Raw genomic sequence first — 110,240 nt, forward strand, 5'->3', positions numbered from 1 at the left:
ATGCCCGAGCACCACGACTGAAAGCCGAACACCCGAGTGGGGCGGGAGCGCAGCTTCCGCCCTTCCGACTTCTGCGCCGCTCGCGCCTCCAAGGTTCAATCGAACCGCTCGGCCGCCCGCCTCGCCCTCGCCGCGCTCGTCTTCTTCCCGTGGCACGGCGCGCAGAGCAGACGCACGTTGCGCGCGTCCAGTTCGGCGCCGCCGTCCCTCACCTCCCTGACGTGGTCGCCGTAGATGACGCCGCCGGTCGCGCCGCAGGCCTCACAGCGCCGGCCGCGCTGCGCCATGATCCGCTTCAGCAGCGTGCGCCAGGGCGACGAGTGATAGAGCGGATCGCCGGTTTTCGGCGCCGGCTTCACTCGTCGTGTGTCGATGGTCGCGATGCGAGGGCGGATCGTCTTGAGAGCCATGCTCACACATCCCCCGGCACGCGTCGGCCGGATCGTCCAAGCTCTCGCTGTAATGTCCCCTCGGCTACCTCTTCCATCGGCATGTCCAGCGGGCGAGGTAATAGCCGGGCGGTGGCGTGAGCTCCTCCGCATCCTCGATCACGACGCACGTGGCAAGAGCGCCGGTCTCCTTGCGATGGATCACCTTGCAGGCGCCGGGCTCTGACTGAAGGCAGAGAGCGACGATCAGCTCGGCGACGCCTATGCTACGCTCCTGAAAAAGGGAGGACGCGATGAAGACTGTCGGCGAGGCCCAGAAGGAGGGCTATACGCAGTTGGCCTGCAATGACGAAGATGCTCGGGTGCAGGGCTTGGCCAAGACCCCATTGCACGAGCATGACGACGGCATGCAGCTCGACGAGCTTGTCGAGCAGATCAAGGCCACGTTCCGGCGCAGCGCACTTAAGGGCATAGCCTTGACGTCGCCGCCCAAGCCGGGTGGAAGCGAGGTGTTCCACCCTCTTTGGGGGACCATGGATCGCTGAACCGAGCACACTGCACGGTATGAACCCTAACGACCGGGTAAGGCAAGTGATGCACTTTACGCAAAAACCCCGTAACAGGCATTGACTGTTACGGGGTTTTTTCGTAATTTCAGCCGGTCAGCGCTTCTGCTGACTTCTCCCAACGGAGGACGACATGAGGATCAACCTCAAGGTCGAAATCCGGTGGGGCCGATGGAGACTAGCCCTCTCCGTCGGCTTCTGACCGGGGCCGGGGGGCGCGAATGCCCCTCGGTTCCCGGGAGGAAGATAACTCCAGACCGGAGTCGCTTCAATGACCGTAGAAGAGATCGTTCAGCTTCGCCGGAACCTTCAGATGACGCAGCGCGAGCTCGCCGAGCAACTCGGGATGAACATTCGCTCGTGGCAGGAAGTCGAAGCCGGCAAGACCAAGATCAAGGAGATTCACGAGCTCGCCCTTGAGCGCGTCGCGCTCCGGCGGGCTGCTGAGACTGATAACCCCTCGTTCATGCCCGCGGGACTCAAGGCAGATGCCCTGAAGGCGGTGGCCCCGATTCTAGAGAACGTGAATGACACGCTCTCAGTCGTAAAGCAGGTGATTGCGAGACGGGAGGAATAAGCCTCTCCGGACCCCGCGCTCAGGCCGCTTCGGCCTCGATGCGCAGAACGTCCAAACCTAGCGATTTCATAGCTCGTTCGGGCGCGATCTGTCTCACTCGCTCCATGTCGGGAGCGCGCAAGAATACGTTGCTCTTGCAGAGCGTTCGCGCAAACCGTTGAGGATGTAGCTCCAGAGCCCGGTAGGCGCTCGCACGGGCAAACCCATGTTTTCGACACCAGGCGTCGAACGGTCGTCCCGAAACCAGACTGAACGCATAGCCCCAGAGGATCTTCCTCGGGCCTTGCGCGACCATCTGGTTCGTAAGATCGCGCATTTCCTCCTCACGAGATAGCGCGGCGGCGCTCGGCCGACTGCGGTCGTTCCAGAACGAGTTGCGGTGCTCGCGCTGGCGCTGTTCACCCCATCCGACCATGTCGCCGAAGTCGTGCATGAAGGCCGGCCAGTAGCCGACGGCAGCTTGCGGGCCCATCCGCGACCGCGGAGAGCGCCAGCATGTGTCGGCCGCTTCCAGGAGGCGGGCATTTACGAGCTCGGACGTCCAGTCCGTCATGAGGCGCTCCTTTTGATGACGTCGACACCGGCGGCGGGAGCCTGCCGGACCAAGACCCTCGTCATACCCAAGCCCAGCAGGCCCGGTTGTGGATGGCGGATATGAGCTGCTTCGAGACCCCGTAGCGCTCCGCAAGGTCCTGCTGCCGGCACTGTCGCGCTTCGAGCAATCCTCGGATTTCAATTACCTGCTCACGGTTCAACAGGGCGCGGGAGATCCTCTCCCCCCGGACTTGTCGACCATGGGCGACCGTGTCCTCGCTGTTTTCCTTGGATGTCGCCCAGCGCAGATGCCGCTTGTTCACGCAAGCGAGATGACCGTTGCCGCATGAGTGAGCGGTCTGATGTTCCGGGGTCGGCGGGTCGCCGAAGACCTCGAAGCAGGCGGCGCGATACGGCGCCATGTAGTTTCCTCGGTAGAGGACGACTCCGCGACCGCTCCTGTCGTTCGCGAATGGCCAGATGATGCAGTCGTCGGTCTCTACGCGGAGCTTGTCGGTCAGCCAGGCCAACGGCTCACCGTTTGGAGCGCGGCGTCGCAACGGGCGCGCGGCGTCCACATCGCCAGAACGCTCAAGCCTGCGCTGATGGCCCGCACAAAGAGCCGCACTCTTATTCGCCGGTGGCTTGATGCACCCCTGAACTATACACATCAGAACAACCTCCGCTGATCATCCATTTCTCTCTCCAGTTTATCAAGTATCAGAACCTTCATAACCGACCGTTTAGTCCCGATGCGCATAGCCTTCGCCGTAAATCTTACTTCCTCAAGGCATATTTTATCAAAGGCTTCGATGAACGCCATCCCTTTATCTGCTAAGTCTGGCCGTGATCGAACAATATCCGACACCGCCAATATTGTTTCGCTCCATAGCGAAAACTCGTTTCCTCGGCTCTCCACGATGGTCCGCAGCACGAACAGCAGATGCCCGTCGCCGTGTCGCTCGGCGATGCTGGTGAGGGCGGCGCGCGCATGAGTCTGCCGCGGCCGCCGCCGCTGCTTCGTCGGCGGGATATAAACTCCCGCGGCCCGGGCGATCTCGTCGATCTTGGCCAAGGACCGTCATCCCGCCTTCCTGCGATCGCTGGCGAGCATCGCCTCGAATGTCATCCGGAATGCCTCGGTCATGAGATTGTCGGGGACGAGACTGCCGGGTTGGCCGGGCATGGGGCCCCACTCCGCCCGCCAGTCCTCGCGCTCTCGGGCCCACTGCAGGCGCTTGAGCCATTGCTCGTTGGAGACGGGCCCAGGAACCGCCGCGGCGATCGCTCGAAGCTGAGGCGCCGCCGTCCCGGTGAACCGGCCAGCCTCCGCGGCTTTGCGGATCCAATTTCGCCAGAACGCTTCCCAGTCTCGCTTCACGCCCTTGTCCCCGGACGCCTGGAGAGCCCAGTCGGTCATGGTCGAAAGCTCTCGTTCGATCTCGCGATCGCTTGCTCCTAGGCCGCGAGCGAATTGCAATCCGGGGTCTGACGGCTTCCAGCCATCGGGCAGCCGGCAGCCCCTTCCAGCCTTCGGGTTTCTTTGTTCGACCGAAGGGAGAATTTCTTTCTTCTGGTCTCTGGCTTCTGGCTCTTGGGGCTTAAGGGGTGACTTATCCGACCCCTTATCCGACGCAGAATTTTCGCTTTGTTTTCTGAGACTTGGATTGCCTCCGTTCTTGCCGTTTTTTCGCGCCGTTGCGGCTTTCTTGGCGTCGGTTGTCATCCGCCGCGAGTAGATGCGCCCTTGCCGATCGCGAGAGAACACGCCGTTTTGGTCTAGCTCGCCCAACAGGGCGGCGGCCTCGGATTCCGAACACCCGGTCATGCGAGCGAGTGCGGTTTCATCGAGGCCCCGGCCTGCTACCGCGACGTAGCCAATCGGGTCGTGTGCTGAAGCGATGCAGAGCATGCGCATCCAAAGGCCCTGCGCGGCGAGCGAGCAGAGCCGAAGTGCCGGATCGGACTCCCAGTCCGACCAATAGAATTTGCTCCACACGGTGCCGCTCATGAGAGGCCCCGCGCGGCGTCGGTGACGACGTTGCAGGCGACCGAGCAGAACGCCTTCACCGGGCCCGTCTTGCCCATGCGCTGCTTGGCGACGATGAGCTCGATCTCGTTCTGGATTTGCTCAAGCCGCTCGAAGTGCGCGACACGCTCCTCGGTGCCCTCCTCCGGCGGCTTCTTCTGCTCGTGATAGTAGGCCTCGCGATAGGCGAAGATCACGGCGTCGGCGTCCTGCTCGATGGCGCCTGACTCCCGGAGGTCGGACAGTTGCGGGCGCTTGTCGGTCCGTGCCTCGACCTGCCGGTTGAGCTGGCAGAGAACCAGCATCGCGACGTCGAGCTCCTTGCCGAGCGCCTTCAGCGTCCCGCTAAGCTCGGTCACCTCGGAATAACGATCGCCGCTGTAGCGGCTGGAGGGCTTCACGAGGCCGAGGTGGTCGATCACGAGCAGGTCGAGCTTCCTGCCCTGGCTGGCGAAGCGATTGGCCACAAGCCGGGCGCGCGCCGCGATCTGCTGGATGGTGAGGCCAGCCTTCTGTTCGATCCGCATCGGGAGATCGCGGAAGGCGCCTCTGGTGTCGCCGAGAACCTCGACTTCCTCCGGGCTGAGCTTGCCTGCCCGGATCATCGTGTAGGGGATGAGCCTGCCGCGGTGGAAAGCCATGGCGGAGAGCGCGCGCTCGCCGAGCTGCACGTCGTTCATCTCGAGCGAGGCGAAATAGCAGCCGTTGCCGTTGCGCGCCGCGGCGATCAGCGTGGACATCGCGACGGTTGTCTTGCCCATGCCCGGGCGACCGGCGAGGATGAACACCTCGCCCGAACGCATCCCGCCGCCGAGCACGCGGTCCAGGTCGCGAACGCCGGTCGTGATGCCCGGCTTCGCCCTGCCCGCCTGAACCTCGATCATGTTGTCGTAGGCGGCGTCGACCGCCTCGCCGATCGAAACCTGGCGCTCGGTCGCCGGCTCGCGAGCGACCGCGATCGCGTCAAGCTCGCTGATCGCTGCCTCGACGATTACTCGGGGGTCGAGAGCGCCTCGCTTCGCCTCCTCGATCAGAGTCTGCGCGGCGCAGATGGACCGTCGACGGTCGGCCAGATCACGGAGGCCCTTTGCATAGTCCGGGGCGTTGAAGGTTGTGGTCGCCTCGGTCGCCAGCCTGGCGACATATTGATGGACCGACATGCCTCCGAGGTCGGCCTCAGCAACGCTGCCGAGCGCCAAGGCGACCAGCCGGATATCGATCAGCCCGCCGGCGTCGCGGCGCTTTCGCATGGCCGCGTAGATCACGCGGTGCGCCTCTTCAAAGAAGTCGTCTTCGTCGATCTTGCCGGCGATGCGGTCGAGCGCGTTCGGATCCTGAAGGCAGGCGCCGAGCAGCGCTTGTTCCATCTCGATCGAGCGAGGATTCAGACCGTCGTCGGGCTGCGCGAAGTCGACGTCGTCCTCTGGGAAGGGGGCGAAGCGATCCTCGTCGAGACGCGGGCTATCGAGCATGGCCGAACCCCCGTCGTCCGACGGTTTCGATCAGGGTCGCTGTCGCCTCGTGGACGACCATGATGCGGATCTGCCCGGCGTCAGGCGCCTTTCGGAGACCGGCGTCGATCAGTCCCCGTTGGACGATCGCGATCCGCGCAGCTTCTCCCCGCGCGAGATCGAGCATCTCGTCGAGCGTGACTTTCGCCTGCGAGGCGTCGATCTGGGCTTGGTCGACGGGGTGGAGGTCACCCATGGTGTGTCCTCCCGTCGGCCCAGACCTTGAGAATCAGCGTATTGCAGTAGGTTCCGGCCTCAGCGAATGAGCCGGCTGGCAAGTCGCGGTATGTCGCGTTGAGCTGGGCCATGTGGGCCCGGAAGGCGACGGACTTCCTGGTCTCTCGGAACTCAGTTCCGGCCGACATAATCGCGATGAGAGCGCCCGTCGGCTTCAAGAACTTCATCGCGTGCATGACGTGGTCGATGTCCCGCTCGCGATCGAACGGCGGGTTCATGACGACGCGGTCGTAGACCGGCTCCGGAGCCACACGGAGAAAATCGGCTGTCTGGATCTTCCGGTAAATGCCGGCCTGCCTTAGTCGAGCCGCCCGGTCGGCTTCGAACTCGATGCAGTCGACCACTGCTCCCTTAGCAACTAGGCGACGGGCGAGGTTGCCAGATCCTGCGCTGGGCTCCAGGACCACGTAAGGCTCTTCGAGTTCGTCGTGCCGCCGGTAGAGGGGCACGGCGTCAAGAAGACGGTCAGCGGCCGCCTCAGGCGTCGGATAGAAGGCGAAGTCGCGCGCGGCGGGCGAGGTCTTGGGGTCGTTTAGGCCACCATCATCTTCGTAAGATCGCTCTTGAGGGATAGGCGCCCCGTAGTATTCGCCAAGGAGCCGGTTGACGCGATCAACTAGGTCGTCGCGTTTGAACCAAAGGTGCAGGTTGCCATTCTTGAAACACCGGGCCCGGAAGTAGTCCGTCTCAGCCTCGCTCTGGTGAGCCTGAAGGCTGCGCCGCCTCGACGCCTCAATCGCTCCAGCGATCTCGCTTTGATAGCCGGCAAGCGGCGGCTTGCCATCGAGGACCAGAAAGGTTCGCTCTACGTCGAAAAGGGTGTCGCGCTCGTTCCGGTAATAATTCCAGGAGCCAAACTCGTTGAAGGCTCGGGTCATGATGATGCGCGTGCCGACCTTCCAACCGTCGTGCGATTTGAAGCGCCGGTCCAGGTTCGTGAACGCCTCCGCAATTCCTCGCTTGAAGATCGAGTCCGCCTGCAGCGCGAAGTTTTCCACGGTCGCGAAGATGTTGTCTTCCGTCACTTCGGGAGGGTTCTGCGTCATGCTCTGACGCAGTTCGTCCTTGGCCTTCTTGTCCATCAGGCGCTGAAGGTCGGTCAGCTCTACGACATGAGCCCAGACGCCGGCGTCGACGACGCGGCGGGCGACATCCATAAAGTCTGCAATCGGTGCGACGTCGACATGCAGCTTCACCTTCTCAGCGCCTGGGCGATCGAGATGGTCGTTGAATGAATTGCGCGTCCCGCCCATCGCGCGAGCGCTGTGCTTATGGGCCTCTAGGAAAGTCTCCTCGGCGGCTCGCAGCGCGGCGTGCGCGGCCTGATAGCCTGCCAATGCGGCGTTCCGCTCGGCTACGATCTCGTGGACGGTGACGCGGCGGATCAGAGCCGTCATTCCGCGGCGCTCCGGAACATGCTCTCGACGGTGTGGCGCGCTGGCGTGGACCGCGCTGCGCGGGCGCTGCGGAGGATCTCGCCATAGAGCCAGGAGCAGACGCCCACGGCGTCGCTGGCGTCATGACTGTCGGGCTTTGCGCCGATGCGCTGGGCTTGAGCGAATGCGGTCGCCTTGAGCCAGTGAGTGCGCTGTTTGGCTGGAATCTCTCGCGGCGCCTGCGCGACGCCGATGAAGTCCTTGCGCCAGGCGCGCTGGTTGACCTCGCGACACGGGAGGCCCTGGAGGCTGCAGATCATCCGGGCGACGCCGGCGAAGCCGTAGAGCGCGCGGGCCGTCGTCAGCGGCGTGATGGACACGCTGCGCTCCTTCATGATGGAGCGGCCGTTCCGGTCGGTGATGGTGCTGCGCTCCGTGCGGGAGGCGTCGCTGCGGAGCGGCTCCTCGATCGCCACCGCGCGCGGCTTGTGCTCGCGGAGGAAGCGATCGAGCCATGCAGCGAAGGACCCGAGGCGCCCCCACACGTCGATGCCCGCGGGCTTGAAGGTGCCGCAAGCGACGACCTTCCCTTGGCGGTCCATGAGGGACCAGCCTATGGCGACGGATGAAATGTCGAAGCCCGCGAGAAGCATGCTCAGCCCTCGACGGTTGCGGGCTGAGGAGCGGGAGCGCGCCGAAGGAACGCCGGCATCTCCGGATCGCCGCCTTCGGAGGCGGTCGGCGGCGCAAGCGGCGCCGCGGCGTCGAATTCTTCGTCGGTGAGGCCGCCCTCTTCGCCGGAGTCATCGCCTTCCTCGTCCGCTTCGACGCGATCGAGGATCGGCGCCGCGGTCTCGCGCTTCTTCAGCAGCGAGAGCATGGACGCGTTGCCCTTGTTCCAGCCCCTGAGGCACGACTGTCCGAGCTCGCTTCCGGGCTCGTAGTCGGTCGGGAAGTCCTCGCCGTTAAGCGCTGCAGTCTCGCCGCGGGCGAAGGCCTTGTCGACGAGCGGGGTCCGGTCCGGCTGGTCGAAGAGATCGACCTGCGCGCCGAACGGAACGCCGGCCCAGCGCGCCGCCTTCATGCGCTCCTGGATGTCGGCCTCGAGCTTCGCCCTGCCCTCGTCGCTGTCCAGCGCGATCAGGTGCTTGATCGTGTCGACGGAGACGCCTTCGGCCTTCGCGAGCTTCGCGACGTTCTTGAAGCCGGCGTCGGCCTCCTTCTTCTTCGCGAGCGCGGTCGAGTAGGCGCGCTTGTGGTGGTAGGCGAGAGCGCGCTGCTCGTCGTCTGTCAGCTCGGCCGCGCTGTTGTGGCCGGGGCCCGCGCCCTGCGCTTCGGCGCCACTGCTCTCGGCGTCGGAAGTCACGTTCTTCTGCTTGTTCTTGCTGCCCTTCGGACGTGCCATGTCAGGCCTCCTCTGCTTCGGATGAGGTTGAGGTGCAGCGCAGCCATCGGATCTGCGTCTCGGCGCGGGGCGCCGTCAGATCCCAGACGAGCCAGCACCAGTCGGCGGTCCCGCCCTCGGCCTTGCCGCCGTTCGCGAGGTATTCGCCGGGTGGGCAGGAAGGACGCGGCGAGATCACCCACACTCGCGTCGGCGGCAGATCGGCGTAGAGGCCCTGCGCGCGGGCTCCCCCAGCCAGGAACTTGATGTCGACGAAGGCCACGACCTTGCCGGTCGCGAGGCTCAGCGCCTTGCGGATGAAAGCCTCAGCCCCCTTCGCGCGGAAGAAAGGCGGGTTCATCACGATGTTCTGGGCGAGCGGCTGACCTTCGAAAGCGAGGAAGTCGCGCTCGCCACGAAACCACCAGCGCTGGACGCGCTGCTTGATGTCGGTCCCGACCGCGTCGACGCCGGCGGCGAGCATCTCTTCGACGATGTTGCCGCCGCCGCACGATGGGTCCCACACGGCGCCGACAAAGCGCTCGACGGTCAGCAAGCCCGACGTGCAGCGGCGCTCCTCGACGTACCAATCGAGGCCGTCGCGCTCCCAGACGTGGGCGGCTTTCGCGACTGCGCTCATGCCCCCTGCCCCACGATCTCGATCGCGCGGGCGCGTCCGGACATGCGGCGGATTCTTCCGCGGTCCTCAAGCTCCCCCACGATGCGTGAGACGCCACTGACGCTGACGAGCCCGAGGTGATCGCCGATCTCGCGATAGGACGGGCTGTAGGAGCGCTCCGATATGAACGAGCGGATGAACCCGAGCGCCTCAGCCTGGGGCCGAGTGAGCCCGCCGCCGCCACGATCGGCGGCGATCTGCTTTCCGCAGTGCGGGCAGCACGTCATGCCGACACCCGAAGCAGGCCGGCCTGCTCCATCTCGGCGATGATCTTGCGGTAGGGCTTGCCGAGCTCGCGGGCGACGGTAGTGACGCTGGCGCCGCGGCTGACGAGCTCCGCCATACGCATCCGCTCTGCCGGTCGAAGGTCGCTGTCGGCGTGAACGAGCTGAGAGCGGCTCTTTTCGACCTCGATGCCTTCGCCGTCGGAGGCTGTCTCGACGAGACGGTAGCCCTGCCCCCACACGCTGAGAACGGTGAGACCGAGCGGCTTCAGATCCCGGCGAAGGTGGCAGACGTAGACGTTGACGATCCTGACGTCGGGCTCGTCGCCATCGGCGCGCATCTCATAGAGACGGCTGTGGATCGATTCCCGGCGAGCGACCCTGGGGTAGGCTTCGACGAGCGCCTCAAGCACCGCGAACGGATGCGGCGCGATCCGAGCGAAGCTGCCTCCACGCCGAACGATCCGCTCGTCGTGATTGAGCTCGAGCTTCACCGTGTCGACGGGCCCGCCACAGCAAGGACAGGTCGCGTTCATCGGCCGCCCTTCCCTGCGCGCCTCTCCAGCGCGTCGGCGCCGCGGGCGCACCAGTCGCCGAGCCAAAGCAGCGGAATCGCCGCGAGGGTGTCGAGCACCCAAGCAACGGCCAGCAGGAAGAGCCGCCAGAAGCCGGTCATGCGCTGTCCTGTTCGAGAAGGTTGGAGAGATCGGCGATCTGCGCGGTGACGCGCGCGCGGCGCTCACGGCGCGCGGCATCGTCCAGCCAGGCCGGCGGCGCCTCCATGCAGGCGCACAGCAGCTCGGGCCCATAGGCGCCGACGAGACGGAGGAACGCGGCGAAGGACGGGGCGCTGGCCGGCCATTTGCGAACGGTGGCCGCTGCAATGCCGGTGTCAGCCTCGACGGCCTCGGGCATCTTCGTGGGGTGGCGCGACCGCAGGAACGCGACGACGCGCTCCGGATCGCAGCTCACGCCGCGGGAAAACTTTCCAACGATCCGACCGGACTTTCTCATGTCGCTCCTCAATGCTGTGGGCATCGAGGAACCGGCCGCGGAGCGCGGCGATGCAGAGGAGCCGGACGGGATTGCGAGCGCGCTCATGGGACCAACGCCCGCGCGTTCGATGGATAGAAAGCAGCCGCATTCGCGCGGCCGGAGTCGAGGGAGGATGCCCCTCGCGGAGCCTCGAAAGGCCGGCTGCAACCGGCCGAGAGGGACGGAGACTCGCCTGCAAGCGCGTCACCGCAAATGGATCGGTACTCGGCAACGAGGGCCCTGCCCTGCGCCGAGGTGAACAGACGGTCGGGACGACGCCCGTGCGGGCAGCGAAGATCCTCGACCGTGCCGTAGAGCCGGCAGATGAACGGGCGATCGTCGTAGACCTCACACGATCCGGCTGCCCCATAGGGACACGACGCACACCCGCCAGCGACAGCCGCCGCGACGCTCTCATGAAGCAGCGGGGCGCGTTCGCGTTCCACCGGACCAGCGACGACCGGGCCACAGCACTCCGTGCAGCCTTCGACGCATGTGAAGGTCGGGATCTTTGCGTAGAGGCGCGACAGAGCTCGCCGCTGCGGCCGGGCGCTCACGCCGCGACTCCGTTTTCAGGGCTCGAATTCGGCACCGACGGCGATCCAAAGAAGTCGTTTGGCGTGACTTGGCCACCCGTCGCCTCGGTGATCCTGGCCATGTGCTCAGGCCGCGGCGTCCGCTTGCCCAGCACGTATCGCGACACGGCAGCCTGGGACGTGCCGATGAGCGCGGCGAAGGCCGAGTGCGATAGACCGGTCTTGGCGAGATATCCGGAAAGCGTCATGCATCGACTAATACCAAACTGGTATTCTCGATGCAAGGCGATTATGCCATAATGGACTTAGACCGCATTCAGCGCTCCGAGTACCAATTTGGTATGAGCGCTTTAAAGGATGCGAGAGAGGCTGCTGGGCTGACGCAAAGTCGCCTTGCCGAACTTGCCGGGACCAGCCAGCCACAAATCCGACGCCTGGAAGCGGGCGAGCGCGAGTTCACGAAGCAGTGGGCGGAGCGGCTGGCACCTTATTTAAAGCGGACGGCTCAAGAGCTGATGTTCGACGACGGCTCTACAGAGGCGTCCACGGCATCGTTCGTCGCAAGCGACCTTGTCCCGACCCCTGTCGTCGGGGTGACGGAGGCTGGCGCCTTCCGTGAGCAAAGCGAGTTCGTCGAGTTCGAACGCGTCACGATCTACGAGCCGCGCGACGCCAAGTTCCCCCACGCTCGCCAGGTAGCCTTCGACGTCGAGGGCGACTCCATGAACGACCTGAAGCCGCGGCCGATCATGTCCGGGGACCGCGTCATCGGCATCGACTTCGACGATCTCGATAACCGCGTTCCGATCCGCGACGGCATGGTCGTCGTCGTCGAACAGGTCCGCGATGGCGGGCACCTGCGTGAATGGTCGGTCAAGCAGGTCGAGCTCTACGACGACCGGATCGAATTCCACCCGCGCTCAACGAACCCGCGCCACAAGCCGATCGTCGTGCCTCGAGATCCGAAGGCTGACGACGGGCGGATGGTGCGCGTGATGTCGCTCGTGCGGCGCATTACGAATGAAGTTCCTCTTTAGCAGCCGAGGCAGAAGGGCATGACCGCTGAAGTCGTGATCATAAATCGACAAGGCGTAGCGTTGGCTGCGGATAGCGCCGTAACCATCGGTCGCCGGCGAGTATGGAAACATGCGAGTAAATTGTTCTCTGCCGGAATAAATAACGATACCGGAATAATGATATTTAATACGGGCGACTTCCTAGGAATACCGTGGTAGGTTATTGTAAAAGAATACCGCAAAACCATTGCCACAAGATCATTTCCAAAACTTATCGAACTTGTTGACGATTTTTGCAAGTTTGTCCGGAGCAAGAAATTTTCGGACTCCGCACAAGAAATTCTCAGCGCACTGTCAATCGCACTTGATGTGATCGAAAGTCTCGAATTGGACATGGAGTACAATAGCAAGAAAGAATTTTCAACGGCTCTCACGAAGGCCATTTCTGGCAGAGAAGCAGCGATTTCCGGAATTAAAGAACTTAAAATGTCACCGTCACTAAATGACTTTATTAAGAACTTGAAGCCAGGAATAAAGGATTTAAGTAAAGATATATTCGGATATGTTCCAAACAACGCTCAAGTCTTAGAAATATGCAAGCTTGCGCACTCGCATTTTTCTAAAGAGATTGAATCCGTCTATAGCACAGGCGTTGTCATCGCCGGCTTTGGTGAGGATGAGCTTTTTCCGAGTATGTATCAGTTGGTCGTTGACGGAAAGCTTGGTAGCTTCACTCGTATATGGCATTCGAAACCGCCGATCGACGTAAATAAAAACAAAGACCACTGCGGAGTTATCCCGTTTGCTCAAAAGGATATGGCTCATCTATTTATGGAGGGGATCGCCCCCTCCCATTTGATATTTGCCAGAGAAATTTTCTCGAGAGTTCTCCGCGAGAAATCCAATTCAATTATTAAAGATTATGTCCACGACGAAGATCAACAGCTTGTTGAAGGAATTCTTCAAGACAAAGAAAACGCGGCGATTATCGAGGGTATCGGCAAGGAATTTATGGACTTCCGGAAGGAAAGTTACGTTGACCCAATTATAGAAACTATCTCTGCCCTACCCAAAGAAGAAATGGCATTTATGGCAAAGTCACTTGTGGAATTAACTGCGCTACGCAGTAGATTTGCATCTGTCATTGAATCCGTCGGCGGGGAGATTGACGTCGCAATTATAACAAAAAGTGATGGATTTATTTGGATTTCAAGAAAGCATTATTTTAATCTTGCATTAAACGGCGAATTCCTGCATAGAAAAGATCTCCAAAGGAGAAAGGCCGATGCCAAAAAAGACGGAGACTAAGGTCCGCATCCGAGCAGATGGCGATGTTTTTGGTCCTAATTGGCGCTCCCGTTCCCCTGAGCGCGCTGCGGTAGAAGCGGCGGAAGCCGCGGCGGCTCGCATTGCGACTACGATGCGTAAAGTAAGGGAAGAGACACGACGAAGCGCTGGCCTCTGTTAGTAAGGTCAAGCTGCCGAGCGAATCGCGTTCAACGCAGACTGCGGCACCGCCCCGGTTTGCACCAGCACGACCGGAGGATCGTAGTCCCCCGTCGCCGGGTAGGTGACCTGGGCGGTCGCGATGGCGCCACCGCCGGCATCTTCGTATCGCTGGGCGCACCGCCGCGCCGCTGCCTCGCTGGTCGCGAGGATCGGGACGTCCGCCACCAGCCGCTTGTCCCTGTCGCGCCGAAACCCCTGCACGGCATAGGTCGTCCGGCCGCCGGGTCGCGGCGGCGTGGCAGGCTCGTCGACGGGACGGCTTGCCGTCACCCCCACCAGCATGCCGATCGCGCTTTCGCACTCCTTACAGGCGAAGGGCTGGTGCTCAAGCGCGCCGCTTTCCAGCAGCTCGGAGACGTTCGTCGGGGCGTCCACGACGTCCGGCACATCGAAGATCTGCACGCTGTCCTTCAGGCAGTTCTCGCAGCGTAAGTGCAGCTTGAAGCGCGCGGCGATCCGCTCCGGCATGACGACCTCATCACTTAATGTTCCGTTTCTGTTCTCATCGTTGCCTCGGGATTGGCGAAGAGTCGAGTCCCGATTCGCGCGAGGTCGTCTGGAATAAAATACCAAACTGGCATTGACGTAAGATACCGTTTCGGTATTATTTCTCCATCGAAGCCGCCCGGCCGATGGAGCCGCCAGTGCCCTCTCCCGACTTTCCTCCGATCGATGTGACCGACTTGCCCGCGCGCACCGCGGCGGCGTTGCTCCAGATCGACCAGCAGTGCCGGCTCATGGCGGCGTGCCGCATCCGCGACGGCCTCACCGCCGCCGAGCACCGCGCCGCCGCTGAGAGCTACACGGCCTCCGGCTCATCCGACTGGCTGATCGGGATGAACCAGACCGCGGCGCGGTTGCTCGACATGGACGCCCGGCTGCTGGTGCTGCTCGACCTGCAGGTTCGCGATCGGGTCCACGACCAGTTCCGCCGCTATACCGATCTCTGCCTCTACGACGAACTGGTGCGCGAGGCGTGCGGCATGCAGTCGGCGTCGCCGTCGCTCGACCTCGAACGTCAGGCGTTCCGCTCCGCGCAGGTCTTGGCCGCTCGCCAGCAGGTGGCGGCATGAGCGCGACCTTATTCGTCGCCGGCCGCCTCATCGCGCTCCGCGGCTTCCGTCTCTCCGTCACCAGCTTCGTCGGCTGCAAGCCTCTCGCGGGGTGGGAGCGGTGACGAGCGACATGGGAGAAATGTTCAACGACATGCGCGAGCAGCGCCGCGAGCTACGGTTACGGCTCGGTGTGAACTGCCCGCGGTGCGCGGAAGTCCGCCCCCGAGCACATCCCTCCATCCTGCTGCCCGGCCAGCGCTGCAAGGTCGACGGCTACCGTGATCCTCGCCCGCGGGTGGATGGCCGATGAGCGCCGTATCCTACCGCCCGCCGGCGAGCGTCTACCGGGCCTATAGCGGCCTGCAGCGCATCGCGATCGCGACCGGCGAGGCCGCAGTCGCCACCCGCGCCGTCTCCGCCGATGAGGCCGCGTTCCGACTTGACGACGTGCGGAAGACGCTGACCGACGCCCTCGCAAGGGTGGACGCAGCGCTCGGCGATCTCAGGCCCGAGCCCGACACCTTCAAGCAGCTTGGCGACGTTGCGTCTCTCGCGCTGTCCGACGGCTTGGCTTCGGCGCCGGCGGTCGGACGGCTTGTCCCCCGCTTTCCGGGAGCCGCGTGATGTTCGATCTCGCGATCTTCCAGCACGTCGATGGCCCGAAGCCTGCCGGTGTTGAGTTCACCGCCGTCCCGGTCATCCGGCGCCGCGACAAGAACGGCGTCGAGAGCATCGAGATGCTCGGCGTTCGCTTCACAGGTCGGACGGCCGACGAGGCGCGGACTAAGGCCGAGGCTCAGTTCGCCGCGGATCGAGCTCGCGCCGAGCGGCGTGACGCCAGCTTGCGTGACGCCGCCGCCAAGCGCGCGGCCATTCGCGAGGTCGCGTGACCATGTCCCGCGCCCTCCTCTGCATCGCGATCCTCGCGGCGGCCGGCGTCATTCTCGCCGTCATCCTGACCGAGCCCCGGCTCGCGCCGACGCAAAGCGGCGTCATCGACCGCACCGACCGAACCGATCGTCTCAAGACGCCGCCGCTGGATATCCGCGTCGTCGGCGAATGCAGGAGCGCGTGATGCAGCAGTCATGGGATTGGTGGCGCGCCGCGCTCGCCGGCAACTTCGGCCCGATCAGCGACGGCGTTCCGCACGCCGGATTCTACCGGACGCGCCGCAAGGGGCAGCCGTGGGAACCGGTCGCGATTTGGGCGGACGACGCTTCGCCAGACGGTTGGATCGCCCTGAAGGGCGCAACGCGGGTCAGCGCGATCGATTTGTGGACTTGGTGCTGCAGGAACCCGGTCAGCGAGGAAGCCTATCGCCGCGCCGCCGCCGGCGATGGCTGGGCCGATGAGCCGCCCGCGGCGCCGGAGCCCGGCATCGGACACAACTCCGGCTCGGGCGATCCCGTCGACGCCATCCGCGCCGAGCTCGCCGGTGAAGAGGAGATGGCCGCCGAGCTCCTCGCCAAGCCGATCGAGGACCAGGCCGGCGTCGACAAGACCGCAATCTGGGCGAAGCGCATCGGCGATCTGGCGGCCAAGGCCGAGAAGAGCCGCGTCGCCGAGAAGGAGCCCCACCTCGAAGCCGGTCGCGCCGTCGACGCCAAATGGAAGCCGGTCGTCGAGGACGCCAAGGCGCTCGCCGCCAAACTCAAGGGTCACGCGACGCCCTTCCTGATCGCGCAGAAGCGCGCCGAGGAAGAACGCGCCAGCGCCGCGGCCGCTGAAGCCCGCCGCATCCGCGAGGAAGCCGATGCCGCCGCCCGCGCCGCGCGCGCCGATGACGAGGCCGAACAGGCACGCATCGCCGAGATGGAGCGCCAGGCCGCCGCAGCCGACCAAGCCGCGGTCGCGAAGAACGCCACTGCCGGGCGCACCGGCGCGCGCATCGCGCTTCGGACCGAGACGAAGGTGATCGTCACCGATTTCGCTGCGGCAGCCGGGCACTACGTCGCCGCGCGCCATGCCGATCTCGTCGAGCTGATCGGCCGTCTCGCCTCCCGCGACGTGAAGGCCGGCGCCGAGATCCCAGGCACCGGACGCAAGACCGAGGAGCGCGCAGCGTGAACGCCGTCGCCACCATCGATGCCCCGCGCCAATCGCTCATCGCGACCATGGCCTCGCGCTACAGCATGGAGCCGAAGGCGTTCGCCGACACGCTCCGCGCGACGGTGGTCCCGAAGAACGCGACGAACGAAGAGTTCGCTGCCTTCCTGATGGTCGCGAGGGAATACGACCTCAACCCCATCACGAAGGAGATCTATGCGTTCCCGAAGCAGGGCGGCGGCATCCAACCGATCGTCTCCGTCGATGGCTGGGCGAACCTGATCAACTCGCACCCTCAGTGCGACGGTATCGAGTTCGAGGATCATCTCGACGGCAGCGGCAACCTCGTATCCATCACATGCCGCATCTATCGGAAGGACCGCGCCCGTCCGACGACCGCGACCGAGTACATGGTCGAGTGCCGGCGCGAGACGGCAACGTGGAAGCAGTGGCCGCGGCGGATGCTCCGCCATAAGGCGCTCATCCAGGCGGCCAGATACGCCTTCGGCTTCGCAGGCATTGTCGACCCCGACGAGGGGGAGCGCACCGCCGCGCCGACGCCGCCGAGCTCTGAGCCCAAGCTCATCCCACCGAGCCCGCCGGCGCCAACACGCGGCGAAACCTTAGCCCGCACCGCAGCGACATCGCCTCAGCGGCCTAATATGCAGGACGAGCCGCCGACGTCACCAGCGCCCGAACGTCTCGATGCGCAGGGCTCGGTCGATCCCGAGGCGTGGACCGCCGACTGCGAGCGGCGCATGAGCGCCTGCAAGACCCTCGACGCGCTGAACGAGCTTTGGGAGCACGAGATCGCGCTGGAGAGCGAGGATGCCTTCCCAGCCGACATTGCGAGAGTGCGCGAGTCCTTCGCCAAGCACGAGGCGAGGCTCTCCGATGGCTGAGCCCCGTGCGGCGCTGCCGCCGATCCGATGCCGTTGGGATGGAGAAGCCTTCATCCCCGAGCGGCGCTTCGCGCGGATCTGCGACAACCGCTTCATCATCGGCGAGCTCTATCCGCTCGTCGTCGAGGAAGAGCGATCGCAGGCGACGCACAATCACTACTTCGCGGCCGTGCACGACGCTTGGGTGAACCTACCCGACGACATGGCGGAGCGCTGGCCGACCGCCGAGCACCTCCGGAAGTGGGCGCTGATCAAGGCCGGCTACCGCGATGAGCGAACCGTGCCATGCGCCACCGCGGCCGAGGCGCAGCGCGTCCGCGCCCTCGTAAAGGGGCTCGACGACTACGCCGTGGTCCTCGTCCACGAGAACGTCGTCTCCGTCTTCACCGCAAAGACGCAATCGACGAAGGCGATGAAGAAGGCCGAGTTCCAGGAGTCGAAGCAGAAGGTGCTCGACGTCCTCGCCGAGCTGATCGGCGTCCGGACGCGCGAGCTCGAGCGCGCCGCGGGGCAAGCGGCATGACGAACGCCACCGAGCACCGCAAGGCCATTCCCCTCGGCGTGAAGCTCAAGGCTGCGCTCGCCGCCGCCGGTTTCACCGATGCAGAGATCGAGGCGCCCGGGGGGATCGAGTTCGACCATTGCCCGGCGCTCGCACTCCGTGTCGTCGACGAAGCGACCGGCGACCTCGTCCCGGCAGCGAACGACTGGCGGTTCATCCGACCACTGCGGAAGGCCGACCATCGGGCGAAGACTTGCGGCCGCCACGGCGAGCGGCGCGTCACCAGCGCCGGCTCTGACCAGCATGCCGTCGCAAAGGTTCGTCGCATCTCGGCTGACGTCGAGGAATCGCGCCGGCGGATGCTCGCGAAGGAAGCCGGCGAGCCGCGCGAGAAGCGCTCCCGGATACCGAGCCGACCATTTCCGAAGAAGGGATTCAGGCGATGACGAACCGCGAGCGCCTGCCCGACCCCCGCCCCGGCTTCGCCTGCGACAGCTACGGGCAGTTCGCAATGAAGCGGGCCGGCACCTGCCTGACCTGCATGAACTGCGGCGCGACGACGGGGTGCTCATGATGCTGGCACCCCCGCTCTTGCACATCGAGGCGATTGACCGAGCCGAGCTCAACCGCCTGCTGACGCAATGGGGCCACCGGATGGGCCCACACACCAGGCCGAGCTACGCGATTGAGGCTCACCACGCCATGTTCGTCCATGGCGAACCGGTCGCCGTGACCGCAGCAGGCGAGACCGTTCGCGAACGCGTGGGGAGCACGTCAATCCTTCGCGTGGACTGTGTCGAGCTCGTGCGCCTATGCGCGGCACGGCGCGACTTATGCCGCCCGGTTCTTCGCCTGTGGCGCGAGGTGCTCTTTCCGGCGATCGCGACCGTCCACCGCCGCGCGGTCGCGGTCAGTTACCAAGACGAGGCGCTGCACACCGGCGACCTCTACCGCTTCGACGGCTGGGCGTTGCTCGCTCGAGCGGGCGGCGGCGGCCGGGACAACCGCACGGGCAGACAGGGCCGCCGCATGAAGGTCTGGGGCTGGCCGCCGGCTGATGCGCTGTCACTCGCCGCGCCTGACACGCAGGGGTGCTCGTGATGACCGGCCCCAAAATCGACGACGCCGAAATCTTCCGCCTCGCCGCCGCGATGACGAAGCGCGACAAGCCGACCTACCAGCGCGGCCGGGAGACCTACCAGCTCGACGACCCGTTCGCCGATGCGATCGACACGATGTTGAACGAGCAGAAGCTGCGGGAGCTCGACAAGTGAGCGGCGCCCCCACGTTCACCGCCGAGGATCGGGCTGCGCTGCTGATCGCGAGACTGCGGCGCTACCAGATAGATGTCCGCCCCTCCGACTTTTTTTGCGATCACGCAGCCGACCTCATCGAAGCCCTTCAGGCCCAGATCAAGGACAGCGCGAAAGAGATCGAGCGCACCAGCCGCAACCGAGACATGTGGCGGGATCAATCCGGGCGGCAGGCGGAGAAGCTCACCGCGATGTGCTCCACCCTCTCTGACGAGCGCGCAGCATCGGCGGCGAAGGATGCGCGGATCGCGGAGCTGGAGCGATCGCTGCGAGGTCGCCAGCGCTTTCAGATTGGAGACGCCGTCGAGGCGGCCTCAACGTGCCCCGAGTACCTAGATTGGCTCGGCGCGGAATTGTATGTCGCGACCATACGCGCTGATGACCTCACCGGAGACATCTCCATCGAAACCAGCGACGAGTGGCCTCCTAAGTCCGGTCGAACTGACGGCTGGTCAGAGACAGACTTGTCGCCCCGCCTCGCTCTCCATACGGCCACGGGGGAGAAGTCGTGAGCGTCGCCGCGCTCTTCGTCGAGAAGGATGGAGTGTATTCAGGTCTTCCTGGCGTCGAGCCATGGGATGAAGAGCGCGACGCGCGTCGCTACGCAGGCCCGCATCCGGTCGTCGCCCATCCCCCCTGCCAACGCTGGGGAAGGTTCGCAACAGGCTCCACTCGAAAGCCGGCGCAGTACCGCGTCGGAGAGGATCAGGGCTGCTTCGCAGCGGCGCTGACCGCCGTCCGCAACTATGGCGGCGTGCTGGAGCACCCTAAGGACAGCCTCGCGTGGGATTACTTCGGGATCATGCGTCCGGCTCCTTCCGGGTGGGTCCGGGCAGATCGGTTCGGCGGCTGGGCGTGCCAAGTCGAGCAAGGCCACTACGGGCACTTTTCCCGCAAGGCGACGTGGCTCTACGCGGTGGGAATGTTGCCGCCTCCTTTGATCTGGGGACGTTCCGCGCAGCGCCTGCCCGCCTATGCCGTCGAGCGCTACGGATACGAAAAAGCGCGCCGCATAGGCGTCATGGCCGCAGTGGGCGGCAAGGACAAGACACGCATCAGGAATGCTACGCCGCCGCAGTTCAGAGATGTCCTGCTCTCGATCGCTCGCGCGGCCGCCCAGCCGGAGGCCACCTCAAATGACTGACGCCCCCAAGCACATGTCAGCAGCGGAGAAGCGGGCAGAGATTAAGCGAAGCTACGCAAAAGCCTCAGAAGCGGTCAAGGCGTCGCCCCGCTTAACCACCCTCCAGTCCGGGACACCGCCGAGATGACGGCGACAGCGGAGCGAGAGCCGACGATGCTGAGCGCGGCCGAGATCGCCTCTCGCTACGGCTTCACGCCTCGCCACTGGATCGGGCAAGCCGCAGCGGGCAGAATCCCCGGTGCCTATCAGCCGAGCGGAACGCGGGGAAAATGGATGTTCGACCGCATCGTCTTTGAGCGATGGTGGGCATCTTCACGCAAGGAAGTGCCGGCATGGCCAAACCATTTCTCCGGGGCAAGACCTACTGGGCGCGGGCCCAGCGTAACGGACGAACGTTCCGGCGAAGCCTCCGCACGTCGGATTTCGCAATTGCTAAAGACCGCATGCGCCAGTGGCTGAAGCAGCTCGACGCTGAAGCCTGGGGCGACCGCGCCAAGTACACGTTCGAAGAGGCCAGCGAGAAGTTCATCGCGGAGCACTATCCGAGCCTGAAGCCCGCGTCGCGGAAGCGCTACGGCATCAGCCTTGTGCACTTAAACCTGCACATTGGCCCGAAGGACATCACCGAGATCGGCAGCGCCGAGATGTCGGCTTTCGAGACCGCCCGGCGCTCCGCCGGCGCCTCGGCTCCCACCATCCGTCGAGACCTCGCTTGCCTGTCCTCCGTCATGACCTCGTGCGAGGACTGGGAATGGCTCGACGACGGCAAGAACCCGGTGCCGGCGTTCTTGAAGCGCCGCGCGCGCCGCGGACTGAAGGAGTCCCCGCCGAACCGACGATACCTTACCGAGGATGAGGAAATCGCGCTCCTTAAAGCCGCGACGCCGATGGTCCGGGCGGCTATGGCGATTGCGATCGATACCGGGCTCCGGCGTGAGGAGCTGTTCTCGCTCCGCTGGTCTCAGGTGGACATCGCTCGAGGCATGATCACGACCACGACGAAGACGAAGAACGGACGCGCTCGCGTCGTGCCGCTTCCGTCGCGGTCAGCACAATTCATGCTACAGCGGCCACAGCACATCCGGTCCGAATTCGTCATCCGCCACGACAACGGAGATCGGGTCCTGCAGATGAACCGCGGCCTCAAGGGCGCGATCAGGCGGGCCAATATCCCGGACCTGTCGTGGCATGATCTCCGCAGGACGGCGGGATGCCGCTGGCTTCAGAGGGACCGGCGTTCGATGGAGGAGGTGAGCCTTCTCCTCGGCCACTCTTCGATCAAGGTTACGGAAAGCGTCTATGCCTTCCTTGACGAAGAGGAGGCCGCCACCCGCACATTTCCCGCTACAGGGACAGCGGACTAGCTGCCATTATTCCTGTATAATCAACGCGGTAAGGAGATAAGACCGTGAACTCTGACTCCGCTAGTCTTGGTTCGAATCCAAGTCCCCCAGCCAGCTCTCCAAAAACCCGAACTCTTAGCCTTGCGTCCGCATTCCGCCATGGCGGCGGAGCGGCTCGTCGCCAATGGGGGCGCCGCCCCGATCCGGGCCGACGTTGGTGACGGGATGGCGGCAGCTGAATTCGCCTCATAGCGTGCAATGGCGCGCCACTTCGATCAGGCGCACGACTTCGACCGAGCGTCGTTTCAGATCCTCTTCGCTCGAAGCCTGAGCGCGTTGCCGATCACGCTGACGGACGACAGGGCCATGGCCGCGGCCGCCACCACGGGCGAGAGAAGCAGGCCGAATGCGGGGTAGAGCGCGCCTGCGGCGATCGGGACGCCGGCCGCGTTGTAGACGAAGGCGAGCACGAGATTCTGCCGGATGTTCGACATCGTGGCTTCGGATAGCCGCCGCGCCCTGACGATGCCGGTCAGATCGCCGTGGAGCAGGGTCACGCCCGCGCTTTCAATCGCGACATCGGCGCCGGCGCCCATGGCGACGCCGACGTCGGCGGCGGCGAGCGCAGGAGCGTCGTTCACTCCGTCGCCGGCCATGGCGACGACGTGGCCCTCGCGCTTCAGCCGTTCGACGACCGCGTGCTTGGCCTCCGGCAGGACATCCGCCTCAACCTCCTCGATGCCGAGCCGGCGCGCCACCACCTCCGCGGTCGTGCGGTTGTCGCCCGTCAGCATGACGACGCGGAGCCCCTGGAGCTTCAGGGTCCGGATCGCCTCAGCCGTCGTCGGCTTGATCGGGTCGGCGATGGCCAGCACGCCCGCGAGCATACCGTCCAGCCCGACGTAGATCGCCGTCGCTCCGTCGCGCCGCAGCTCGTCGGCGCGGGCGGTCAGGGCGGAGACGTCGACGCCACGCGACTTCATGAACTCGGCGTTGCCGACGAGAGTCATCCGCCCGCCGACCTTGCCGGACACCCCCTTGCCGCTCGGCGCGTCGAAGTCCGTGACCGTCGGCACGTCGAGACCGCGCCCTTCGGCCGCTGCGACCACGGCCTGGCCCAGCGGATGCTCGGACGCGCGCTCGACCGCTCCGGCGAAGCGCAGGACGTCCTCCTCTTCGAAGCCTTCCGCCGCCACCACGTCGGTGACCGACGGCTTCCCCTCGGTGAGTGTGCCTGTCTTGTCGACCACCAGCGTGTCGACCTTCTCGAGAAGCTCCAGCGCCTCGGCGTTCCTCACGAGGATGCCGAGACCTGCGCCCTTACCCACGCCGACCATGATCGACATCGGAGTCGCGAGACCAAGCGCGCAGGGACAGGCGATGATGAGGACCGCGACCGCGGCGACCAGTCCGTAGGCGTAGGACGGCTGGGGTCCGAATGCGGCCCATACGACGAAGGCCACGACCGCGATCAGGATGACGGCGGGCACGAACCAGCCGGAAACCGTGTCGGCGAGCCGCTGGATAGGCGCGCGAGAACGCTGGGCTTGCGCGACCATCTGGACGATCCGGGCCAGCATCGTGTCGCGGCCGACTTTCGTCGCTCGAACCGTCAAGGCACCGGACTGGTTCAAGGCGCCGCCGGTGACGGCGTCGCCTGCGGCCTTGGCGACAGGCATGGACTCGCCGGTGACCAGCGCCTCGTCGACGACGGAGCGCCCGTCCACGACCTCGCCGTCGACCGGCGCCTTCTCGCCGGGCCGAATGCGAACGAGGTCGCCGACGGCGATCGCATCGACCGGGACCTCCTCATCCGACCCGTCGTCCTTCAGCCTCCGAGCGGTCTTCGGCGCGAGATTGATCAACGCGCGGATGGCTCCGGAGGTCTGCTCGCGGGCGCGCAGCTCCAGCACCTGGCCGAGCAGCACCAGCACCGTGATGACTGCGGCGGCCTCGAAGTAAACCGGGACCGTCCCGTCGGGGCTGCGGAACACAGGAGGAAACACGCCCGGCGCGAGCGTCGCGACCACGCTGTAGGCGTAGGCGACGCCAGTGCCCATAGCGATCAGCGTGAACATGTTGAGATTGCGGGAGACGATGGACGCCCATCCGCGCTGGAAGAACGGCCGCCCGGCCCAAAGCACCACCGGCGTCGCGAGCGCGAACTGGATCCAGACCGACGCCGCGGGCGGCACGACATGATGGATCGCGGGGAAGAGATGCGCGCCCATCTCAAGGAGGAAGACCGGAACGGCGAGGACCAGCCCGATCCAGAACCGCCGGGTCATGTCGGCGAGTTCGTGGTTCGGCCCGGTCTCCGCGGTCGCCGTCTCCGGCTCCAGCGCCATTCCGCAGATCGGGCAGGAACCGGGACCCACCTGCCTTATCTCGGGATGCATCGGGCAGGTGTAGATCGAGCCGGCCGGGGTCGACTTCGTCGGGACGACCGAAAGCGACATATAGAGCTCCGGATTCTTCTCGAACTTTGATTTGCATCCGGCAGAGCAGAAGAACACGAACTCGCCTTGACGCTCAGCCCGATGCTTTGCGGTCGCAGTCTCGACCGACATTCCGCAGACTGGATCCGTCGCCGTCGTCATCGACCCGCTCCCTATCTTCCGAACTTCACCAATACCCCTACTGGGTATGACGCGCTTGCACAAGATACCCCCACCGGGTAAGAGTGCGGCCATGCAATTCGCCACGAAAACGTCATGCGGCAAACGTCTGAGCCGGATCGAGGGTCAGGTTCGCGGCATTGCGCGCATGCTGGACGAGGATCGCTACTGCATCGACGTGCTGACCCAGATCTCCGCAGTCCGCGCGGCCTTGAAGCGCGTCGAGGAAGAGATTCTCAAGGACCATGTCGGCCACTGCGTCGAGAACGCCATCCGCTCCGGCGACAAGGACGAACAGCGCCAGAAGGTTGCGGAGCTCGTGGACGTCCTTGGGAGAGTGCGCGGATGACGCCGCGCCGGCCCCGTCGCGGAGGCCGAGCAAGCCGCGGCTCTCAGCCGGCCTCCTACAACGGGCCTGAGAAAAGTCGGGCGATAGCTTGACAGGACGGGATAACGGAAACGTCCGGCGCGTTTACGGCGCGCCGGACGTCCCATCGGGGGAGTTCTTCGCAAACGAGATCGGATTGCGGGCTTGTCCGTCCCGTCCGCGTCCCGCCCCGAATTGGTCAGGGTCAATCGCAGACGCGGACGCGCCGCGGATAGGGGTAGCCGTCATAGTGGGAGGCGGCGCTCGACCCAGCAGCGGCGCTCGTACACCACCTCTTGCGGCGAGGCGTCAGTTGCGCTTCCGACGAGCGCGCCCAGCAGGGGACCGCCGAAGCCGCCGCCGCATAGCCGAAGTGATCGCCGGCGGAGGCCGCCGTCGGCGCTATGGCGGCGGCGAGAACGGACGCGGCGAGCAAGCCGGCGAACAGTCTGCGTCCGTACGCCGAGATCGTGGTCATGGCGGTCATCCCCGCAGGTCCACGGACCACCCGTCGCGGCCCTTATGCCGCTTCGTCGCCGCCGTTTGGGATCGGGTTCAAACCACCCCGGAATTTTATCGACGCCATCTCGCTACCGCCGTTCCGCATAAATTGTGAGCCGGTCCTATTAATGGGCGCCATGACGGCTGGGGGCGGCGTGACAGAGCTTGACGGCGCGCTATGATTGGTGAGGGTTAGTGCTTTCCACCGTAGCAGGCGCTCAGGCGCCGGATGCGGGGCAGGCCTCGCAGTCGCTGGCCGAAAGGATTCCATCCTGATGAAAAAGCTCGTTCTCGCCGCCCTCGCAGTCGCAATGGCAGGCGTCTCCGTCCCCGCGTCCGCCGACGTGATGCAGGACATTAAGGCCAAGGGCGTCCTCACCGTCGGCGTGAAGGCGGACTACAAGCCGTTCGGCTTTCGCGACCCGACGGGTTCGATCGTGGGGATCGAGCCCGATCTCGCGGCCGATATAGCCAAGCGCCTCGGCGTAAAGCTCGAGTTGGTGCCGGTCGTCGCCTCGAACCGCATCGAATTCCTGAATCAGGGCAAGGTCGACCTGCTGATCGCGACCGTGTCCGACAAGCCGGAGCGGCGGAAGTCGGTGCTCGCGATCGATCCGCAATACTACTCGGACTCCGTCAACATCCTGATGACGCAGAAAGCGAAATACACGGATTGGGAATCGCTCAAGGGCAAGACGATTTGCGCGACTTCCGGCTCGTTCTACAACAAGGAGGTCGAGGCCAAATACGGCGTGACCATCAAGGCGTTCGACGGCTCGGAAAAGCCTCTGTTCGCGCTGAAGCAGGGCGAATGCATCGGCTACCTCTATGACCAGACTTTCGTGCAGGGCAAGCTGCTCGACGACGAGTGGAAGTCCGGCTTCTACATGCCGTTGCCCGGCATTCTGGAGACGCCGTGGATCATGGCCGTGAAGACCGGCGAGGACGGTTTCGCGAAGTTCCTCTCCGACACCACCGTTGACTGGTTCAAGCAGGGGCTCGTGGTCGACGAGGAGAAGAAATGGGGCATCCAGCCGACCGACTATTCCAAGCGGATGCACGAAGAGAAATCGAAGGGCTGATCGATCTCGCGACGCCGGGCGGGCCCATCGCCCGTCCGGCCATAGGCTAACCGGGGGTACGTGAGGGGGTCGATGGAAGCCGTAGCTGAGTGGGGTCGGGCGCTCTACGAGACCACCGGGATCAACCTGACGATCCTGTACGACGCGTTTGATCAGAAGCGGTTCATCTCCGGCCTCGGGATGACGATCTATCTCAGCGTCGTCAGTCTTTTCTTCAGCCTTGTCATCGGCGTGATCGGAGCCTGGGCGCAGGGCTCCGACTTCAAGCTGGTGCGGTGGCTGATCAACGGCTTCATCGTTATCTTCCGCAACACGCCGCCGCTGGTCCAGATCTTCTTTTTCTACTTCGGCCTCAGCAATCTGCTCCCTTATATCGAGGACGCGGACGGCATGCGGGCGCCGCTGTTCACCAACGTCCAGTGGGCGATCATCTCGCTTTCATTGTTCGCGGGCGCCTTCAACATCGAGATCTTCCGATCCGGAATCGAGGCAGTGCCGAACTCCACCAAGGAGGCGGCGTCCGCGCTCGGCTACACCCGGCTCGGGACTTATCTGTATATCGTCCTGCCGCTCGCGATCCGCGTCTGCCTGCCGGCGCTGAACAACAATCTGGTCAATCTGCTTAAGACGACGTCGCTCGCTTACGCGATCGCAGTGCCCGAGCTGCTCTACGCTTCGAAGCAGATCTGGACCGACGCGCAAAACGTGCCCACCATGATGGTGGTGCTGCTGTTCACCTATGTCGCGCTGGTCGGCGTTCTTGTATGGGCCATGAACGCCTGGGAGCGGTCTATGGCCATTCCCGGCTACGGAGCGGGGCGCGCCCGATGAGCGAGAACAGCGAAGCCCCCTTCCGTCCGATGGCGGTGCTGCTCGAGCCACGCCCGCGACCCATCGGTCTGCCGGACGTCGGCTTGCCGAAGCTGACGATGACGCACTGTTACTGGCTCGCCGTCGCCGCCCTGCTGGTCGCGGGCGTCGCGCACGCCCAGGCCCCGGCTGCGCCGGCCCAAGAGGCGCTGTCGGCGGCTCCTGCGACGCCGCTATCCGTCATTATCAAATGGCTGCCGTTTCTGCTGAAGGGCTTCGTCTTCAACATCGTCATCTCGCTCATGGCGATGGCGCTGGGCACCGTCAGCGGCGTGCTTCTCGGTCTCGGCCAGATCAGCCAGAACGCGCTCATCCGCCGAACGTCCTGGTTCGTCACACAGTTCTTCCGGAACTCGCCCTGGCTCGTCCTGCTGTTCTTTGCGATGTTCATGATCCCGTTCGAGTTCCACGTGTTCGGACTTCGCATTCCGTTGCCGGACTGGTTCAAGGCGATCATCGGCTTCGCGCTTCCGGTGATGGCGAACGTCGCCGAGCTCCTGCGCGGGGCGATCCGATCGCTGCCGAGCGGCCAGTGGGAGGCGGCGGAATCGCTCGCCTTCTCCCGCACCAAGACGATCTGGGGGATCATCCTGCCGCAATGCGTGAAGCGCATGCTGCCGCCTTGGATGAACCTATACTCGCTGATCACGATGGCGACGGTGCTGGCCTCGATCGTCGGCGTCGGCGAGATGCTGACGCTGACCGCGCAGGTCCACGCCGCCGAGGGCGGCCGGCCGGAGCTGTTCGCGCCGCTCTACGGCTTCGCGATGGTCTGCTTCTTTCTCTATTGCTATCCGATCTCGAAACTCACGCAGCGTCTCGAGCGCCGCTTCAACGTGAAGACCTGAGGAGAGCGCTTTGGCCAAACCGCTGATTGGGACCCCCGCCGTAGCGCCCTGGACGCCGGATCAGCCGATCATCAGCATCGTCGACGTTCGCAAGGCTTTCGGCGCCTTCGAGGTGCTGAAGGGGGTTTCGCTCGACGTGAGGAAGGGCGAGGCGATCTGCATCATCGGCCCGTCCGGCTCGGGCAAGTCGACGTTGATCCGCTGCATCAACGCGCTGGTCGACGTCAACTCAGGCTCGATCCTGGTCGAAAACCAGGAGGTCAACGACCCCCGGCTCGACAAGCTCAAGCTGCGCCGCAAGGTCGGCATGGTGTTCCAGCAATACAACCTGTTCCCGCACAAGACCGCGCTGCAGAACGTCATGATGGCGCCGATCAACGTGCTCAAGCAGGACAAGAAGGAGGTCGAGGAGCGGGCGCGCGCGCTGCTCGCCAAGGTGCGGCTGACGGGCAAGGAGAACAGCTATCCCGGCGAGCTCTCGGGCGGCCAACAGCAGCGCGTCGCTATCGCCCGCTCGCTCGCCATGCGGCCGGACATCATGCTGTTCGACGAGGTGACGGCCGCTCTCGACCCGGAGACCGTGAAGGAGGTGCTCGTCACCATCCGCGAACTCGCCGAGGAAGGCATGACCTGCCTGCTCGTGACCCACGAGATGAAGTTCGCACGGGACGTCGCCGACCACATCTATTTCACCGACAAGGGCGTGATCGTCGAGCATGCGCCGCCCGAGGAGTTCTTCGCCAACCCGAAGGACGAGCGCACACGCACCTTCCTCGGACAGATCCTTTAAGCTGGACGATCTCCCCCGCCCTAAAAAGGACCGGCTTGATCACCACAAGCCTCCGGAATGCGTGAGTCTCTGAAGCGCGTCCTGTCCGTGCCCTTTGCGGCGCTGATCCTGATCTATGATGCGATCGAGGCTGTGTTCGGCCCGATCGTGCGCCCGGTCACGGCGGCTCTCGGGCGCCTCAGGCTGTTTCAACGCATGGGTCAGGCGATCGCGGCGATGCCTGCCTATTGCGTTCTGGCGCTCCTCGCGGTGCCGTTCGCTGCGATCGAGCCGTTCAAGTTCATCTCGCTCTACTGGTTGGCCGAAGGCCAATTCGTGCTCGGCGGGGTCGCGCTCGTGACGGCCCATCTCTCCAGCCTGCTGATCTGCGAGCGCATCTTTCATGCCGGAAAGGCCAAGCTTCTGACGATCGGCTGGTTCGCCCGCGGCTACGGAATCATCGCGCGGCTGCGCGACGCAGCCCTCGCATGGCTCAAAACCACCGCAGCATGGCGAGCGGCGACGTCCGCAGTCTCACGAGCGAGGAGCGGCGTGCGGGCGCTTCTCAGAGCCTGACATCTTCGAAACCCACGATGTCGACCCTGTCGCCCAACGTCTCGCGGGCGATGTCCACCACCGCCTTGTGATGAGTGAACAGGATCGGTTGCGCCCGGGCCCCGATCTCGGCGAGCGCCGCCAGGCCCTGCGCGGTCCGCGCATCGTCGAAACTTGCGAACAGATCGTCGCCGATGAACGGCGCGGGCTCGGCGCGCGCCGCATAGTCCTCGATAAACGCCAGTCGCAACGCGAGATAGAACTGGTCACGCGTGCCTTCGCTCAGCCCCGCGACCGGCGTCGTCTCCCCGGACGCGCGCAGCGCGACGAGCTTCGGCGCGTCGTCGTCATAATCCTCACGAAAGCCCGAGAACGCGCCGCCCGTCAGCGTCGCGAACAGCGCGCCGGCGCGCGTGATCAACGGGTCCTGCTGCGCCGCATGGTGGCGAGAGACGGCCTCGCCGAGCAGCAGAGCGCCGATCTTCAGCACCGCCCACTCGCGCGCCGTCGCGGCGAGCTCCGCCTCCGCGATACGCTGCTCGACCGCCGCCACTTCAGCGCCAACGCCGGTTTCAAGCTCGGCGCGACGGCGGCGCTCCCGGTCGAGCTCGGCGAATGCCTCCTTGATGTCATCGTCCAGCCGCTTCTCTTCGTCCGCCAGGTCGGCGGCCTTGGCCTTGGCGCTGTCACGCTCGAAGCCGACGAGTTCTTCTCGCAGCAGAGCTTCGTCGCCCTGTTCGCCAAGCGCGAGAAAATGTTCACGCGCCCGGGCGAGCGCAGCGCGGCGCTCGCCTCGCACACTCGACTGGCTGAGCAAGTCGCCGAGATCGGTCCCCTCCGGGAAGGCGGCCGCCGCCTCCGTGAGCGCGGCCGCGGCTTCCTCGGCATTGAGCCTGGCGTCTGCAAACGTCGCTGCCGCGCTCTCCGCCCGAGCGAGCGCCTCCTTGCGCCTCGTCCCCTGCGCTCGCGCGTCGGTGAGGCGCTCGTGCAGCCGGCGGGCCGCGGCTTCCGGCGCGAGGCCTGCGAGTTCCGGCGCGAAACGTGTGACGAGCCGTGCCACTCCATCCCGGAACGCCTCTGCGTCGCGCTCCATGCCGCGGACCCGGCGAAGACGGTCGGCGCGTTCGTTCAGCGTTCCGGGAACGCCGGACCATGCGGCGAGCGCGGCCTCAGCGGCCGCGATCGTGGCGTCCGGCGGGGCGCCGACGGCGGTCGCAGCCGCGGACCACCGCGCCCGCCAGTCGTCGTCCGCGCTCCTCGCCTGCGCCGTCTCGCGCTCAAGCCTGATGATCCGCGCCGTCGCTTCGGCGATCCGCGCCTCGTTGCGTCCCGCCTGCTCCCATCGATCGGCAAGCGTTGAAAGGCGCGCCTCGATGCGCGCAGCGAGCGCCGGACAGGCGAGCTCCGCCATCCCAGTCAGACCCGCCTCCGCGGCGATGCGGGCGAGTTCCGGGCGAAGCCTCGCGTCAGCCGCGTCCAGCGCGGCGATCTGGGCGGCAAGACCGGTATTCTTCTCACGGCGCTCGAAGATACTGTGCAGCGTCTTGAGCCAGGAAGCCATGTCCTCCGGCGGCTGCGGAAGGACGCCCGCCGGTTCCCAGATGCGCCTCCACTCATACAGAGCTTCGCCTTGGGCTTTATGGAGCGTGGCGAGGCGACGGGCGAGCTCGTCTGCGTCGCGCAAATGCTGGGCGTGTCGGCGCGCGAGATCGGCGTGGCGCGCGACGCGGCTCGCATCCTCCGTCGCTCGATCCGCGAGCCGGTCCGCCTCCGGCGCGTGACGATCGAAATCGGCCACCCGCGCCTTGCGTTCGCCTTCGTCCAACGGCTGCGTTGTCAGCAGATGGCCCCGAAGAGCGCGCCATGCCGTGTCACGCGCCGTCCGGGCGTCGGCGATCGCTTCCGGCGAAGCCAGCGGACCGCCTGCGGAAAGACCCTCAAGCTCCGCCCTGGCTTTGGCCGCCTGCCCGATAAGGTCGGCCGCCGCCCGCTCCGCCCGGTCGATCTCCGCGCTGAGCGCATCGTGATCCTTACGAGCCCGGGCGATCGCCTCGGGCCCGGGCAGCGAAGCCGAGACGACACGATCAAGCGAGGCGACCGGCGGAAACAGCCGCGCTGCGGCTTCCGCGATCGCGCGTTCCTCGGCCTCGTGGACGCCGGCCAATTCTGCGCGCCGTTCGAGCGGCCGGATCGCGGGGGCGAGCGCGGCCAACGCCTCGCGCAGCGGCTTCGGGTCGCGCGCCGGCGGCTCCTCCTCGCGCTGCGCCTCGTGCCGGGAGAGGGCTTCACGCTCGTCCGCCAACGCGCGAGCGCGGGATCGGTCGGCCTCCGCGAGAATACGACCTTCCGCGATCAGGTCGCGCAGGACGGCGCAGGCGGCGTCGCTCGGAAGCGCCCGCTCGACGGCGTCGGCGTCGGCGAGCCCTAACCGCGCCGCGAGCCGGCCGAGCTCCGCTGCGAACCCGTCGGCTTCGCCTTGCACGCGGGGCAGATCGTTGCGGCTCTTGACGTAGGCGCCCGATTCCCCGATCAGCCGCTCGATAGCGGTCGCAGCGTCGAGGGCGACCGCGTCAACCGCAACGCTCGCCAACTCTTCGGCCGCCCGGCGAGACAGCCCTTCCGCGTGCTCCGCCTCACGCTGCGCCGTCTCCGCTGCATCCAGCCGGCGCCGAAGGATCGCGGCGTCGGCGGGCGCAAGCTCCGGCAAGCTTTCGAATTCGGCCAGCGCTCCGCTCGCCTCGTCGACCGCTGCAGCGGCCGGCGCCGCCCTGACGAGACGCTCAAGACGAGCCTTCTCGGTCCGGACGGCGGTCCGTCGCTCGCCGAGCGCCGACACGCGCGCCTCCAGCGCATCGATCGCCTCATTCAGTCTGGTCCAGTCGCCGGCCTTCAGTTCCTTGGCGCGGACCGCCTGCCGCGCCGCTTCATGACGCCTGAGGATGTCATTGAAGGGCTTGGTGCGCGCCTGCGGGGTGAAGATGTCGTCCGCCTGGGATTCCAAAACACGGCGCATGTCGTCGAGGCCGCGCAGCCCGGAGGCGGCGGCGAACAGGCTCGCTCCAGACTCGCCGTCGACGGCGAGCAGATCGTCGGCGCCTTGCCGCAACGTCTGAGCGCCAAGCCCGAAGGCGCGCTCGAACAGACCCCGCGTCAGACCGCCGAGCAGCGGAGCAAGCAGATCATCCCGCAGCGGCGCGTCATCGGCGTCGAGCAGGGTCGCCTTGTTGCCCCGGCGTCGTCTGAAGGCGATTGGCTCACCCGCGGCCGGCGCCACCACGCCGCCGAGCCGCAAATCCTTCGCGGGGAACCGGAAAGCGAAGGAAGCGCGTTGCTCGAACCCGAACAGCAGATCGGAGACGGCGGCTAGCGCGGAAGTCTTGCCGGCCTCGTTCGGCCCGTAGACGACGTGCAGCCGCGCGTCGTTGCGGAATCTAAGCGAGCGGCTCTCGAAGGCGCCGTATTTTTCAAGGTCCAGACGGACGAGCCGCATCGTTCAGACGCCGAGCCGGCCGAGCGCGAGAGCCCGCGCCTCGGCGATCAGCGCGGCGACGTCGTCGACCAGCGCTCCGTCCTCCACCGTCGCGGAGGCGGGAAGCCGGTTTGCGATGGTTTCGGCGAGCCCCTTTGCGCGCAAATGGATTTCGGGGTCGGCGACGAGATCATCGAACAGCGCCGCGAGATCGAAGGACTTGAGTTCGAGCCCCCCCGTGGCCATGCGCAACGGCGGAGTGGTTGCGAGCTTGAGCCGTTCGAGCCAGATGTCGGCGCCGATGCGCTGCGCGGCCGCCTGCGCCTCCTCTGCGATGCGCCGCGGCGCAGCCGCGAAGGCTGCATGCAGCGGCGTGTCGCCGGAGAGGGTGAGACGAAGCGCGACGACACGAGCTTCCGCTTCGTGCGCGATGGGCCGGACCGCTTCCTCGATGAGGTGGAACGCGGCGGACTCGTTATCGACGCCCGACAGGTCGACGGACGCCTGAGCCCAGCGCGCCCGGTCGACGAAGACGCGTTCGACGTTCGTCACGTGTCCGTCGGCGACATCGACGATCACCGCGCCCCTCGGGCCGCATTCGCGAACGCTTCGGCCCTGCAGGTTGCCGGGGAAGACGATCCACGGATCGCGCGAAACGACGCTGTGCTCGTGCACATGGCCGAGCGCCCAGTAGTCGTAACCGCGCAGACGCAGATCCTCGATCGAACACGGGGCGTAGCGGGCATGCGCCGACTGCCCCTCGCAGCAGGTGTGCAGCACGCCGATATTGAACCATCCGACCACGGCAGGCGGATAGGACAATGCGAGGTTGTCCGAGGCCGAACGCTCGGCGAAGCTCTGGCCATGCAGCGCGACCCTGAGATCGTCCAGCCTGAAGGTCTCGGGCTTCCGGGACGGAAATTGCCGGACGCCGCCTGGCAGCGAGATGCTTCTGGTCACCACGCTGTCGGCGTCGTGGTTGCCTTTGAGCAGAAAGACCGGAATCCCCGCGCGGTCGAGCCGACCGAGTTCGCGGTTGAAGAACAAGCCGATCGACGCGTCCTTCCACTCGCCGTCATAGACGTCGCCGGCGATCACGGCGAAAGCCACGCTGGCCTCGATCGCCCTGTCCACGAGATCGGAGAACGCGGCGCGGCTGGCGTTGGCGAACACCGCCGCCACGTCGGCGTTCGCCCGAGCCAGCCCCACGAAGGGGCTTCCGAGATGCAGGTCGGCCGCATGCAGAAAGCGGAAGGCGTTCATCGGGACCTCGAAACGACGGAGCGCGAACTTCGCAGGCGCCGTCCCGATTCGCCATCGGCCAGCAGGATCAGGGCCGGCGCAGCGAGAAGCCGGCCGCTTCGCGGGTCGTTGCAACCGCTCCCAGCCGGGCGAGCGCATCAAGCGTCGCGGCGATGCGCCGCTCGGCCCGCCGGCCCTCGCGGAAACGCGCCGCGAGCCCGCTGGCGTCGACCGGCGCACCTCCTTCGAGCAGCGCCAGCATGATGGTCGCGGTCTGCGCCACTTCGTCCTTGGGGAAAGCGGGCTTTGACGGCGCGAACGAGGCCGAAAGCCCCGCCTCGATCTGCCGACCGGCTTCCAGGTCTCTCTGCCGGTCGGGGCGATCGGAACGGCCGGCCTGATAGGCGGGACGAAGAAAGCGTATTTCTCCTCTCGCCTCCTCCGCCGCTCGTTTCTGGTTGAGCGCGACAAGACGAGCGATCATCGCCTCGTCCGAGAGGTCGGCCCGCCAACCATAGGCGCCCGCGACCACGCGGTCGATCCGCTCGTGCAACTCCCCGAGGATCGCGACCAAGCCGGCCTCGTAGACATGGCGCTCCGGAGGCGGAAGGTCGGTCGCCCGAACGCCGGCCCGCAGCTTTTCAAGGACGTTGTAGAGCTGGGTCAACGTGAGTTCGGAGTGTTCTGAGAGCACGCGCTGGCGGTGCTCGTCGAGTTCCTCCGCGACCGCGCGGATCTCGGCGCGTTCCCTCTGCGACGCATCGGGGAACGGAAAGGGATCGAAGCAGCGGGATTTTGAATAGCGTGGCCTATCCTCAAGGGTGGCTCCGGCATGGGCCGCCCATGCGCCATGTGTGCGTGACGACAGCACGCCCAGATGGAACGCGTCGTCGCTCGCGATCGCGACCAGCATGTTGTCCGGCAGGATGGCGCCGTCGAGGAACTGGAAGACGCGGTGCTTCGCGGTCTCGACGGTGGCGATGTAGCGGCGGAGGCCTTCGAGCGCAGGCCGGAGCCCCGAGCGTGGTTCTCCGAAGAGCCACCAGTTGAGCCGATAGCTGTGGCGATTGTTGGCGTCGCGCTCCGGCTTCACGGTGGTCATCAGATGCTGGTAGGCCTCGGGAAAGCGAGCCCGCGCCTGCGCCGCGGTAAGCCCGAACAGATCGATCGCCATCACGCCGCGCGCACGGCCGGTCAGGTCGCGCCCGTTAAGATAGGGGCGGATGTGGGCGTCCAGACCCGCGCGTCGACCCAGCCCCAGCGCCTTCGCCTGGAAAGGCGTGACGATGAAGCCCGCGCCGTGCAACGAAACCCCGCGAGAAGAAAGCCCTTCGTTGGCGAGCAACGACTTGGCGTTGGCGAGATTGGCGCCGACCGTCAGGTCGGCGTTGATCCGCCCGACCGTCTCGCGGAGCTCCACCACCGGCGCGTCGGTCTCGAGCCCATGCTCCGCCGCGACCTCGCGCAGCGCCCCGTCCTTCGATCCGGCCTCGACCACCGTCATCGCTATCCGTACGGCGGCGTGGTCGCGCGAAGCCTTCGTCCAGGGATGGTCCGGGATCGCCATGACGATCGAGACCGGCGCGCTCGCGCCGAGCCGCCGCTCGACCGCACGGCGCTGGAAGACTTGGCTGATCGAATTGGTGGTGACGAGACCGAACCGGCGAAGCCTCGCCCCCTTGCGTGTCAGCAACTCTGCGGCGCGATCCCACCAGTACATCACATAGTCGGCGCTCTCGTTCATGTGCGGGTGCGCGGTCCAAAGCGCCTCCGCGTAAGTCTCGCCGAGGCGGCCGCGCAGGTCTTTGCCGCCGATGAAAGGCGGGTTGCCGACGATGAAGTCGGCTTGCGGCCATTCAGGCCGTTGCGGGCCTCCCGGCGGCGAAGCGAGCACCGCGTCACAGGCGACGATATTGCCGAAGGCGCGCAGGATCGGCTCGCTCGGCGCGCCGCCGCGGCGGGTGCGCGCATGCCATTGCAGATAGCCGATCCAGAGCACAAGATCCGCAATGGCGGCGGCCCGCCGATTTAACTCCAGACCAAGAAATTGGCCGGGATCGACAGTGTGGCCTTCCAGCCCCGCAAGCGCCTCCTGACCGCCGAGATCGGCGAGCGCCTCGAGCACCTCGCCTTCGAGCCGCTTCAGAAGCTCCAGCGACACATAGAGAAAATTGGCCGTCCCACAGGCCGGGTCCAAAATGCGGACGGCGCAGAGCCGATCATGGAACGTCCGCACCGTCTTGATCGCAGCCGCGGCGCGGCCCTCCTTGCGCTGGCGTTCGGCGGTCGCGAGCGCCGCCGCCCAGTCCTCTCGCAGCGGCTCCATCACCGTGGCGACCACCAGCCGCTCGACGTAAGCACGCGGCGTGTAATGCGCGCCGAGTCGTCGGCGTTCATCCGGGTCGAGGGCCTGTTCGAGCAGCGCCCCGAAGATCGCCGGCTCGACATCGCGCCAGTCATGCGCGGCGGCCGCCAGCAGTTCGCCGATCTCCTCACGGTCCAACGGAATCACGGCCCGGTCCTTGAAGAACGAGCCATTGAACCGACGCACTTGGGCGTTGAGGCCGATCGCGTAGCCGCCCTGGTCCATGGCCTCCCAGACCTGCCCGAGCGTCGGCGCGAAACGCTCCGGCGCCGCGGCGCAGTGTCGGAGCAGCGTCTTGAAGGAGTCGCGAGGGATCAGTTCGACGTCCTCGGCGAACATCGTGAAGATCACGCGCATCAGAAATTGCGCGACCTCCTGCGGCTCACGGCCCTGCCCTTCCAGCCGCCGCGTCACGTGGGCGAGGCGTTCGGCGATCCCGCGCGTCACACGCGCGGCCTTCAGCGCCGGATCGAGGGAAAGGGGATCGGTCCAGAGCCGGACGAGCCGGTCGCGGACGTCGTCGCGTCTCAGATCCTCAAGATAGATGCGGAAGCCCGTACGGTCGGGGAACTGGTCGTAGGCCTTCCCGTCCTTGCGGAAATTCGCATAGAGCTCGAGGCAGTGGCCGACGTCGCAGACCACGACGAAGGGCGGCGGCTCGTGGCCTTGGGGCAGCAGGCGGACATAGTCCTCCGCCTGCCGCCGGGCGTTGAGCATCAGGACGTCCCAGGCCCGTTCGGCCCCGCGGCGGCCACGCGCGACCGGCTCCGGAACCCCCGTGGCCTCGAACAGATCCTTCGCGCCGCCGTGTTGGCGTGACTGTTTCGCCTCGAGCACGAAGCATGAGCGGCGGTAGAGATCGATCCGCCGATGAGCGGCCCCGCCGTCCCGGCCGGGCTCGCGCACGATCCGCTCGAAGACGTAATCATTGTCCTCCGCCTGCGCCGATGCCGGCTCCGGCCGCGGCACCCCAAGCGCGTCGGTCAGCTCCGATAAGAAGAGCGCATAGTTTGCGCGCTCCTGGCCGCCGACCCGACCTTGCCAGCGCGCAATGAACGCCTCGATCGCCTGCTCCACCATCGCGCGCGCCCCCGCCACGTGCACGCTATGGTAGATATTAATGTTGTATATGCAACCCTTACATGCACCCGTCGGCGTCTGCACGCCAGGCCATGGATGCCAGGATCGGGTCGATCGGCGATCCGCCTCAATATTTAGGGCGTTGAACCGTGGAGCCGACGGGCGGCGCGCTGGCGCGCGCTCTGATATGGAGTGTGTCGCAAGCGGCTGACGCGGGCTCCGCCGATAGCATCGCGCTCTCCAGAACGAGCCGCCCTCTTGGCAGAGGCTTCTGCATGACCGATCAGATTTCGATTCCCGATGGCTGGGAGCCGTTCGAGGATGCGGGCTTTCTCAACCTCGTCGGGCCGATCCATCAACGGCGGGAAGCGGATGGCGTCCGCTCCTTCGCCTTCGTGGCGCAGCCGAAGCACGCCAATCTCATCGGCGTCGTCCATGGCGGCATGCTGATGACGCTGGCCGACCGTGCGCTCGGGCTGACCGCTTGGGACGCCGCCGAGGGACGACCTTCGGTTACCATTCAGTTCGACATGCATTTCGTCTCCGCGGCGCGGATGGGCGAGTTTGTTGAGCTCAAGCCTGAGGTGTTTCGGCTGACCTCGTCGCTGGTCTTCATGCGGGGCGCGCTGCGGGTCGCCGACCGGCCGATTGCGGCGGCCACCGGGATCTGGAAAATCCTCGATCGCTGACCTTCGGACTTCACGATGCCAAGGGCCTGGGCAAAGACTTCGCTGCGATAGTCGACTCGTTCTATGATTATGATCCGCTACGCGCCTAAGCGCGCAGCCGTTGCCGCTGGAATGCCAGAGAATGCTGACTAAAAAGGCCAAGTACGGCCTGAAAGCGATGGTCGACCTCGCACGGCTGGACCCCGGCCGCTCCACCTTCGTCGCGGATGTGGCGGAACGGAACGCGATTCCGAAGAAGTTCCTCGACGCGATCCTCGGCGAACTTCGCAACGCCGGCATGCTGTCGAGCAAAAAGGGCAAGGCGGGCGGCTACATGCTCGCCCGCGCGCCGGACGAGATAACGGTGGGTTCGATCGTCCGGGCGCTGGACGGCCCGCTTGCGCCGATCCAGTGCGCCAGCCGAAGCGCTTATGTGCCATGCGACGATTGCCGCGACGTCAAGGCATGCCAGGTCCGGCTGCTGATGGTCGATGTCCGCGACGCGATCTCGCGCGTGCTGGACGAACGGACGCTCGCGGAGATGCGCGACCTCGGCGACAATGCGATGGCCGCCTTCATCTACCAGATCTGACCGGGCGGCGGGATGGACCGCGCCAGGCCGCGAAAGTCCCCTGAGCCCAAGCAGCCGCCCCTGCTGGCGCCCCTTTTAAGGGACGCGCGCACGCTGATCGGATCCCAGGCGCTCCCCTTCCGACGCAGCCGGGGCGAGACGCTGGCGTCATCCGGCGAGCCGATCGACGTCGTGTTCTTCGTGGAGGATGGCCTCGTCGCCATGCTCGCTCGGACGGCGGAAGGAATGCGCGCGGAAGCGGGCCTCGTCGGCGCTGGCGGCCTTGTCGGCCACACCGCCGCGCTCGGCGCCCGCCGCGCCTCGCTCGACGCCGTCGCCCTCAACGCGACGCGTGGGCTGGCTCTGCCGGCCGAAGCGCTCCGGGACGCGCTCGATGGATCAGCCGCGTTCCGCGACGCTCTGATGGCTTACGCCGTCGAGCGCGTAGCCGAGACCGAGCATCTCTGCGCCTGCGCGGCGTTGCATTCGATAGAACGCAGGCTCGCCCGCTGGCTGTTCAGGGCGGCGGGGCTATCGGGCGGCCGTCCGATCGAGATCACGCACCAGCAGTTCGCGGTCATCCTCGGCGTCCGCCGTGCGAGCGTTACGGTCAGCCTTCACCTGCTCGAAGGCGAGAAGGCCGTGCGCTGCCAGCGAGGGCGGGTCGAAATCCGCGATCCCGATCTGCTCGAGACGCTGTCCTGCGGCTGCCATAAGTCCGGCGTAGCGACTGCGCGACGGCCTCAAACCGCCTGATCAAGCGCCATATCGACGGACATGCCGCGAACCTGCAGGCGCGACATCCGGGCGAACAGCCCCTGTCGGTCGAGCAACTCCTCGATGGAGCCGTCCTCGGCGACCGCGCCGTCCATCAGCACGACGATCCGGTCGAAGCTCGACAGCGTCGACAGCCGATGCGCGACGGCGATCACCGTCCGGTCCTTGGTGAGGCGGTCGAGAGCGCGCTGAACCTCGATTTCCGACTCGGTGTCGAGCGCCGAGGTCGCTTCGTCCAGAACGACGATCGGCGCGTTCTTGAGGATCGCGCGGGCGATGCCGACCCGCTGCCGCTGGCCGCCGGAAAGCTTTGCGCCCCGGTCGCCGACCAGCGTCTGGTAGCCATACGGCAGATCGTCGATGAACTGGCAGTGGGCGGCGGCGGCGGCCTCTCGCACCTCGTCGTCGCTCGCCTCCGGCCGACCGAAGCGGATGTTCTCCATCACCGTCCGGTGGAAGAGCGAGATTTCCTGCGGCACGACCGCGATCGCGAAGCGCAGCGACTCCTGCGTGAGTTCGCCGGCGTCCTGGCCGTCGATCAGCACGCGTCCCGACTGGACGTCGTGGAGCCTCTGGACGAGATGGATGATCGTGGACTTGCCGGCCCCTGAGGGTCCCACCACGCCGACCTTCTGACCGGCTTTGATGTCGAGGCTGAAATTTTTGAGGATCGGCTTGTCCGGCGCATAGCCGAAGCTGACGTTTTCAAAGCGGACCGCCCCGCCCTTGCGCTGGAACGGGCGCGCATTCTCAGCGTCGACCACCTCGTGGGGCACGCCGACGACCCGCAGCGTTTCGCCGAGATAATTGACGTGCTGCTCGATCTCCACGAGCGCGACGGCGAGGTCGCGGGAGCCGTGCAGGATGCGGAACACGAGCGTCGAGACGACCACGACGTCGCCGGCGCTCACCTGACCGGCGGTCCAGAGCATGAGAGCCCAGACCAGCATCGATCCGGCCATCATCCAGAGCAGGACGTCGTGCAGAACGCGGGCTTTTTCGGAGAACATCCAGCTCTTGCGCTGGGCCCGCGCCTCGGTGTCGAACGTATAGCGCAGCCTCGTGCGCTCCCGCGCCCCGGCCGCGAACGCCTTGACAGCCCAGATGTTGGTCAGAACGTCGATCAGCTCACCGCCGACATGGCCCGCCTGCTCGGCGTAAGCCCGATGGAGATGCCGGCCGTTCACGCTGTACATCACCAGCCCGACGGTGATGGCGACGGCGAACACGGCGAGCGCGAGCGCCATCCAGATGTTGATGGTGAAGAAGATCAGCAGCGCGCCGAGGAAGTTCACGACCGGGGGCGCGACGTTCCAGGTCAGCTTGTTGATCATCGCGCTGAAGTCGCCGGCTGTCGCCGTGATCCGGTGCCCAAGCGACCCCGCGCGCTGGTCCTGAAAATAGCGCATGGGGTGGCCGGTGACGTAATTCAGCAGATCAAGGCGGATGTCGACGCCGACGCCGACCGATGTCCGACACCCCAGCCAACCGCTCACCCGCCAGAGCGCCGCCTCAAGCGCGAACAAGCCGACGAAGAAGAACAGCGCGAACCATACGGCCGTGTTGTGCGCCGGAGGCTTCTCCATCGCGTCGACCAGCAGCTTCATGCCGTATTGAGAGGCGATGCCGCTGAGCGAGGCTGTGACGACCACGACCGTCAGCCAGAAGAAATGGCCCGGCCAGATCGTGACATAGCGCCAGAGGAAGGCGATAGGGCTGTGCAGAGAGGCGGCCAAACCCTTGTTCTCCTGGGAGCGCTCGGGCTCGTAAGGAAGATCGACGCCGACCGGCGGACGGATGGCTGTCGGGTCGACCTCCGTCATGACGCCTCGCGGCGCAGAGGAACGACGCGGCCGTCCGCAGAACCGCGATGGTCTCCCTCGAAGCGCAGTCTCTGGCGCGCAAGCTCGTCCGCCAGCGGCTCGTAGACCGGTCTGCGTCCATCAGCGTCCGCCATGCCGAACAGACCGACGTCGCAGATCCGGTCGTTCTCCCAGCCGTGATAGTCGAGGATCGGGTAAAGGCACATGCCTTCGATGGCGGAGCCCGCCGCGCGCGCCGCCGCAACCTCGCCCGCCACGTAGTTCAGCCACGCCGGTCGCGCGGTGTTTTCGGCGCCGAACTCCGAGACGATGACCGGCCGGCCATAGCGCTTGTGCGCCTCGGCGAGCATGTCACGGAACGGCCTATAATCGTGATGGCCCATCGGGATCGCCCCTCCGCCCATCACCCACTGATTGTCCGGATAGAAATTGACGCCGACGATGTCGAGCACCTCCGGCGAGCCGCCGAGCTCCGGCTCAAGACGTCCCGTCAGCAGATCGTGCGCTTCGAACTGGATCTCGCAATAGCCTTGCGCGGCGGCGATATCCTTCGCGCTTGGGGACGAAGGATAGACATAGATCGAGGGCTCCGCGCAGATGAAGCGCGCTCGCGGATCGGCTTCTCGGACCGCATGCGTCCCTGCGATCGCGGCGCGCGCGAGCTGGCGCTTGAGTTCCCCGCCGCGCTTGCGGGCCATCGGGTTGAAGCGGCCCATGTCGCCGCCCGCCCAGGCCCAGTACGAGATCTCGTTGATCGGGCAGAAATAGGGAATGTCGTCGCTCTGCTCGCGGATGAACGCCGCCGCCGCCTTGGCGAACTTCGCAAACCGCTCGGGGAACGCGGGCGACCAGATGTCGAGGCCGTCGGGATAGCCGTAATGGCAGAGATCCCAGATCACCTGGACGCCGGCTCTTGCGGCCGCATCCGCCATCGGCGCGACGCTCGACCAGTCGTAGACGCCGGGCGCGGTCTCGATCCGATGCCAGCGCATGCCGTCGCGCGCCGTCCTCAGCCCATGAGAGGCGACGGCTGCATAATCAGCGGCGGCGTGCGCCTCGTGACCGGTCGAGACCAGTAGATCGAGACGCCTGTTGTCGGCGCGCCGCTGGGACGCGCATTCGAAGCCGGCGAGAAAAAAGCTGCGTAGACCGCTCGTGGCCGGGGGGGTGCGCTCTGTCAAATCGTGCTCCGTGTCGATCGCCCGGCAAGGATCGCGCAGGCTCGACCTATTTGGAGCGCCCGAGCCTGAAGCCTGCGTGAACAGGATTTTTGTACGATACCGTACAATTAAGTCGGCCTTGGAACTCACCTAGGCGATCAAGGGTTCGGTACGGGACTCTTGCGGCGTGAGCGCCTCATCCCACCACAGATCATCCGAGCCCGTTCAGGACACGTTCACGACCAATTTGCGTATCTACGACTGTCGCCACATATCTACGGGAGAGGTTATGCGAACGACGGCCAGCTACGCGCCGACCATTCCGCAGGAATTCCCTGTCGAGATCGACGACGCCTCCGTCGTCTGCTTTTCTCACCTCCGGTGGGATTTCGTTTATCAGCGACCGCAACATCTGTTGAGCCGAATCGCTCGACGCCACGACGTTCTCTTCATTGAAGAGCCGATCTTTGAGGATGTGCCGGAACCCCAGATGCGGCTGTCGCCGCGCGGCGATGGCGTACGGGTGGCGGTCCCGATTCTGCCTCACGGCCTGAGCGAAAGCGCCAAGGTCTTCGCTCAACGCGTCCTCGTCGAGAAGCAGCTCGAGACGCTCGGAACGAGCCGACGGATCTTCTGGTACTACACGCCGATGGCGTTGCTCTTCAGCCGCCATCTCGAGGCCGACGTCACCGTCTTCGACAGCATGGACGAGCTGTCCGCGTTCAAGGGCGCGCCGCCAGAGCTCCGCGCGCTGGAAGACGAGATGATGGCGCGCGCCGACGTCGTCTTCACCGGCGGACACAGCCTCTACGAGGCGAAGAAGCACCGTCACGACAACATCCATGCCTTCCCGAGCAGCATCGACGCCGTGCATTTCGGCCGCGGCCGTTCGTCCGACCGGGTCGAGCCGGCTGACCAGGCGCACATCAAGGGCCCGAGGCTCGGGTTTTTCGGGGTGATCGACGAGCGGATGGACATCGATCTCGTGCGCGAGGTCGCCGAGCTTCGGCCGGACTGGTCGTTCGTGATGATCGGCCCGGTCGTGAAGATCGACGCCGCAGACCTGCCGAAACTGCCGAACGTCCACTGGATCGGCGGTCGGGATTACAAACAGCTGCCCGACTATATCGGCGGCTGGAACATCGGCTTCATGCCGTTCGCGCTGAACGAATCCACTCGGTTCATCAGTCCGACCAAGACTCCGGAATTCCTCGCCGCAGGCGTGCCGGTGGTCTCGACGCCGATCGTCGACGTCGTTCGCTCATACGGCGACGACAATCACGTCGCGATCGCAGCGGATGCGCGGTCGGTCGTTCAGGCGGCGGAAGAGCTGCTCGCGATGGACCGCGACGCATGGCTCCACCGGGTAGACAAGAAGCTCGCGGAAGGCTCCTGGGATCAGACGTTCGAGAACATCTACGAGTTGGTCGCGAAGGCGCAGCTGAGCCGGAGCGCATCGAACGAAGGGGCGCACCTGGGAAAGGATACCTTCAGTGTATGATTGGCTCATCGTCGGCGCAGGTTTCGCCGGAAGCGTGCTGGCGGAGCGGATCGCCTCGCAGCGCGACCAGTCGGTCCTGATCATCGACCGCCGTCCCCACATCGCGGGCAACGCGTACGACCGTCACGACGATGCGGGCGTGCTCATGCACCAGTACGGTCCCCACATCTTCCACACCAACTCGGACGCGATCGTCGAACATCTCTCGCAGTTCACGGCATGGCGGCCCTACGAGCACCGTGTGCTCGCGCGGGTCGACGGCAAGCTGGTGCCGATCCCGATCAACCGGACGACCGTCAACGCGCTCTACGATCTCGATCTGAAGACGGACGAGGAGGCGGAGGCGTTTCTGGGGTCGCGCGCGGAACCGGTCGAGGAGATTCGCACCTCCGAGGACGTCGTCGTCAGCAAGGTGGGCCGGGAGCTCTACGAGAAGTTCTTCCGCGGCTATACGACCAAGCAATGGGGCCTCGATCCCTCGGAGCTCGACAAGTCGGTCACGTCCCGCGTCCCGACGCGCACCAACGACGACGACCGATACTTCACCGACACGCATCAGATCATGCCGAAGCACGGCTACACCCGAATGTTCGAGAAGATGCTCGCGCATCCGAACATCAAGGTGATGCTGAACGCGGACTACCGCGAGGTTCGCGATATGATTCCGCATCGCAGGCTGATCTTCACTGGCCCGGTCGACGAGTTCTTCGATTTCCGCTACGGCCGCCTGCCCTATCGGTCGTTGCGTTTCGAGCACGTGACGCTCGAGCAGGAGCGGTATCAGGACGTCGGCACGGTCAATTATCCGATGTCGGAGGCCTATACCCGCATCAGCGAGTACAAGCACATCACCGGGCAGAAGCACCACGCGACGACGATAACCTACGAGTATCCGTCGGCGACAGGCGATCCTTACTACCCGATCCCCCGGGCGGAGAACCAGGCGCTCTACAAACGCTATCAGGCGCTCGCGAACCAGACCGAGAACGTCCACTTCGTCGGCAGGCTCGCAACCTACCGTTATTACAACATGGACCAGGTCGTCGGTCAGGCGCTGGCGGAGTTCCGTCGCATCCAGGAGACGGTCCCGCTGTGGACCTCGCCGGTCAACGGCAAGAGCCGTCACGCGGACGGCGAGATGATCCTTCCCGGCGCGGCGCGCCTGCTGAACTGAACAGCACCGCGATCAGATCTCGAAAGGGCGTCGCCGGATAGGGCGGCGCCCTTTTTCATTGGAGCCGGTAATCCACATGCAGCTGCATGACGGCTCGGACCGCGCTGTCGCTTTGAGAGGATGCACGATGAAATCGCCCTGGAGCGAGGAGACCCGACAGGCGATCGGCGAGATCGCAGGGCGGCACGGCTTCAGCGAAGAGGCGGGGCTGGCGATGGCGGTCGCGCTCGCCGCCGGCGGCGGGGCGATGGCTCAGTTCGCCCATCCCGAGCTCGGCGGCATGGGCCAGTGGTCGCAGGGCGGCATGCTCATGATCGGCGACATGTTCAACGACGGGCTGAAACACCGCGTGAGGGGCCTCGCCGATGACCTCGTCGCGGCGGACGGGCGCGGCGCCATCGACCTCGCGAGTGCGGCAGGCGCCGAATCCGGCGCCTTCGGCCGATGGTGGCCGGAGGAGCTTGGATCGCCCTCCTCGAGCGGTTCGCAGAACGGTCAGCGCTATGCAGTGTTTCCCGAAGCCCGGAGGCTGGCGATCGAGCGCAGCGGCCGCGTGACGATCCACGACACCGGCGATCGCCGGATCGGCGGCGCGTCCCAGCAGCAGGGCGCGACGTCCAGTCTGAGCTTCTCAAGCGACCGCGGCGCGATCGACCTGCTCGACCTCCCCGAGGTCGGGACCCCGGATCCCAACCGGCGGAGCGATGGAGGCTCCGCCGAGCAGGCGCCGGCTCATTCGGCCTATGACGTTCCAGTCGACGCCCGGGAGACGGAACGGCCCTCCGCCGCGCCCTCTACGCCGCGCGCCCGGACGCAGGCGCAAGAGCCGGACCAGACCAGCAGCGGCGGCGACCTTCTGGAGCTGATCCGAAAACTCGCCGAGCTGAGGGACGCCGGCGTCCTCACCGACGAGGAGTTCAGCGCGAAGAAGGCCGACCTGCTCGCCCGCATCTGAGCGGATCGGGGGGCGCATTGATGCCGCAAGATAAATCCGCTGGCCGAACCAATCTTCAACCCGCCGCCGGGCGGTCGCCTCACCGGTCCGGAATGATCCACAGAGGCCGGTGGCGCAGTCGATTTCGCAGCGAACGGCTGGGTGATCGGCGCTAATGCTCAAGATCGACAGCTGCGTATCAGATACGGCAGGGCCGAAGCGGGCGGAAGCCGCACAGAAGCGGCGCCGCACGGACGCTGAACCCGTCACGCTCGCGATCCGCACCGGACTAGCGTCCGCCGGGCCGAGACGGGCGAAGGCTGGTCGACCGCGATGGGCCGGCGACGTTCGGACCGTTCTGACGAGGCTCGCGCCTCACAGTCGACGACTTAGGTGACAGCGATGACCGGCCGCGAGGATGAATTCTGGATTTCGGTCCCCGCCTGGCGGGCGCGGCGGCTGCGCGCTCACCTCGAGACAATGTCGGCGTCGGGGATTGCAGCGCGGAGGTCAGGCGACCCCAAGATCATTCCGTCGGAGGCGCAGCACCGCGCCGAGGTCCGATGTTGGCTTAGAGGCTGGGACCGGGCTGGAGCGCTAGAAGCCCGAGCCGGACTGAAACATCCCACCGCCAAACAGCTCGCCAGAATCGCACGCTGGCAGGCAGGCGTCGGACGTCTATCGCCCGCGCAGGGCGCGCTGCGCCGGGATATTCTTGAAACCGTCGCCGATGAGATGCTCGTCGCCCGGCCATTGGCGTTCGGCGCCATCGCCGCCGCCCACCGGGAGACCGCTCGGCGTTGCCGGGACGCGAACGTGCCTGCGCCCAAAGCCTCCCGCTATCGACGATGGCTTGATCTGACCGGCCGCATTACGCGCGACGCGAAAGTGGCTGGAACCTCGCCTCAGGCAGTCCGTTGGTCCCCCCACAACCGGGAGAGATCGCATGAACGTCGAGATATACGAGTTCGAGCCAGGCCGCTGGTCTTACAAGATAGCCGGAGCGCCATCGGGTGAGACGTTTCCATCGCGCGCCGCGGCTCTTATTGCGGCTGAACAGGTGAAGGACAAGCAGGCCCAGGCCCCAGACGCTCCAGCCATCGACCCGCAGATCTGAAGAACAAACGCAGCCACCCGGGCTCGCGGTTACACGGAGACGTCGCCTTTCTCGAGAAGAATCAAGCCATCCTCCTCGAAGCCTCCCTTGTCGAACTTTGCGTTCGCAGCATCGATCAGAACCAAGTCGAACGGTCGATCCGCCTGAGCGATCGCGACCGCCTGAAACAGCGCGTCACGCGTGGCGAACACCTTCACGATCTCGTTCGCCTTGGCGTCAAATAGATCGAACTTGTATCCGGCCGAACTGCTCGCGTCGTCGATGACCTCGGTCAGGCGCGTAGATCGATTTCCATCGGTCACTTCTTCAGCTTCTCGGCCGCGGCGTCGAGCTTCGCGCGATTGTTGCCGTGCGTCTTGATGAGCTCAAGCGCCTGCGCATTGTTGATGCCGTGCTTCTTCGCAAAGTAATCGACCTCATATCCCTCGCCGCCAGCCACCTGGCTGCGATCCTGCCGCCCGCGATTGGTCTTGTCGTCCGCCATCGGTCGTTCTCCCTCACGCTGGCCCCGACCCTCTACGGGCTCCCCCATGAAGAAGCTCATGTTGGCGTCTAAGGTTCCGTAGCCGGACGGCTCATCGGCTGAGGCTCTCGTCAGGGTCGACGAAGAAAATTGCGATATGCGCTCATCGCCCCCGTGGAGATCATAGGCCAGAACGCAAGCACCGAGATCACGGCGGTGAGCAGAAGAACCGCCACCATCACATTCACGATGCCGAAATTGACGGCGTCCTTCGCGACGAAAAGGCCGGTGATGAGGCTGGCGAGCCCCAACGACAGTCTTACGAACCAGCCCAGCATCACTATTGGTCCTTGTTTGAGAACGCCGGTCGACAGTCTTGCCGAGGGCGAGGGCTTAAGGGATTACGCTACGATATGGAATCCGTTGTCGGCGTAGACGATCGAGCCCGTCAGCGGGGCGCCGGCGTCGCTCGCGAGAAAGGCGGCGATTCGGCCGATTTCGTCGATCCCGACAAGGTTCTTGGATGGTGTCCGTTCGCGCACCTTGTCGAGGAGCGCGTCGAAGCGGTCGATTCCGGAGGCCGCGCGGGTCTTCACCGGCCCGGCGGAGATCGCGTGGGCGCGGATGCCGCGGTCGGCCAGGTCGGCCGCGACGTATCTGACGCTCGCTTCGAGCGCGGCCTTCACGGGCCCCATCAGGTTGTAGTTCTCCACCACCCGGTCGGCGCCGTAGAAGCTCACCGTCAGCAGGCAACCGCCCCCGGTCATGAGCGGGGCGGCGAGCTTCGCCATTCGCAGGAAGGAATGGCACGAGACGTCCATCGCCAGAGCGAAGCCTTCCGCCGAGCAGTTCACCACGCTCGTGTGAAGGTCCTCGCGTTCTGCGAAGGCGATGGAGTGCAGCACGAAATCGAGCTGGCCCCACTCCTTCTCGATACGCGCGAACAAGGCGTCGAGTTGTCCGCGGATGCGAACGTCGCAGCGCGCGAAAATCGAAGCCCCCACCTGCTCGGCCACCGGCTGCACATACGGCTTGGCCCGATCGTCGAGATAGGTGACCGCAAGCTGGGCTCCGGCCTGAGCGAATGCGATCGCGCAGCCAGCGGCGATGCTGTGCTCATTCGCGATTCCGACCACGAGCCCGCGCTTGCCGGACAGGTCCATGATGGGGGCCATTGGGTCAGTCCTTTCTGTTCAGGAGCGAGACGGCCTCGTCGGCGATCACCTGCTCCTCGTCGGTGGCGATGACGAAAGCGGCGACCTGGCTCGTCTGGGCGTTGATGGTCCCCGCATTGGCCGCGTTGGCTCCGCCGTCGAGCGTGAGGCCGAGCCAGCCGAGACGTTCGGCGATCCGCGCCCGCACCTGCGGCTGGTTCTCGCCGACGCCCGCCGTGAAAACGATTGCGTCGAGCCCTCCGAGCGTCCCTGCGAGGCGCGCGACTTCGCCGACGATGCGGAAGGCGAACAGGTCGAGCGCCTCCGCGGCTTCCGGCCGGTCGCTCGCCAGCAGATCCCGGCTGTCGGCGCTGATCCCGGAGACGCCGAGCAGGCCTGAGCGGTGGTAGAGGATGTCCTCCACCTCCTCGCGCGTGCGGCCCATCTGTCCGAGCAGGTGCAGGATCACGCCGGGATCGAGCGCGCCGCAGCGCGTCGCCATCGGTATGCCGTCGAGCGTCGAGAAGCCCATGCTGGAATCGCGGCTGACGCCGCCCTCCAGCGCGCAGAGGCTGGCGCCGCTGCCGAGATGGGCGACGACGACCCTCCCCTGCGCCGCCTGGGGCGCGCGGCGGGCGAGCTCGCCTGCGATGAACTTGTACGACAGCCCATGGAAGCCGTAGCGTTTGACCCCCTCGTCGTGCAGCGCGCGGGGGATCGCGAAGCGCCTCACGACCTCCGCGTTGGTGCGGTGGAAGGCGGTGTCGAAGGACGCGGTTTGAGGCAGTTCCGGGCGGAGCGCGCGGATGGCGCGGATCAGCCGCAGGCTCTGTGGCTGATGCAGCGGCGCCAGCGCGGTGAGCGCGTCGATCGCCGCGAGCGCCTCGTCGTCGACGCGCGCCGGTCCGCCGAAGGCGTCGCCGCCATGGACGACGCGGTGGCCCACCGCCGTCACGCCGCCAATGTCGAAATGCTCGGACAGGCGTCCGAACGCCTCCGTCAGCACATCCCGCAGATCGTCGCCCTCGTGCGCCTCCAGCTGGGCGTCGAACGACGCCGGCCCTTCGGTGAGGTGGAAGGTCGGCGGGTGCGAGCGGAAATCAATCACGCCCTTGCCGATGCGCCCGGGGCCCTCCGCGCTCCGCGCGAACAGGCCGATCTTCACAGACGACGAGCCGGCGTTGAAGGTGAGCAGCAGGTCGTCGCTCATAGCGCCATCGCCCCCTTCAGCGCTCGACGGGAGGCGACGAGCTTCGCGAGCGCAGCGGAGGCGATCCGCACCTTCAGCGAATCCGACCGGCTCGTCAGAATGATCGGGACCCGCGCGCCCAGCACCAGGCCGGCGGCGTCCGCGCCCGCGAAGTAGATCAACTGCTTCGCCAGCATGTTGCCGGCCTCCAGATCTGGCGCCAGCAGGATGTCGGCATGGCCCGCGACCGGCGACGCGAGGCCCTTGATGCGGGCGGCGTCGGGACTGATGGCGTTGTCAAAGGCGAGCGGCCCGTCCACGCGCGCGCCGGTGATCTGGCCTCGCGCCGCCATCACCGCGAGCGCCGCAGCGTCCAGCGTCGAGGGCATCCTGGCGCTGACCGTCTCGACCGCCGCGAGCGCCGCGACAAGCGGCTCCTCGACCCCGAGCAGGAGGAGGAGATCGACTGCGTTCTGCACGATGTCGCGCTTTTGCTCGAGTGTCGGCTGGATGTTGATCGCGGCGTCCGTGACGATCAGCGGCTTGGCGTAGGCCGGCACGTCCATGGCGTAGACATGGCTGATGCGGCGCTCAGTCCTCAGGCCGGAGCCGGGAGCCACCACCGCGCCCAGCAGTTCGTCGGTGTGGAGGCTGCCCTTCATGAGGGTAGCCGCCTGGCCCGCGACGACCAGTTCCACGGCGCGCGCGGCGGCGGCGTGGCTGTGTTCGACCGACTCGATCGCGATCCCATCGAGCGACACCTTCGCCGCCTCGGCGGCGGCGCGGATCTTCGCTTCGGGGCCGATGAGCAAAGGCTCCAGCAGGCCGGCGTCGCGGATCTCGACCGCGGCCAGGATCGCTTCGGGAGAGCAGGGGTGGACGACGGCGACGCGGATCGTCGGAAGGCCCCGGGCGTCCTTCACGAAGCTGTCGTAGCGGGCGTGACGGCGCAGCGAGACCTCGGGCAGCCTGGAGCGCGGCCACTCGATCGTGCTCGCCGGCGCTATAACCGTCGCGGTCCCGGTGAGGACCTCGTCGCCCCGCTGGTTGGTCGCGATCGTGTCGAGCAGCACGATCCGCTTCTCGGGCCGCTTCTCCCGCACTGTCACGGTGACCGTGATGGTGTCGCCGGGCGCGACCGGCCTGCGGAACTTCAGGTCCTGCCCAAGGTAGATCGTGCCAGGACCGGGCAGCTTTGTGCCGAGCACGGCCGAGACCAGCGCGCCCGTCCACATGCCGTGGGCGACGATGTGGCCGAACAGGTCCGTGGCTGCGAATGCGGCGTCGAGATGGGCCGGGTTGACGTCGCCGGAGACGGCGGCGAACAGGTCGATGTCGTCGCGCCCGACGATGCGGACCAGCGAGGCGGCCTCGCCGACGACGAGTTCGTCGAAGGTGCGGTTCCTGAGGGATACGTCCTCCATGACAGCCTCAGCGTTGCAGGACATAGGAGCCGGGCGCATCTTCGAGCGCCCCGTAATCAAGGTCCGGCGCGCCGATACCCGGCGGCGCCACGCGCTCCGGAGCCGAGCGGGCCGCGAGCCAGTCAGACCAGACGGGCCACCACGAACCTTCCTCCGCAGCCGCCGCCGCGGCCCATTCGTCAGGGGTGAGGATCACGTCGCCGGCCTCTCGAGTGGCGTTGCGGAAGTGGCGGCCCGAATGGCCGGGCTCGCTCACGATCCCCGCGTTGTGCCCTCCGCTCGTCAACACGAAGGTGACGGCGGTCTCCGCGAGGGCGTGGATCTTGTAGACCGAGCGCCATGGCGCGACGTGGTCGCGCTCGGTCCCGACCACGAAGAACGGCGCACGGATGTTCTGCAGCGCCGCGGGGCGACCGTCGACCATCAGCCGACCGGCGGCGAGTTCGTTGTCGAGATAGAGCCGCCGCAGATATTCGCCGTGCATACGGGCCGGCATACGGGTGGAGTCCGCGTTCCACGCCATCAGGTCGATCATCGGGCTGCGTTCGCCCATGAGGTAGTCGTGGACGATGCGCGACCACACGAGATCGTTGGAGCGGAGCAGCTGGAACGCGCCCGCCATCTGGTCGGCGGCGAGATAGCCGCGGTTCCACATCATGCTTTCAAGGAAGTTCAGCTGGCTGTCGTCGATGAACAGGGCGAGTTCGCCGGGCTCGGTGAAATCGGTCTGGGCGGCCAGCAGCGTGATGGAGGCGAGCCGGTCATCCTTCGCCCGCGCCATCGCGGCGGCGGTGATCGAAAGCAGGGTGCCTCCGAGGCAATAGCCGGCTGCGTGGATCTTGCGGCCGGGAACGATCGCGGCGACCGCGTCGAGCGCGGCCATGACGCCGAGCGCGCGGTAGTCGTCGAAGGCTAGATCACGGTCGCTTGCGTCCGGATTCCGCCAGGAGACGCAGAACACCGTATGGCCCTGGGCCACGAGATAACGGATCAGCGAGTTCTGCGGCGAGAGGTCGAGGATATAGTATTTCATGATCCACGCCGGGACGATCAGCACCGGCTCGGCCAGCACGGTCTCGGTCGCCGGAGCATATTGGATCAGCTCGATCAGGCGGTTACGGAAGACGACCTTGCCGGGCGTGACCGCGACGTCTCTGCCGGCTACGAAGGTCTCCGCACCGACCAGCGGGCGTCCGGCTGACTGACGGCTCACGTCTTCAGCCCAGTTCTTCACGCCCTGAACGAGATTGGCGCCGCCCGAATCGAGCGTCTTCCGAACGACCTCGGGGTTCGCCAGCGGGATGTTCGAGGGCGAGAACATGTCGAGGATCTGCCGCGCCGTGAAGGCGACCACGTCCTGATGATGCGGCGAGACGCCTGGCACCTCATGGGTGACGTTGTGCCACCATTGCTGATTGAGCAGAAACGCCTGCGCCCAGAGGCTATAGGGCGGTTTGCGCCAAGCGTCGCCGCGGAAGCGATTGTCGCCCGGCAGCGGTTCGATGCAGGGCGGCGTTGACGGATCGAGGGCGGCGGTGACCGCATGATTGAGCAGCCGGCTCGTCTTGCGCACAGCCTTGTAGGCGATTTCCGCCCGCTTGCCGGGCGAGGCGGCGAGATGAAGCGACCAGTCAAAGAACGCAAGCGTCAGCGCCGCAGGCGACAGGCCGCCGGTGGCCTGCGCCGCGAACGCCTCCGTCATCTGGTCGAGCGCGTGGAAACCTTCGAGGCCGAGGTTTTCATCTTCCGGCGCCGGTCCGCCCGCTGGCTTAAGGAAGGCGGCCATCATCTCGTCTCCGTCTCGCCGGCTGCACAAGCGAGACAGGCTTCCAGAACCGCCTCCACGAGCCGCCGGAAGTCGTCGGGCCGGTCCTTGAAAATGGAGTCGACGTCGAGCACGTCACGGAACAGACGAATTCCGGCCAGCGCCGCCGAGATCAGCGCGGCGCGCTGAAGCGCGGGCGCCTTCAGCTTGACGGAAAGCGGCTCCACGAACTCCGTGAACAGCAACTGGCGCAGGATGGGCCTCGCCTGCTCGCTGTTCAGCGAACGCACCATGATTTCGAACGGATTGACTTCCGCGGCGGCGGGGTAGAGAGGCTCTTCGATCACGCTTTGCGCGAGATTGCGCTTCAGCTCATCGCCGTCGCCGACGATGAAGCGCTCGGGCCGGAAGGCTTCCTTCAGCGCCTCCACGAACAGATCCTCCTTCGACCCGAAGCATCGATGCACGTAGGAGACGTCGACCGCGACGTCCGAGGCGAGATCCCGAAGCTTGGTCTCTTCGTAGGAATTTTTTGAAAACCTTTCAATCGCAGCGGCAAGAATAAGATCGCGCGTGACGTATCCGGGTCGCCTCTCTAGCGTCAGGGGCATGTCTTCCTCGCGCAAACGTCAACGAGCTTTAGACTTGATCATAGCCAATCGTCGGTCAACGATCGTTGATCGACATCAACGATCGCTCGTCTCCGAGAGGCGAAGCTACATCGCGGAACCCCCGGCCGGACGTTCGATAGCTGGCTCAGGAGATTGCAGATGACCGCGACATCAAGCGCTGCGACGTCCCGAAAGGGCGAAGACGCGAGCGTCCCCATGCCCGGCGCGGAATGGCTCAAGCCGCTGTCGGAGACGCCTATCCGTCTCTACGGCGAGGGGCTCGGGTTCGCAGCGACGCGCCTGCGCGCTCAGGCGCAGCTCCTTGAGGAATTGTCGACCGCCCCCAGCCCGTCCGACGCGTTCAGGCGTCAGCTTCGCTGCATTCAAGAGGCGTGGGCCTTCTATGGAGCGGCGGGGCAGAAGCTGCTCAGCTCGACGCTCCGACGCGACCGCCGCTGATGACGGCGACCGTAAGGGGCGGCGTCCGCCGGATCGTTCGAGGACCGGCACTTCGGGGACGAACGGTTCGGCGTCACCGGGCGGGGAGCGCGACAGATGCCCGTTAAAAGGATTTGGATCGCGGCTGCGGCTGTGATCGTGGTGGCGGTCGCGGGCCCGTATCTCTGGCGCGCGCTCAATCCCGCCGGCCTGCCGGAGGGCGTCGCGAGCGGCAACGGCCGCATCGAGGCCGTCGAGATCGACGTCGCGACCCGCGCCTCCGGACGCATCAAGGACATCCTTGTCAACGAGGGCGACTTCGTGTCTGCGGGCCAGACCTTGGCGCGCATGGACACGGCCCAGCTCGAAGCCCAGAAGCGCGAGGCCGAAGCTCAGCTCCGGCGCGCCACGATCGGCGTCGACACCGCACAAAGCTTCGTCGCCCAGCGGGAGGCCGAACGCACGGCGGCCCTCGCCGTGATCGAGCAGCGCAAGGCGGAGTTCGACGCGGCGAGCGCGAAACTCGGCCGCTCCGAGCAGCTGGTCAAGACCGACAACGTCTCGCGCCAGGTGCTCGACGACGACCGGGCTCGGGCGCTGGGCGCGAAGGCTGCGGTGGGCGCGGCCGAGGCCAACCTGGCGGCCGCAGAGGCCGCGATCGGGGCGGCGAAATCCCAGGTGGTGGACGCCGGAGCCGCCGTGGACGCCGCGCGCTCCACAATCGAGCGGATCGTCGCCGACCTCGACGACAGCATTCTGGTCTCGCCGCGCGACGGTCGGGTGCAGTATCGCGTCGCCCAGCCGGGCGAGGTCCTCTCGGCCGGCGGGCGCGTGCTCAACATCGTCGACCTCGGCGACGTCTACATGACCTTCTTCCTTCCCACCGAGCAGGCAGGCCGCGTCGCCTATGGCTCGCAGGCGCGGATCATCCTCGACGCCGCTCCGCAATACGTCATACCGGCCGAGGTATCCTTCGTTTCCGACGTCGCGCAGTTCACGCCCAAGACGGTCGAAACGGCGCAAGAGCGCGAGAAGCTCATGTTCCGGATCAAGGCGCGCATCCCGCCCGAACTGCTGCGCAAGCACATCCGGCAGGTGAAGACCGGCCTGCCCGGGGTGACCTATGTGCTGACGGCCCCGAACGCCGAATGGCCCGCGAACCTGCAGGGCGCCCTCGCGCCATGACCTCCGCTTCCGCGGCCCAGGGCGGAAACGCCACGCCTGTCGCGCGTCTCGACCGGGTCAGCCTGTCCTACGGCGCGACGCGCGCGCTCGACGGCGTCACGCTCGACATTCCTGCAGGTTGCATGGCGGGGCTGATCGGCCCGGACGGGGTCGGTAAGTCGAGCCTGCTTTCGTTGCTCGCGGGCGCGCATGCGATCCGCGAGGGCCGTATCGAGGCGCTCGGCGGGGACATGGCCGACGTCCGCCACCGGCGCGACGCCTGCCCGCGCATAGCCTACATGCCGCAGGGCCTCGGCAAGAACCTCTATCCGACCCTATCGGTGTTCGAGAACGTCGACTTCTTCGGCCGCCTGTTCGGGCATTCCGCAGACGAGCGCCGACGCCGCATCGCGAACCTGCTCGAGCGCACCGGCCTCGGCCCCTTCGCCGGCCGACCGGCCGGCAAGCTTTCGGGCGGCATGAAGCAGAAGCTCGGTCTGTGCTGCGCCCTGATCCACGACCCCGACCTGCTCATCCTCGACGAGCCGACCACCGGCGTGGACCCGCTGTCGCGCCGGCAGTTCTGGGACCTGATCGACGCGATCCGCGCCGAGCGGCCGGGCATGAGCGTGCTGGTCGCCACCGCCTATATGGAGGAGGCCGCGCGCTTCGACTGGCTCGCCGCCATGGACGACGGCCGCGTGCTGGCGACGGGCTCTCCCGCCGAACTGCTCGCGCGCGCCAGCGCCGCCACGCTCGACGCCGCCTTCATCGCCCTGCTTCCGCCGGAGAAACGCGAAGGCTACCGTCCGGTCGAGATCGTTCCGCGCGAAGCGGACGCGCGCTCGACGCTCGCGATCGAGGCCGACGGGCTGACGATGCGCTTCGGCGACTTCATGGCCGTCGATCACGTCGACCTGCGCGTGTCCGAAGGCGAGATCTTCGGCTTTCTCGGCTCCAACGGCTGCGGCAAGACCACGACCATGAAGATGCTGACCGGCCTGCTTCCCGCGAGCGAAGGCCGGGCGCGTCTGTTCGGGCGCGAGGTGGACCCGCGCGACATCGAGACCCGCCGTAACGTCGGCTACATGTCGCAGGCTTTCTCGCTCTATTCGGAGCTGACGGTCCGCCAGAACCTGGAGCTCCACGCGCGCCTGTTCAGCCTTCCCGAGGCGACGATTCCAGCCCGGGTCGAGGAAAGCGCCCGACGCTTCGATCTCGCCGACGTCTTGGACGCCCTCCCCGACGCACTGCCGCTCGGCGTCCGGCAGCGGCTGTCGCTGGCGGTCGCTCTCATCCACGGACCGAAGCTGCTGATTCTCGACGAGCCGACCTCCGGCGTCGATCCAGTGGCGCGCGACGCGCTCTGGCGCGTCCTGATCGAACTCGCGCGCCGCGACCGGGTCACAATCTTCATCTCGACGCACTTCATGAACGAGGCGGAGCGCTGCGACCGCATCTCCCTCATGCACGCCGGCAAGGTGCTGATCACTGACACGCCGGCCGGCATCACGGCCCGGCGCGGCGCGGCGACGCTCGAGGACGCATTCGTCGCCTACCTCGAAGAGGCCATAGCCGACGGAGCGCCCGCCGCCCCGCCGGCGCCCGCCACGGTAGCGGCTCCGACGCCCGAACGCCCGGCCGCCCCGGAGCGGCGACGCCTGTTGTTCGACCACCGCCGCATGCTCAGCTACACGCGGCGAGAGGCTCTGGAGCTGCGGCGGGACCCGATCCGCGCGACGCTCGCGATGGTCGGCAGCATGCTGCTGATGCTGGTCATCGGCTACGGCGTCAACATGGACGTCGAGAACCTCTCCTTCGCGATCCTTGACCGGGACGGCACGACCACGAGCCGGGACTATGCGCTCGACATCGCGGGCTCGCGCTACTTCGACGTGAAGCCGCCGATCGCCGATTATGACGACCTCGACCGGAGGATGCGGGCGGGCGAGCTCAGTCTGGCGATCGAGATTCCTCCGGGCTTCGCGGAGGACGTGGCGCGCGGGCGGAACGTCGCCATAGCCGCCTGGATCGACGGTGCGATGCCGACGCGCGCCGAGACCGTGCGCGGCTACGTGCAGGGCCTGCACGCCCACTGGCTGACGGAGAAGGCGCGCGCCCTTCTCGGGGCGCGGGCGGCGGCGGCCGCGTTCTCGGTTGAAACGCGCTACCGCTACAATCCGAACGTGGCCAGCCTGGTCGCGATCGCGCCCGCCGTCATTCCGCTGCTGCTCATGCTGATCCCCGCGATGCTCGCCGCCCTCAGCGTAGTGCGGGAGAAGGAGCTGGGTTCGATCGTCAACCTCTACGTCACCCCGGTGACGCGGCTGGAGTTCCTCGTGGGCAAGCAGATTCCTTACGTCGCGCTCGCCATGCTGAACGTGCTGCTGCTGTGGCTCGTGGCGATCCTGATCTTCCGCGTGCCTTTCACCGGCAGCTTTTTCGCCTTCGTCTCCGCGGGACTGCTCTACGTCATGGCGTCGACCGCCCTGGGCCTGCTGATCTCGACCTTCATGGAGAGCCAGATCGCGGCGATCTTCGGCACGGCGGTGCTGACCATCGTGCCGGCCGTGCAGTTTTCGGGGATGATCGATCCTGTCTCGTCGCTGCAGGGCTTCGGAGCGGTGATCGGCCAGATCTACCCGACGACCCATTTCATGACGATCGCGCGTGGGACGTTCTCCAAGGCGCTCGACGTTCACGACCTCCGTGGATCGTTCCTGCCGCTCGCTTTGGCCGCGCCGATCCTCCTTGCGCTGAGCGCCACGCTGCTGAAGAAGCAGGCGGGCTGAGCGATGCGCGCCTCGACCGTCTTCCACCTCGGAGTGAAGGAGCTGCGCGGCCTGCTGCGGGACCCGATGCTGCTCATCCTCATCGCCTACGCCTTCACGCTTTCGGTCTATACCGGCGCGACGGCCCTCCCGGAGACGCTGAACAAAGCGCCGATCGCTATCGTCGACGAGGACAGCTCGCCCCTTTCGGTGCGCGTGACGAGCGCGTTCTACCCGCCCTATTTCGTGGCCCCGAAGGTCATCACGAAGTCCGAAATGGACCAGCGCATGGACGCCGGGCTCGACGCCTTCGCGCTCGACATTCCCGCGAACTTCCAGCGCGACCTGCTCGCCGGCCGCGCGCCCGCGATCCAGCTTAACGTCGACGCCACGCGCATGACGCAGGCCTTCAGCGGCGCCGGCTACGTCCAGAGCATCGTCTCGGAAGAAGTGGCGGCCTTCGCCGACCGCTACCGTTCGAGCGCCGCGCTCCCCGTCGACCTTACGCTCCGCGCCCGCTTCAACCCCGAACTCAACAAGGGCTGGTTCGGGGCGGTCATGAACGTCATCAACAACGTCACCATGCTGTCGATCGTGCTCGCCGGAGCGGCGCTGATCCGCGAGCGCGAGCACGGCACCATCGAGCATCTCCTCGTGATGCCGATCACGCCGGCCGAGATCATGGTGTCGAAGGTCTGGTCGATGAGCCTCGTGGTGCTGCTCGCTTCCGCCTTCTCGATCGTGGTCGTGGTGCAGGGCGTGCTGCGCGTGCCGATCGAAGGCTCGATCGCCCTGTTTATGCTCGGAACCGCGCTGCAGCTGTTCGCGACGACCTCGATGGGCGTCTTCCTCGCCACACTCGCCGGTTCGATGCCGCAGTTCGGGCTCTTGCTGATGCTCGTGCTGCTGCCGCTTCAGGTCCTCTCCGGCGGGACGACGCCGCGCGAAAGCATGCCGGAGATCGTCCAGACCCTCATGCTTGCCGCTCCGAACACGCATTTCGTCATGCTGGCGCAGGCCGTGCTTTATCGCGGGGCGGGGTTCGACGTGGTCTGGCCGCAGTTCCTTGCGCTGTTCGCAATCGGCGTCGCGCTGTTCGCCTTCTCGCTGGGACGTTTTCGCAAATCCCTCGCCTGACGCGGCGTCAGGAAAGAGCGGCGCCGTCGATTGAGCTCACATCGCCGATCTGCAAGGCCTATGCGGCAAGCCGCAGACCCTTTCGGCTCCGGTCACAAGAAGGAGGTGGGAGACGCTTCTCGAGCGGCCGAGTCCGGCGCGGGTCTGCGGCGCGAAACGCCGCTTGAGAGCTATTCTGCTGACCTATTGAATCGGCTGGTCGGAGTGGCAGGATTCGAACCTGCGACCCCCTCGTCCCGAACATTGTGATCGCCGCTGGCGTCCTTCAATCCTCAGCGTTTTTCGCTCTCGTCCGCCCCCGAATGTTCTCGCTCTGTTCACGGGTTTCGGGGGGCAATCGGGGCGTGGCGGACCGGCCGACATGGTGCGGGACGCCCGCATCGTGGGCGTCCTGCACAACGTCATCGAGGACACGCCCTGGACGATCGAACAGCTTCGCGCCGAGGGTTTCAGCGAGACCCGTCATCGCGGGTGTCGATGCAGTCACGCGCCGACCCGGCGAGAGCTACGGCGACTTCATCGTCCGCGAGCCGACCGGGCGAGAGGTCAAGATCGCCGGCATCGCCGACAACATGGACCTGTTTCGACTGACCGAGGTGACGGCAAAGGACCGGCGTCGCCTAGTGAAATACCAGGGCGCGATGGCGCTGCTCACTTAGGGCCCGCTTAGCCCGCAACGAGAGCATGCCAGCGGACCCCCAGCGCTTCGTTCGTCAGGCCGAAAGGTGTTCGATCAGGATGGAGGCGCCCAAGCCAACGAGAAGCACGCCGCCGGCCATCTCGGCGACGCGGCCGAACTTCGCTCCGATCAGGCGCCCCGCCAGCATTCCCCCGGTCGACATGAGCGCCGTGGCGAGGCCGATCGACAGGGCGATGACGATGATATTCGCCTGCAGGAACGCGAGCGACACGCCGACCGCCATCGCGTCGAGGCTGGTGCCGACCGCCGTCGCGATCAGAAGCCCGATCGAACGCCCCGGCTTTTGAGCGCTTGGTTCCGAGGATCGCTTGAGCGCGTGCACGAACATGCGCCCTCCGACGGCTCCGAGCAGGCCGAACGCGATCCAGTGATCGACCGCCTGCACATACTGACTGGCGACGACGCCGGCGGCCCAGCCGATGAGGGGCGTGATCGTTTCTACGGCGCCGAAGACGGCGCCCGTCCTCGCGGCTTCCGCGAAGCTCGGCTTACCGATCGAGGCGCCCCGGCCGATAGAAGCGATGAGCGCATCGATGGACATGCCGACTGCCAATATGGCGATCGAGAAAGGAGACATCGTCGCTGGCCCGAGCTGATCGAACTGCGCGTCGGGACGCTGACGCGGGCCGCTGTCTAACCGTGCCTCGCCAGCGCGTCAACTATGTATAAAACATTGGATTGCTTATGATATTCGTTCGCAACAGCCGACTGGATGGATATCCGAAACAACTTAAGAGCCGGCGCGGAGCTGGTGTCAGCGTGACCGCCGGCCTCGATCATATCGCTTTTGCCACTTCATCCCTGTCGAGCGTCCTTGAGCATCCGCTCGAAGAACTCGTGACGTCCCTCGTGGTCGTCAACCACTCCCTTCACGAGTGGCTTCGCAGTGCGTTTGCAAAGTGTTCTGATCCGCGCGGTCTGCTCCTCAGGGGAGCCTCCCGCGAGCGCCCGGATCATGCCGAGGCCGACCGCGCGTGCCGCCCCGGCGGCACTTACGACAATCGGCCCGGCTTCCTCTCGCGTCATTGTCGCCAGGATCTCATCCTTGATGTGGTCTAGGACGCGGTCTGCGTCGCCGCCCTGTCCGCCGGTCTCTCTCGTGAAGTTCGCATCGAACTTCACGCAAACCAGCGCAAGATTCTGCGCCAGGAGCACGGGCGAAAGGATGTTGCGCATGACATCTTCGTTCAGGGCGTGTGCTGGGACGAAGCCCCCGACCGTTAACAAGAGGGGAGCCGCCGCGAACAACAGTTTCTTTCGCATCCTGTCCTTCTTCATGATGCAGCAGCGGCGGCCTGTTCCGGCGCCTGGGTCGGCCGGGGCTGACGGCGACGCGTGAACAGCACGTAGAGCGCGGGTAGGACCAGCAGCGTCAGGATCGTGGAGGACACAATTCCCCCAATCACGACGGTCGCGAGCGGCCGCTGCACCTCCGCCCCCGGACCCGTCGCGATCGCCATTGGTACGAAGCCCAGAGAGGCCACCATCGCGGTCATCAATACGGGGCGAAGCCTGGTGAGGGCGCCTTCCTTAACCGCCGCCACCAATTCCATGCCTTGAGCGCGGAGCTTCTGGATGAAGGCGATGATGACGAGTCCGTTCAGGACCGCGACACCTGACAGAGCGATGAACCCGATACCCGCGGAGATCGAGAGCGGGATATCGCGAACCAATAGAGCCGCCACCCCGCCCGTGAGCGCGAGTGGCACGCCGGAGAAGACGAGCGCCGCGTCCTTGACGGAACCGAGGCTCATGATCAGCAGCGCGAAGATCAGGCCCAGCGCGATCGGCACCACGATGGTGAGGCGCTCGGTCGCCGACACCAACTGCTCGAACTGTCCGCCCCAGCCGATCCAGCACCCGGTCGGGAGCCGCACTTGGTCGGTGATGGCCCTCTGGGCCTCGCCCACGAAGGAGCCGAGGTCGCGGTCGCGGACATTGGCCGAGACCACGATCCGCCGCTTGCCGTTCTCGCGGCTGATCTGGTTGGGCCCGGGCGCCACCTCGAGCGAGGCGAGCGACGATAGCGGCACGTAGCGAGTGCGCGGCTGTGTCGTCCCGAAAGCCGCGGCCGTCGGCTGGGCGGCGGCGTCGCCGTCCCCGGCGGGCAGCGGCACGGGCAGGTTCTTAAGCGCGTCGATGTCGGTCCGGAGCGCCTCGGGCAGCCGCACGACGATGTCGAAACGGCGGTCGCCCTCGAAGATCTGGCCGGCCTCCTTGCCGCCCACCGCGATCTCGACGATCTCCTGGACGTCTCCGACGCTCACCCCGTAGCGGGAGAGCGCGGCGCGGTTGAGCTTCACCGTCAGGATCGGCAGGCCGGTGACCTGCTCGGTCTTCACGTCGGCCGCGCCCGGCACCTTGGACAACACCGCCTGCACCTTGCCCGCGGTCTGGAGCAGCGTGTCGAGGTCGTCGCCGAAGATCTTCACGCCGACATCGGATCGCACGCCCGAGATCAGCTCGTTGAAACGGAGCTGGATCGGCTGCGAGAGCTCGTAGTTCGACCCCGGAATCTCCTCCGCGGCCTTCTCCACGTCCTCCATGAGCTCCGCCTTGGTTTTGGCCGGGTTCGGCCATTCGGAGCGGGGCTTGAGCATGAGGTAGCCGTCGGAAATCGAGGGCGGCATGGCGTCGGTCGCGACCTCGGCGACGCCCGTGCGGGCGAACACCTCCTTCACCTCGGGCAGCTGCATGAGGCGCTTCTCCAGCGCGCCTTGCATCTCGAGCGACTGGGTGAGGCTCGTTCCAGGGACGCGGAGCGCCTGGACCGCCGCGTCGCCCTCGTCGAGGCTCGGGATGAACTCTCCCCCCATCCGCGATGCCGCCAGCGCCGTGACCACGACCAGCGCCGCGGCGGCCGGCGCCACCACCCAGCGGAGCCGGATCATCAGGCCGAGCAGCGGCTCGTAGGTCACGCGCGCGCCGCGCATGAACCAGTTCTCCTTCTCCGACACCTTCCCAGAGACGAAGATCGCGATCGCGGCCGGCACGAACGTCATCGAGAAGATCGAGGCGCCAAGCAGCGCCATCAGCACGGTCACGGCCATCGGCGCGAACATCTTGCCCTCGACGCCCGTGAGGGTGAGGACGGGCAGATAAACGACCGCGATGATCAGCGTGCCGAACAGGCTCGGCCGTATGACCTCGCTCGCTCCGGCGCGGATCGTGTCGAACCGCTCCTGGAGGGTCAGCAGGCGGCCGCGGCGATGCTGCTCGTGGGCGAGCAGGCGAAGGCAATTCTCGACGATGATGACCGCCCCGTCGATGATGATGCCGAAATCGATCGCGCCGAGGCTCATCAGGTTCGCCGAGACCTTGTTCTCGACCATCCCTGTGATGGTGAAGAGCATCGCGAGCGGGATCACACAGGCGGTGACGATCGCCGCGCGGATGTTGCCGAGCAGCAGGAACAGCACGGCGATGACGAACAGGGCGCCCTCGACGAGGTTCTTCTCGACGGTCGCGATGGTGGCCTCGACCAGAGTCGAGCGGTCGTAGACGGGGCGCGCCTCGACGCCCTCCGGCAGCGACTTCTGCACCTCGCCGAGCTTGGTCGCGACCCGGTCGGCCACGGTGCGGCTGTTCTCGCCGATCAGCAGCATCGTGGTGCCGAGCACGACCTCGTGGCCGTTCAGCGTCGCGGCCCCGTTGCGCAGCTCTCGGCCGTCCTTCACCTCGGCGACGTCCGACACCCGCACCGGCGTGCCCGAATGCGAGCCGATCACGATGCGCGCCACGTCGTCCGCCGACATCGCCTGGCCTGGGGTGCGGACGAGGTACTGCTCGCCGTTCCGCTCGATGTAGCCGGCCCCGACATTGTTGTTGTTGGAGCTGAGCGCGGTCATCACGTCCCGGAAGGTGAGGCCGTGGGCCATCAGCCGAGCGGGATTCGGCAGCACGTGGAGCTGGCGCTCGTAGCCGCCGATCGTGTTGACCTCCACCACCCCAGGGACGGTGCGAAGCTGTGGTTTGATGATCCAGTCCTGGATCGTCCGGAGGTCGGAGGGCGTGTAGTCGGAGCCGTCCGGCTTCTTCGCTCCCGGCTTCGCGTCCACCACGTAATTGTAGATCTCGCCGAGCCCGGTCGAGATCGGCCCCATGGCGGTCTCGGTCGATGCCGGGAGCTGGTCCTTGGCCTGCTGCAGCCGCTCGTTCACGAGCTGGCGCGCGAAGTAGATGTCGGTCCCGTCCTTGAACACGACCGTCACCTGGCTGAGGCCGTAGCGCGACAGCGATCGGGTGTAGTCGAGGTCCGGCAGCCCTCCCATCTCGGTCTCCAGGGGATAGGTGATGCGCTGCTCGACCTCGAGCGGCGAGAAGCCCGGCGCGGTCGTGTTGATCTGGACCTGGACGTTGGTGATGTCCGGAACCGCGTCGATCGGCAGCCGCAGGAAGTTCCACGCGCCGAGCCCCGCGACTGCGAGGCAGGATAGGACCACCAGCCAGCGCTGCGCGATCGCGAAGGCGAGCGTCCGCTCGATCAGCCCCGATGGCGTCCCCTCCGAGGCTTCAGTGCTCATGGCTCGCGCTCCCCTTGGCGAGCTCGGCCTTGACGACGAAGCTGTTCCTGGCCGCATAGGGCTCGCCCTCGTTCAGACCAGAGACGATTTCGACGTTGGAGGAGTCGCGGCGCCCAAGGATCACGTCGCGGGCGGCGAAGCGGTCGCCCTCGCGGACGAAGACCACGTCCCTGCCCTCCAGCGACTGTATTGCTTCGATCGAGACCGCGAGCGGTACATTCTGCTCCGCGGTCGACACATTGCCGAGCGCGAACAGGCCCGGACGGAAGCGGCCGTCGTTCTTAATGACCGCCCGCGCGAGGGCGCTCTGAGTGTCCGCGGCTCCCATTGGCGAGAGGTAAGAGATCTTCGCCTCGATCGGGGCGCCGCCGTCTTCCGGATCTATCCGCACTGTCTCGCCGACCTGCACCTTGGTCAGGTCGCGACGATAGACCGAAAAGTCGGCCCACAGCGTCGAAAGGTCCGTCACCACGAACGCTGGCTTCTGCTCCGAGACGTATTCTCCGAGGGAGGCCTGCCGTTCGGTGATCACGCCCGAGATCGGCGCCCTGAGATCGTAGGCGGTGAGGCTCTGGTTGCTCTCGACGACCGCCAGTAGCTCGCCCTTCTTGACTTCGTCTCCGAGCCGCTTGGCGAGCGTGCGCACGATGCCCGCGAAGCGCGGCGTGACCTGCACCGTCGCCTCCTGGTTCGCCTGAACGATCCCGTTGAGCTGGAGTTCCTCGCGCAGCGTCGCGGGCTTCGCCTCGCTGAGAGTGATTCCGGAGATCTTCACCTTGGCGTCGCCGAGCTCGACGACGCCCTCGGGAAGTTCCTCGTCGTGGCCGCCGCCGTGACCATGGCCGTCATCCTTGGCGTCGACCGCCGCGACCTTCATCGGCTGCGCCGCTTCGGCCTTGGGCTTGTCGTGGCCGTGACCATCGTCCTTTCCGTGCGCGTCGGCTTTGCCTGAGCCGTGCCCGTGCCCGTCATCCTCGGCGTGCGCTTTTTCCGGCTCGTCGCGGCCATGACCGTCGCCCTCCTTATGGTCATCCGAGGCCGCGATGACGGCCGGCGGGCCCGCCTCCACCCTGGGCTTCGGCTTGTCATGGCCATGGCCATCGTCCTTGCCAGAGCCATGGTCGTGCCCGTCGTCGACCGAGTGCTCGCCCTCCTTGCCGTGGCCATGGCCGTCATCCTTGCCGTGGCCCGTTTCCGCCTCGCCATGAGCATGGCCGTCGTTCTTATTGTGGCCATCCGCGGCCGCGACCGCCTTGGGTCCTTCCGCATGGGCGCTGCCGTCGCCGCCGAGCAGGCTCGAGTACAGGGAGAGCGCCTTGACCGGGAGGGCTGACGGCCCCTCCTGGACCGCGTACAGGCTCCCGGCCCCGATGAGGCCGCCGATCGCTAGGACGACGGCGTTGCGCGCGGCGGAACGGCTCATGACAAGTCTCCGGACAGGGCGTTGGGCGCCGTGGCGGTCACGCCGACGGCCGAAGGACGTGTCTGGATTGCAGGGATGGCCATCGCCTCGCCGCGGAGGTACGCCGCGCGGCGGATGTAGCAGGGCGGCTTGGTCAGGTAGCCCTTGAAGTTCCGGTCGTTCCACTTGTGGCCATGGCCGAGGTGCTCGTGCCCGGTCGTGTGTCCGTCGCCGTGGAAGTGGCGGACGCGGCGGTTCCGGTCGTTGCAACTCGGCGGGCGGCGGCCGTCATAGACCCAGCGGCCGTCCGTGTTCGGGACGGCTCCGATGCGCTTCACCTCGGGTGAGCTCGAGCACGCCGCGGTCAACGAGGCGAGCAGGATCAGCGCCGCGGCGCGGGCGGGCTTGCGGACGGTCATTTGTCTCTCCGGGACAGAACGAGTGCGGATCCCGTCAGGCCTTCGAGACTGGCGAGCGATGCGTGGAAGGAGACGAGCGCATCGATCTCCTTGAGGGACGCTTCCGAAAGCGCAGCCCGCGCATCGAGAAGCTCGAGCAGCGTGTAGCGGCCCTCCGCGTAGCCGGAGCGGATGCTGTCGTAGGCCTCGCGGGCGACGGGCAGGACGTTGCCGCGGGTGAGCCGGGCTTCCTCGTAGGAGCCCCGAAGCGCCTCGTAGGCGCGGCCGACCAGCACCGTCAGCGCGTTCCGGGAAGCCGCGCGCTCGGCGTCGGTCTTGGCGAGAGTCTGCTGCGCCTCGATCACGCCGCCCTGGTTACGGTCGAACAGCGGGAGCGGCACGCTGAGTGAGACCAGCGCGGCGTTCGACCTGTCCTCCTCGTAGCGCCGCCAGGCGACGCCCGCGGTGATGTCCGGCACGGCCTTGGCGCGCGCCGCCGCGAGAAGCGCGCGCCGCTGCGCCATGACGGCCGTGAAGCGCGTGAGCTGAGGCGTCTGGAGAGCTCGCGCCATCAGGCCGTCGAACGAAGGCGGCGCGCCGATCCGGGATAGGTCCCCGCCGACCGCGGCGAAGGACGGCGCCGTCTCGCCGATCAGCACCGCGAGCTCGCGCCGGGCGGACTGGAAGGCCGCACGCGCCTTGGCGAGTTCGACCCGCGTCGTCTCCGTCGCCAGCCGGCCCCGCGAGATCTCGGCGCTGGAGGAAGCGCCAGCCGCGACGCGCCTCTGCAGCAGCGGGGTCAGGCGGTCGAGGTCATCGACCTGGTCCTCGAGCTCGGAGACGCGCCGCTGCGCCCCGAGCGTCCTCGCGAACGCCTCGGCGGCTTCGGCGAGGACCTGCAGGCGGGTGGCGGCGCGCTCCCACCGCGCCGCGTCGCCCTCGGCCGCGGCGATCGCCATGCGGGCGTCGCGCTTGCCGCCGAGCTCGAAGAGCTGGCTGATCTGGAGCGTGGTCTCGGCGGCGTCGAGGTTGCGCTTCGACCTCGAGCCGAAGGCGTTGTCGAGCTCGAAGGAGAGCGCGGGGTTCGGGAAAACCGCCGACTGCATGGCGCGGCCCGACGCGGCGCCGATCTCCCGGTCGGCGGCCGCAAGGCTCGGGCTGGAGGCGACGGCGCGGGACAGCGCCTGGGAAAGCGTGAGGGTCCGCGATGCGGATTTGGCGTGCGTCGCGGGAGCCAGGAGCAGCGCGATCGCCACCCCCAGCGCAAGCGCGCGGGTTCTGAAAAGCATGATTGACCTGGAGAACTGACGAGCAGGGGCGCGGCTTGTTAAGCGCGTGCCGACACGGAAGCCGTCAGGTCAGGCCCGGGGAGGCCGGAGGTCGATGAGGGGCTCGCGTCCCGAAGACGAAGGAACCGAAGCCCAGGCCGGGATCGCCTTGTTGAAAGCGCGGTGGCCCGCCGCGCCGTTCCGCAGCGGCTGGGGAATTGCCGCACAGCCATGGCATCCGTGGTCGGCGAGCTCAGCGCCCTTGTCGATGTCGCCGCTGACCTCGTCGCGGGAGCTTTCCGGCACGACCTCCAGTGCGAGCGTCGAACTGGATCTGCCGCTGTCGGCCTCCAGCCCGTGCTCAACGGCGCTGCCGAAGGCGGACACAACGAGGCAAAGCACGATCGCGAGCCGGACGCAGAAGCGCCCAGCCCACGACAAGTTAGCCTTCGACCAGTCGACCATGCTGCGACGCAATCGGCGAGTTCGTGGGCGGTGTCAAGCATATGGAGGGCCACAAATCCGCGAGGTCACCGCGCGGTGACCTGTCTATGGATCCTGCCTTAGCAAAGCATCTGTAGCGCCAGGAGAGAGCTGGCGTGGGCATAAGTTACCGAACGGAGAGCTACGGCTCGGCGAGCATATTCAGCGTCGCCTGCACATGCCGCGTCGGAACACCGCCGATACTATCCGCGCGCCGTCAGCAAACGGGCTGAGGGGCTTTCGACGTCGCTCGAGTTTGCTTGAAAGCCGGTGTGGCCCTGTGATGCAGTGCGACATTACGTCATTTTCTGTCAGTCTGAACGCGCTGCGCTCAAACGTCGATCAGCTTGGGCGCGCGGCGTGTCGTGCTGCGGAACAAGGACAACGGCTCGCGCGAGCGTTCGCACCAGCATTGCGTCGCCAAAACGCAGGCCGTGTCCTCTTAATTGCGGCAAGGACCGTACCGGTTCAGGCGTCATGTCGACCGCCGCGCGGACCAGAAGGCGCTGAAGCCAGCGCAGCGGCGCGGGCAGGATGGGCGCGTCGCGCATGATAGCTATAAATTCGGCAAGGTTGTCCGATCCCTCGAGCCCCGGCGCCGTCACCGCGAGCAGCGCCTCCCACTCCGCCCATGATTTTGGCGCGCCGGTCGCGCCATAAAGCCGGGCGGCGGGCCGCGCCTCGATAAATGCAGCGGATTTCTCGCTGGGCGACAGTGCCCGAACATAGCGGTGATACGCTTCGATGAACCCAAACGTCGCGGTTGCCTGGACCCAGTTGAGCAAGCGGGGATCATTGGCCTGATAGGCCACGCCGTCGGGCGTTGTGCCCCGCACTCTATCGTGCAGCCGAACGACATGGGCGATCATCTCTTGCGTCGCCGAGCGAGGGCCATAGACAGTCGCCATCGCAGCGAAGCCGGTTCGGTGCAGACGCAAGCCGGGGTCATGCCGGAACCCGCTATGATCCCAAACCCCTGACCGCACGGATGGCTCGGCCAGTTCGAGAAGCACCGCCGCGACGCCGCCGACATACAGCGAAATCGGATTGGCGAACACGCGCCAGGATACGCCGTCTGCCGGCGCCAGTGCCGGCTCGCCTGCCGGCCGACTGAAATCAAAGTTCACCCCCGCGGGGGGCGCAATAACTCCTTGATCGTACTCAGCATCAACCCTTCCCGCCGATATGCGTAGGTCTGCCCATATACCTTACGTAACAGCTAGAAGCGTCTGGCGACCAGTCCGCCAGCGGCGGGTCAAGCATCTCTGCGCCCGGCGCCACGACGAGGGCGACGCCGAAGACAGATCCCGTTCCTGCGGCGCGCGTCCGTACAGACCACGTTGTCCGATAATAAAGGTCGCGCATAGCGCGCTGGGCACTCCGAGTCGTCTGCAGGTCCGCACCCGGCCGCGGCGGCGAGAACGCAACCGTCACGCGGCGGGAGCCGTACTCCAGGCACATCATCCGCTCGCTCAGCCGGGGGAGCGGGAAGCTAAAGTCGCGGGTCCATGCGACGCTGCGAGACCGAGCGCCTCGTAGGGCATAGCGTCCCACTCTCTCTGCGGCTCACCCCTCTTCCTCGATCTGAGCGTTCGCGATCTGGTGAACACCGCCATTGAGCCAGTCTGCCGCCAATAACCTAGTGTAACAGAGATGAGACAGAAAATGATTGACGCAGCGATGTAATCACCACCCTCGCCGGCGCGCCCGCACGCAGCAATTCCAGTGTTTGAAGGCTAAACGCCGAAAATGTCGTAAATCCACCGCACAGCCCAACCATAAACGTGACGCGCCAGACCTCGGAGGAAGGGTAACGACCATGCGCAATTGTCAGAGTTCCAAAAAAAACAATATTGTAAATGATCCAACAATTTTGATTAATATAGTGCCCCAAGGCAGGCTTTGACTGAAAGAAACCATCCACAAATCTATCCAGTATCGCGCCACCGTGACGATCGCGCGCCCGATGGCGACACATAAGGTCATCTGCAGCATCGCATCCAAATACCTGATTGTACGTAATCCGCTCAGTATTCAGGATGGAGATCCGAACACCGCCTCGGCGCCAAGGCCCTGGGCGATCGTAAGCAGGCGATTGTACTTCGCCAGGCGCTCACTGCGACAGAGGGAGCCCGCCGTGATCTGGTTAGCTCCCATAGCCACAGCGAAATCAGCTATGAACGCGTCCTCCGTTTCACCTGACCGGTGGGAGATTACGAACTCCCACCCGGCCTCTCGGCATAGAGCAACAGCTTCAATTGCCTCCGTGATCGTCCCGATTTGGTTGAGCTTGATCAGGGCGGCGTTGGTTGACCATTAGCGATTCCGCGCCGGATAAATTCCGGGTTGGTGACATAGAGGTCGTCACCGACGATCTGGATCTCGTTTCCGAGCTTCGCCGTCTGCCTAGGAAACGATTCCCAGTCGTCCTCCGCGAAATCCTCCTCGATCGATGCGATCGGAAAGCGCGCGGCCAAGGACGTAGCGCGCCGCGGAGGGCGGCGGTTTATACGGCCTGTTACCTCAAGGTAAGGACGCTTGTCCGCGAACCTCTCACGTGAGGATGACGCTCGAGATAGTCATAGATTGCGCGCCGATATAACGGCCTTTGCGACCTCTACGAAACCCGCTCCTCCCGGCCCACGTGTGATCCACCGAGGCGGCAAAGGAATTTGGTCAAGATATTCTTTAATGGTGCTGACGCCGACTGTATGCTCAAAAAATGAAAACATGGGCGCATCGTTAGTCGAGTCACCACTGTATAGAACAACACCACGATCGCAATCGACATCAACATCGTAATGATCCCGGAGTACGCGACGTGTCATTGACAGCTTATCATACCCTCCAAGCCAGCCTAGCACCCAAAGATTGTTGACTGTAACGTCAGCTCCCGCCTTGCGCAACGCGTCGACGATCGCGATACAGTCGGACGCCTCATCCGGTTTTGCAAAAGCAATGCTGGTAAGCCTGAATGGTTGATCGTCAGCGAAGATAGCTGAAGGAACTTCGTTTCTCACCCTATCCCCGATATGGAGCAGACAAGACGACATGGCAGTCCTCTCGTCGTGCTCATGCCAGAAGTGGCGCTGAACCCCATGCCCATCGGGCGCTCTACGAAAGAAGAGCCCCCCATTTTCTCCGATTACGCCATCGACTGGCCACATGCGAGCCATCTGGTCGCACCATCCTGCTGGCGCGGCGGTCACCGGAATTACCTTCACTCCTGCCGTCTGCAGCGCTTCAAGGGCCGCATAGGTGTTGGCCGCGAGGCGCCCCCGGAAAGTCAGCGTCTCATCCATGTCGGTCAGGACAAAGCGCACATCACGAAAACCTGAAATAGCAGCTTGATTGAGCGGCTTCATTGATCATCCAAATTGGACCACGGAAGGGAATTACGGCGCCCTCCCGATTTTTGGAAAGGGTCCTTCATCAATCCCTCCCGCCGACGCTCGGCAATTCAAAAACGCAAAAAAGCGTCCCGCTACGGCCGATGCCGAGACGGGGCGCTAATGCGATGACGAGAGGACGTTCGCTAGAGGCGTCGAGCCTCAGCGGATCGCGCGTCCTGAACGATCGGGCTTCGAGCTGACCGTTGCCGGTTCTAGAGTCCATCGCGACTTTTGTCGTAAAACGTGCATGGAATCCCGAAATGCACGCGGTAATGAGAGCGCCGCACCCATCCGGAGCATTCACTATGGCTACGATCACCGACGATGATGAAGGTCATATCCTCAATGGTGACACAACCAGCTCTAATTTTATCTTCGGTAAGGGAGCAATGATACTATCTATGGGGGAACCGAACTCGATAACCTAAGCGGTGGCGGAAACGATTCTATTTCATCTGGAATCGGAGATGACTACATTTCCGATGAATCGGGCAATAATACTCTTTCCGCCGGCTCCGGCGACGACACAGTCGACGCTGGCTATGCAGGCCTCGGGCTGGCGGCGACCAACAAGATCGACGCCGGGACCGGTGACGACTTCATCCATGCCGGGGGGGGGGCAGATCGATCTGATCGACGGCGGCCGGGGCGAAGACGTCGTCAGCTACGCCTACACCGAAGCCGGCGTGACCGTGAACCTGCCCACCGGCAAGGGCTCGGGCGGTTCCGCCGAGGATGACGTGTACAAAGACGTCGCCTCGGCTGGTCGCAGAACACGCTCGGCGGATGGCTCGACGTTGACAAGGACTGATCTGCCGCCGCGCCCCTGGCGCACGCGAGACTAGGAAGCGGCAGCCCTCTGCCCGGCTCCCGAATCGCCTGCTGGCTCACCTTCGCCGCTGGCGGACGATCGATGCGGCCAACGGCCACAACCTCGTTATCCATCACCACGGCGAGCCGATCGCGAAGGTCCGCAGGTCCCGGGCGACGGCCCGCGATGGCGTCATCATCTGGAATGTGACGAAGAGGAAGAAGCTGCTGAAGGTCGACCTCGGCAAGGACGTCTCGCCTCACACAATGAACCATACCGCGGCGACCTGGATGATGCAGGCCGGCGTTGACCCGTGGTTGGCGGCCGGCGTCCTCGGGATGACCATCGAAGTGCTCGAAAGCACGTACGGCCACCACCATCCGGACTTCCAGATGGGGATATCGAAGGCGTTTTGAACAGGTTTGGGGGCGGTTTCGTGGGCGCTCGGGACGCCTCTTCCGCTAACCCATTGAATCGGCTGGTCGGAGTGGCAGGATTCGAACCTGCGACCCCCTCGTCCCGAACGAGGTGCGCTACCAGGCTGCGCCACACTCCGCCTGCCGAGGCGGCCTTATAGGGTTACGCGGTCCGCTCCGCAAGCGGCCGCGCGATCAGCGATCGATGTATCCGGAAGATCGGGCCTCACCTCGCGGAACCACTCCAGCGAATGGGCGTTTCTCCAGTGCGCGCCCACTGCTTGTGCGACGCAAGACATAGGGATCAGACTATGGCCGACACCATCAAGGGAAGCGCCGACGCATTGGCGGACGATGTCGCGTCGGCGGGAAAGCATGCTGGAGCTCAGGCGCACCGCGCGGCCTCCAGCTTCGAAGACAGCGTGGAATCGGCTTCCGAAAAAGGCGCGAGCAGCATCCGCAGCGCCGGACGTCGCGGCTCCGCCCTTTATGACGAGGCTACCGAGCAAGTCGACAGCCGCGTCGCTTCTCTCGAAGAGTCGATTCGTCGCAATCCACTTGCAGCAGCAGGCGCCGCCCTGGTGGTCGGACTGATTCTCGGGCGCTTCGTTCTCTGAACGGAACTTCGTGCAGCAAGCGTCAGCCAGTCGGCGGCGCGACAAAGAGCGAGAAGAGCAATGGTGAACAAGAACACCGTCGAAGGTTCGGCCAAAGACGCAATCGGCAAAGCGAAATCCAGCGTCGGCAAAGCCACCGGCAACTCAAAGCTTGAGGCCAAGGGCAAGGCCGAGCAGGTCGAAGGCAAGGTCCAGAAGGCCGCGGGCAAGGCGACCACCGCCGTCAAGTCGGCGACCAAGTAACAATCTGATCGGGGGAATTCACCATGTACGGACGTGTGATTTTTTTCGTGGCCGCCATTGTGGCGACCGTCGCGCTTGCGGCCTGCGCCAATACGGTTAGGGGCGCAGGCCACGACATCCAGAACAGCGGGAAGGCCGTCTCGCGGGCCGCCAACTGATCGTCATCGTCTTAAGGCCATCTAGCCCGTTGTTCCCCGGCGCCGCTCGCGGGTGAATGCGCCGTGTGTCGGACGCCTCGCGACTGCGTTTCGGCGAGGTCGATACGGTCTCGCGGAGGTGGGCGTCTTCCTCCGCCTGAGGAATCCGCCGCCTTCTGACGTCAGCGGCGCGCGTGCGGGGTTGGCGCTCCGGCCTGCCCGCCGCCGGCCGAGGCCGCCATCCCCTCACCTTCGAAACGCCGCGGCAGACGCACCTCGAATACGGCCCCGCCGAATTCGTTCGCGCGATATGACACCGCGCCGGCATGGCGATCGACAATCTCGCGCACGATCGCAAGGCCGAGGCCCGTTCCGCCTCTGCGCCTGCTGTCGGAGCTGTCCGCCTGGGCGAATTTCGTGAAGAGACGCGAGCGGAACGCCTGCGGCACGCCAGGGCCGCGATCGTCGACGCTCAGCACCACGACATCGCCTTCCGTTCGCAGCGAGACGGTGACGACTTCGCCGGGCGGCGAAAACTTGATGGCGTTCGACAACAGGTTGGTCACGACCTGGCTCAGTCTGTCCGGGTCGCCCCGGACCAGCAACTCTCCGCCTGAAGGGACGACATCGACGCTTACGCCGAACCCATGAGCGTAGCCCTTCAATTCCGCCACCGCCTGGTTGACGAGGTCGGCGACCTGTAGCGTCGTCGTCTCGAACGTCATGCGGCCGGCCTCGATCTTCTCGATGTCCAGAATTTCGTTGATCAGCCGCACCAGCCGCAGACTGTTCGAATGAGCGATCGCGATCAGCCCGGCGGCCTTCGCGCCCAGCGTTCCAGCGGCGCCGCCCGCGAGCAGGCCGAGCGATCCAGCGATCGAGGTCAACGGCGTGCGCAACTCATGGCTGACGGTCGAGACGAATTCGTTCTTCAGCCGTTCGACGCGCTTCCGCTCGCTGATGTCCCGCGCGCTGACGAAGATGCGTTCAATGCTTCCTTCGGGCGAATAGAGCGGCGCCTGAACCATCTCGAACACGGTCGCCATGCCATTGACGATCGGCTCGCGTTCGATGGTCGTCACGCCGCCCTGCTCGACGGTGCGGCGAAGATCGTGCTCGAGCGAAGCGCCGCGGGAGTCGGGAAACACGTCGCGCGGGCGTCTTCCGACGACGTCGCGGGCGGCGAGACCCGAGAACCGGGCCGCCGCGTCATTCCAGGTCTCGATGCGAAAGTCGCCGTCGGAATCGACGCGCACGACGGCCGTCGCGTCCGGCGAGTGTTCGAATAGGCGCCGGAACAGGGCCTCCGTCTCAGCGAGGCGCCTTTCGCGGCTCTCGATCGCGCCGGCGGTGGCCGAGAGCGCGCGGCCGAGCGCCCTCACCTCTCCGCTCGAGCCGATCTCCGGGCGCGCGGTCAGATCCCCCGCCTCGAGCCGCCGCGCATAGGCGATGAGCCGCCTGAGGGGCCTCAAGACGAGCAGTTCGCCTCCCAGCACGCCGAGCGCGATGGAGGCCGTCAGAATCGCGGCTATCAGCAGCAGGCGGTCGTTGAGGCGACGGTCGACCGGCCCGACGACGTCTTTCCGCGGCACGCCGATGATCAGCGTGCTGTGGCCCGAGAGCAGCCTCCGCGCGACGAACACTGTCTGCCTGCCGTCGAGTTCCGGAGCGACATAGGCCCGGTCGGATTGAACGAGCGCGCGCGCGGCGAACTCCGCGTCCGCGATGCTGCGCCCGATAAGGCCATGTCTCTCGGGACGCCGTGCGATGACGACGCCGTTCCCGTCGATCAGCGTGCTCGTCACGCCATCCCCGAGCTCGCGATCGAGCGGATCTCCGAGCGCGGCGAGGTCCAGCGAAGCCGCGACGATCAGGTCGGGATCGATCGGGTCGGGAAGCGCGACCGCGATCCGCGGGTCGCCGTGTGGGCGCGAAAGGAAAAAGTTGCTGACGCTAAAGCCGCCCGAATCGAACGCCCCCCGGACGTAATCCCGATCGCCCACCACGACCGAGGTCAGGCCAGCCATGGTCGCGCAGCGGATCATCCCCTCTCGGCCGATTGTGAACATCGCTCTCACCGATGGATTCAGCTTCATAAATTCCGCCATCGAGGTTTCGCAGGCGGGGCTCGGCTGACGCGCGCCGCCTGAGCGACCGAGGACGATCAGCATCTGCCGCGCCTGTTCGATCACCCCCTCCTGCCGCTCGGCGACCAGTCTCGCCGTCGCCGCCAGTCGGTCCTCGGCGCGAGACAGCGCGCTCTCGCGCTCTGCGCTCGCGAAATGGATGGTGAGCGCAGCGAGCGGAGCGATGACGGCGACGCCGACATGCGCGATCTGCCAGCGCAGGCTCGCCACCGGACGATCGAAGCCGATCGCGAGCAAGACCAGGCCGAGCGCCATGGCCGCGTCGAGCGAGACCCCTTCGAAGCCATGGATCACGTCGAGCGCGAACGGATCGTAGATCAGCAGCGCGATCGCGAACAGCGGGATCGACAGGCCGGCGACGCGCGCGAACTGCCGGACGTCCTCCGCGCGTTCCGACGCCGACCGGGTCAGCGCGAGAGCAAGCGCTGAGAAGAGCAGCGACGCCCCGGCCGCGACGCCAATCCGCCGGGCTCCGCCGTCGGCGGGAATTGCGAGCGCCGCGCCGAGGTCGACGCCCGAGAGATGTTCGACGAGGCCTGCGCCCGCCGCCGCCGCGGTTGCGCCGGTGAGCGCGAGGCCGAGCGCGCCGGCCCAGGCGGCTCGCGCATGCAGCGCGAGCCAGGCCGTTGAGGCGCACAAGATCGCGACCGCCACGGCCGGCTTCATCGGGGAGGAGCCGGCGATCAGCGTCGCCAGCAGCGGCGCGCCGCTTGCGAGCCTGATCAGCGCGCAGGCCGCGAGGCCGGCGGCGGCCAGCGAAGCGAAGGCGCCGAACGCATATCGAAGCGGCGAGATGGCGTGCGGCGGTGTCATCGGCGGTTGCTTTCCGGGCGCTCGGATCCTGCCATTCGACCCCGATGTCCGCGGTGGCGGAAGCGATGCGGCGCAGACGCCGATACGCTTCTCGGTCTGCGGTCCGCGTTTACTTTACGCCTGCTTTTGTTCGCCGGAACCATGTATCGCCGTTGCGGCTCTACGCGAGACGGCGGCGTGTCCGACATTCCGCTAACGGCGCGGGCTGGTGGGCAAGCTCACGGAAGTCGGCGCGATCGGAGGCGGACAGGTCGACGCCACGATCCTATCGGCGCTGGCGCCCGCCGTGATCTGGATCGGCGCCCCGCCGCCGCCCGCGAGGTGGCGGTTCGCCTCCGAGGAGAAGGCCTGTTCTGCGCCGGGGACGCTTCAGTCCTTCACGCTCGTCGACGGCCGGTCGTCAGCGTTCGAATGCTCTTCGTGCCATGCGCCCTTGGCGTCCTCGTATTCGATGTCGGCGTCGTCGCCGGACAGCCGCTGTTCGGCAGCGGCCGCTTCCGCCGCCTCATGCGCCTCGGAGCGGGTCTGGAACGTCTCGGAGAACACGTCGCCAAGCTTGTACGCCCAGCCGCCGTCGTGCTGGACGATCTGGTAGATTGCCTCGACCATTGCTGATGCTCCCTGCAGGGCATATCCGACCAGCCGAACGCCCATGCCGCAGGCTGCGCTTCGGGACGCCGCAAATCAATCCGCGCTCGGCCAAGGGAGATCGCGGGATTCGATCGCGAACAGGTTTGCGCCGCTTGGCCCAGACGCAGTCCGCGGGCCGAGCGGAACCCGACGCCATTCTAGGAAATCCTAATCCTTCTCGATGCCGATGACGGCGTCCCGGGCCTCGGAAGAGCGGATGAGTTCGTCGAGCTTCGCGTGGACCGCCTCCGTATCGCGACGCTGCGCGACAAGGACGGCGTTGGTGATCGTGATCGCGGCGATAGACAGGCCGAGCGTGTAGACGTCGTCATGCAGAACGTCGAGCCACGTGAATATGAGGCCGACGGCCATTATGCCGTTCACGATCAGGAATCCGGCCGTGCCGGACAGCCAATTCGCGAAGCGCCCGATCAATCGCTCGAGAAAGTTCCGCCCGCCATTTTTTGCCATCTCAGAGTCCCCCTGCGCGGCCGAAGGCCTGCGGACTCACTAGCTTTCATGATTCCGTCAAAAGAGAGCCCGCGCAGCGTCCGCGTTCATAAACTCAGCCTGACCGCTCTGAAGGGCGCACGACGCGCGCCGAAACGGTGATGGCGATCCGGACGCGCCAGGCCCTCGGAGGTCGTCCATCTCCCATGGACGACCAAAGCGACGATCCATCCGGCTGCATGCAGGCGAAGGTTCTTACGCGATCTAGGGCGGCGTCATCGAGAGGGCCGACGCGGAGCCGACCGAAGCCACTACGCGCTATGACGCGCAAGGGCGGCAGCGGCCGCGCGCGCCTGCGAGAAGAATGGAGATGAGCTTATCGGAAGGGCCGGGCGGCCCGTCGGAACAGACCATGCGACGCGGAAGGAACACCAAGAGGATCTTGGTGGGCGCACTAGGGCTCGAACCTAGGACCCGCTGATTAAGAGTCAGCTGCTCTACCAACTGAGCTATGCGCCCGAAGACCAAAATCTTCGGCGCCGCGCCGCAGGGCCGGGGATGTAACAAAGCCCGGAGCGGCTGTCCAGCGCCGTCAGCCCTCCTCCTGGAAAACTTCCTCGCGCTTCGCCCGCACGGCCGGCAAGAACACCACGACCAGCACCAGAGCCGCGGCGATCAGCAGCCCGGCGCTCAGCGGCCGGGTGAAGAACACCATCGGATCGCCCCGGGAAATGGTCATTGCGCGCCGCAGGTTCTCCTCGAGCATGGGGCCGAGCACGAAGCCCAGCAGAAGCGGCGCTGGCTCGCAATCGAGCTTGACGAGGACGTAGCCGAGCAGGCCGAAGGCCGAGACCGTGAACAGGTCGAAGGCGTTGGAGTTCACCGTGTAGACGCCGATGCAGCAGAACGTCAGAATCGCCGGGAACAGCACGGTGTAGGGGATCGTCAGGAGGCGCACCCAAAGCCCGATCAGCGGCAGGTTGAGGAGAACCAGCATGAGGTTCCCGATCCACATCGAGACGATGACCCCCCAGAACAGCTCGGGCTTCTCGATCGCGACGTTCGGACCTGGCTGCACTCCCTGGATGATCATCGCGCCGATCATCAGGGCCATGACGGGATTGGCCGGAATGCCGAGCGTCAGCATCGGGATGAAGGAGGTCTGCGCGCCGGCGTTGTTGGCGGCCTCCGGCGCGGCGACGCCCTCGATCGCGCCCTTGCCGAAGCGGTGCGGCGTCTTCGAGATCCGCTTCTCAACGGTGTAGGCGGCGAAGGACGAGAGAATCGCGCCGCCGCCCGGCAGGATGCCGAGGATCGAGCCCACGGCGGTTCCGCGCACCACCGGCCACGCCATCGCCTTGAAGTCCGCCTTGCTCGGAAAGAGGTTCGTGACCTTCTTCACCATCACGTCGCGATCGGTCTCGTTTTCGAGGTTACGCAGGATCTCGGCGATGCCAAACACGCCGATCGCGACCGCGACGAAGTTCAGCCCGTCAGCGAGTTCCGGGAAGCCCATCGTGAATCGCTGAGCGCCGGTGTTCACGTCCGAGCCGACGAGTCCGAGCAGCAGACCCGTGACGATCATCCCGAGCGCCTTGAGCACGGAGCCGTGGGCGAGCGCGACGGAGGCCACAAGGCCGAGCATCAGAAGCGAGAAGTACTCCGCCGGCCCGAACTTGAGCGCGACCGCGGTGAGCGGCGGGGCGAACACCGCGATCAGGACCGTGGCGACGGTGCCGGCGAAGAACGAGCCGAGGGCTGCCGTCGCGAGCGCCGGACCCGCCCTGCCCTGCCGCGCCATCTGGTAGCCGTCGATCGCGGTGACGGCGGAGGAGCTCTCGCCCGGCAGATTGATCAGAATCGCGGTGGTCGAGCCGCCATACTGCGCGCCGTAATAAATGCCGGCGAGCATGATCAGCGAGGTGGCCGGCTCGAAGCCGAAGGTGATCGGCAGCAGCATTGCGATCGTCGCCGTCGGGCCGATGCCAGGCAGCACGCCGATCAGCGTGCCGAGCAGAACGCCGGCGAAGCAGAACAGCAGGTTGACCGGCTCCGTGGCCGTCGCGAGGCCGAGGCCGAGATTCGCGAGAAGGTCCACTGCCGTCGTCTCCTCAAACGCCGGGCAGGAAGGGCGCGGACCACGGCCCGAACAGCGCATAGGGCAGCCCCAGCCCGTAGCTGAACACCAGAACGCAGAACAGCGTGAGCCCGAGCGTCATCGCCGCCGCGAGCTTCATGCCGGCCCGCGCGCTGGCGAGCGTCGCGATCGCCGCGACGAGCGCCATCGACGGCGCGAGGCCGAGTCCCCGCACGGTCAGGCCGAAGACGAGCGGGGCGAGCAGGATGAACAGCAGCCCCCGCCACGGCACGCCGCCGATCGGCGACGGAGCGCGGCCAAGTCCCTTGATCACGATGATCAGCCCGAGAGCTGCAAGGATCAGGGCGAGCGCCATCGGGAAATAGCCCGGCCCCATGCGCAGGGCGCTTCCCATGGGAAGGTCGAGCGCGGCGATAGCGAACGCCGCGGCGATCGCGATGAAGATCGCGCCGCAGGCGATTTCGCGGGTGTCGACCTTCATGCCGGCTCTCGTGCTGGCGACGCCACGTGGCGGGCCGGTTCAGTCGGCGTAGACCCCGGCCGCCTTGATCACCGGCGCCCAGCGGTCGATCTCGGAGCTGAGCTTGGCCTTGAGGCCATCCGGGGTCGCCTCCGCCTCGCTCGAGGGCGCGGTGCCGAGATCGGCGAAGCGCTTGATGACGTTCGGATCCTTCAACGCCGTCTGCAGCGAGGCAGTCAGCTTGGCGAGGACTTCAGGCGAGGTCCCCTTCGGCGCGTAGATCCCATGCCAGATGCCGACCTCGAAGCCCGGCAGACCGGCTTCTTCGGCCGTCGGGACGTCCGGCAGCGAGGCCACGCGCTGCTTGGTCGTCGTCGCGTAGGCCTTGATCTTTCCGCCCTTGATCTGGTTCGTCGTGTTCGTCGTCTGGTCGCACATCATGTCGACCTGACCGCCAAGGAGGTCGGTCATCGCCGGCCCGGTGCCCTTGTAGGGGACGGTCGTGAGCACGGTCTCGATCTTGCTCATGAACAGCATCCCGCAGAGATGCGAGGCCGCCCCGACGCCGGCGTTGGCGTAGGTCACCTTGTCCTTGTTGGCCTTGGCGTATTCGATCAGGCTCTTCAGGTCGGTCGGCTCGAAGTCGGCGCGCGCGACCAGCGTCATCGGCACATCGGTGACGAGGCCGACATAGTCGAAGGCGTTGAGCGTGTCATAGGGAAGCTTGCGGTAGAGCGTGGCGCTGGTCGCCATGCCGATGTGGTGCAGCAGCAGCGTGTAGCCATCCGGATCGGCCTTCGCGACGCGTCCTGCGCCAAGCGTGCCGCCCGCGCCGCCGACGTTCTCGACCACGATCTGCTGGCCGAGATCCTTGCCCATCGCCTCGGCGACCAGGCGGGTCACGGTGTCGGTCGGACCGCCGGCCGAGAACGGAACGACCATGGTGATTGGGCGTGCGGGATAGTCCGCGGCGGCCGCCGGGCCGATCACAAAAGCGGTCGCGAACGCGGCCACGACGAAGGTGCGGACGCTGGTGCGCCTCATCGGTCTTTCCCCTCCCACGGCGCGGCGTTGATCGCCGTCGCCCGCCGGCTCCGATGCGGGAGCCCGGCTTGTTGCGCCGGAGAGGCTAAGCGCCCCGCCCGACGACGGCATCATCCGGCATGGAAACCGGCGGCGCAACGGGGAGAGGAGCGCGATCACGCTGGATTGCGGAGACGGCGGCGCCAAGCGCAAGCAGGGCCGCGCCGAAGCCGAGTCCGGCGTCGAGCCCGCCCAGTTGGTCTGTGACGAAGCCGGTGAGCACCGGCCCGGCGGTCTGTCCGACGCTGAAGGCGACTGTCATCGCGCCGACGCCCGAGGCCCAGGCTGCGGGCGGCAGGTTGCGTCGGACGAAGACGGTGGTCGCGGCGCTCGTCGTGAACATGCCGAGCCCGAACACGACGCCGGAGGCGATCTCGGCCGCGAACGAGTGAGACAGCAAGGGCGCGGCGGCCCCGAGGCATGTCACCGCCGCCGCGGCGGAGAAACCGAGACCTCCCTTCAGCGCGCCGAGCGCGCGCGACCAAAGCCATGGCGCGACGAAGCCCGCGAGTCCGATCGCGCACCAGAACGCCGACTCCTCTGAAGGAGTGGCTCCGCCGTTGCGCAGGAAGGCGATCATGAAGGTCATGTAGGCGATGTAGCCCGCGCCGAAGACGCAGTAGGCCACGAGCACCGGCGCCATCGGGCGAAGCGGCGCAGGAGCCCCGGCCACCACGCGGCTTTCCCCGTCCGCGTCGCGGAGCGACGGCAGCGCGAGCGGCGCGAGCATCACAGCGGAAGCCCCTCCGAGGAGGAGCCAGGCCATGCGCCAGTTCTCTCCGCCGCCGACGGCGAGGGCGAACGGCGTGACAAGGGCGGAGACGAAGATGCCGGCCGGCGGCCCTGCATAGAGCATTCCGACGATCAGCGATCCGCGCCTGCCGAGCGGCTCCGCGATCGCGATCGCCACGGCGCCGCCTGCGACGAGCCCATGCGCCGCGGCGACGCCCGCGATGAAGCGAAGCACGGACAGCGAGACCAGCCCGGTCGCTCCCGCGCTGACCGCCGTCGAAAGCGCCGCTGCCGCCGAGCTGATGAGCACGAGCCTCAGGCCGCCCGTCAGCGCGGCGAGGCGGCCGGCAGTGAACGCTCCGATGAAATAGCCGAGCGCGTTCATTGCGTTCGGAAAGCCGGCCTGGCCGTAGCTCCAGCCGAACGCCGTCTGCATGTCGGGCAGCACGAGGGCGTAGGCGAAGCGGCCGATGCCAAGCCCCACGGCGGGCGCCATCGAAAGCGCGATGACCGCGAGCACCGCCTTGCGGAGATCAGAAGATGAGGCGGCGTTGGGCAAGGATTTGTCCGGCATGAGTCGACGCCGCTCACATGCAGCGCCACGCCCTCGGGGGCCAGCCGCGCCACGGCAACCCAGCCCCGCGCGGCGCGGCGACGAGAGAAGCGAGGACGGCGCCCGGGAAACCGATCCCCGGGGCGCCGTCCGTGACCCTCGTCAGGCGCTGATCGCTGCCTGAGCGTTGATCTGGCCGCGTTTGGTCGAGAGCTTGTTCAGCGCCGCGACATAGGCTCTGGCGGAGGCGACGAGCGTGTCCGGATCGGCGACCCTGGCCGTCACCGACTTGTCCCCTTCCTCCAGCCGCACGGAGACTTCGGCCTGAGCGTCGGTTCCCTCGGTCACGGCGTGGACCTGATAGAGCGACAGCGTCGCTTCATGCGGCACCACGCGGCGGATGGCGTTGAAGATGGCGTCGACCGGGCCGTTGCCGGAGGACTGCACCGTGGTGTGCACGCCCTCGATGTCGAGCGTCAGCGTCGCCGACTGCGGGCCCATGGTGCCTGCGATCACGGTCAGCGACAGCACCTTGATGCGGTCCTGGCCCGAAGCGATCTGGTTGTCGACCAGCGCCTCGATGTCCTCGTCGTAGACGTGCTTCTTGCGGTCCGCGAGCTCCTTGAAGCGCACGAAGGCGTCCTGCAGCTGGTTCTCCGCGAGCTCGTAGCCCAGCGTCTGCAGCTTATCCTTGAACGCCGCGCGGCCGGAATGCTTGCCCATGACCAGGGAGGTCTTGGATACGCCGACGGAAGCCGGCGTCATGATCTCGTACGTCTCGTTGTGCTTCAGCATCCCGTCCTGGTGGATGCCGCTCTCGTGGGCGAACGCGTTCTTGCCGATGATCGCCTTGTTGTACTGCACCGGGAACGAGGTCGCAGCCGACACCAGTCGCGAGATGCGGGTGAGCAGGGTCGACTCGACGCCCGTGACGTAGGGCATCACGTCGCCGCGCGTCTTCAGCGCCATCACGACCTCTTCGAGCGCCGCGTTGCCGGCGCGCTCGCCGATGCCGTTGATGGTGCATTCGATCTGCCGCGCGCCGCCGGCGAGGCCCGCCAGCGAGTTGGCGACCGCGAGGCCGAGGTCGTCGTGGCAATGGGTGGAGAACACCACCTTGTCGGCGTCCGGCACGCGATTGCGCACGGCCTCGAACATCTTGCGGTATTCGTCGGGCGTGGCGTAGCCCACGGTGTCCGGCAGGTTGATGGTCGTGGCGCCGGCCCGGATCGCGGCCTCGACCGCCCGGCAGAGATAGTCGTGGCCAGTGCGGGTCGCGTCCATCGCCGACCACTCGACGTCGTCGACCAGGTTGCGGGCCTGAGCGACGGTCGCTGAAATGATCTCGATCACCTGATCCTCGGTCTTGCGCATCTGGTGCGCGAGATGGATCGGCGAGGTCGAGACGAAGGTGTGGATGCGCGGGCGCTTCGCATGGCGCACCGCGTCGCCGCAGCGGGCGATGTCGGCGGGGATGGCGCGGGCGAGACCCGCGATCACGGCGTTCTCCGCGCGGCGGGCGATCTCGGCGACGGCCTCGAAATCGCCGTTCGAGGCGATCGGGAAGCCGGCCTCGATGACGTCGACGCCCATGCGGTCGAGCAGGCTGGCGACCTCAAGCTTCTCCTCGAACGTCATGGTGGCGCCGGGGCATTGCTCGCCGTCGCGCAGCGTCGTGTCGAAGATCACGACGCGGTCGGTGGAAGCGGTCATCGGTCAGGTCCTTCGGTCGGGCGCGCGCCGCAGGCTCTCAAGGCTCAAGGCGGCTCTGCGCGAACTGTCTTCTGGTCGGCTCCAAACCCCTGAGCGCCAGGGCGCTTGGCGCCCGGCCGGCCCTCAGGGGCGGGTAAGGAGCAGAAGGACCCCGAGCGGGCGCGCGCCGGCGCCGGCCGTGAAGGCCGTGGTCCGGTCCGCGAAGTCGCCGCCGCTCGCGCGCATCAAAATCCCGAATGCCGTTCAAGACGAACCGGCGAAAACCGATCCGAAGCGGAGATTATCACAACCGTCGTGCGTTTCCAGCGCCCGTCAACGTCTGAGCAGATAGGCGATCGCCGCATGGACATAGGGCGGCGAGGCGTCGGTGAGGTCGGCCATGGAGCGGACCAGCGCCACACGGTCGAGCTCGGATCGTTCCTCGCTCGAGAAATGCGCCTCGACCCGGCCGGCGAGCGTCGCTGCGTCGAGGTCGGTGTCGAAGCGGCGCATACAGGCATAGAGCGACCGGTCGATCACGACGAAGCGCGTCTCCGTCGGCCGGACGATCGGCTGACCGAGCCCGGTCTCCTCCATGAGTTCGCGCGCCAGCGATCCTTCAAGATCGACCCTATCGCCGACGAGGTCGTCGCGGTCGGGGGTGCCGGCGGGGAAATAGATCTGCCCTGCGGTCGCCGTGTGGGGCGCCATCCGGCCGAGCAGCACGGCGCCGTCCGAGGTGACGACCGCGGCGGCCGAGAAGACGTTCCACGTTGGATAGGCCGCGTTTCCCCCAGCGCGCAGCCAGAGATAGGTGGAGTATCCGGTCTCGTGGAAGCGCGCTTCAAGTCGGCCGCCGACGATCTCGACAGAGCTTGCGAGCATCACCCGGCCGTTGAAGAGGCCGCTGTTCCCGGCTTTCGCCCGCGCCCAGTGCGCGGCGATCGCGGCTGACGAGCGCAAATCCGCATCGAGATACTCCGGCTCGACCCGGCCCCCGAATGAGAGCGTCGGCACGACCTGTGGACTCATGCGGACGGCGTCCTCATCGCTCCGGCGTCGAGGCGCCGGTCAGGAGGCGAGTGCGGGAGCAAGCGACGGCGACATCGCCGGCGCCGCGGGGGATCGCCGGTAGAACACCGCCCTCGCCGCCCCGACGGAGATCGAGGCCACGCCCAATCCGGCGATGACGTCGACCGCATAATGGTTGGCGTCGGTCACCGCCGAGACCGCCATGGCGACGTTGAGGAGGAGCACGGGATAGCGCAACAGACGGCTGTCCCACGCCGCCCAGGCGCATAGCGCGGCTACGCCTGCATGGACGGACGGGAATGTCAGTATCCCGGCGGTGCGGCCGGCCGTCAGGACGAAGTCGGCCTGCTCGCGCACGGCGTGGAACTGCTCGAGAAAGAAGAAGCCGTATTTTGCGTTGATGTTGACGAGATCGTCGGGTCCCACGCCATAGGTCACATAGGTTCCGAGCGCCGGAAACCAGACGCTGATCAGCGACGAGAGGAAGCACAGGACGACATAGGCGAAGACGATCGCGCAGGCCCGGGCGCCGTTGCCACAAGCGGCGAAATAGATCGGAATCAGACTGATCTGGACGAAGAACGAGTTGTAGGAGCGATGCAGAAGCCAGGCGAGCCAGGGACGCTCGTCGACAAATCCGATGAGCCCCCGCCAGTCGAAGCCGAGCGCGGAGTCGGCCGCCGCCAGCTTGTCGTCCGCGAGCGGCATGCCGACCCCGATGGCGAGATAGGTCGAGACCGTGATCGGCATGATCACCAGCACGCCGGCGATCAGTATCTCGAGCATCGCGCTGATGCGCCGCGCCTTCCACCACCGCGCATAGAAGTCCGCCAGCAGAAACGGCGTCAGTGCGAAATAGATGTCGTAGAGCGAGGCGAAGTCGACCGAGACCTTGCTGAACCGCAGCCCGACGGCGACGACGGCGTAGGCGATCGCGATGGTGACGAGCAGCCGCAGATAGGCCGCGTCATAGCTGACCGGAGACATCGCCGCCTTTCTCCGCGACCAGGGCGGGGCGATAATCGACGGCAGGCGATTAACATTCGACCAACCCCTCGGCCGGCTCAGATCGGCTCCGCCACGAACACGCGGCTCGGCCGGACGAACTCGTCCTGCGCGGCGACCGTGAGGATCTCGCGGGAGCCCGCCTCCGCCGTCGCCTTGAGCAGGCCGTAGACCGAGGACGCGGCCTTCGACATCGCCTCAGCCGCTGAGCGGGTCGTCAGCCAGTGAACGAAGAACAGAGCCGCGATTGCGTCGCCCGCGCCGTTGACCGAGACCGGCAGCAGCGGCGTGCGGACCCGCCAGGCCCCCTCCCCGTCGACCGCCAGCAGCTCCATGACGCCGTCTGGCGTCTCCGGCGTCTGGAGGCTTGTCACCAGCACGACCTTCGGCCCTATCGCTCGAAGGGCCGAAGCGGCGATCTTGGCCGCGCCCAGGCCGCCGACCGCGACGCCGGTGAGATGTTCAAGCTCGAACTGGTTGGGCGTCGCGACGTCCGCGGCCGGCATCGCGCGGTCGCGGATGAATTCCGGGATGCCCGGCCGCACGAACACGCCGCGCCCGACGTCGCCGATCACCGGATCGCAGCAGTAGAGCGCCGACGGGTTGGCCTGCTTGACCCGCTCGACGGCGTCGAGGATCGCCTCGCCGATCGACGCGTCGCCCATATAGCCGGAGAGCACGCCGTCGCAGACGGGCAGCACGCCGCGCTCCTCGACGCCGGCGACCACCTCGCGGATCGCGTCGGCCGGGAACACCGGCCCGCGCCAGGCGCCGTAACCCGTGTGATTGGAGAACTGCACGGTGTTGATCGCCCAGACCTCGTGGCCGAGCCGCTGCATCGGAAACACGGCCGAGGCGTTGCCGACATGGCCGTAGGCGACGTGGCTCTGGATCGAGAGAATGTTCATGGCGCAGCCCCAGGAGGAGAGCTCGCGTTCTAGTCCCGCCGCCGGAGCGCCGTCGAGTTCCAATGCGTCATGGACGCGATCGCCTAGACATGGTCGCGCAACAATGCAGCTCCCCCGGAGGCGCAGCGCGTCCCGACGGCATGATCTGGTGACCGGAGCGCGACGCTCAGGACGCTTCCTGCATCGTCCGTGCGAGAGCGGACGGGACGGCCGCCGCGGAGATCGGGCGGCCGAAGAGATAGCCCTGCATCACGTTGCAGCCGAGCCCGGAAAGGATCGCCTTCTGGCGCTCGGTTTCCACGCCCTCGACAATACAGCACAACTCCAGGTTGCGGCAAAGATCGATAACCGACTTGACGATCGCCCGCGACGCGCCGTCCGCCTCTATGTCGACGATGAAGTCGCGATCGATCTTAATCTTGTCCAGCGGAAGCCGCCGAACGTGAGTGAGGCTGGAATGCCCGGAGCCGAAGTCGTCCAGTGCGATACGGGCCCCGAGCCGCCGCAGAAGCGCAAGCGACTCTTCCGCGAGCGCTATATCGCGCATCGCCGCGGTTTCCGTGACCTCGAAGATGATCCTCCGCGACGGGACGCCGCTTTTCTCGACGATGCTGACGATCCCGAGGATCGCAGCCGGCGACAGATCCCGGGCCGACAGGTTGAAGGAGAGCTTGACGGCGTCCGGCCAGCCTCGGGCTTCGGCGAGAGCGCGCCGCAGCAGAATCTGGGTGACGCGGTTGATGAGGCTGCTTCGCTCCGCGAGCGGGATGAATTCGCCGGGCGACACAGGGCCGAGCTCCGCGGAGCTCCAGCGCGCCAGCGCTTCGAACGCAGTCACCCGCATCGTATCGACGTCGAAAATAGGCTGGAACAGGAGCGACAGCTCCGCCTCGAGATCGCCGATCAACAGGCCCTGCTCGATCGCGTGCTGCCGGCGGATTTCGAGAGCAAGCTCGGCCGAGAGCATGACGGCGCGCCCGCGCTGGTGCTGCTTGGCGTGGTAGAGCGCGTAGTCGGCCCGCTCGTAGAGCATCTCCGCCTTTAGGCAGGACACGCTCTCCACGAGACCGACGGAGGCCGACACCTTGGCGAGCACGCTGGGAGCGGCGAGCGGCTCCTGCAGCGTTGCGCAGACGCGGTCGCCGAACGCTTGGGCTTGGCTGCGGTCGACGTCGAGGATGATCACGCCGAACTCATCGCCTCCGAGCCGGGCGATGAAGATGTTCGGGGAGGCGAGCTCCCGCAGGCGCAGCCCCATCTCCGCAAGCACCTGGTCGCCGATGAAATGGCCGTAGAGGTCATTGATCGGCTTGAACCCGTCGAGGTCGACCATCCCCAGCACGAAGGGCGGCGCCGGCCCGTCCGCAGTGTCCAGGCAAGCGTTGAGGCGGCTGAAAAACTGGCGGCGGTTGGGCAGCCCGGTAAGGCTGTCGACATTGGCGAGCAGCCGGTTCTCGTCGCTGAGGCGCTGGGTCTCCGCTTGGGCTGCGACCATCACGGCGAAATCGCGGGAGTAGACCAGCAGCATGTAGACCATCGCGACCGAGACGAGCGCGAGATTAATCCCGATCGCGATCAGTGCGGCGTCGCCGGTGGTCAACAGAAAAATCAGAAACGGAGTGATGATCGCGCCGGTCACGCCAAGCGCGGCCGCCCGAACATGCATGAGGCAGAAAATGCAACTGACCACTGTGATCCCGACGAAGAATATAACGTGGGCCTGCAGCGTCGGGCTGCCGTAATCATAGAGGCTGAGCGCCCAGACGAGATAGATGACGCCGAGGACAGGCCCAATGACGGATGCCGTCAGGAGACGGCGCTGCGCTGCGCCCGCCGTCATCGCGCGACCCGCGCGGCGCTTCCAGACGACGATCCGGGCGAGGCAGAGAGCGATAAGTACGCCCGGCACGGTGAACACGAGCCCGAAGGGCGCCACCGTCCAGTGCGTCCAGGCGAGCGCGACCGCGTTGGAGCCAAGGATCACGTAGAGAACCGGAACCTGCTTGGAGAACGCCTCGATCTGGGCGAGCGCCAGCTCCCGCGCCGCGGGCGTCGTGCTGAACAGCCTCCAATCCGGCATGGCGTCCCTCATGCGGGCACGGCCTGCTTTTCCCGGCCCTCGCGTATAGCGGCGGCAAAGAGATTAAAAGGCCGTTTCGCCGGATCGCTGAGTCTCCCGGATTTTCATGTGATCGATGGCGTTTTCGCCAGCCGCGAAAATGGCCGGCGCCGCACGACGAGCGCGACGCCGGCCATCGTCAGATCTATGAGCGGGCCGCCCCCGCGGCGGCCCGATCCCGTTCGCCAATCCCGGCCTGGGCCCTTCGGACCCGGATGGCCGGCCTCGACGACCTCAGTTCTTGGCCTTGTCGACCAGCGCCTTGGCCTTGATCCACGGCATCATCGCGCGGAGCTTTTCGCCGACCTCTTCGATCTGGTGAGCGTTCGCCTTGGCGCGCGTCGCCTTGAACGAGGTCTGGTGGACCTTGTTCTCCAGCATCCAGTTGCGCACGAACACGCCCGACTGGATGTCGTCGAGCACGCGCTTCATCTCGGCCTTGGTCTCGGGCGTCACGATGCGCGGGCCGGAGACGTACTCGCCATATTCGGCGGTGTTCGAGATCGAGTAGTTCATGTTGGCGATGCCGCCCTCGTAGATGAGGTCGACGATCAGTTTCACCTCGTGCAGGCATTCGAAATAGGCCATCTCCGGCGCATAGCCCGCCTCGACCAGCGTCTCGAAACCGGCGCGGATCAGCTCGACCAAGCCGCCGCAGAGCACGGCCTGCTCGCCGAACAGGTCGGTCTCGCACTCTTCCTTGAAGCTGGTCTCGATGATGCCGGCGCGGCCGCCGCCGATGGCGGAGGCATAGGACAGGCCGAGGTCGTGGGCGTTGCCGGAGGCGTCCTGGGCGATCGCGATCAGGCAGGGCACGCCGCCGCCCTTCTGGTACTCGCCGCGCACCGTGTGGCCAGGACCCTTCGGCGCGACCAGCAGCACGTCGAGATCCTTGCGAGGCTCGATCAGGTTGAAATGGACCGCGAGGCCGTGCGCGAACAGAAGGGCCGCGCCCTCCTTGAGGTTCGGCTCGAGGCTCTCCTTGTAGATGTCGGCCTGCAGCTCGTCGGGAGTGAGCATCATCACGACGTCCGCCTGCTTGGCGGCCTCGGCCGGCGACAGCACCTTGAAGCCTTCGCTCTCGGCCTTCTTCGCAGTGGCGGAGCCGGGCCGCAGGCCGATCAGGACGTTCTTCACGCCGCTGTCGCGCATGTTGAGTGCGTGCGCGTGGCCTTGGCTGCCATAGCCGATCACGGCGACGGACTTGCCCTTGATGAGGTTCAGATCGGCGTCGCGATCGTAATAAACGCGCATGACGGGTTTCCTTCCTTGATGTGCTTGCGTTGAATTAGCCGGCTTCGCCCGGCGTTTTCGCTGCCCCATAGAGGGCAAGAAACTGTTCAGTCGCCCGCCGGGCGTCGCCCGCGATCACCGCCTCGTCGAGGACAAGCCGGTCGCCGAGCAGAAGCCTGATCTGCGCGTCGCGGCCGACGAGCCCGAAAAAGGTGCGAAACGTCTCTTCGGCGTCGTCGAACGCGAGCAGGCCGGCGTCACGGGCGTCGACAAGCAAAGGCTTCAGCCGCTCCCCGATCGCGAAGCGCCCGTTGGCGAGCACGATGCCGCCGAGCGTCTCGGCCTGGCCGATCGCGACGCGGTTGAGCGCGATTGAAGTCTCCGAGGCGATGACCTTCAGCCATCCGCCGGCGAAGGCCTCCAGACTTTCACGCAGCGCGCCCGCGTCGAAATGGTGACGGTCATAGGAACCCGCTCTGACCTTAGACGCCTGCCAGCGCACGGTGGCGCTGAGCAGACCGTCCCGATCGCCGAACCATTTGTACAGCGTCTCCTTCGAGCAGCTGGCGCGCTGCGCGACGGCCGCCATCGTCAGCGCCGCCTCGCCCTTTTCGACGAGCAAGGCGAGCACGGCGTCCAGAACGGCTTCGCGCCGCTCCGTCATCTGCTCTTCCGCTACGTCCTGCACGCCCAAACGCTCCGTACCGTACGTTACGGTTCGTATGGCTCATCCCGCGGCGGGGCGCAAGAGCTCAGGGCTATAAGGCCCGCGATGTGATCGAAGCCCGGGTCTTTTCTTGACCGCCCAGCCGCGAACGTTCGCCGCTTGGCGATGAACCGCGACCGCGTTTTCAGCAAGCGGGCGAGGACCGCAGCGTTATGCGCTGTCAGATTGCATCTATCTTGACTAATTAAAACCTGTAGTTGAGCATTAGCGTTGCCGGCAACGGCCGCAGAACGCGGCGGCGTTCGCGAGACCGCAACGATTTTTCTGGGGGCAGACTGATGCCGATCAATCTCGCAGAACCGTTGGATTGGGAGAGCGCGACGGGCGACGCCCTGACCATGCTCGAGGACCTGCAGGGGAACATTCTGAAGGGGCACGGCCGCCACCACACCGCGAACCTTTTCCTGAACTTCTCAGGCGACAGAGGCAAGGTCGCCGCCTCTCTCAACAGCATCGGCAGGCAACTTCCGAGCGCGCTGGATCAACTGCGGGATGCTAAGGCGTTTTCCGAAACGAAGATTTCCGCTGGACGCTTCCTCTCCTTCTTCATCTCCAAGGAGGGCTACGGCTGGCTCGGAACGCCCGCACCCGTGAGCCCTGCGCGCGCGCCCCATTCCGCGGACGCGACGCTGGAGAGCATGCTGGATCGGAAGACGGCTCTGGACGACCCCAACCTGCCAGACCTCGACGCTCACTTCCGGCAGGACCAGCCCGAAAAGATCATCCACGCATTGCTTCTCATCGCCGATGACGGGCCGGAGGACGTTGAGGTCGAGGCCAGCCGCTGGACGTGGCTTCTCGCGCAAGACGGCGTCTCCGTGATCGGCGCAGAATACGGCCGCGCCTATTTCAACGCCGCGAAAGATGGCCTGGAAAACTTCGGCTACGTCGATGGCCGCAGCCAGCCGCTGATGCTGCGCCAGGACATCGCGGAGGAAGGGAAGAGTTTGAAATCCGGCGACCCGGCCGACCCGGATTCCTGGGAGTGGAGTCCGATCTTCCCGCTTGGCCAGTTCGTGGTCAGGGATCCAGGAGGAGCGACGCCGCATAGCTTCGGCAGTTACTTCGTCTTCCGCAAGCTCGAACAGGACGTCGAGGGATTCAAGGAACGCGAAGAGGCCCTGGCGAAAGCGCTCGGACTTACGAACTCACCCGATCCAGACGACGCCGAACGCGCTGGCGCAATGGTCGTTGGCCGGTTCGAGAACGGGTCGCCGTACACGATGCCGAAGGGTCCTTGGACGGCTCCGGTCTCTCCCGATCCTTCTTCCGGTCCGCTCAACAATTTCAATTTCGACAACGACTCCGAGGGAGCGCTGTGTCCGTTCCGGGGGCATATCCGCAAGACCAATCCCCGCGGCGACAGCGCGCGGCTTCCTGGCGGCACGTTCGATGAGGAAGAACTCGGTCGAGAACGCTCACGGATCATGGCCCGCCGCGGCATCACCTACGGAGTGAGAGCCCAAAACGTCGCAAGAGAATTCGTAGACAGGCCGAGGCAGGGCGCAGGCCTGCTCTTCATGGCCTATATGGCGAACATCTCGGAGCAGTTTGAGGTAACGCAACGTTTCTGGGCCAACAACGCGGAGTTCGTCAGTCCGCCCGTCGGCATCGATCCCGTGATCGGGCAGACAGCAAACGGTGAAGGGCAGGTCTGGTGGCCCGACGCCCGCGGCGCTCCAAAGAAGACGGAGTTCGACTTCGGGAGATTTGTCCATCTCAAGGGAGGCGAGTATTTCTTCGCGCCTTCAAAAAGCTTCTTGACGAACTTCGTGTTCGAGCCAGTGACAGCCGCTGCGGAACCGGTCTCGGAAGACGCTTCGGTCATGACTACCGCCTGACGGAGCGAGCCAGCGCGGGAGATCGAGCGGTCTCGGCATGGCCGGAGCGTTCGCCGCGCGGAGCCTCCCGAGTCCGCCGCGCTGTCTCATCCCGTCATCCCCTCCGGGCCGCGGGCGATCGCGGCGACGCCGGTTCGGGAGACCTCGACCAGACCGAGCGGCGCCATCAGCACGATGAACTGGTCGAGCTTGTCCGGCTTGCCGGTGATCTCGAAGATGAAGCTCTCGATTGTGGCGTCGATCACCCGGGCGCGGAAGGCTTCCGCAAGACGCAGCGCCTCGGCGCGCTGGTCGCCCTTGCCGCGCACCTTGATCAGCATCAGCTCGCGCTCGAGCGACTTTCCGGTGAGCGTGAGGTCGACGACCGAGTGCACCGGCACCAGCCGGTCGAGCTGCGTCTTGATCTGGTCCACGACGCCCGCAGGCCCCGTGGTGACGATCGTGATGCGCGAGAGGTGCGTCTCGAGGCTGACCTCGGACACCGTCAGGCTGTCGATGTTGTAGCCGCGCCCCGAGAACAGGCCGATGACGCGCGCGAGCACGCCCGGCTCGTTGTCGACGAGGATCGCGAGCGTGTGGCGCGCGAGCGGCGGGTGCTGGTCGTCCATGAAATAGGCGGAGCCGGTGGGCTGGCGCATTTGAAATCCTGACTAGACAGATACTTTAACGGACCGCTCCGCCGTCATGCCCGGCGAAGCCGGGCATCCACGACTTGGACGTCACGCGATGCGTCGAGAAAGTCGCGGATGCCCGCGACTGCGGGCATGACGGCGAGCGCGCGCTCGGGAGGGGCCGCCCTCACACCAGCATCTTGCCTTCGTCGGTGATCGCCTCGTCGATCCTCTGCTCGCCGGCTTCGCCGAGCAGCATCTCGTTGTGGGCGCGGCCCGAGGGGATCATCGGGAACACGTTCTCCGTCTTGTCGACGATGCAGTCGACCACGACGGGCCCAGGCGTATCGAGCATCGCCCTGATGGTGGCGTCGAGGTCGCCGGCCTTCTCGCAGCGCAGGCCGGACGCGCCGTAGGCCTCCGCGAGCTTCACGAAGTCCGGCAACGCCTCCGAATAGGAATGCGAGTAACGCGAGCCGTGCAGCAACTGCTGCCACTGGCGCACCATGCCCATATATTCGTTGTTCAGGATGAAGATCTTGACCGGCAGATTGTACTGCACCGCCGTGGAGAGCTCCTGGATGCACATCTGGATCGAGGCTTCGCCCGCGATGTCGATGACCAGCGCGTCCGGATGCGCCTTCTGCACGCCGATCGCGGCCGGCATGCCGTAGCCCATCGTGCCGAGGCCGCCGGAGGTCATCCAGCGGTTCGGTTCGTCGAAGCGGTAATACTGCGCGGCCCACATCTGGTGCTGGCCGACCTCGGTCGTGATGTAGGTGTTCGGCCCCTTGGTCAGTTCGTAGAGGCGCTTCACCGCCTGCTGCGGCTTGATGGTCTCGCCCGACTGGCGGAAGAACAGGCAGTCGCGCGCGCGCCAGCCGTCGATCTCGGCCCACCACTCCTTCATCGCGGAGGCGTCCAGCGTCGCGCCGCTCGCGCGCCAGACGCGCAGCATGTCGCCGAGCACGTTGGCGACGTCGCCGATGACGCCGATCTCGACCTTGACGTTCTTGTTGATCTGCGAGGGATCGATGTCGATGTGGATCTTGCGGCTTCCCGGCGAGAACGCGTCGAGGCGGCCCGTGATGCGGTCGTCGAAGCGCGCGCCGATGCAGACCATGACGTCACAGTCATGCATCGCGTTGTTGGCTTCATAGGTGCCGTGCATGCCGAGCATGCCGAGCCACTGCGGACCGGACGCCGGGTAGCAGCCGAGGCCCATCAGCGTCGACGTCACCGGAACGCCGGTGACCTCGGCGAACTCGCGCAGCAGACGCGTGGCTTCAGGGCCGGAATTGATGACGCCGCCGCCGGTGTAGAAGATCGGCTTCTTCGCGCCCGCGAGCAGCTCGACCGCCGCCTTGATCTTGTCGACGTCGCCCTTGAGCTTCGGATGATAGGATTTATGAACGACGTTCTCCGGGCCGACATACCTGCCGGTCGCGAACTGGACGTCCTTCGGGATGTCGACGACCACAGGGCCCGGACGGCCGTTGGTCGCGACGAAGAACGCCTCGTGCAGGATCTGCGCGAGGTCGTTGACGTCCTTCACCAGGTAATTGTGCTTGGTGCAGGGCCTGGTGATGCCGACAGTGTCGCATTCCTGGAACGCGTCCGAACCGATCAGGTGCGTCGGCACCTGGCCGGTGATGCAGACCATCGGGATCGAATCCATCAGCGCGTCGGTCAGGCCCGTGACCGCGTTGGTCGCGCCAGGGCCGGAGGTGACGAGGACGACGCCAGGCTTGTTGGTCGATCGCGCATAGCCCTCCGCCATGTGCGTCGCGCCCTGCTCGTGGCGGACGAGGACGTGCTCGATCGCGTTCTGCTGGAACAGCGCGTCGTAGATCGGAAGCACGGCGCCGCCGGGATAGCCGAAGATGTGGGCCACGCCCTGGTCGGCGAGCGCGCGAATGACGATCTCCGCGCCGGTCATCGTCTCGGTCATGGCGTTGTTCCTTTCGCCTTGTCGACCTTGCACCAAACCCGCCGCCGCTGGACGCCGGGCAACAAAAAAGGGCCCGCTGGGGAGCCCTTGGCTTAGGCGTCATCTGACTGGAGCGCGGACGCTTTAAGCGGTCCGCACCGTCGATGACGCCTGACTTACGAGAATGAGTGCGCGCGACACCGGTCGCTCCTTGGCAACAAAATTCGTGCGGAAACTAGGCGCAGCCAGAACGGACGTCAAGAATGAAGTGGTGGGCTTTAGTCGACCAATAGGGTCTCGGGCTTCGCCAGGGCGAGGTCGCCCTCGCCCCACGCCACATAAGGCGCGCCCTCCCGCTCGGCGGACGAGAACCGCCAGCAATTGCGTCCGGCGCGCTTCGCCTCGTACATCGCCTCGTCGGCGAGCAGCATCAGGTCGCGCGGGTTTGTCGAGCTGTCGGGCGCCAGCACGCCCCCGACGGTGATGCTCGGCCGTACTTCGACGCCTTCGAGATCGCAGACCTCGTTGACCGCGCTCACCAGCCGCTTCGCCATGCCCATGGCGTCGGCCACCGCGGAGACCGGCGCGACGATCGCGAATTCGTCGCCGCCGATCCGCGCGACAACGTCGGTTTCGCGCACCGACTGGCGAAGCCTGCTCGCGACTTCGATCAGCAACTGGTCCCCCCTGGCGTGTCCGTAGGTGTCGTTCACGCCTTTGAAGTGATCGAGATCGATCAGAAACAGCACGAAGCGCCTGCCTCGCAAGCGGGCGGCCGTGCTCGCACTGTCGAGCGTCTCGGCGAAGCGCGTGCGGTTCACCAGCTTGGTCAATCCGTCATGCATGGCGCGGTAGGCGAAAAGCCGCTTCAGCCGCCGCTGGTCGTGCACCACCGCGGCCACGATCACGCTCGGGCCGCCGAGCAAGGCGAGGAGACCGTAGCGGAGCAGGTCGGCGCTCAACGTCGCAGGCGCAGGCTCCAACAGCACGCGCCACTGGCCTTGCTGGGCGAATGCGAGCAGAGCCGTGAAGAAGGAGAACGCAGCGATCGAGGTCGCGTTCAGCCCGAGCCTGAGCGCGAACCAGAGCAGCGCGACGGACGCGGCAAGCGACCACATCGGCCCGCTGTCCGCCGCCGCGCCCAGGACGAGCGCAGCGATCAGAAGACTGGAGGCCACGAACTCCCAGGCCCGCGGGCGTTCGTCGTCAGCGCCGTGCTCGCAAGGCGCGTCGAGGCCCCTGCCCCGGCCAAAGCTTAGGATGAGCGCGACCACGAAGCCCATCGTTACGGCGTCTGCGAATGCCCCGGCGCCCGCCGCCGAGAGCCGCGCGGTCAAGGGTCCGGCGAGCGTCAGGACGTCGAGCGGCGTCGCCGCCAGGGGACCGAGGATCGCGGCGGCCGCCGCCGCCGCGGCGACCATCTTCTGCGAGGTGAGAAATCCGGCGCGCCGCAGCCACAGGAAGATCAGCGAACCGCAACCGATCTCGATAAGATCGCTCGCCAGCGCGACCGGCCATGCCGAAGGCTGGTCGCCGAGGATCAAGGCGACCCCCACATGCGCCGCCGCAAGGCCGGCGATGTCGGCCGCGTCCAGTCCGCGACCGAAACGCAGCAGCATGCCGATCGCGACGGGCGCCCCAAGCGCCAGCGCCGGATGTTCGCCCGGGCCTTCGCCCAGCAGCCGCCCGGCCCCCAGCGCGGCGGCGTAGCAGAGCGGCAGCGCCAACTCGGGGAGAGAAAGGAGTGAGAGCAAGCGGGAAAAGCCCGCGGAAGATCGTACCAGCGCAGACGCGAACATACTCGGTGGTTCTCCAGTGGCTTGAGCTTGAAGGACCCCCTGCTAAGGCGCGGTTTGCGGCAGGACTTAAATTTGAGCAAATTTCTGACGCTCCGGACCGGCCGGCGCCGCGTAACGAAGCGGGTCGCGGGAGCGTAGGGAGCAGGCATGGGATTGTTCCACGACCGCGCCGGACGCTTTTCGCCCTTGCTGACGCTGACGCTGGCGGCGTTGGTCGCCCCGGCGGCGTGGCTCGCCATCCGTGCGCTGCACGGTGATTTCTCAGGCCCCGCCCCCGACGCTTTCGGCGCGCCTCCCGGCTTTCAGGACGTCGGTTCGGCGCCGTTCGGTGGAAACGCCGGCTCAGCCTTCGCGGCTCCCGGCGGCGAGGCGGCGCGGCCGATCTATGGCGCGATCCACTTCACGGGCGACTGGGCGGTGCGCTTCCTGCTGCTGTCGCTCGCCGTAACGCCGTTCCGCCGCCTGCTGCACTGGCCGCGCCTTGTGCTGACGCGCCGCCGCGTCGGCCTCGCCGCGCTGGCCTACGCCCTCGGCCATTTTGGGCTTTACGTTTTCGATCAGCAGTTCGTCGTCTCGAAGATCGCCAGCGAGATCGTGCTCAGGGTCTATCTCGCAATCGGCTTCGCCGCGCTGATCGGCCTGATCGCGCTGGGCTCGACGTCGACCGACGCCGCCGTGAAGCGGATGGGCGGGCGGAACTGGAACCGGCTCCACAAGCTCGCATACGTGATCGCTGGGCTCGGCCTGCTGCATTTCGCCATGCAGTCGAAGCTCGACGTCACGGAGCCGACGCTGATGTGGGGCCTGTTCCTCTGGGCGATGGGCTGGCGCGTGCTGCAGAGCCGGGGCGAGCGGGCGGTCAGCCCCGTCTGGCTGATCGGCCTCGCTCTCGCGGCCGGGCTCGCGACCGCGCTCTCGGAAGCCACGTGGTACGGGCTCGCGACCGGCGTCCACGCCGACCGCGTGCTGCTTGCGAACTTCTCGGTGCGCCTGGGGCTGAGGCCTTGCTGGTGGGTCATGTTGTTCGGCCTCGCGGCGGCGGCCTCGAGCCTGATCGGCGCGCGGCGGCGCGGCGCGCCGCGTCCCCGGACTGCGCGGCCGGCGCAGGCCAGCCCCGCAGAGGCCGCGGCGCCCCTGCGTCTGGCGCCCGAGGGCGCTCGCGACTAAGGTCGCGGCCCCTCGAAACCGGACAAGGTGCTTCAGCGTGATCGCCGACCTCTCCGCCGCGGACCTCGAAGCCTTCGGCGCCCGCATCCAGGCCGACTACGACGCGTTCCGCGCCCGCGGCCTCAAGCTCGACATGACCCGCGGCAAGCCCGCGCCCGAGCAGCTCGACCTCGCGGAGGGCATGCTCGCGCTGCCCGGCAACCGCGACCATCTCACCGAGGCCGGCGAGGACGCCCGCAATTACGGCGGCGTGCAGGGCGTCGCCGAGGTGCGCGCGCTGTTCTCCGGCACGTTGGGAGCGAAACCGGAGCGGATCGTGGTCGGCGACAACGCCAGCCTCGCGATGATGCACGATTCGATCGTCTGGGCGCTTCTCAAGGGCGTGCCGGGCTCCGCGAAGCCGTGGGGCAGGGAGAGCGAGATCGCCTTTCTCTGCCCGGTGCCGGGCTACGACCGCCATTTTGCGATCTGCGAGGAATACGGGATCCGCATGATCCCCGTGCCGATGACGGGGCATGGGCCGGACATGGCCAAGGTCGAGGAGCTCGTCCGCGACCCCGCGGTCAAGGGCATGTGGTGCGTGCCGAAATATTCGAACCCGAGCGCGGAGAGCTATTCCGACGAGACCGTCCGGCGCCTCGCCTCGATGAAGACGGGCGCGCCCGACTTCCGCCTGTTCTGGGACAACGCCTACGTCCTGCACCATCTGACGGACGAGCGGCGCGAGATCCTGAACGTGCTCGACGCCTGCGCCGACGCCGGCAATCCCGACCGCGCCTTCGTGTTCGCATCGACGTCCAAGATGACGCTGGCCGGGGCCGGCCTCGCCTTCTTCGCCTCGTCGGAGGCGAACGTGAAATGGTACCTCGCCCGCGCCTCCAAGCGCACGATCGGCCCGGACAAGCTGAACCAGCTCCGCCATGTCCGCTTCCTCAGGGACGAGGCGGGTCTGGTCGCCCATATGGACAAGCACCGCGCGCTGCTCGCGCCGAAATTCCAGACGGTTACCGACGCGCTGACGTCCCGCCTCGCAAACCAGGGCGCGGCGCGCTGGATCAAGCCCGACGGCGGCTATTTCGTCAGCGTCGACGTGACCGAAGGCGCGGCGTCGCGCGTCGTCGCGCTCGCGAAGGACGCCGGGCTGCTGCTCACGGCCGCCGGCGCGACCTGGCCCTATGGCAAGGATCCGCACGACAGCAACCTGCGGCTCGCGCCGTCCTACCCTTCCCTTTCGGACGTGAAGGCGGCCTCGGAGGGCATCGCGCTCTGCATCCTGCTCGCCGCGATCGAATCGGAAAGCGCCAGGCGCCGCAGCGAAGCGGCGTAAGGCTCAACTCGGCGCCCCCGCTCATGTCCCGGCTCGAGGCCGGGACATGAGCGGGGCGTCCACCCCCCTCCTCCTGATCTCCGCCATAGCCGCCTCCAGCGCCTTCTCGGGCGCGACGTGAATCCAGTCCGCCATCCTGTTGCGGAACCATGTCGACTGGCGTTTGGCGTAGCGGCGGGTGTCGAGCTGGGTTCGGGCCAGCGCACCCTCGCGGGTGATCTCGCCGCGCGCCCAGGCGGCGAACGGCGCCGCGCCCAGCGCCTTCAGCACCGGCGTCGCGGGATCGAGCCCGCGTGCGAACAGCCGCTCGGCCTCATCACGGGCGCCGGCGTCTATCATTGCTTCAAGCCGTCGAGCGATCGCGCCGTCCAGCGCCGCGCGATCAGGCGCAAGGACGATCCTCAGGGCGTCGGCCGCGGCGACGGGGCCCGGCGTCGTCTCCGCCTGCCAGGCAGCCAGAGAACGCCCGGTCGCTTCGAACACCTCCAGCGCCCGCGTCAGCCGCTGCGGATCGGACGGCCGGAGCCGCGCGGCCATGGCTGGATCGCGGCGTACGAGCTCGTCGTAGAGATCCCCCGGAGGCGTCCCCCGCCAGCGCGTCCTGATCTCGGCTGGAATCTCCGGAACCGAAGCGAGGCCAGCCGTAAGCGCCTCGAAATAAAGCCCTGTCCCGCCGACCAAAACAGGGATCGCCGGACGGCCTTCCGCTCGCGGCGGCTCAGAGATCCGAAGTCGGTCGGATAGCTGAACGTCGCCAGTTAACTCCTTGGCAACCATAAAAACATCGGAAACCCAGCGTCCGACGGCATAAGCGTCGCCGCCATCGACATGGCCATAGAGGCGATGAGGAGCCTTGGCTTCGTCGGCTTCCGTCGGCCGAGCGGTCAGCACGCGCAGGTCCGCATAGACCTGGCTCGCGTCGGCGTTGACGACCGCGCCGCCGAGCTCGCGGGCGAGCGCAAGCGCGAGCGCGGACTTGCCCGAGGCCGTGGGACCGGCGATCAGCACGACGCGGATGGGCTGTTCTGTCGTCATCATCCTCTATGCATGCCCGCCACGCCGTCCCGTCCGTTGCGGGCCGCGGCCCCGACCTTCTATCTGAACGCCCGCCCAGCCGCCGAGCGCCCGATGTCCTCAAATCTTGTCGCCGTCCTGATCGCAAGCCCCGCCGCGTCCGTGCTCGACGAGGCGCTGCTGAAGCGCACCTCAAGGGCGCTAGGCGGCGTCGGGCCGCGCATCCTGAAACCGGGCGTCGCGGCCGAGTTCGCGCTCGAGGCGGGCGACGCCGCCGAGCTCCGCGCGTCTCTGGCGGCGGCGCTCGGTGGAGCGCCCGTGGACGTCGCTGTGCTGCCCGCGGAGGGACGCCGCAAGCGCCTGCTGATCGCGGACATGGATTCGACCTTCATCGAGCAGGAATGCATCGACGAACTCGCCGAAGCTCTCGGTCTCGCTCAACTGATCGCCCCGATCACGCAGCGCGCGATGCGCGGCGAGATCGCCTTCGAGCCCGCGCTCCGCGAGCGGGTGGCGCTGTTCAAGGGCTTTGCGGTCGACGACGTCACCGCCGCCATTCTGCGCGACCGCGTCACCTTCACGCCCGGCGGCAGGACGGTGGTCGCGACCATGCGCGCGCACGGCGCCTACACAGCGCTCGTCTCCGGCGGCTTCACGAGCTTCACCGGTCCGGTCGCGGCCGCCATCGGCTTCGACGAGAACCGTGCGAACGTGCTGGAGACGGAGGGCGAACGGCTCAGGGGGACGCTGCTCGAGCCGGTGCTCGGCCTGCAGGCGAAAGTCGTCGCGCTTGACGATCTCGCGTCGTCCCGCGGCCTCAAGCGCGCCGACGCCATCGGCGTCGGCGACGGCGCGAACGACATCGCGATGCTGTCCGCGGTCGGGCTCGGCGTCGGCTTCCGTCCGAAGCCCGGCGTCGCGGAAGCCGCTGACGTCAGGATCGACCACGGCGACCTGACGGCGCTGCTTTACCTCCAGGGCTACGCGGAAGACGAGATCACGACAGCCTGACGGCGCCTCGTCTTTATTCGATCGACACCGCGACGAAGCGGACGTCGCCCTGCTTGTTGGACAGCAGCAGCAGCGCGGTCTTCTTGCCGTCCTTCTTCAGCTCCTCGATGCGGCCGGTGACGTCGCCCGGCGTGTCGACCGTCCTCTGGGCGACTTCGAGCAGCACGTCTCCGGGCTGGATCGCGTTTTCCTGAGCCTTGGAGCCTTCCTTCACCTCGGTGATGACGAGCCCCTTGGCGTCGGGCTTCAGCTGGAACTTGGTGCGGAGTTCGTCGGTCAGCGCCTGGAAGGTCAGGCCGAGCGCGGTCACGGTCTTCGGCTGGTCGGACGGCTTCGGGGCCTTGAGCGCGGCTTTCTTCGGCTCATCCTCCTCTAGGCGGCCGACCTTCAGCTTCAGCGTCTCCTCCTTGCCCTTGCGCAGGACGACGACCTCGACCTCCTTGTCGATCTCGGTATCGGCGACGACCCGCGGCAGGTCGCGCATCTCACGGATGACTTTGCCGTCGAACTTGATCACCACGTCGCCGGTCTGGAGGCCGGCCCTGGCCGCCGGGCCGTCATCGTTCACGCCCGCGATCAGCGCGCCCTTGGGCGGGCCGGCGACGCCGAGGCTGTCAGCGATGTCGTCGGTGACCTGCTGGACGCGGACGCCGACCCAGCCCCGCCGCGTCTCGCCATATTTCAGCAGCTGGTCGACGACGGGCTTCGCCGTCGAGGACGGCGTCGAGAAGCCGATGCCGATCGAGCCGCCCGAGGGGGAGATGATCGCAGTGTTTATCCCGACGACCTCGCCGGCCATGTTGAACAGGGGCCCGCCGGAATTCCCTTTGTTGATGGCCGCGTCGGTCTGGATGAAGTTGTCATAAGGCCCGGAATTGATGTTCCGGTTGCGCGCCGAGACGATGCCGGCGGAGACCGAGCCGCCGAGCCCGAACGGGTTGCCGACCGCGAGCACCCAGTCGCCGACCCTGAGCGCGTTGGCGTCGCCGAAGCTCACCGCCTTCAGCGGCTTCGGCGCCTTCACGCGCAGCACCGCCATGTCGGTCTTGACGTCCTTGCCGACAAGTTCGGCCACCAGCTTCGAGCCGTCGTTGAAATTGACGGTGATCTCGTCCGCGCCCTCGATGACGTGGTTGTTGGTGACGACGATTCCGGACGGATCGATCACGAAGCCGGATCCGAGCGAGCTCTGCTTCTTCGCCCCCCCCTGGCCTCGCTTGTTGAAGAACTCGTCGAAGAAATCCTCGAATGGCGAGCCGTCCGGAACCTGCGGCGGCGGCACCGCCTTGTCGGCGGCTGGGGCGTTCTGCGAGGTCGAGATGTTGACGACCGCGTCGACCAGTCCCTCGGCCAGGTCGGCGAAGCTGTCGGGGGCCGGCCGCGCATAGGCTTGCGAAACCGAGCCGATGGCGAGCGTTGCGGCGAGCGCGGCTGCGACCGCCGACCGGACGAGGCGCGCTGATGGGCGGGCGGGGTCGCTCATGGCGTCTCCTTGCGATCGGCGTCGGGACGGACCGGCCCCGGCGCGGCGCGTCACTCTACACAACGCCGATGAGGCGGAAAGAGGACGGGGCGTGCGCGGAGCGGCCGCCTCGCGGCCTGTTGATCGCCAGATCCGTCACCGCGCCTGGGGCGTGCACACCACCTGCTCGCCGAGCACGTAGCATGCGCTCATGCGGCCGGTTCGGCGCTCGACGCGATAGACGCCGCCCTCCTGCTGATGGCTGGAAGCTATGAGATCGTAGGAGCCCGGCTCCTGCGGCCCCGCTCCCTCGCCCGCGCTGAAGCAAAGCGTGACGCCGACCGTGCCGTCCTTCACCGCGTACTGGCACGCGCCGACCTCGCCGGTCGTGGTCTCGACGCGGAACATGCGGTTGAGATCGGTCTGCGGCGAAGGCCGGAACACGTAGTCCTCGGCGCGCGCCGCGGACGCCGCTACGGCGAGCAGGAGCGCTGCAAAGGAAGCCGCACGGCGCCCGGCCAGCTTCATCGTCGCCCTCCGCATGGCAGTCCCGAATCGGCTCGGGTTGACTTGAGCGAGCCTAGCAGGCGAAGCAGCCCAAGCCACACGCCCCCTCTCCTGTCAGATCCAAGGCCGAGACCTCATGAGCGCCCCCCTCACAGTGGTGTTCGACCTCGACGGAACGCTGGTCGAATCCGCCCCTGACCTGATCGACGCGCTCACCGCGACGCTGACCAAAGAGGGCGTCGCCGCCCTGCCCTACGAAAAGGCGCGCGACCTCATCGGCGCCGGCGCCCGGGCCCTGGTCGAACGCGGCCTCGCCGTCGCCCATCGGCCGGTCACGCTGGAGCGGCTCGACGCGCTGCACGCCTTCTTCCTCGACCACTACGCCGCCCACATCGCCGACAGGACGGCGCCCTATCCCGGCTGCGGCGCGGCGCTCGACAGGCTGGCGGCGTCCGGCGCGAAGCTCGCGGTCTGCACCAACAAGGTCGAGCGGCTGGCGATCAAGCTGCTCGACGCGCTCGACATGACCTCACGCTTCGACGCCATCGTCGGCGGAGACACATTCGGGGTCGCGAAGCCCGACGCCGCTCCGCTGCTGGGCGCCATCGAGCGCGCGGGAGGCGACCCGTCGCGCGCCGTCATGGTCGGCGACAGCTCAACCGACGTCGGCGCCGCCCGAGCGGCGGGCGTGCCCGTGATCGTCGCGACCTTCGGCTACACCGAGACGCCGGCGCGCGAGCTCGGCGGCGACGTCCTGATCGATCATTTCGACGAGCTTGAGGACGCAGTGCTGGCCGCGCTTGCGTCGGAGCGCGTCGCTGCGCGTTAACCTTCTCTTAAGGCTCTCGTTGTCTGCGGACGGCGACGGGCGCTCTTTCGGAGGGGACTCGCGTTTCCGCGCGCCCGCCCTCGTGAGGACGCCGCTTTGGCATTCCGGACCTGGCCGGACTGGATCAAGATCATCGTGGTCACCGCGCTCTGGGCTGCGGTGGGCGCGCTTGCGCTCGATCAGTTCGACGGCTGGGCGATGGCCAATTCGATCTGCGTCGGCTGGATCGTCAGCTATGGGTTCCTGATGGCCTCGCTCGAACGCGGGCGAAGCGACGGGGCGGCGTTGCTCGCCGCGCTGGCGCGCGGCCTCGGGGTTTTCGGCGCCACCACCTACGCCTTCGCGGTGATGATCGGCGTCGGCAGCGGCCCCAATTGAAATCCTGCGCGGTCCGGCGTAGTGAAGGGCCGTTCCGCGTCGGCGCCCGAATAGCTCAGCGGGAGAGCACACCCTTCACACGGGTGGGGTCACAGGTTCGATCCCTGTTTCGGGCACCACTTTTCTCTGAATTTCAGCGAACTGCGCGTTTCCCCCCATCGTGGGAGGATGCGCTCAGGTCCCGATCCGCGGCCTGATCACAGGCGAGAAACTCGAGGCGGACCGGCGCGATACGCTCGAAGCGGCCGACTGCGAAAGCTATCCGATAAGATCGACCGAGGGGAACGGGCTCCGGGGCGTTTCGTCTCTCCGAAGCATCGCGCAGGCGCAAAGGTCGTGATCCTTTCCCAAAGGCGCGCTTTGCGGGTCGGCCGACGAGACCCATGACGCCCTGATGCGGGTCTACGAAAGCCGTTTCAGCCAACAGGTCGTCGTGAGCGACGCCGTTTCGGTCCTTGGGGCTTGGCCGGAACAAGAGCCGATTCGCCGGAACCGCTTGGCCTGATCGGGCGGGCCGCGACGTGGAGGAGAAAACCGTGAGCAAGAAGCCAGAGACTGCGAAGGCCGCCGTCAAGAACGATGCGAAGGGCGCGATGGCCCCCTCTCAGGGCGACAGCCACAACAGCGGCGTGCACAGCGCGAGCCCCGGCGGCGATCGCGACGCCACGCGCCAGCCCGACGATCACTCCGCGCCGAAGCGCCCGGTCACCGGGAAACGTCCCGCGACTTGAGCCACGCCGCCGACCGCCGGGAGGCGTCGGACCAAAGAACTATCGAAACTCTTATCGTTCGGAATAACCCAGGACACACCACGCCGCAAACGACGTCATTGTCCGCCCCAGCGTCAGATCCAATTGGTAAAGTCGAACCGGATCAGATTTGCCAATCTACCGACTGGAAAAAGGAGTAACGCTTGTGGGCATGCTCGAATTATTCATCATCATGGCGTTCGGCGTCGCGCTCGCGACCTTCGTGATCACGCGGCTCAACTCCGGCCTGTCGCGCGCCGAGCGCAAGCGCCTGAGCTCGTAACGGCCCGACAACCAGATCTCGACTTGAGCGTAAGGCCGGGGCCGTCAGTCGGCGGTCCCGGCTTCGCTTGCCTTGATCAGGTTGCGGCTTTGCGGCCGCGCTTCGCAGGCGTCGGAGCGGCCGCCTTCGGAGCGGCCTTGGCGCGCGACTGGCCCAGGCCGGACTTGCGCGCCAGCTCCGAGCGGGCGGCCGCGTAGTTCGGCGCGACCATCGGATAATCGGACGGCAGGCCCCACTTCGCGCGATAGTCGTTCGGCGTCATGTCGTAGGCGGTCTTCAGATGACGCTTCAACGACTTGAAGCGCTTGCCGTCCTCCAGGCAGATAATGAAGTCGGGCGTGACAGACTTCTTCACCGAGACAGCGGGCGTCAGCTCCACGACCGGCGCCTCGACCTTGCCGGACGCCGCCGTCCCGAGCGCGGCGTGAACCGACTTGATCAACGCAGGAAGATCGGCCGCCGCGACCGAATTGTTGCTGACATAGGCGCTCACGACATCAGCCGCGAGGAGAACGAAATCCGTTTCTTCAGTCATATCTGCTCACCTTTGGGAAACTGAGCCAGAAGTGAGCGTATGACGTCAAGAATGCAAGTGGAATTATTGGAATTTGATTATTACGTTGCTGATTTCACTCACGCTGGCGCGGCGCGCTCGCGACGCCAGGGCGGCTCCCGGACCGCCCGCAAGAGCCGACGTAGCTGGTGCTTAGACGCTGTTATTCGGTTAGAACCAGGTCCAGGGTAACGGTAGACGACTCGTACCCCGTTTAGGGAAGCGCATCAGGAGGCGCGGGCGGGCCGGAGCATCACGGTCAAGGCGGCGTTGAGCATACCATGAAAGTATTGATCGCTGACGATCACTGGATGATCCGCGCGTCTCTCAAGCATGCCATTGAAAAGCTTCAGGGATCCTTCGAACCGCTCGATGCGGCGAGCTTCCAGGAGGCTCTCGATCTTCTGCGGGAAAACCCGGACATCGAGCTGATGTTCATCGATCTGGTGATGCCAGGTCTGTCCGAATTCGAGGGGCTTCGGACGCTTCGAGCAAATTATTCGGACATCCCGATCGCCGTTATTTCCGTACATGAAGACCGCGAGCACGTTCTCCAGGCGATCTCCGAGGGCGTCATCGGTTACATCCCGAAGAGCGCCGAGGGCGCCGAGCTATTGCGCGCGTTGACGCTGGTCCTAAACGGCGACGTCTATTTCCCGCGCGACATCCTGCAGGGCGGCCGTCTACGCGGCGCGCTGCCCGTCGAGCCGCCGGAACAGATCAAGCCGAGGCCGACCGCGTTGACCGCCCGGGAAGATCAGGTTCTGGAACTTGTCGGGCGCGGACGCTCGAACGTCGACATCGCCGAAGAGCTGGGCCTGAGCCCGAACACCGTGCGGGTCCATCTGCGCAACGTCGGCCTGAAGCTCAAACTGAAGGAGCGGTCCGAGCTCGCCGCGTACAAGGCCGCGCCGCCGGCCGCCCCGCGAAGCGCGACTTGACGACCACGGATCTGCGGCCCGCACCGGCTCCGCGACCAGGCCCTGGCGCCGACGTCGCGCTGCTTTGCGAGACGCTGAACTGCGTCGCCTATGCGTTTGCGCTCACCGAGAGCGGCCTCTCTCTCGAATGGGTCGTCGGCTCGATCTCCGGAGCGGCGCCATTGCCGCTGCGCTCCCTGCTCGCCGGGGAACAGGGCTCCCAGTCGGCGCAAGTCCAGGCGCATCTCAACAAGCTGATCGCGGGCAACGCCTCGCAGATCGACCTCGTCTGCCGATGCGAACAGACGGCCGCGCTGCGCGTCCGCGACTCGGCGCAGCCTGAATTCGACAAGCACGGCCGCGTCGCCCGCATCCTCGGCACCGTGCGCGACATCGCCGGCGAGCTCTGGGCGCGGCAAGACAACGCGCTCGACGTCTGGCGCCATCGCATCGCGGAGCACCTCGACGTCGGCCTCGCCTGCTGGGACGTCGACGAGAAGCTTGTGCTCGTGAACCGCTCATTCGGGGGGCTCCACCCATCGCTCGCCACCTTCGTGCGGCCCGGCGTGTCGGCCAGGAGCCTGATCTCGGCGGTGGCGCATTCGGGCGAGATCGTCATCGAGGGGAGGCGCCGGGAGTGGATCGCGGAGACGCTCGACGACCTGCGCAGCGAGCGGGCGCGCGAGCATGCGCTGGCGGACGGGCGTTGGCTCGAGGTCACCCCGGTCCGCTTCGCGGAAGGCATGATCCTTCGGGTGCAGGACATCTCCTCGCAGAAGGGCGGCGAGCGGGCCCTCCGACTGGCGAAGGAAGTCGCGGAAACCGCCAACCTGAAGAAGAGCCGCTTCCTGCGCGCCGCCAATCACGACCTGCGTCAACCGTTGGCGACCCTGAAGATCCTGATCTACAGCAGCTTCGACGTGGCCGAGGAGGCGAAGCGCCACGATCTGCTGCATTCGATGGACGTGACCGTCGGGATCATGGACGAGATTCTCGGTTCTCTGCTGCAGATCGGCCAGCTCGACGCCGGACGGATCGCGACGCGTGTCGTGCATTTCCAGATGGCGCAGGTCCTGGAGCGGCTGAAGATCGAGTTCTCGCCGCAGGCCGAAGCCAAGGGCCTCGCCTTCCGCGTGGCGGCGAGCCACGTGACGGTCGAGTCCGACCGCGTGCTGCTGGAGCGCATTCTCAGCAACTTCATCGCCAACGCCATCCGCTTCACCGAGACCGGCGCGATCCTGATCGGCGCACGACGGCGGGGATCGCACCTCGACATCCAGGTGTGGGACACCGGCTGCGGCATCGCCGAAGACCAGCTCACGCTGATCTTCGAGGAGTTCCATCAGGTCGCCGATCAGCCGAGCCACCGCCAGCGCGGGCTGGGTCTCGGCCTCAACATCGCCTACCGGCTGGCCGACCTTCTCGAACACGAGATCGACGTGCGCTCGACCGTCGGCCGCGGCTCGATGTTCTCGGTCTCGGTCCCGATCGGCAACGTCTGGCAGAGCGATCTCGGCGAGCCCGAGATCTCCGAGCGCATCGGCGGCGAGTTCCTCGACGTCAAGGTTCTGGTGATCGAGGATAACGAGCTGCTTCGCCGCACCGTCTGCCTGATGCTCGACCGCTGGGGCGTTAAGGTCACGGAAGCGAGCGACGGCGAGACCGCGCTGTCGCGCTTCGCCGACGGGACCGAGCCGCGCCCCGACCTCGTGCTGGTCGACTACCGTCTGCCGAACGGTCGAGCGGGAACCGAGGTCATGGCCGACCTGCGGGGCCTCTTCGGCCAGGACCTGCCCGGGATCGTCGCGACCGCCGACACCGACCCCGCGCTGATCGCCCGCATACGGAGCGAGGGCCTGCCGGTGCTGATCAAGCCGATCAACCCGGCCCGGCTTCGCTCGGCCATGCATCATCTTCTCTTCGAGCAACGGCGCGAGCCGGTCAGGACGGGCGAGGCATGACGCGGGAACCGGATTTCATCCCGATCGGCAGCATGGTGCCGCTCTCCGGCGCGTCGTCCGCGGACGGGCGCGAGTTCCGCAACGGGCTGCAGTTCGCGATCGAGGAGATCAACGCGCTCGGCGGCATCCTGGGGCGCCAGCTGAAGCCCTATTTCGTCGACACCAGCGACCAGAGCGCAGAAGCCGTCACTGCGGCGGCGCGGGAGCTCATCAGCAGGCACGGCGTCCACGCCATCATCAACGGCTACAACATCGGCGCGCAGAACGCGGAATACGAGCCGATCGCCGACGCCGGCGTGGTCTATGTCCACC

General features: G+C 66.3%; 114 protein-coding genes, 3 tRNA genes and 2 pseudogenes (1 of these 119 running past the window's edge). 52 read left to right on the forward strand and 67 right to left on the reverse strand.

Annotation, left to right across the window (positions count from 1 at the left end; translation table 11 throughout):
• Positions 1–95 precede the first annotated feature (95 nt).
• Entirely contained in the window at positions 96–410 is a 315-nt protein-coding gene (locus PKE75_RS14330) for an HNH endonuclease signature motif containing protein (RefSeq protein WP_271169425.1), read from the reverse strand.
• A gap of 272 nt (positions 411–682) precedes the next feature.
• On the opposite strand from PKE75_RS14330, the gene PKE75_RS14335 reads away from it, so the two are divergent.
• The gene (locus PKE75_RS14335) at positions 683–934 is read left to right on the forward strand and encodes a hypothetical protein (RefSeq protein ID WP_271169426.1); all 252 of its coding nucleotides are present in this window, start codon (positions 683–685) and stop codon (positions 932–934) included.
• Positions 935–1,226: 292 nt separating this feature from the next.
• Entirely contained in the window at positions 1,227–1,532 is a 306-nt protein-coding gene (locus PKE75_RS14340) for a helix-turn-helix domain-containing protein (RefSeq protein ID WP_271169427.1), read from the forward strand.
• A 19-nt stretch (positions 1,533–1,551) separates the two neighbouring features.
• Here PKE75_RS14340 and PKE75_RS14345 read toward each other — a convergent pair whose 3' ends face one another.
• From PKE75_RS14345 to PKE75_RS14415, 15 genes are all read right to left on the reverse strand, one after another.
• Positions 1,552–2,085, reverse strand: coding sequence for a hypothetical protein (locus tag PKE75_RS14345; protein WP_271169428.1), 534 nt, complete (start codon positions 2,083–2,085; stop codon positions 1,552–1,554).
• 61 nt (positions 2,086–2,146) lie between these two features.
• A complete protein-coding gene (locus PKE75_RS14350) occupies positions 2,147–2,596 on the reverse strand; it encodes a hypothetical protein (protein ID WP_271169429.1) in 450 nt (149 codons plus the stop codon).
• A 140-nt stretch (positions 2,597–2,736) separates the two neighbouring features.
• The gene (locus tag PKE75_RS14355; protein WP_271169430.1) at positions 2,737–3,141 is read right to left on the reverse strand and encodes a hypothetical protein; all 405 of its coding nucleotides are present in this window, start codon (positions 3,139–3,141) and stop codon (positions 2,737–2,739) included.
• 6 nt (positions 3,142–3,147) lie between these two features.
• The gene (locus PKE75_RS14360) at positions 3,148–4,077 is read right to left on the reverse strand and encodes a hypothetical protein (RefSeq protein WP_271169431.1); all 930 of its coding nucleotides are present in this window, start codon (positions 4,075–4,077) and stop codon (positions 3,148–3,150) included.
• A complete protein-coding gene (locus PKE75_RS14365; RefSeq protein WP_271169432.1) occupies positions 4,074–5,567 on the reverse strand; it encodes a replicative DNA helicase in 1,494 nt (497 codons plus the stop codon). The genes PKE75_RS14360 and PKE75_RS14365 overlap by 4 nt, the downstream gene beginning before the upstream one ends.
• The gene (locus tag PKE75_RS14370; protein ID WP_271169433.1) at positions 5,557–5,802 is read right to left on the reverse strand and encodes a hypothetical protein; all 246 of its coding nucleotides are present in this window, start codon (positions 5,800–5,802) and stop codon (positions 5,557–5,559) included. The genes PKE75_RS14365 and PKE75_RS14370 overlap by 11 nt, the downstream gene beginning before the upstream one ends.
• On the reverse strand, positions 5,795–7,240 hold the full coding sequence (locus PKE75_RS14375) for a DUF4942 domain-containing protein (protein WP_271169434.1): 1,446 nt from the start codon (positions 7,238–7,240) through the stop codon (positions 5,795–5,797). The genes PKE75_RS14370 and PKE75_RS14375 overlap by 8 nt, the downstream gene beginning before the upstream one ends.
• Positions 7,237–7,821, reverse strand: a complete 585-nt coding sequence (locus PKE75_RS14380) for a hypothetical protein (protein ID WP_271169435.1) — start codon at positions 7,819–7,821, stop codon at positions 7,237–7,239. The genes PKE75_RS14375 and PKE75_RS14380 overlap by 4 nt, the downstream gene beginning before the upstream one ends.
• 53 nt (positions 7,822–7,874) lie before the next feature.
• Positions 7,875–8,624 (reverse strand): hypothetical protein, encoded by a 750-nt coding sequence (locus tag PKE75_RS14385; RefSeq protein ID WP_271169436.1) that lies wholly within the window; start codon positions 8,622–8,624, stop codon positions 7,875–7,877.
• 1 nt (position 8,625) lies between these two features.
• On the reverse strand, positions 8,626–9,243 hold the full coding sequence (locus PKE75_RS14390; protein ID WP_271169437.1) for a TRM11 family methyltransferase: 618 nt from the start codon (positions 9,241–9,243) through the stop codon (positions 8,626–8,628).
• The gene (locus PKE75_RS14395) at positions 9,240–9,509 is read right to left on the reverse strand and encodes a LexA family protein (RefSeq protein WP_271169438.1); all 270 of its coding nucleotides are present in this window, start codon (positions 9,507–9,509) and stop codon (positions 9,240–9,242) included. The genes PKE75_RS14390 and PKE75_RS14395 overlap by 4 nt, the downstream gene beginning before the upstream one ends.
• Positions 9,506–10,042, reverse strand: coding sequence for a winged helix-turn-helix domain-containing protein (locus PKE75_RS14400; protein WP_271169439.1), 537 nt, complete (start codon positions 10,040–10,042; stop codon positions 9,506–9,508). Before PKE75_RS14400 ends, PKE75_RS14395 begins: the two co-directional genes overlap by 4 nt.
• On the reverse strand, positions 10,039–10,182 hold the full coding sequence (locus tag PKE75_RS14405; protein ID WP_271169440.1) for a hypothetical protein: 144 nt from the start codon (positions 10,180–10,182) through the stop codon (positions 10,039–10,041). The genes PKE75_RS14400 and PKE75_RS14405 overlap by 4 nt, the downstream gene beginning before the upstream one ends.
• Entirely contained in the window at positions 10,179–10,607 is a 429-nt protein-coding gene (locus tag PKE75_RS14410; RefSeq protein WP_271169441.1) for a hypothetical protein, read from the reverse strand. Before PKE75_RS14410 ends, PKE75_RS14405 begins: the two co-directional genes overlap by 4 nt.
• Positions 10,608–11,094: 487 nt before the next feature.
• A complete protein-coding gene (locus PKE75_RS14415; protein WP_271169442.1) occupies positions 11,095–11,325 on the reverse strand; it encodes a helix-turn-helix domain-containing protein in 231 nt (76 codons plus the stop codon).
• A gap of 51 nt (positions 11,326–11,376) precedes the next feature.
• Between PKE75_RS14415 and PKE75_RS14420 the strand changes: the two genes are divergently transcribed.
• Both PKE75_RS14420 and PKE75_RS14425 read left to right on the forward strand, forming a co-directional pair.
• Positions 11,377–12,114 (forward strand): XRE family transcriptional regulator, encoded by a 738-nt coding sequence (locus PKE75_RS14420; protein WP_271169443.1) that lies wholly within the window; start codon positions 11,377–11,379, stop codon positions 12,112–12,114.
• A 372-nt stretch (positions 12,115–12,486) separates the two neighbouring features.
• Entirely contained in the window at positions 12,487–13,401 is a 915-nt protein-coding gene (locus PKE75_RS14425; protein WP_271169444.1) for a hypothetical protein, read from the forward strand.
• Positions 13,402–13,566: 165 nt separating this feature from the next.
• Here PKE75_RS14425 and PKE75_RS14430 read toward each other — a convergent pair whose 3' ends face one another.
• Positions 13,567–14,070: a hypothetical protein gene (locus PKE75_RS14430; RefSeq protein WP_271169445.1), complete on the reverse strand. Its 504-nt coding sequence runs from the start codon at positions 14,068–14,070 to the stop codon at positions 13,567–13,569.
• 176 nt (positions 14,071–14,246) lie between these two features.
• Between PKE75_RS14430 and PKE75_RS14435 the strand changes: the two genes are divergently transcribed.
• The 14 genes from PKE75_RS14435 to PKE75_RS14500 all read left to right on the forward strand — a co-directional run bounded on the left by PKE75_RS14435 (position 14,247) and on the right by PKE75_RS14500 (position 21,928).
• Positions 14,247–14,675 (forward strand): hypothetical protein, encoded by a 429-nt coding sequence (locus tag PKE75_RS14435; protein WP_271169446.1) that lies wholly within the window; start codon positions 14,247–14,249, stop codon positions 14,673–14,675.
• A gap of 288 nt (positions 14,676–14,963) precedes the next feature.
• Positions 14,964–15,281 (forward strand): hypothetical protein, encoded by a 318-nt coding sequence (locus tag PKE75_RS14440; protein ID WP_271169447.1) that lies wholly within the window; start codon positions 14,964–14,966, stop codon positions 15,279–15,281.
• Positions 15,281–15,547 carry a hypothetical protein gene (locus PKE75_RS14445; RefSeq protein ID WP_271169448.1) on the forward strand — a complete coding sequence of 89 codons (267 nt, stop codon included), beginning with the start codon at positions 15,281–15,283 and terminating at the stop codon, positions 15,545–15,547. Before PKE75_RS14440 ends, PKE75_RS14445 begins: the two co-directional genes overlap by 1 nt.
• Before the next feature lie 2 nt (positions 15,548–15,549).
• Positions 15,550–15,732 carry a hypothetical protein gene (locus PKE75_RS14450; RefSeq protein WP_271169449.1) on the forward strand — a complete coding sequence of 61 codons (183 nt, stop codon included), beginning with the start codon at positions 15,550–15,552 and terminating at the stop codon, positions 15,730–15,732.
• Complete coding sequence (locus PKE75_RS14455) at positions 15,732–16,724, forward strand: hypothetical protein (protein ID WP_271169450.1); 993 nt, start codon at positions 15,732–15,734, stop codon at positions 16,722–16,724. The genes PKE75_RS14450 and PKE75_RS14455 overlap by 1 nt, the downstream gene beginning before the upstream one ends.
• Positions 16,721–17,605, forward strand: coding sequence for a RecT family recombinase (locus PKE75_RS14460; protein WP_271169451.1), 885 nt, complete (start codon positions 16,721–16,723; stop codon positions 17,603–17,605). Before PKE75_RS14455 ends, PKE75_RS14460 begins: the two co-directional genes overlap by 4 nt.
• Positions 17,598–18,128: a hypothetical protein gene (locus PKE75_RS14465; protein WP_271169452.1), complete on the forward strand. Its 531-nt coding sequence runs from the start codon at positions 17,598–17,600 to the stop codon at positions 18,126–18,128. Before PKE75_RS14460 ends, PKE75_RS14465 begins: the two co-directional genes overlap by 8 nt.
• Entirely contained in the window at positions 18,125–18,553 is a 429-nt protein-coding gene (locus tag PKE75_RS14470) for a hypothetical protein (protein WP_271169453.1), read from the forward strand. The genes PKE75_RS14465 and PKE75_RS14470 overlap by 4 nt, the downstream gene beginning before the upstream one ends.
• On the forward strand, positions 18,550–18,681 hold the full coding sequence (locus PKE75_RS14475; RefSeq protein WP_271169454.1) for a hypothetical protein: 132 nt from the start codon (positions 18,550–18,552) through the stop codon (positions 18,679–18,681). The genes PKE75_RS14470 and PKE75_RS14475 overlap by 4 nt, the downstream gene beginning before the upstream one ends.
• The gene (locus PKE75_RS14480; RefSeq protein WP_271169455.1) at positions 18,678–19,208 is read left to right on the forward strand and encodes a hypothetical protein; all 531 of its coding nucleotides are present in this window, start codon (positions 18,678–18,680) and stop codon (positions 19,206–19,208) included. Before PKE75_RS14475 ends, PKE75_RS14480 begins: the two co-directional genes overlap by 4 nt.
• Complete coding sequence (locus tag PKE75_RS14485; protein WP_271169456.1) at positions 19,208–19,381, forward strand: hypothetical protein; 174 nt, start codon at positions 19,208–19,210, stop codon at positions 19,379–19,381. The genes PKE75_RS14480 and PKE75_RS14485 overlap by 1 nt, the downstream gene beginning before the upstream one ends.
• Positions 19,378–19,932 carry a hypothetical protein gene (locus PKE75_RS14490; RefSeq protein ID WP_271169457.1) on the forward strand — a complete coding sequence of 185 codons (555 nt, stop codon included), beginning with the start codon at positions 19,378–19,380 and terminating at the stop codon, positions 19,930–19,932. The genes PKE75_RS14485 and PKE75_RS14490 overlap by 4 nt, the downstream gene beginning before the upstream one ends.
• A complete protein-coding gene (locus PKE75_RS14495) occupies positions 19,929–20,564 on the forward strand; it encodes a hypothetical protein (protein WP_271169458.1) in 636 nt (211 codons plus the stop codon). Before PKE75_RS14490 ends, PKE75_RS14495 begins: the two co-directional genes overlap by 4 nt.
• A gap of 302 nt (positions 20,565–20,866) precedes the next feature.
• Positions 20,867–21,928 (forward strand): tyrosine-type recombinase/integrase, encoded by a 1,062-nt coding sequence (locus PKE75_RS14500; protein ID WP_271169459.1) that lies wholly within the window; start codon positions 20,867–20,869, stop codon positions 21,926–21,928.
• A 284-nt stretch (positions 21,929–22,212) separates the two neighbouring features.
• On the opposite strand, the gene PKE75_RS14505 is transcribed toward PKE75_RS14500, so the two are convergent.
• On the reverse strand, positions 22,213–24,507 hold the full coding sequence (locus PKE75_RS14505) for a heavy metal translocating P-type ATPase (protein ID WP_271169460.1): 2,295 nt from the start codon (positions 24,505–24,507) through the stop codon (positions 22,213–22,215).
• A 91-nt stretch (positions 24,508–24,598) separates the two neighbouring features.
• Here PKE75_RS14505 and PKE75_RS14510 point away from each other — a divergent pair, with 91 nt between their 5' ends.
• Positions 24,599–24,874, forward strand: a complete 276-nt coding sequence (locus PKE75_RS14510) for a metal-sensitive transcriptional regulator (protein ID WP_271169461.1) — start codon at positions 24,599–24,601, stop codon at positions 24,872–24,874.
• A 223-nt stretch (positions 24,875–25,097) separates the two neighbouring features.
• Here PKE75_RS14510 and PKE75_RS14515 read toward each other — a convergent pair whose 3' ends face one another.
• Complete coding sequence (locus PKE75_RS14515) at positions 25,098–25,379, reverse strand: hypothetical protein (protein ID WP_271169462.1); 282 nt, start codon at positions 25,377–25,379, stop codon at positions 25,098–25,100.
• A gap of 289 nt (positions 25,380–25,668) precedes the next feature.
• Here PKE75_RS14515 and PKE75_RS14520 point away from each other — a divergent pair, with 289 nt between their 5' ends.
• From PKE75_RS14520 to PKE75_RS14540, 5 genes are all read left to right on the forward strand, one after another.
• Positions 25,669–26,475, forward strand: coding sequence for a transporter substrate-binding domain-containing protein (locus PKE75_RS14520; protein WP_271169463.1), 807 nt, complete (start codon positions 25,669–25,671; stop codon positions 26,473–26,475).
• A 72-nt stretch (positions 26,476–26,547) separates the two neighbouring features.
• Complete coding sequence (locus PKE75_RS14525; RefSeq protein ID WP_271169464.1) at positions 26,548–27,306, forward strand: amino acid ABC transporter permease; 759 nt, start codon at positions 26,548–26,550, stop codon at positions 27,304–27,306.
• Entirely contained in the window at positions 27,303–28,193 is an 891-nt protein-coding gene (locus PKE75_RS14530) for an amino acid ABC transporter permease (RefSeq protein WP_271169465.1), read from the forward strand. The genes PKE75_RS14525 and PKE75_RS14530 overlap by 4 nt, the downstream gene beginning before the upstream one ends.
• A gap of 10 nt (positions 28,194–28,203) precedes the next feature.
• Positions 28,204–28,983 (forward strand): amino acid ABC transporter ATP-binding protein, encoded by a 780-nt coding sequence (locus PKE75_RS14535; RefSeq protein ID WP_271169466.1) that lies wholly within the window; start codon positions 28,204–28,206, stop codon positions 28,981–28,983.
• A gap of 57 nt (positions 28,984–29,040) precedes the next feature.
• Positions 29,041–29,538, forward strand: coding sequence for a hypothetical protein (locus PKE75_RS14540; RefSeq protein WP_271169467.1), 498 nt, complete (start codon positions 29,041–29,043; stop codon positions 29,536–29,538).
• Here PKE75_RS14540 and PKE75_RS14545 read toward each other — a convergent pair.
• From PKE75_RS14545 to PKE75_RS14555, 3 genes are all read right to left on the reverse strand, one after another.
• Entirely contained in the window at positions 29,528–33,007 is a 3,480-nt protein-coding gene (locus tag PKE75_RS14545) for a YhaN family protein (protein WP_271169468.1), read from the reverse strand. The two genes, PKE75_RS14540 and PKE75_RS14545, sit on opposite strands and share 11 nt — an antisense overlap.
• Positions 33,008–33,010: 3 nt before the next feature.
• On the reverse strand, positions 33,011–34,249 hold the full coding sequence (locus tag PKE75_RS14550; RefSeq protein WP_271169469.1) for a metallophosphoesterase family protein: 1,239 nt from the start codon (positions 34,247–34,249) through the stop codon (positions 33,011–33,013).
• 67 nt (positions 34,250–34,316) lie between these two features.
• Complete coding sequence (locus PKE75_RS14555; RefSeq protein WP_309298817.1) at positions 34,317–37,691, reverse strand: class I SAM-dependent DNA methyltransferase; 3,375 nt, start codon at positions 37,689–37,691, stop codon at positions 34,317–34,319.
• Positions 37,692–37,948: 257 nt separating this feature from the next.
• Here PKE75_RS14555 and PKE75_RS14560 point away from each other — a divergent pair, with 257 nt between their 5' ends.
• The 3 genes from PKE75_RS14560 (at position 37,949) to PKE75_RS14570 (ending at position 39,668) form a co-directional block, all read left to right on the forward strand.
• A complete protein-coding gene (locus tag PKE75_RS14560) occupies positions 37,949–38,362 on the forward strand; it encodes a PaaI family thioesterase (protein ID WP_271169470.1) in 414 nt (137 codons plus the stop codon).
• A 121-nt stretch (positions 38,363–38,483) separates the two neighbouring features.
• Positions 38,484–38,933 carry an RrF2 family transcriptional regulator gene (locus tag PKE75_RS14565; RefSeq protein ID WP_271169471.1) on the forward strand — a complete coding sequence of 150 codons (450 nt, stop codon included), beginning with the start codon at positions 38,484–38,486 and terminating at the stop codon, positions 38,931–38,933.
• A 12-nt stretch (positions 38,934–38,945) separates the two neighbouring features.
• The gene (locus tag PKE75_RS14570; RefSeq protein WP_271169472.1) at positions 38,946–39,668 is read left to right on the forward strand and encodes a Crp/Fnr family transcriptional regulator; all 723 of its coding nucleotides are present in this window, start codon (positions 38,946–38,948) and stop codon (positions 39,666–39,668) included.
• Here PKE75_RS14570 and PKE75_RS14575 read toward each other — a convergent pair.
• Both PKE75_RS14575 and PKE75_RS14580 read right to left on the reverse strand, forming a co-directional pair.
• Entirely contained in the window at positions 39,656–41,512 is a 1,857-nt protein-coding gene (locus PKE75_RS14575; RefSeq protein ID WP_271169473.1) for an ABC transporter ATP-binding protein, read from the reverse strand. The genes PKE75_RS14570 and PKE75_RS14575 overlap by 13 nt on opposite strands.
• A complete protein-coding gene (locus PKE75_RS14580) occupies positions 41,509–42,693 on the reverse strand; it encodes a glycoside hydrolase family 1 protein (protein ID WP_271169474.1) in 1,185 nt (394 codons plus the stop codon). Before PKE75_RS14580 ends, PKE75_RS14575 begins: the two co-directional genes overlap by 4 nt.
• A gap of 469 nt (positions 42,694–43,162) precedes the next feature.
• Between PKE75_RS14580 and PKE75_RS14585 the strand changes: the two genes are divergently transcribed.
• The 4 genes from PKE75_RS14585 (at position 43,163) to PKE75_RS14600 (ending at position 47,398) form a co-directional block, all read left to right on the forward strand.
• Positions 43,163–44,173 (forward strand): glycosyltransferase, encoded by a 1,011-nt coding sequence (locus tag PKE75_RS14585; RefSeq protein ID WP_271169475.1) that lies wholly within the window; start codon positions 43,163–43,165, stop codon positions 44,171–44,173.
• On the forward strand, positions 44,166–45,347 hold the full coding sequence (gene glf / locus PKE75_RS14590; protein WP_271169476.1) for a UDP-galactopyranose mutase: 1,182 nt from the start codon (positions 44,166–44,168) through the stop codon (positions 45,345–45,347). Before PKE75_RS14585 ends, glf begins: the two co-directional genes overlap by 8 nt.
• 127 nt (positions 45,348–45,474) lie before the next feature.
• Positions 45,475–46,302, forward strand: coding sequence for an SHOCT domain-containing protein (locus PKE75_RS14595; RefSeq protein WP_271169477.1), 828 nt, complete (start codon positions 45,475–45,477; stop codon positions 46,300–46,302).
• A 925-nt stretch (positions 46,303–47,227) separates the two neighbouring features.
• Positions 47,228–47,398 (forward strand): hypothetical protein, encoded by a 171-nt coding sequence (locus tag PKE75_RS14600; RefSeq protein ID WP_271169478.1) that lies wholly within the window; start codon positions 47,228–47,230, stop codon positions 47,396–47,398.
• Positions 47,399–47,427: 29 nt separating this feature from the next.
• On the opposite strand, the gene PKE75_RS14605 is transcribed toward PKE75_RS14600, so the two are convergent.
• The 8 genes from PKE75_RS14605 to PKE75_RS14640 form a co-directional block, all read right to left on the reverse strand.
• Positions 47,428–47,700: a hypothetical protein gene (locus PKE75_RS14605; RefSeq protein ID WP_271169479.1), complete on the reverse strand. Its 273-nt coding sequence runs from the start codon at positions 47,698–47,700 to the stop codon at positions 47,428–47,430.
• Positions 47,697–47,882 (reverse strand): DUF3606 domain-containing protein, encoded by a 186-nt coding sequence (locus tag PKE75_RS14610; protein WP_271169480.1) that lies wholly within the window; start codon positions 47,880–47,882, stop codon positions 47,697–47,699. Before PKE75_RS14610 ends, PKE75_RS14605 begins: the two co-directional genes overlap by 4 nt.
• A 110-nt stretch (positions 47,883–47,992) precedes the next feature.
• Positions 47,993–48,199, reverse strand: a complete 207-nt coding sequence (locus tag PKE75_RS14615; RefSeq protein WP_271169481.1) for a hypothetical protein — start codon at positions 48,197–48,199, stop codon at positions 47,993–47,995.
• 63 nt (positions 48,200–48,262) lie between these two features.
• Entirely contained in the window at positions 48,263–49,036 is a 774-nt protein-coding gene (gene fabI / locus PKE75_RS14620) for an enoyl-ACP reductase FabI (protein ID WP_271169482.1), read from the reverse strand.
• A 4-nt stretch (positions 49,037–49,040) separates the two neighbouring features.
• Positions 49,041–50,225, reverse strand: coding sequence for an acetate/propionate family kinase (locus PKE75_RS14625; protein ID WP_271169483.1), 1,185 nt, complete (start codon positions 50,223–50,225; stop codon positions 49,041–49,043).
• Positions 50,222–51,628, reverse strand: coding sequence for a bifunctional enoyl-CoA hydratase/phosphate acetyltransferase (locus PKE75_RS14630; RefSeq protein ID WP_271169484.1), 1,407 nt, complete (start codon positions 51,626–51,628; stop codon positions 50,222–50,224). The genes PKE75_RS14625 and PKE75_RS14630 overlap by 4 nt, the downstream gene beginning before the upstream one ends.
• A 7-nt stretch (positions 51,629–51,635) precedes the next feature.
• Positions 51,636–53,414: a PHA/PHB synthase family protein gene (locus PKE75_RS14635; RefSeq protein ID WP_271169485.1), complete on the reverse strand. Its 1,779-nt coding sequence runs from the start codon at positions 53,412–53,414 to the stop codon at positions 51,636–51,638.
• Complete coding sequence (locus PKE75_RS14640) at positions 53,414–54,004, reverse strand: TetR/AcrR family transcriptional regulator (RefSeq protein ID WP_271169486.1); 591 nt, start codon at positions 54,002–54,004, stop codon at positions 53,414–53,416. Before PKE75_RS14640 ends, PKE75_RS14635 begins: the two co-directional genes overlap by 1 nt.
• A 159-nt stretch (positions 54,005–54,163) precedes the next feature.
• On the opposite strand from PKE75_RS14640, the gene PKE75_RS14645 reads away from it, so the two are divergent.
• From PKE75_RS14645 to PKE75_RS14660, 4 genes are all read left to right on the forward strand, one after another.
• The gene (locus PKE75_RS14645; RefSeq protein ID WP_271169487.1) at positions 54,164–54,463 is read left to right on the forward strand and encodes a hypothetical protein; all 300 of its coding nucleotides are present in this window, start codon (positions 54,164–54,166) and stop codon (positions 54,461–54,463) included.
• A 96-nt stretch (positions 54,464–54,559) separates the two neighbouring features.
• Positions 54,560–55,627 carry an HlyD family secretion protein gene (locus PKE75_RS14650; RefSeq protein WP_271169488.1) on the forward strand — a complete coding sequence of 356 codons (1,068 nt, stop codon included), beginning with the start codon at positions 54,560–54,562 and terminating at the stop codon, positions 55,625–55,627.
• On the forward strand, positions 55,624–58,398 hold the full coding sequence (rbbA, locus tag PKE75_RS14655) for a ribosome-associated ATPase/putative transporter RbbA (RefSeq protein ID WP_271169489.1): 2,775 nt from the start codon (positions 55,624–55,626) through the stop codon (positions 58,396–58,398). The genes PKE75_RS14650 and rbbA overlap by 4 nt, the downstream gene beginning before the upstream one ends.
• Before the next feature lie 3 nt (positions 58,399–58,401).
• Positions 58,402–59,514 (forward strand): ABC transporter permease, encoded by a 1,113-nt coding sequence (locus tag PKE75_RS14660; protein WP_271169490.1) that lies wholly within the window; start codon positions 58,402–58,404, stop codon positions 59,512–59,514.
• Positions 59,515–60,227: 713 nt separating this feature from the next.
• Here PKE75_RS14660 and PKE75_RS14665 read toward each other — a convergent pair.
• The 12 genes and pseudogenes from PKE75_RS14665 to PKE75_RS14715 form a co-directional block, all read right to left on the reverse strand.
• Entirely contained in the window at positions 60,228–60,791 is a 564-nt protein-coding gene (locus tag PKE75_RS14665) for a manganese efflux pump MntP (RefSeq protein WP_271169491.1), read from the reverse strand.
• A 218-nt stretch (positions 60,792–61,009) separates the two neighbouring features.
• Positions 61,010–61,492: a hypothetical protein gene (locus PKE75_RS14670; protein ID WP_271169492.1), complete on the reverse strand. Its 483-nt coding sequence runs from the start codon at positions 61,490–61,492 to the stop codon at positions 61,010–61,012.
• Complete coding sequence (locus tag PKE75_RS14675; RefSeq protein WP_428979145.1) at positions 61,489–64,737, reverse strand: efflux RND transporter permease subunit; 3,249 nt, start codon at positions 64,735–64,737, stop codon at positions 61,489–61,491. The genes PKE75_RS14670 and PKE75_RS14675 overlap by 4 nt, the downstream gene beginning before the upstream one ends.
• The gene (gene ihpB / locus PKE75_RS17835) at positions 64,727–66,160 is read right to left on the reverse strand and encodes a divalent metal ion exporter adaptor subunit IhpB (protein ID WP_309298818.1); all 1,434 of its coding nucleotides are present in this window, start codon (positions 66,158–66,160) and stop codon (positions 64,727–64,729) included. Before ihpB ends, PKE75_RS14675 begins: the two co-directional genes overlap by 11 nt.
• Positions 66,157–66,558, reverse strand: coding sequence for a hypothetical protein (locus tag PKE75_RS14685; protein WP_271169493.1), 402 nt, complete (start codon positions 66,556–66,558; stop codon positions 66,157–66,159). The genes ihpB and PKE75_RS14685 overlap by 4 nt, the downstream gene beginning before the upstream one ends.
• Positions 66,555–67,826, reverse strand: coding sequence for a TolC family protein (locus PKE75_RS14690; RefSeq protein WP_271169494.1), 1,272 nt, complete (start codon positions 67,824–67,826; stop codon positions 66,555–66,557). Before PKE75_RS14690 ends, PKE75_RS14685 begins: the two co-directional genes overlap by 4 nt.
• 69 nt (positions 67,827–67,895) lie before the next feature.
• Positions 67,896–68,270: a hypothetical protein gene (locus PKE75_RS14695; RefSeq protein WP_271169495.1), complete on the reverse strand. Its 375-nt coding sequence runs from the start codon at positions 68,268–68,270 to the stop codon at positions 67,896–67,898.
• 329 nt (positions 68,271–68,599) lie between these two features.
• Positions 68,600–69,415 carry an oxygenase MpaB family protein gene (locus PKE75_RS14700; RefSeq protein ID WP_271169496.1) on the reverse strand — a complete coding sequence of 272 codons (816 nt, stop codon included), beginning with the start codon at positions 69,413–69,415 and terminating at the stop codon, positions 68,600–68,602.
• 439 nt (positions 69,416–69,854) lie between these two features.
• Positions 69,855–70,280 (reverse strand): annotated as a pseudogene (locus PKE75_RS14705) (CrcB family protein).
• 42 nt (positions 70,281–70,322) lie between these two features.
• A complete protein-coding gene (locus tag PKE75_RS17945) occupies positions 70,323–70,586 on the reverse strand; it encodes a hypothetical protein (RefSeq protein ID WP_428979149.1) in 264 nt (87 codons plus the stop codon).
• A complete protein-coding gene (locus PKE75_RS14710) occupies positions 70,583–70,765 on the reverse strand; it encodes a hypothetical protein (RefSeq protein ID WP_271169498.1) in 183 nt (60 codons plus the stop codon). The genes PKE75_RS17945 and PKE75_RS14710 overlap by 4 nt, the downstream gene beginning before the upstream one ends.
• Positions 70,766–70,867: 102 nt before the next feature.
• Positions 70,868–71,653 carry an HAD-IIB family hydrolase gene (locus tag PKE75_RS14715; protein WP_271169499.1) on the reverse strand — a complete coding sequence of 262 codons (786 nt, stop codon included), beginning with the start codon at positions 71,651–71,653 and terminating at the stop codon, positions 70,868–70,870.
• A 424-nt stretch (positions 71,654–72,077) separates the two neighbouring features.
• On the opposite strand from PKE75_RS14715, the pseudogene PKE75_RS17950 reads away from it, so the two are divergent.
• The 3 genes and pseudogenes from PKE75_RS17950 to PKE75_RS14725 all read left to right on the forward strand — a co-directional run.
• Positions 72,078–72,275: pseudogene (locus PKE75_RS17950) on the forward strand (type I secretion protein); the annotation flags it as partial.
• 10 nt (positions 72,276–72,285) lie between these two features.
• Positions 72,286–72,525 (forward strand): hypothetical protein, encoded by a 240-nt coding sequence (locus tag PKE75_RS14720; protein WP_271169500.1) that lies wholly within the window; start codon positions 72,286–72,288, stop codon positions 72,523–72,525.
• Positions 72,526–72,697: 172 nt separating this feature from the next.
• Positions 72,698–72,907 (forward strand): site-specific integrase, encoded by a 210-nt coding sequence (locus PKE75_RS14725; protein WP_271169501.1) that lies wholly within the window; start codon positions 72,698–72,700, stop codon positions 72,905–72,907.
• Between the two features lie 63 nt (positions 72,908–72,970).
• Here the strand turns inward: PKE75_RS14725 and PKE75_RS14730 are convergent.
• Positions 72,971–73,047 (reverse strand) — tRNA-Pro (locus PKE75_RS14730).
• A gap of 171 nt (positions 73,048–73,218) precedes the next feature.
• Between PKE75_RS14730 and PKE75_RS14735 the strand changes: the two genes are divergently transcribed.
• The 3 genes from PKE75_RS14735 to PKE75_RS14745 are packed head-to-tail and all read left to right on the forward strand — an operon-like array spanning position 73,219 to position 73,925.
• The gene (locus PKE75_RS14735; protein WP_271169502.1) at positions 73,219–73,524 is read left to right on the forward strand and encodes a hypothetical protein; all 306 of its coding nucleotides are present in this window, start codon (positions 73,219–73,221) and stop codon (positions 73,522–73,524) included.
• A gap of 60 nt (positions 73,525–73,584) precedes the next feature.
• Positions 73,585–73,767, forward strand: coding sequence for a CsbD family protein (locus PKE75_RS14740; RefSeq protein WP_271169503.1), 183 nt, complete (start codon positions 73,585–73,587; stop codon positions 73,765–73,767).
• 23 nt (positions 73,768–73,790) lie between these two features.
• On the forward strand, positions 73,791–73,925 hold the full coding sequence (locus PKE75_RS14745; RefSeq protein ID WP_271169504.1) for an entericidin A/B family lipoprotein: 135 nt from the start codon (positions 73,791–73,793) through the stop codon (positions 73,923–73,925).
• A 161-nt stretch (positions 73,926–74,086) separates the two neighbouring features.
• On the opposite strand, the gene PKE75_RS14750 is transcribed toward PKE75_RS14745, so the two are convergent.
• The 15 genes from PKE75_RS14750 to PKE75_RS14820 all read right to left on the reverse strand — a co-directional run bounded on the left by PKE75_RS14750 (position 74,087) and on the right by PKE75_RS14820 (position 91,523).
• Positions 74,087–76,864: a sensor histidine kinase gene (locus tag PKE75_RS14750; protein ID WP_271169505.1), complete on the reverse strand. Its 2,778-nt coding sequence runs from the start codon at positions 76,862–76,864 to the stop codon at positions 74,087–74,089.
• Between the two features lie 369 nt (positions 76,865–77,233).
• Positions 77,234–77,473, reverse strand: coding sequence for a DUF2188 domain-containing protein (locus PKE75_RS14755; protein WP_271169506.1), 240 nt, complete (start codon positions 77,471–77,473; stop codon positions 77,234–77,236).
• A 189-nt stretch (positions 77,474–77,662) separates the two neighbouring features.
• Positions 77,663–77,965: a hypothetical protein gene (locus PKE75_RS14760; RefSeq protein ID WP_271169507.1), complete on the reverse strand. Its 303-nt coding sequence runs from the start codon at positions 77,963–77,965 to the stop codon at positions 77,663–77,665.
• A 422-nt stretch (positions 77,966–78,387) separates the two neighbouring features.
• A tRNA-Lys gene (locus tag PKE75_RS14765) sits at positions 78,388–78,463 on the reverse strand.
• 73 nt (positions 78,464–78,536) lie between these two features.
• Positions 78,537–80,042, reverse strand: coding sequence for a tripartite tricarboxylate transporter permease (locus PKE75_RS14770; protein WP_271169508.1), 1,506 nt, complete (start codon positions 80,040–80,042; stop codon positions 78,537–78,539).
• A gap of 13 nt (positions 80,043–80,055) precedes the next feature.
• Positions 80,056–80,523: a tripartite tricarboxylate transporter TctB family protein gene (locus tag PKE75_RS14775; RefSeq protein WP_271169509.1), complete on the reverse strand. Its 468-nt coding sequence runs from the start codon at positions 80,521–80,523 to the stop codon at positions 80,056–80,058.
• Positions 80,524–80,562: 39 nt separating this feature from the next.
• Complete coding sequence (locus tag PKE75_RS14780) at positions 80,563–81,546, reverse strand: tripartite tricarboxylate transporter substrate binding protein BugD (protein WP_271169510.1); 984 nt, start codon at positions 81,544–81,546, stop codon at positions 80,563–80,565.
• A gap of 85 nt (positions 81,547–81,631) precedes the next feature.
• A complete protein-coding gene (locus PKE75_RS14785; protein WP_271169511.1) occupies positions 81,632–82,891 on the reverse strand; it encodes a YbfB/YjiJ family MFS transporter in 1,260 nt (419 codons plus the stop codon).
• Positions 82,892–83,032: 141 nt separating this feature from the next.
• Entirely contained in the window at positions 83,033–84,583 is a 1,551-nt protein-coding gene (locus PKE75_RS14790) for a 2-isopropylmalate synthase (protein ID WP_271169512.1), read from the reverse strand.
• A 312-nt stretch (positions 84,584–84,895) separates the two neighbouring features.
• Positions 84,896–85,594 (reverse strand): NUDIX hydrolase, encoded by a 699-nt coding sequence (locus tag PKE75_RS14795; protein ID WP_271169513.1) that lies wholly within the window; start codon positions 85,592–85,594, stop codon positions 84,896–84,898.
• Positions 85,595–85,633: 39 nt separating this feature from the next.
• Positions 85,634–86,581 (reverse strand): phosphatase PAP2 family protein, encoded by a 948-nt coding sequence (locus PKE75_RS14800; protein WP_271169514.1) that lies wholly within the window; start codon positions 86,579–86,581, stop codon positions 85,634–85,636.
• A 77-nt stretch (positions 86,582–86,658) separates the two neighbouring features.
• A complete protein-coding gene (gene pdxY / locus PKE75_RS14805) occupies positions 86,659–87,507 on the reverse strand; it encodes a pyridoxal kinase PdxY (protein WP_271169515.1) in 849 nt (282 codons plus the stop codon).
• A 166-nt stretch (positions 87,508–87,673) separates the two neighbouring features.
• Positions 87,674–89,587 (reverse strand): putative bifunctional diguanylate cyclase/phosphodiesterase, encoded by a 1,914-nt coding sequence (locus PKE75_RS14810; protein ID WP_271169516.1) that lies wholly within the window; start codon positions 89,585–89,587, stop codon positions 87,674–87,676.
• Positions 89,588–89,860: 273 nt separating this feature from the next.
• Positions 89,861–90,880 carry a ketol-acid reductoisomerase gene (ilvC, locus tag PKE75_RS14815; protein WP_271169517.1) on the reverse strand — a complete coding sequence of 340 codons (1,020 nt, stop codon included), beginning with the start codon at positions 90,878–90,880 and terminating at the stop codon, positions 89,861–89,863.
• Positions 90,881–90,914: 34 nt separating this feature from the next.
• Positions 90,915–91,523 (reverse strand): TetR/AcrR family transcriptional regulator, encoded by a 609-nt coding sequence (locus PKE75_RS14820; RefSeq protein WP_271169635.1) that lies wholly within the window; start codon positions 91,521–91,523, stop codon positions 90,915–90,917.
• 341 nt (positions 91,524–91,864) lie between these two features.
• Here PKE75_RS14820 and PKE75_RS14825 point away from each other — a divergent pair, with 341 nt between their 5' ends.
• Positions 91,865–93,427, forward strand: coding sequence for a Dyp-type peroxidase (locus PKE75_RS14825; RefSeq protein WP_271169518.1), 1,563 nt, complete (start codon positions 91,865–91,867; stop codon positions 93,425–93,427).
• Between the two features lie 86 nt (positions 93,428–93,513).
• On the opposite strand, the gene ilvN is transcribed toward PKE75_RS14825, so the two are convergent.
• From ilvN to PKE75_RS14840, 3 genes are all read right to left on the reverse strand, one after another.
• Positions 93,514–94,065: an acetolactate synthase small subunit gene (ilvN, locus tag PKE75_RS14830; RefSeq protein ID WP_271169519.1), complete on the reverse strand. Its 552-nt coding sequence runs from the start codon at positions 94,063–94,065 to the stop codon at positions 93,514–93,516.
• Between the two features lie 160 nt (positions 94,066–94,225).
• Positions 94,226–95,989, reverse strand: a complete 1,764-nt coding sequence (locus PKE75_RS14835) for an acetolactate synthase 3 large subunit (RefSeq protein ID WP_271169520.1) — start codon at positions 95,987–95,989, stop codon at positions 94,226–94,228.
• A 257-nt stretch (positions 95,990–96,246) separates the two neighbouring features.
• Positions 96,247–97,722, reverse strand: coding sequence for a GGDEF domain-containing protein (locus PKE75_RS14840; protein ID WP_271169521.1), 1,476 nt, complete (start codon positions 97,720–97,722; stop codon positions 96,247–96,249).
• A gap of 192 nt (positions 97,723–97,914) precedes the next feature.
• Here PKE75_RS14840 and PKE75_RS14845 point away from each other — a divergent pair, with 192 nt between their 5' ends.
• Both PKE75_RS14845 and PKE75_RS14850 read left to right on the forward strand, forming a co-directional pair.
• Positions 97,915–98,934 carry a protein-methionine-sulfoxide reductase heme-binding subunit MsrQ gene (locus PKE75_RS14845; RefSeq protein WP_271169522.1) on the forward strand — a complete coding sequence of 340 codons (1,020 nt, stop codon included), beginning with the start codon at positions 97,915–97,917 and terminating at the stop codon, positions 98,932–98,934.
• Between the two features lie 37 nt (positions 98,935–98,971).
• Entirely contained in the window at positions 98,972–100,261 is a 1,290-nt protein-coding gene (locus PKE75_RS14850; protein ID WP_271169523.1) for an aspartate aminotransferase type Ic, read from the forward strand.
• Positions 100,262–100,282: 21 nt separating this feature from the next.
• On the opposite strand, the gene PKE75_RS14855 is transcribed toward PKE75_RS14850, so the two are convergent.
• Complete coding sequence (locus PKE75_RS14855; protein ID WP_271169524.1) at positions 100,283–101,299, reverse strand: tRNA (adenosine(37)-N6)-dimethylallyltransferase; 1,017 nt, start codon at positions 101,297–101,299, stop codon at positions 100,283–100,285.
• Between the two features lie 90 nt (positions 101,300–101,389).
• Here PKE75_RS14855 and serB point away from each other — a divergent pair, with 90 nt between their 5' ends.
• Positions 101,390–102,286: a phosphoserine phosphatase SerB gene (serB, locus tag PKE75_RS14860; protein ID WP_271169525.1), complete on the forward strand. Its 897-nt coding sequence runs from the start codon at positions 101,390–101,392 to the stop codon at positions 102,284–102,286.
• Between the two features lie 13 nt (positions 102,287–102,299).
• Here serB and PKE75_RS14865 read toward each other — a convergent pair whose 3' ends face one another.
• Positions 102,300–103,769: a Do family serine endopeptidase gene (locus tag PKE75_RS14865; RefSeq protein WP_271169526.1), complete on the reverse strand. Its 1,470-nt coding sequence runs from the start codon at positions 103,767–103,769 to the stop codon at positions 102,300–102,302.
• 135 nt (positions 103,770–103,904) lie between these two features.
• Positions 103,905–104,276, reverse strand: coding sequence for a hypothetical protein (locus PKE75_RS14870; protein ID WP_271169527.1), 372 nt, complete (start codon positions 104,274–104,276; stop codon positions 103,905–103,907).
• 115 nt (positions 104,277–104,391) lie between these two features.
• Between PKE75_RS14870 and gph the strand changes: the two genes are divergently transcribed.
• From gph to PKE75_RS14890, 4 genes are all read left to right on the forward strand, one after another.
• Positions 104,392–105,084 (forward strand): phosphoglycolate phosphatase, encoded by a 693-nt coding sequence (gph, locus tag PKE75_RS14875; RefSeq protein WP_271169528.1) that lies wholly within the window; start codon positions 104,392–104,394, stop codon positions 105,082–105,084.
• Between the two features lie 96 nt (positions 105,085–105,180).
• Positions 105,181–105,462: a hypothetical protein gene (locus PKE75_RS14880; protein ID WP_271169529.1), complete on the forward strand. Its 282-nt coding sequence runs from the start codon at positions 105,181–105,183 to the stop codon at positions 105,460–105,462.
• Positions 105,463–105,506: 44 nt separating this feature from the next.
• Positions 105,507–105,581, forward strand: a tRNA-Val gene (locus PKE75_RS14885).
• A gap of 417 nt (positions 105,582–105,998) precedes the next feature.
• Positions 105,999–106,193: a hypothetical protein gene (locus PKE75_RS14890; protein WP_271169530.1), complete on the forward strand. Its 195-nt coding sequence runs from the start codon at positions 105,999–106,001 to the stop codon at positions 106,191–106,193.
• A 377-nt stretch (positions 106,194–106,570) separates the two neighbouring features.
• Here PKE75_RS14890 and PKE75_RS14895 read toward each other — a convergent pair whose 3' ends face one another.
• Positions 106,571–107,029 (reverse strand): Ros/MucR family transcriptional regulator, encoded by a 459-nt coding sequence (locus PKE75_RS14895; RefSeq protein WP_271169531.1) that lies wholly within the window; start codon positions 107,027–107,029, stop codon positions 106,571–106,573.
• Between the two features lie 299 nt (positions 107,030–107,328).
• Between PKE75_RS14895 and PKE75_RS14900 the strand changes: the two genes are divergently transcribed.
• The 3 genes in view from PKE75_RS14900 to PKE75_RS14910 are tightly spaced (each overlapping or abutting the next) and all read left to right on the forward strand, a layout consistent with a single transcriptional unit that may run on beyond the window.
• Positions 107,329–107,988, forward strand: coding sequence for a response regulator transcription factor (locus tag PKE75_RS14900; protein ID WP_271169532.1), 660 nt, complete (start codon positions 107,329–107,331; stop codon positions 107,986–107,988).
• Positions 107,985–109,928, forward strand: coding sequence for a PAS domain-containing hybrid sensor histidine kinase/response regulator (locus PKE75_RS14905; RefSeq protein WP_271169533.1), 1,944 nt, complete (start codon positions 107,985–107,987; stop codon positions 109,926–109,928). Before PKE75_RS14900 ends, PKE75_RS14905 begins: the two co-directional genes overlap by 4 nt.
• Positions 109,925–110,240, forward strand: the 5' end (the start) of a protein-coding gene (locus PKE75_RS14910; protein ID WP_271169534.1) for an ABC transporter substrate-binding protein. It continues 953 nt past the right edge of the window; only the first 316 of its 1,269 coding nucleotides appear in the window; it begins with the start codon at positions 109,925–109,927; its stop codon lies off the right edge, out of view. Before PKE75_RS14905 ends, PKE75_RS14910 begins: the two co-directional genes overlap by 4 nt.

The organism is Hansschlegelia plantiphila (assembly GCF_027922265.1).
GTDB classification, from domain to species: domain Bacteria; phylum Pseudomonadota; class Alphaproteobacteria; order Rhizobiales; family Methylopilaceae; genus Methylopila; species Methylopila plantiphila.

Bases quoted from the DNA above. Each gene is read 5' to 3' on its own strand.
- PKE75_RS14540 (WP_271169467.1), top strand. From the start codon at position 29,041: ATGCGTGAGTCTCTGAAGCGCGTCCTGTCCGTGCCCTTTGCGGCGCTG.
- PKE75_RS14610 (WP_271169480.1), bottom strand. From the start codon at position 47,882: ATGGCGGACGACAAGACCAATCGCGGGCGGCAGGATCGCAGCCAGGTG.
- PKE75_RS14630 (WP_271169484.1), bottom strand. From the start codon at position 51,628: ATGGAGGACGTATCCCTCAGGAACCGCACCTTCGACGAACTCGTCGTC.
- PKE75_RS14690 (WP_271169494.1), bottom strand. From the start codon at position 67,826: ATGCTTTTCAGAACCCGCGCGCTTGCGCTGGGGGTGGCGATCGCGCTG.
- PKE75_RS14635 (WP_271169485.1), bottom strand. From the start codon at position 53,414: ATGGCCGCCTTCCTTAAGCCAGCGGGCGGACCGGCGCCGGAAGATGAA.
- PKE75_RS14385 (WP_271169436.1), bottom strand. From the start codon at position 8,624: ATGGCACGTCCGAAGGGCAGCAAGAACAAGCAGAAGAACGTGACTTCC.
- PKE75_RS14715 (WP_271169499.1), bottom strand. From the start codon at position 71,653: ATGAAGCCGCTCAATCAAGCTGCTATTTCAGGTTTTCGTGATGTGCGC.
- PKE75_RS14820 (WP_271169635.1), bottom strand. From the start codon at position 91,523: ATGACGGAGCGGCGCGAAGCCGTTCTGGACGCCGTGCTCGCCTTGCTC.
- PKE75_RS14810 (WP_271169516.1), bottom strand. From the start codon at position 89,587: ATGCCGGATTGGAGGCTGTTCAGCACGACGCCCGCGGCGCGGGAGCTG.
- PKE75_RS14430 (WP_271169445.1), bottom strand. From the start codon at position 14,070: ATGCCGGAGCGGATCGCCGCGCGCTTCAAGCTGCACTTACGCTGCGAG.
- PKE75_RS14665 (WP_271169491.1), bottom strand. From the start codon at position 60,791: ATGTCTCCTTTCTCGATCGCCATATTGGCAGTCGGCATGTCCATCGAT.
- PKE75_RS14505 (WP_271169460.1), bottom strand. From the start codon at position 24,507: ATGACGACGGCGACGGATCCAGTCTGCGGAATGTCGGTCGAGACTGCG.
- PKE75_RS14390 (WP_271169437.1), bottom strand. From the start codon at position 9,243: ATGAGCGCAGTCGCGAAAGCCGCCCACGTCTGGGAGCGCGACGGCCTC.
- PKE75_RS14645 (WP_271169487.1), top strand. From the start codon at position 54,164: ATGACCGCGACATCAAGCGCTGCGACGTCCCGAAAGGGCGAAGACGCG.
- PKE75_RS14835 (WP_271169520.1), bottom strand. From the start codon at position 95,989: ATGACCGAGACGATGACCGGCGCGGAGATCGTCATTCGCGCGCTCGCC.
- ilvC (WP_271169517.1), bottom strand. From the start codon at position 90,880: ATGCGCGTTTATTACGATCGCGACGCCGATCTGAACCTCATCAAGGGC.
- PKE75_RS14335 (WP_271169426.1), top strand. From the start codon at position 683: ATGAAGACTGTCGGCGAGGCCCAGAAGGAGGGCTATACGCAGTTGGCC.
- ihpB (WP_309298818.1), bottom strand. From the start codon at position 66,160: ATGAGCCGTTCCGCCGCGCGCAACGCCGTCGTCCTAGCGATCGGCGGC.
- rbbA (WP_271169489.1), top strand. From the start codon at position 55,624: ATGACCTCCGCTTCCGCGGCCCAGGGCGGAAACGCCACGCCTGTCGCG.
- PKE75_RS14410 (WP_271169441.1), bottom strand. From the start codon at position 10,607: ATGAGCGCGCTCGCAATCCCGTCCGGCTCCTCTGCATCGCCGCGCTCC.
- PKE75_RS14420 (WP_271169443.1), top strand. From the start codon at position 11,377: ATGGACTTAGACCGCATTCAGCGCTCCGAGTACCAATTTGGTATGAGC.
- PKE75_RS14660 (WP_271169490.1), top strand. From the start codon at position 58,402: ATGCGCGCCTCGACCGTCTTCCACCTCGGAGTGAAGGAGCTGCGCGGC.
- PKE75_RS14865 (WP_271169526.1), bottom strand. From the start codon at position 103,769: ATGAGCGACCCCGCCCGCCCATCAGCGCGCCTCGTCCGGTCGGCGGTC.
- PKE75_RS14475 (WP_271169454.1), top strand. From the start codon at position 18,550: ATGACGAACCGCGAGCGCCTGCCCGACCCCCGCCCCGGCTTCGCCTGC.
- PKE75_RS14400 (WP_271169439.1), bottom strand. From the start codon at position 10,042: ATGAACGCGACCTGTCCTTGCTGTGGCGGGCCCGTCGACACGGTGAAG.
- PKE75_RS14895 (WP_271169531.1), bottom strand. From the start codon at position 107,029: ATGACTGAAGAAACGGATTTCGTTCTCCTCGCGGCTGATGTCGTGAGC.
- PKE75_RS14615 (WP_271169481.1), bottom strand. From the start codon at position 48,199: ATGCTGGGCTGGTTCGTAAGACTGTCGTTGGGGCTCGCCAGCCTCATC.
- PKE75_RS14525 (WP_271169464.1), top strand. From the start codon at position 26,548: ATGGAAGCCGTAGCTGAGTGGGGTCGGGCGCTCTACGAGACCACCGGG.
- PKE75_RS14425 (WP_271169444.1), top strand. From the start codon at position 12,487: ATGGAGTACAATAGCAAGAAAGAATTTTCAACGGCTCTCACGAAGGCC.
- PKE75_RS14845 (WP_271169522.1), top strand. From the start codon at position 97,915: ATGGGATTGTTCCACGACCGCGCCGGACGCTTTTCGCCCTTGCTGACG.
- PKE75_RS14345 (WP_271169428.1), bottom strand. From the start codon at position 2,085: ATGACGGACTGGACGTCCGAGCTCGTAAATGCCCGCCTCCTGGAAGCG.
- PKE75_RS14800 (WP_271169514.1), bottom strand. From the start codon at position 86,581: ATGTCTCCGGTCAGCTATGACGCGGCCTATCTGCGGCTGCTCGTCACC.
- PKE75_RS14515 (WP_271169462.1), bottom strand. From the start codon at position 25,379: ATGACCGCCATGACCACGATCTCGGCGTACGGACGCAGACTGTTCGCC.
- PKE75_RS14685 (WP_271169493.1), bottom strand. From the start codon at position 66,558: ATGACCGTCCGCAAGCCCGCCCGCGCCGCGGCGCTGATCCTGCTCGCC.
- PKE75_RS14550 (WP_271169469.1), bottom strand. From the start codon at position 34,249: ATGAACGCCTTCCGCTTTCTGCATGCGGCCGACCTGCATCTCGGAAGC.
- PKE75_RS14625 (WP_271169483.1), bottom strand. From the start codon at position 50,225: ATGAGCGACGACCTGCTGCTCACCTTCAACGCCGGCTCGTCGTCTGTG.
- PKE75_RS14785 (WP_271169511.1), bottom strand. From the start codon at position 82,891: ATGCCGGACAAATCCTTGCCCAACGCCGCCTCATCTTCTGATCTCCGC.
- PKE75_RS14370 (WP_271169433.1), bottom strand. From the start codon at position 5,802: ATGGGTGACCTCCACCCCGTCGACCAAGCCCAGATCGACGCCTCGCAG.
- PKE75_RS14780 (WP_271169510.1), bottom strand. From the start codon at position 81,546: ATGAGGCGCACCAGCGTCCGCACCTTCGTCGTGGCCGCGTTCGCGACC.
- gph (WP_271169528.1), top strand. From the start codon at position 104,392: ATGAGCGCCCCCCTCACAGTGGTGTTCGACCTCGACGGAACGCTGGTC.
- PKE75_RS14640 (WP_271169486.1), bottom strand. From the start codon at position 54,004: ATGCCCCTGACGCTAGAGAGGCGACCCGGATACGTCACGCGCGATCTT.
- ilvN (WP_271169519.1), bottom strand. From the start codon at position 94,065: ATGCGCCAGCCCACCGGCTCCGCCTATTTCATGGACGACCAGCACCCG.
- PKE75_RS14870 (WP_271169527.1), bottom strand. From the start codon at position 104,276: ATGAAGCTGGCCGGGCGCCGTGCGGCTTCCTTTGCAGCGCTCCTGCTC.
- PKE75_RS14650 (WP_271169488.1), top strand. From the start codon at position 54,560: ATGCCCGTTAAAAGGATTTGGATCGCGGCTGCGGCTGTGATCGTGGTG.
- PKE75_RS14445 (WP_271169448.1), top strand. From the start codon at position 15,281: ATGTTCGATCTCGCGATCTTCCAGCACGTCGATGGCCCGAAGCCTGCC.
- PKE75_RS14405 (WP_271169440.1), bottom strand. From the start codon at position 10,182: ATGACCGGCTTCTGGCGGCTCTTCCTGCTGGCCGTTGCTTGGGTGCTC.
- PKE75_RS14510 (WP_271169461.1), top strand. From the start codon at position 24,599: ATGCAATTCGCCACGAAAACGTCATGCGGCAAACGTCTGAGCCGGATC.
- PKE75_RS14755 (WP_271169506.1), bottom strand. From the start codon at position 77,473: ATGGTCGAGGCAATCTACCAGATCGTCCAGCACGACGGCGGCTGGGCG.
- PKE75_RS14720 (WP_271169500.1), top strand. From the start codon at position 72,286: ATGCCGGGGGGGGGGCAGATCGATCTGATCGACGGCGGCCGGGGCGAA.
- PKE75_RS14395 (WP_271169438.1), bottom strand. From the start codon at position 9,509: ATGACGTGCTGCCCGCACTGCGGAAAGCAGATCGCCGCCGATCGTGGC.
- PKE75_RS14695 (WP_271169495.1), bottom strand. From the start codon at position 68,270: ATGGTCGACTGGTCGAAGGCTAACTTGTCGTGGGCTGGGCGCTTCTGC.
- PKE75_RS14750 (WP_271169505.1), bottom strand. From the start codon at position 76,864: ATGACACCGCCGCACGCCATCTCGCCGCTTCGATATGCGTTCGGCGCC.
- PKE75_RS14470 (WP_271169453.1), top strand. From the start codon at position 18,125: ATGACGAACGCCACCGAGCACCGCAAGGCCATTCCCCTCGGCGTGAAG.
- PKE75_RS14790 (WP_271169512.1), bottom strand. From the start codon at position 84,583: ATGACCGCTTCCACCGACCGCGTCGTGATCTTCGACACGACGCTGCGC.
- PKE75_RS14545 (WP_271169468.1), bottom strand. From the start codon at position 33,007: ATGCGGCTCGTCCGTCTGGACCTTGAAAAATACGGCGCCTTCGAGAGC.
- PKE75_RS14570 (WP_271169472.1), top strand. From the start codon at position 38,946: ATGGACCGCGCCAGGCCGCGAAAGTCCCCTGAGCCCAAGCAGCCGCCC.
- PKE75_RS14560 (WP_271169470.1), top strand. From the start codon at position 37,949: ATGACCGATCAGATTTCGATTCCCGATGGCTGGGAGCCGTTCGAGGAT.
- PKE75_RS14595 (WP_271169477.1), top strand. From the start codon at position 45,475: ATGAAATCGCCCTGGAGCGAGGAGACCCGACAGGCGATCGGCGAGATC.
- PKE75_RS14575 (WP_271169473.1), bottom strand. From the start codon at position 41,512: ATGACGGAGGTCGACCCGACAGCCATCCGTCCGCCGGTCGGCGTCGAT.
- PKE75_RS14340 (WP_271169427.1), top strand. From the start codon at position 1,227: ATGACCGTAGAAGAGATCGTTCAGCTTCGCCGGAACCTTCAGATGACG.
- PKE75_RS14480 (WP_271169455.1), top strand. From the start codon at position 18,678: ATGATGCTGGCACCCCCGCTCTTGCACATCGAGGCGATTGACCGAGCC.
- pdxY (WP_271169515.1), bottom strand. From the start codon at position 87,507: ATGAACATTCTCTCGATCCAGAGCCACGTCGCCTACGGCCATGTCGGC.
- PKE75_RS14760 (WP_271169507.1), bottom strand. From the start codon at position 77,965: ATGGCAAAAAATGGCGGGCGGAACTTTCTCGAGCGATTGATCGGGCGC.
- PKE75_RS14795 (WP_271169513.1), bottom strand. From the start codon at position 85,594: ATGAGTCCACAGGTCGTGCCGACGCTCTCATTCGGGGGCCGGGTCGAG.
- PKE75_RS14585 (WP_271169475.1), top strand. From the start codon at position 43,163: ATGCGGCTGTCGCCGCGCGGCGATGGCGTACGGGTGGCGGTCCCGATT.
- PKE75_RS14735 (WP_271169502.1), top strand. From the start codon at position 73,219: ATGGCCGACACCATCAAGGGAAGCGCCGACGCATTGGCGGACGATGTC.
- PKE75_RS14485 (WP_271169456.1), top strand. From the start codon at position 19,208: ATGACCGGCCCCAAAATCGACGACGCCGAAATCTTCCGCCTCGCCGCC.
- PKE75_RS14530 (WP_271169465.1), top strand. From the start codon at position 27,303: ATGAGCGAGAACAGCGAAGCCCCCTTCCGTCCGATGGCGGTGCTGCTC.
- PKE75_RS14745 (WP_271169504.1), top strand. From the start codon at position 73,791: ATGTACGGACGTGTGATTTTTTTCGTGGCCGCCATTGTGGCGACCGTC.
- PKE75_RS14600 (WP_271169478.1), top strand. From the start codon at position 47,228: ATGAACGTCGAGATATACGAGTTCGAGCCAGGCCGCTGGTCTTACAAG.
- serB (WP_271169525.1), top strand. From the start codon at position 101,390: ATGTCCTCAAATCTTGTCGCCGTCCTGATCGCAAGCCCCGCCGCGTCC.
- PKE75_RS14900 (WP_271169532.1), top strand. From the start codon at position 107,329: ATGAAAGTATTGATCGCTGACGATCACTGGATGATCCGCGCGTCTCTC.
- PKE75_RS14380 (WP_271169435.1), bottom strand. From the start codon at position 7,821: ATGGACCGCCAAGGGAAGGTCGTCGCTTGCGGCACCTTCAAGCCCGCG.
- PKE75_RS14455 (WP_271169450.1), top strand. From the start codon at position 15,732: ATGCAGCAGTCATGGGATTGGTGGCGCGCCGCGCTCGCCGGCAACTTC.
- PKE75_RS14365 (WP_271169432.1), bottom strand. From the start codon at position 5,567: ATGCTCGATAGCCCGCGTCTCGACGAGGATCGCTTCGCCCCCTTCCCA.
- PKE75_RS14775 (WP_271169509.1), bottom strand. From the start codon at position 80,523: ATGAAGGTCGACACCCGCGAAATCGCCTGCGGCGCGATCTTCATCGCG.
- PKE75_RS14670 (WP_271169492.1), bottom strand. From the start codon at position 61,492: ATGAAGAAGGACAGGATGCGAAAGAAACTGTTGTTCGCGGCGGCTCCC.
- PKE75_RS14825 (WP_271169518.1), top strand. From the start codon at position 91,865: ATGCCGATCAATCTCGCAGAACCGTTGGATTGGGAGAGCGCGACGGGC.
- PKE75_RS14855 (WP_271169524.1), bottom strand. From the start codon at position 101,299: ATGATGACGACAGAACAGCCCATCCGCGTCGTGCTGATCGCCGGTCCC.
- PKE75_RS14330 (WP_271169425.1), bottom strand. From the start codon at position 410: ATGGCTCTCAAGACGATCCGCCCTCGCATCGCGACCATCGACACACGA.
- PKE75_RS14415 (WP_271169442.1), bottom strand. From the start codon at position 11,325: ATGACGCTTTCCGGATATCTCGCCAAGACCGGTCTATCGCACTCGGCC.
- PKE75_RS14565 (WP_271169471.1), top strand. From the start codon at position 38,484: ATGCTGACTAAAAAGGCCAAGTACGGCCTGAAAGCGATGGTCGACCTC.
- PKE75_RS14440 (WP_271169447.1), top strand. From the start codon at position 14,964: ATGAGCGCCGTATCCTACCGCCCGCCGGCGAGCGTCTACCGGGCCTAT.
- PKE75_RS14520 (WP_271169463.1), top strand. From the start codon at position 25,669: ATGAAAAAGCTCGTTCTCGCCGCCCTCGCAGTCGCAATGGCAGGCGTC.
- PKE75_RS14450 (WP_271169449.1), top strand. From the start codon at position 15,550: ATGTCCCGCGCCCTCCTCTGCATCGCGATCCTCGCGGCGGCCGGCGTC.
- PKE75_RS14740 (WP_271169503.1), top strand. From the start codon at position 73,585: ATGGTGAACAAGAACACCGTCGAAGGTTCGGCCAAAGACGCAATCGGC.
- PKE75_RS14675 (WP_428979145.1), bottom strand. From the start codon at position 64,737: ATGAGCACTGAAGCCTCGGAGGGGACGCCATCGGGGCTGATCGAGCGG.
- fabI (WP_271169482.1), bottom strand. From the start codon at position 49,036: ATGGCCCCCATCATGGACCTGTCCGGCAAGCGCGGGCTCGTGGTCGGA.
- PKE75_RS14465 (WP_271169452.1), top strand. From the start codon at position 17,598: ATGGCTGAGCCCCGTGCGGCGCTGCCGCCGATCCGATGCCGTTGGGAT.
- PKE75_RS14375 (WP_271169434.1), bottom strand. From the start codon at position 7,240: ATGACGGCTCTGATCCGCCGCGTCACCGTCCACGAGATCGTAGCCGAG.
- PKE75_RS14360 (WP_271169431.1), bottom strand. From the start codon at position 4,077: ATGAGCGGCACCGTGTGGAGCAAATTCTATTGGTCGGACTGGGAGTCC.